At 62.1% G+C, this 115,343-nt stretch carries 102 protein-coding genes, 1 tRNA gene and 4 pseudogenes; 74 read left to right on the top strand and 33 right to left on the bottom strand.

Annotation, left to right across the window (positions count from 1 at the left end):
* Positions 1-285 precede the first annotated feature (285 nt).
* The 17 genes from mraZ to lpxC all read left to right on the top strand — a co-directional run bounded on the left by mraZ (position 286) and on the right by lpxC (position 19,754).
* On the top strand, positions 286-714 hold the full coding sequence (mraZ, locus tag NCT04_RS12650; RefSeq protein WP_250465724.1) for a division/cell wall cluster transcriptional repressor MraZ: 429 nt from the start codon (positions 286-288) through the stop codon (positions 712-714).
* 15 nt (positions 715-729) lie between these two features.
* Positions 730-1,683 (top strand): 16S rRNA (cytosine(1402)-N(4))-methyltransferase RsmH, encoded by a 954-nt coding sequence (gene rsmH, locus NCT04_RS12645; protein WP_244826310.1) that lies wholly within the window; start codon positions 730-732, stop codon positions 1,681-1,683.
* The gene (gene ftsL, locus NCT04_RS12640) at positions 1,680-2,024 is read left to right on the top strand and encodes a cell division protein FtsL (RefSeq protein ID WP_244826309.1); all 345 of its coding nucleotides are present in this window, start codon (positions 1,680-1,682) and stop codon (positions 2,022-2,024) included. Before rsmH ends, ftsL begins: the two co-directional genes overlap by 4 nt.
* Positions 2,021-3,889, top strand: a complete 1,869-nt coding sequence (locus tag NCT04_RS12635; RefSeq protein WP_250465722.1) for a peptidoglycan D,D-transpeptidase FtsI family protein — start codon at positions 2,021-2,023, stop codon at positions 3,887-3,889. Before ftsL ends, NCT04_RS12635 begins: the two co-directional genes overlap by 4 nt.
* Positions 3,886-5,412 (top strand): UDP-N-acetylmuramoyl-L-alanyl-D-glutamate--2,6-diaminopimelate ligase, encoded by a 1,527-nt coding sequence (locus tag NCT04_RS12630; RefSeq protein WP_250465720.1) that lies wholly within the window; start codon positions 3,886-3,888, stop codon positions 5,410-5,412. The genes NCT04_RS12635 and NCT04_RS12630 overlap by 4 nt, the downstream gene beginning before the upstream one ends.
* Positions 5,409-6,839 (top strand): UDP-N-acetylmuramoyl-tripeptide--D-alanyl-D-alanine ligase, encoded by a 1,431-nt coding sequence (locus NCT04_RS12625; protein ID WP_250465718.1) that lies wholly within the window; start codon positions 5,409-5,411, stop codon positions 6,837-6,839. The genes NCT04_RS12630 and NCT04_RS12625 overlap by 4 nt, the downstream gene beginning before the upstream one ends.
* Positions 6,840-6,859: 20 nt before the next feature.
* Complete coding sequence (gene mraY / locus NCT04_RS12620) at positions 6,860-8,029, top strand: phospho-N-acetylmuramoyl-pentapeptide-transferase (protein WP_250465716.1); 1,170 nt, start codon at positions 6,860-6,862, stop codon at positions 8,027-8,029.
* A 66-nt stretch (positions 8,030-8,095) separates the two neighbouring features.
* Positions 8,096-9,607, top strand: coding sequence for a UDP-N-acetylmuramoyl-L-alanine--D-glutamate ligase (murD, locus tag NCT04_RS12615; RefSeq protein ID WP_250465714.1), 1,512 nt, complete (start codon positions 8,096-8,098; stop codon positions 9,605-9,607).
* Positions 9,604-10,902, top strand: a complete 1,299-nt coding sequence (gene ftsW / locus NCT04_RS12610) for a putative lipid II flippase FtsW (protein WP_244826303.1) — start codon at positions 9,604-9,606, stop codon at positions 10,900-10,902. The genes murD and ftsW overlap by 4 nt, the downstream gene beginning before the upstream one ends.
* Positions 10,899-12,032: an undecaprenyldiphospho-muramoylpentapeptide beta-N-acetylglucosaminyltransferase gene (murG, locus tag NCT04_RS12605; protein WP_250465713.1), complete on the top strand. Its 1,134-nt coding sequence runs from the start codon at positions 10,899-10,901 to the stop codon at positions 12,030-12,032. The genes ftsW and murG overlap by 4 nt, the downstream gene beginning before the upstream one ends.
* Before the next feature lie 3 nt (positions 12,033-12,035).
* Complete coding sequence (murC, locus tag NCT04_RS12600) at positions 12,036-13,427, top strand: UDP-N-acetylmuramate--L-alanine ligase (RefSeq protein ID WP_250465711.1); 1,392 nt, start codon at positions 12,036-12,038, stop codon at positions 13,425-13,427.
* A 26-nt stretch (positions 13,428-13,453) separates the two neighbouring features.
* Positions 13,454-14,395 carry a D-alanine--D-alanine ligase gene (locus NCT04_RS12595; RefSeq protein ID WP_244828120.1) on the top strand — a complete coding sequence of 314 codons (942 nt, stop codon included), beginning with the start codon at positions 13,454-13,456 and terminating at the stop codon, positions 14,393-14,395.
* A gap of 30 nt (positions 14,396-14,425) precedes the next feature.
* Positions 14,426-15,178 (top strand): cell division protein FtsQ/DivIB, encoded by a 753-nt coding sequence (locus NCT04_RS12590; RefSeq protein WP_244826300.1) that lies wholly within the window; start codon positions 14,426-14,428, stop codon positions 15,176-15,178.
* 26 nt (positions 15,179-15,204) lie between these two features.
* Positions 15,205-16,437 carry a cell division protein FtsA gene (ftsA, locus tag NCT04_RS12585; protein WP_244826299.1) on the top strand — a complete coding sequence of 411 codons (1,233 nt, stop codon included), beginning with the start codon at positions 15,205-15,207 and terminating at the stop codon, positions 16,435-16,437.
* A 144-nt stretch (positions 16,438-16,581) separates the two neighbouring features.
* A complete protein-coding gene (gene ftsZ, locus NCT04_RS12580) occupies positions 16,582-17,784 on the top strand; it encodes a cell division protein FtsZ (RefSeq protein ID WP_244826298.1) in 1,203 nt (400 codons plus the stop codon).
* Between the two features lie 282 nt (positions 17,785-18,066).
* Positions 18,067-18,570: a peroxiredoxin gene (locus NCT04_RS12575; protein ID WP_244826297.1), complete on the top strand. Its 504-nt coding sequence runs from the start codon at positions 18,067-18,069 to the stop codon at positions 18,568-18,570.
* Positions 18,571-18,836: 266 nt separating this feature from the next.
* Entirely contained in the window at positions 18,837-19,754 is a 918-nt protein-coding gene (gene lpxC / locus NCT04_RS12570; RefSeq protein WP_244826296.1) for a UDP-3-O-acyl-N-acetylglucosamine deacetylase, read from the top strand.
* Positions 19,755-19,804: 50 nt separating this feature from the next.
* Here the strand turns inward: lpxC and NCT04_RS12565 are convergent, their stop codons facing one another.
* On the bottom strand, positions 19,805-20,299 hold the full coding sequence (locus tag NCT04_RS12565) for a DciA family protein (protein WP_250465709.1): 495 nt from the start codon (positions 20,297-20,299) through the stop codon (positions 19,805-19,807).
* Positions 20,300-20,587: 288 nt separating this feature from the next.
* On the opposite strand from NCT04_RS12565, the gene secA reads away from it, so the two are divergent.
* The 4 genes from secA to NCT04_RS12540 all read left to right on the top strand — a co-directional run bounded on the left by secA (position 20,588) and on the right by NCT04_RS12540 (position 26,153).
* On the top strand, positions 20,588-23,401 hold the full coding sequence (secA, locus tag NCT04_RS12560; protein ID WP_250465707.1) for a preprotein translocase subunit SecA: 2,814 nt from the start codon (positions 20,588-20,590) through the stop codon (positions 23,399-23,401).
* Between the two features lie 171 nt (positions 23,402-23,572).
* Positions 23,573-24,814 carry a bifunctional glutamate N-acetyltransferase/amino-acid acetyltransferase ArgJ gene (gene argJ / locus NCT04_RS12550; RefSeq protein WP_284503181.1) on the top strand — a complete coding sequence of 414 codons (1,242 nt, stop codon included), beginning with the start codon at positions 23,573-23,575 and terminating at the stop codon, positions 24,812-24,814.
* A 26-nt stretch (positions 24,815-24,840) separates the two neighbouring features.
* The gene (locus NCT04_RS12545) at positions 24,841-25,704 is read left to right on the top strand and encodes an ATP-binding protein (protein WP_244826292.1); all 864 of its coding nucleotides are present in this window, start codon (positions 24,841-24,843) and stop codon (positions 25,702-25,704) included.
* 5 nt (positions 25,705-25,709) lie between these two features.
* Complete coding sequence (locus NCT04_RS12540; protein WP_250465704.1) at positions 25,710-26,153, top strand: NUDIX domain-containing protein; 444 nt, start codon at positions 25,710-25,712, stop codon at positions 26,151-26,153.
* Here NCT04_RS12540 and NCT04_RS12535 read toward each other — a convergent pair.
* From NCT04_RS12535 to NCT04_RS12495, 9 genes are all read right to left on the bottom strand, one after another.
* Positions 26,150-26,341: a DNA gyrase inhibitor YacG gene (locus tag NCT04_RS12535; RefSeq protein WP_244826290.1), complete on the bottom strand. Its 192-nt coding sequence runs from the start codon at positions 26,339-26,341 to the stop codon at positions 26,150-26,152. The genes NCT04_RS12540 and NCT04_RS12535 overlap by 4 nt on opposite strands.
* A gap of 67 nt (positions 26,342-26,408) precedes the next feature.
* Complete coding sequence (zapD, locus tag NCT04_RS12530; RefSeq protein WP_244826289.1) at positions 26,409-27,164, bottom strand: cell division protein ZapD; 756 nt, start codon at positions 27,162-27,164, stop codon at positions 26,409-26,411.
* 147 nt (positions 27,165-27,311) lie between these two features.
* Positions 27,312-27,917: a dephospho-CoA kinase gene (gene coaE, locus NCT04_RS12525; protein WP_250465701.1), complete on the bottom strand. Its 606-nt coding sequence runs from the start codon at positions 27,915-27,917 to the stop codon at positions 27,312-27,314.
* Between the two features lie 16 nt (positions 27,918-27,933).
* Complete coding sequence (locus tag NCT04_RS12520) at positions 27,934-28,845, bottom strand: prepilin peptidase (RefSeq protein ID WP_250465699.1); 912 nt, start codon at positions 28,843-28,845, stop codon at positions 27,934-27,936.
* Positions 28,846-28,876: 31 nt separating this feature from the next.
* Positions 28,877-30,085 carry a type II secretion system F family protein gene (locus NCT04_RS12515; protein ID WP_250465696.1) on the bottom strand — a complete coding sequence of 403 codons (1,209 nt, stop codon included), beginning with the start codon at positions 30,083-30,085 and terminating at the stop codon, positions 28,877-28,879.
* Entirely contained in the window at positions 30,082-31,275 is a 1,194-nt protein-coding gene (locus NCT04_RS12510) for a GspE/PulE family protein (protein WP_250465695.1), read from the bottom strand. Before NCT04_RS12510 ends, NCT04_RS12515 begins: the two co-directional genes overlap by 4 nt.
* Positions 31,276-31,349: 74 nt before the next feature.
* Positions 31,350-32,639, bottom strand: coding sequence for an HlyC/CorC family transporter (locus NCT04_RS12505; RefSeq protein ID WP_250465693.1), 1,290 nt, complete (start codon positions 32,637-32,639; stop codon positions 31,350-31,352).
* A 159-nt stretch (positions 32,640-32,798) separates the two neighbouring features.
* Positions 32,799-32,875 (bottom strand) — tRNA-Pro (locus NCT04_RS12500).
* Positions 32,876-32,916: 41 nt separating this feature from the next.
* Positions 32,917-33,909 (bottom strand): polyprenyl synthetase family protein, encoded by a 993-nt coding sequence (locus NCT04_RS12495; RefSeq protein ID WP_244826283.1) that lies wholly within the window; start codon positions 33,907-33,909, stop codon positions 32,917-32,919.
* Between the two features lie 247 nt (positions 33,910-34,156).
* Between NCT04_RS12495 and rplU the strand changes: the two genes are divergently transcribed.
* The 4 genes from rplU (at position 34,157) to proB (ending at position 37,278) form a co-directional block, all read left to right on the top strand.
* A complete protein-coding gene (rplU, locus tag NCT04_RS12490; RefSeq protein ID WP_244828118.1) occupies positions 34,157-34,468 on the top strand; it encodes a 50S ribosomal protein L21 in 312 nt (103 codons plus the stop codon).
* A 52-nt stretch (positions 34,469-34,520) separates the two neighbouring features.
* On the top strand, positions 34,521-34,781 hold the full coding sequence (gene rpmA, locus NCT04_RS12485; RefSeq protein ID WP_014192314.1) for a 50S ribosomal protein L27: 261 nt from the start codon (positions 34,521-34,523) through the stop codon (positions 34,779-34,781).
* A gap of 210 nt (positions 34,782-34,991) precedes the next feature.
* Positions 34,992-36,110: an Obg family GTPase CgtA gene (cgtA, locus tag NCT04_RS12480; RefSeq protein ID WP_250465691.1), complete on the top strand. Its 1,119-nt coding sequence runs from the start codon at positions 34,992-34,994 to the stop codon at positions 36,108-36,110.
* Positions 36,111-36,159: 49 nt separating this feature from the next.
* Positions 36,160-37,278, top strand: coding sequence for a glutamate 5-kinase (proB, locus tag NCT04_RS12475; protein ID WP_250465689.1), 1,119 nt, complete (start codon positions 36,160-36,162; stop codon positions 37,276-37,278).
* Between the two features lie 102 nt (positions 37,279-37,380).
* Here proB and NCT04_RS12470 read toward each other — a convergent pair whose 3' ends face one another.
* On the bottom strand, positions 37,381-37,944 hold the full coding sequence (locus NCT04_RS12470; protein ID WP_370652138.1) for a CNP1-like family protein: 564 nt from the start codon (positions 37,942-37,944) through the stop codon (positions 37,381-37,383).
* On the opposite strand from NCT04_RS12470, the gene NCT04_RS12465 reads away from it, so the two are divergent.
* The gene (locus tag NCT04_RS12465; RefSeq protein ID WP_244828158.1) at positions 37,904-38,050 is read left to right on the top strand and encodes a hypothetical protein; all 147 of its coding nucleotides are present in this window, start codon (positions 37,904-37,906) and stop codon (positions 38,048-38,050) included. The two genes, NCT04_RS12470 and NCT04_RS12465, sit on opposite strands and share 41 nt — an antisense overlap.
* Here the strand turns inward: NCT04_RS12465 and NCT04_RS12460 are convergent, their stop codons facing one another.
* Positions 38,051-38,701: an RNA pyrophosphohydrolase gene (locus tag NCT04_RS12460; RefSeq protein ID WP_244826279.1), complete on the bottom strand. Its 651-nt coding sequence runs from the start codon at positions 38,699-38,701 to the stop codon at positions 38,051-38,053. It lies immediately after the preceding gene.
* Positions 38,702-38,996: 295 nt separating this feature from the next.
* Here NCT04_RS12460 and NCT04_RS12455 point away from each other — a divergent pair, with 295 nt between their 5' ends.
* Both NCT04_RS12455 and NCT04_RS12450 read left to right on the top strand, forming a co-directional pair.
* On the top strand, positions 38,997-40,733 hold the full coding sequence (locus NCT04_RS12455; RefSeq protein ID WP_250465688.1) for a proline--tRNA ligase: 1,737 nt from the start codon (positions 38,997-38,999) through the stop codon (positions 40,731-40,733).
* A 1-nt stretch (position 40,734) separates the two neighbouring features.
* Positions 40,735-41,334, top strand: a complete 600-nt coding sequence (locus tag NCT04_RS12450; protein WP_244826277.1) for a MarC family protein — start codon at positions 40,735-40,737, stop codon at positions 41,332-41,334.
* Between the two features lie 48 nt (positions 41,335-41,382).
* Here the strand turns inward: NCT04_RS12450 and NCT04_RS12445 are convergent, their stop codons facing one another.
* Both NCT04_RS12445 and ffh read right to left on the bottom strand, forming a co-directional pair.
* Positions 41,383-41,934 carry a hypoxanthine-guanine phosphoribosyltransferase gene (locus NCT04_RS12445; protein WP_244826276.1) on the bottom strand — a complete coding sequence of 184 codons (552 nt, stop codon included), beginning with the start codon at positions 41,932-41,934 and terminating at the stop codon, positions 41,383-41,385.
* Between the two features lie 115 nt (positions 41,935-42,049).
* Positions 42,050-43,417, bottom strand: a complete 1,368-nt coding sequence (gene ffh, locus NCT04_RS12440; RefSeq protein ID WP_244826275.1) for a signal recognition particle protein — start codon at positions 43,415-43,417, stop codon at positions 42,050-42,052.
* A gap of 121 nt (positions 43,418-43,538) precedes the next feature.
* Between ffh and NCT04_RS12435 the strand changes: the two genes are divergently transcribed.
* The 3 genes from NCT04_RS12435 (at position 43,539) to NCT04_RS12425 (ending at position 48,821) form a co-directional block, all read left to right on the top strand.
* On the top strand, positions 43,539-44,450 hold the full coding sequence (locus tag NCT04_RS12435; protein WP_244826274.1) for a cytochrome C assembly family protein: 912 nt from the start codon (positions 43,539-43,541) through the stop codon (positions 44,448-44,450).
* Between the two features lie 28 nt (positions 44,451-44,478).
* Complete coding sequence (locus NCT04_RS12430) at positions 44,479-44,829, top strand: PP0621 family protein (RefSeq protein WP_244826273.1); 351 nt, start codon at positions 44,479-44,481, stop codon at positions 44,827-44,829.
* Between the two features lie 986 nt (positions 44,830-45,815).
* The gene (locus tag NCT04_RS12425; RefSeq protein WP_250465687.1) at positions 45,816-48,821 is read left to right on the top strand and encodes a ribonucleoside-diphosphate reductase subunit alpha; all 3,006 of its coding nucleotides are present in this window, start codon (positions 45,816-45,818) and stop codon (positions 48,819-48,821) included.
* Positions 48,822-48,980: 159 nt separating this feature from the next.
* Here NCT04_RS12425 and NCT04_RS12420 read toward each other — a convergent pair whose 3' ends face one another.
* Entirely contained in the window at positions 48,981-50,375 is a 1,395-nt protein-coding gene (locus NCT04_RS12420) for an MFS transporter (protein ID WP_250465685.1), read from the bottom strand.
* Positions 50,376-50,494: 119 nt separating this feature from the next.
* On the opposite strand from NCT04_RS12420, the gene NCT04_RS12415 reads away from it, so the two are divergent.
* The 4 genes and pseudogenes from NCT04_RS12415 to NCT04_RS12400 all read left to right on the top strand — a co-directional run bounded on the left by NCT04_RS12415 (position 50,495) and on the right by NCT04_RS12400 (position 53,864).
* On the top strand, positions 50,495-50,707 hold the full coding sequence (locus tag NCT04_RS12415) for a DUF3820 family protein (RefSeq protein ID WP_250465684.1): 213 nt from the start codon (positions 50,495-50,497) through the stop codon (positions 50,705-50,707).
* Positions 50,708-51,403: 696 nt separating this feature from the next.
* Positions 51,404-52,663 (top strand): ribonucleotide-diphosphate reductase subunit beta, encoded by a 1,260-nt coding sequence (locus NCT04_RS12410; RefSeq protein WP_250465682.1) that lies wholly within the window; start codon positions 51,404-51,406, stop codon positions 52,661-52,663.
* 104 nt (positions 52,664-52,767) lie between these two features.
* Positions 52,768-53,104 (top strand): annotated as a pseudogene (locus NCT04_RS12405) (hypothetical protein).
* A gap of 31 nt (positions 53,105-53,135) precedes the next feature.
* Positions 53,136-53,864 (top strand): histone H1-like DNA-binding protein, encoded by a 729-nt coding sequence (locus tag NCT04_RS12400; RefSeq protein WP_244826268.1) that lies wholly within the window; start codon positions 53,136-53,138, stop codon positions 53,862-53,864.
* 264 nt (positions 53,865-54,128) lie between these two features.
* Here NCT04_RS12400 and NCT04_RS12395 read toward each other — a convergent pair whose 3' ends face one another.
* The 9 genes from NCT04_RS12395 to NCT04_RS12355 form a co-directional block, all read right to left on the bottom strand.
* Positions 54,129-54,608, bottom strand: a complete 480-nt coding sequence (locus NCT04_RS12395; RefSeq protein ID WP_244826267.1) for an outer membrane lipoprotein — start codon at positions 54,606-54,608, stop codon at positions 54,129-54,131.
* 17 nt (positions 54,609-54,625) lie between these two features.
* Positions 54,626-55,564, bottom strand: a complete 939-nt coding sequence (locus tag NCT04_RS12390) for a carbohydrate kinase family protein (protein ID WP_244826266.1) — start codon at positions 55,562-55,564, stop codon at positions 54,626-54,628.
* 136 nt (positions 55,565-55,700) lie between these two features.
* Complete coding sequence (gene tpx, locus NCT04_RS12385; protein ID WP_250465680.1) at positions 55,701-56,201, bottom strand: thiol peroxidase; 501 nt, start codon at positions 56,199-56,201, stop codon at positions 55,701-55,703.
* Positions 56,202-56,316: 115 nt separating this feature from the next.
* A complete protein-coding gene (locus NCT04_RS12380; RefSeq protein WP_250465679.1) occupies positions 56,317-57,732 on the bottom strand; it encodes a DUF3426 domain-containing protein in 1,416 nt (471 codons plus the stop codon).
* Positions 57,733-57,781: 49 nt separating this feature from the next.
* Positions 57,782-58,684 (bottom strand): 50S ribosomal protein L11 methyltransferase, encoded by a 903-nt coding sequence (gene prmA, locus NCT04_RS12375; protein WP_250465677.1) that lies wholly within the window; start codon positions 58,682-58,684, stop codon positions 57,782-57,784.
* A 14-nt stretch (positions 58,685-58,698) separates the two neighbouring features.
* On the bottom strand, positions 58,699-60,072 hold the full coding sequence (accC, locus tag NCT04_RS12370) for an acetyl-CoA carboxylase biotin carboxylase subunit (protein WP_244826262.1): 1,374 nt from the start codon (positions 60,070-60,072) through the stop codon (positions 58,699-58,701).
* Between the two features lie 183 nt (positions 60,073-60,255).
* Complete coding sequence (gene accB / locus NCT04_RS12365) at positions 60,256-60,729, bottom strand: acetyl-CoA carboxylase biotin carboxyl carrier protein (RefSeq protein WP_244826261.1); 474 nt, start codon at positions 60,727-60,729, stop codon at positions 60,256-60,258.
* Between the two features lie 529 nt (positions 60,730-61,258).
* Entirely contained in the window at positions 61,259-61,798 is a 540-nt protein-coding gene (locus tag NCT04_RS12360) for a TlpA family protein disulfide reductase (protein ID WP_250465675.1), read from the bottom strand.
* A gap of 14 nt (positions 61,799-61,812) precedes the next feature.
* A complete protein-coding gene (locus NCT04_RS12355; protein WP_244826259.1) occupies positions 61,813-62,460 on the bottom strand; it encodes a UDP-N-acetylmuramate--alanine ligase in 648 nt (215 codons plus the stop codon).
* A gap of 218 nt (positions 62,461-62,678) precedes the next feature.
* Here NCT04_RS12355 and mpl point away from each other — a divergent pair, with 218 nt between their 5' ends.
* From mpl to pyrF, 16 genes are all read left to right on the top strand, one after another.
* Positions 62,679-64,073: a UDP-N-acetylmuramate:L-alanyl-gamma-D-glutamyl-meso-diaminopimelate ligase gene (gene mpl / locus NCT04_RS12350; RefSeq protein ID WP_250465673.1), complete on the top strand. Its 1,395-nt coding sequence runs from the start codon at positions 62,679-62,681 to the stop codon at positions 64,071-64,073.
* On the top strand, positions 64,070-64,669 hold the full coding sequence (locus tag NCT04_RS12345; protein ID WP_250465671.1) for a YqiA/YcfP family alpha/beta fold hydrolase: 600 nt from the start codon (positions 64,070-64,072) through the stop codon (positions 64,667-64,669). The genes mpl and NCT04_RS12345 overlap by 4 nt, the downstream gene beginning before the upstream one ends.
* Positions 64,670-64,752: 83 nt before the next feature.
* The gene (locus tag NCT04_RS12340) at positions 64,753-66,843 is read left to right on the top strand and encodes a ribonuclease catalytic domain-containing protein (protein WP_250465669.1); all 2,091 of its coding nucleotides are present in this window, start codon (positions 64,753-64,755) and stop codon (positions 66,841-66,843) included.
* 61 nt (positions 66,844-66,904) lie between these two features.
* The gene (aroE, locus tag NCT04_RS12335; RefSeq protein WP_250465667.1) at positions 66,905-67,753 is read left to right on the top strand and encodes a shikimate dehydrogenase; all 849 of its coding nucleotides are present in this window, start codon (positions 66,905-66,907) and stop codon (positions 67,751-67,753) included.
* A 14-nt stretch (positions 67,754-67,767) separates the two neighbouring features.
* Positions 67,768-68,505 carry a monofunctional biosynthetic peptidoglycan transglycosylase gene (gene mtgA, locus NCT04_RS12330; protein WP_250465665.1) on the top strand — a complete coding sequence of 246 codons (738 nt, stop codon included), beginning with the start codon at positions 67,768-67,770 and terminating at the stop codon, positions 68,503-68,505.
* Between the two features lie 443 nt (positions 68,506-68,948).
* Positions 68,949-69,830 carry an IclR family transcriptional regulator gene (locus NCT04_RS12325; protein ID WP_244828117.1) on the top strand — a complete coding sequence of 294 codons (882 nt, stop codon included), beginning with the start codon at positions 68,949-68,951 and terminating at the stop codon, positions 69,828-69,830.
* Positions 69,827-70,789, top strand: a complete 963-nt coding sequence (locus NCT04_RS12320; protein ID WP_244826253.1) for a 2-dehydro-3-deoxygalactonokinase — start codon at positions 69,827-69,829, stop codon at positions 70,787-70,789. The genes NCT04_RS12325 and NCT04_RS12320 overlap by 4 nt, the downstream gene beginning before the upstream one ends.
* An 18-nt stretch (positions 70,790-70,807) precedes the next feature.
* The gene (locus tag NCT04_RS12315) at positions 70,808-71,494 is read left to right on the top strand and encodes a 2-dehydro-3-deoxy-6-phosphogalactonate aldolase (RefSeq protein ID WP_250465664.1); all 687 of its coding nucleotides are present in this window, start codon (positions 70,808-70,810) and stop codon (positions 71,492-71,494) included.
* The gene (locus tag NCT04_RS12310; RefSeq protein ID WP_250465662.1) at positions 71,491-72,270 is read left to right on the top strand and encodes an SDR family oxidoreductase; all 780 of its coding nucleotides are present in this window, start codon (positions 71,491-71,493) and stop codon (positions 72,268-72,270) included. The genes NCT04_RS12315 and NCT04_RS12310 overlap by 4 nt, the downstream gene beginning before the upstream one ends.
* A gap of 113 nt (positions 72,271-72,383) precedes the next feature.
* Positions 72,384-73,391, top strand: a complete 1,008-nt coding sequence (locus NCT04_RS12305) for an arabinose ABC transporter substrate-binding protein (RefSeq protein ID WP_244826250.1) — start codon at positions 72,384-72,386, stop codon at positions 73,389-73,391.
* A 59-nt stretch (positions 73,392-73,450) separates the two neighbouring features.
* A complete protein-coding gene (gene araG / locus NCT04_RS12300) occupies positions 73,451-74,965 on the top strand; it encodes an L-arabinose ABC transporter ATP-binding protein AraG (RefSeq protein ID WP_250465661.1) in 1,515 nt (504 codons plus the stop codon).
* A gap of 24 nt (positions 74,966-74,989) precedes the next feature.
* Entirely contained in the window at positions 74,990-76,006 is a 1,017-nt protein-coding gene (araH, locus tag NCT04_RS12295; protein WP_244826248.1) for an L-arabinose ABC transporter permease AraH, read from the top strand.
* A gap of 75 nt (positions 76,007-76,081) precedes the next feature.
* On the top strand, positions 76,082-76,870 hold the full coding sequence (locus NCT04_RS12290) for an SDR family NAD(P)-dependent oxidoreductase (RefSeq protein ID WP_250465659.1): 789 nt from the start codon (positions 76,082-76,084) through the stop codon (positions 76,868-76,870).
* Positions 76,861-77,736 carry an SMP-30/gluconolactonase/LRE family protein gene (locus tag NCT04_RS12285; protein ID WP_250465658.1) on the top strand — a complete coding sequence of 292 codons (876 nt, stop codon included), beginning with the start codon at positions 76,861-76,863 and terminating at the stop codon, positions 77,734-77,736. Before NCT04_RS12290 ends, NCT04_RS12285 begins: the two co-directional genes overlap by 10 nt.
* Positions 77,737-77,818: 82 nt before the next feature.
* On the top strand, positions 77,819-78,952 hold the full coding sequence (locus tag NCT04_RS12280) for an aldose 1-epimerase (protein ID WP_250465656.1): 1,134 nt from the start codon (positions 77,819-77,821) through the stop codon (positions 78,950-78,952).
* Between the two features lie 132 nt (positions 78,953-79,084).
* Positions 79,085-79,897 (top strand): orotidine-5'-phosphate decarboxylase, encoded by an 813-nt coding sequence (gene pyrF / locus NCT04_RS12275; protein ID WP_250465655.1) that lies wholly within the window; start codon positions 79,085-79,087, stop codon positions 79,895-79,897.
* Between the two features lie 156 nt (positions 79,898-80,053).
* On the opposite strand, the gene NCT04_RS12270 is transcribed toward pyrF, so the two are convergent.
* From NCT04_RS12270 to thiL, 3 genes are read right to left on the bottom strand one after another with little or no spacing between them, the layout of a single operon-like run.
* Entirely contained in the window at positions 80,054-80,554 is a 501-nt protein-coding gene (locus NCT04_RS12270) for a CinA family protein (protein WP_250465653.1), read from the bottom strand.
* 39 nt (positions 80,555-80,593) lie between these two features.
* Entirely contained in the window at positions 80,594-81,133 is a 540-nt protein-coding gene (locus tag NCT04_RS12265; RefSeq protein ID WP_244826242.1) for a phosphatidylglycerophosphatase A family protein, read from the bottom strand.
* On the bottom strand, positions 81,123-82,127 hold the full coding sequence (gene thiL / locus NCT04_RS12260; RefSeq protein WP_250465738.1) for a thiamine-phosphate kinase: 1,005 nt from the start codon (positions 82,125-82,127) through the stop codon (positions 81,123-81,125). Before thiL ends, NCT04_RS12265 begins: the two co-directional genes overlap by 11 nt.
* A 263-nt stretch (positions 82,128-82,390) precedes the next feature.
* Between thiL and NCT04_RS12255 the strand changes: the two genes are divergently transcribed.
* The 4 genes and pseudogenes from NCT04_RS12255 to NCT04_RS12245 form a co-directional block, all read left to right on the top strand.
* On the top strand, positions 82,391-84,685 hold the full coding sequence (locus NCT04_RS12255; RefSeq protein ID WP_244826241.1) for an NADP-dependent malic enzyme: 2,295 nt from the start codon (positions 82,391-82,393) through the stop codon (positions 84,683-84,685).
* A 452-nt stretch (positions 84,686-85,137) separates the two neighbouring features.
* Positions 85,138-85,656, top strand: a complete 519-nt coding sequence (locus tag NCT04_RS12250; RefSeq protein ID WP_250465651.1) for a ribonuclease — start codon at positions 85,138-85,140, stop codon at positions 85,654-85,656.
* A gap of 15 nt (positions 85,657-85,671) precedes the next feature.
* A pseudogene (locus tag NCT04_RS34860) lies at positions 85,672-85,779 on the top strand (barstar family protein); the annotation flags it as partial.
* 69 nt (positions 85,780-85,848) lie between these two features.
* Positions 85,849-86,244, top strand: a pseudogene (locus tag NCT04_RS12245) (barstar family protein); the annotation flags it as partial.
* A gap of 97 nt (positions 86,245-86,341) precedes the next feature.
* Here the strand turns inward: NCT04_RS12245 and NCT04_RS12240 are convergent.
* Together NCT04_RS12240 and NCT04_RS12235 are read right to left on the bottom strand one after the other, a co-directional pair.
* Positions 86,342-87,079 (bottom strand): 16S rRNA (uracil(1498)-N(3))-methyltransferase, encoded by a 738-nt coding sequence (locus tag NCT04_RS12240; protein WP_250465647.1) that lies wholly within the window; start codon positions 87,077-87,079, stop codon positions 86,342-86,344.
* Positions 87,080-87,143: 64 nt separating this feature from the next.
* Positions 87,144-87,557, bottom strand: coding sequence for a VOC family protein (locus NCT04_RS12235; RefSeq protein ID WP_244826237.1), 414 nt, complete (start codon positions 87,555-87,557; stop codon positions 87,144-87,146).
* A gap of 347 nt (positions 87,558-87,904) precedes the next feature.
* On the opposite strand from NCT04_RS12235, the gene tkt reads away from it, so the two are divergent.
* Both tkt and gap read left to right on the top strand, forming a co-directional pair.
* Positions 87,905-89,956: a transketolase gene (tkt, locus tag NCT04_RS12230; protein WP_250465645.1), complete on the top strand. Its 2,052-nt coding sequence runs from the start codon at positions 87,905-87,907 to the stop codon at positions 89,954-89,956.
* A gap of 42 nt (positions 89,957-89,998) precedes the next feature.
* Positions 89,999-91,009, top strand: coding sequence for a type I glyceraldehyde-3-phosphate dehydrogenase (gene gap / locus NCT04_RS12225; RefSeq protein WP_244826235.1), 1,011 nt, complete (start codon positions 89,999-90,001; stop codon positions 91,007-91,009).
* Positions 91,010-91,198: 189 nt separating this feature from the next.
* Here gap and NCT04_RS12220 read toward each other — a convergent pair whose 3' ends face one another.
* The gene (locus NCT04_RS12220; protein ID WP_244826234.1) at positions 91,199-91,894 is read right to left on the bottom strand and encodes a FadR/GntR family transcriptional regulator; all 696 of its coding nucleotides are present in this window, start codon (positions 91,892-91,894) and stop codon (positions 91,199-91,201) included.
* Positions 91,895-92,125: 231 nt separating this feature from the next.
* Between NCT04_RS12220 and NCT04_RS12215 the strand changes: the two genes are divergently transcribed.
* Both NCT04_RS12215 and alc read left to right on the top strand, forming a co-directional pair.
* A complete protein-coding gene (locus tag NCT04_RS12215; protein ID WP_250465736.1) occupies positions 92,126-93,445 on the top strand; it encodes a C4-dicarboxylate transporter DctA in 1,320 nt (439 codons plus the stop codon).
* A gap of 41 nt (positions 93,446-93,486) precedes the next feature.
* Positions 93,487-94,506: an allantoicase gene (gene alc / locus NCT04_RS12210; RefSeq protein ID WP_250465643.1), complete on the top strand. Its 1,020-nt coding sequence runs from the start codon at positions 93,487-93,489 to the stop codon at positions 94,504-94,506.
* Between the two features lie 184 nt (positions 94,507-94,690).
* Here the strand turns inward: alc and fur are convergent, their stop codons facing one another.
* On the bottom strand, positions 94,691-95,119 hold the full coding sequence (gene fur / locus NCT04_RS12205) for a ferric iron uptake transcriptional regulator (protein ID WP_244826232.1): 429 nt from the start codon (positions 95,117-95,119) through the stop codon (positions 94,691-94,693).
* 231 nt (positions 95,120-95,350) lie between these two features.
* Here fur and NCT04_RS12200 point away from each other — a divergent pair, with 231 nt between their 5' ends.
* From NCT04_RS12200 to NCT04_RS12160, 9 genes are all read left to right on the top strand, one after another.
* Positions 95,351-96,142: an outer membrane protein assembly factor BamE gene (locus NCT04_RS12200; protein ID WP_244826231.1), complete on the top strand. Its 792-nt coding sequence runs from the start codon at positions 95,351-95,353 to the stop codon at positions 96,140-96,142.
* A gap of 102 nt (positions 96,143-96,244) precedes the next feature.
* A complete protein-coding gene (gene dapB / locus NCT04_RS12195) occupies positions 96,245-97,042 on the top strand; it encodes a 4-hydroxy-tetrahydrodipicolinate reductase (protein WP_250465642.1) in 798 nt (265 codons plus the stop codon).
* Positions 97,043-97,047: 5 nt separating this feature from the next.
* A complete protein-coding gene (locus NCT04_RS12190) occupies positions 97,048-97,713 on the top strand; it encodes a MotA/TolQ/ExbB proton channel family protein (protein WP_250465640.1) in 666 nt (221 codons plus the stop codon).
* Positions 97,714-97,727: 14 nt separating this feature from the next.
* A complete protein-coding gene (locus tag NCT04_RS12185; RefSeq protein WP_250465639.1) occupies positions 97,728-98,156 on the top strand; it encodes an ExbD/TolR family protein in 429 nt (142 codons plus the stop codon).
* A gap of 460 nt (positions 98,157-98,616) precedes the next feature.
* Complete coding sequence (gene leuS, locus NCT04_RS12180; protein ID WP_250465637.1) at positions 98,617-101,211, top strand: leucine--tRNA ligase; 2,595 nt, start codon at positions 98,617-98,619, stop codon at positions 101,209-101,211.
* 53 nt (positions 101,212-101,264) lie between these two features.
* Positions 101,265-101,816: an LPS-assembly lipoprotein LptE gene (locus NCT04_RS12175; protein WP_244828112.1), complete on the top strand. Its 552-nt coding sequence runs from the start codon at positions 101,265-101,267 to the stop codon at positions 101,814-101,816.
* A 22-nt stretch (positions 101,817-101,838) separates the two neighbouring features.
* Positions 101,839-102,939 carry a DNA polymerase III subunit delta gene (holA, locus tag NCT04_RS12170; RefSeq protein WP_250465635.1) on the top strand — a complete coding sequence of 367 codons (1,101 nt, stop codon included), beginning with the start codon at positions 101,839-101,841 and terminating at the stop codon, positions 102,937-102,939.
* Between the two features lie 128 nt (positions 102,940-103,067).
* Positions 103,068-104,339: a glutamate-5-semialdehyde dehydrogenase gene (locus tag NCT04_RS12165; RefSeq protein WP_250465734.1), complete on the top strand. Its 1,272-nt coding sequence runs from the start codon at positions 103,068-103,070 to the stop codon at positions 104,337-104,339.
* A gap of 9 nt (positions 104,340-104,348) precedes the next feature.
* Complete coding sequence (locus tag NCT04_RS12160) at positions 104,349-104,765, top strand: CopD family protein (RefSeq protein WP_244826225.1); 417 nt, start codon at positions 104,349-104,351, stop codon at positions 104,763-104,765.
* A gap of 13 nt (positions 104,766-104,778) precedes the next feature.
* Here the strand turns inward: NCT04_RS12160 and NCT04_RS12155 are convergent, their stop codons facing one another.
* Both NCT04_RS12155 and NCT04_RS12150 read right to left on the bottom strand, forming a co-directional pair.
* The gene (locus tag NCT04_RS12155) at positions 104,779-106,407 is read right to left on the bottom strand and encodes a hypothetical protein (protein ID WP_502800663.1); all 1,629 of its coding nucleotides are present in this window, start codon (positions 106,405-106,407) and stop codon (positions 104,779-104,781) included.
* 337 nt (positions 106,408-106,744) lie between these two features.
* On the bottom strand, positions 106,745-107,584 hold the full coding sequence (locus NCT04_RS12150) for a MurR/RpiR family transcriptional regulator (protein ID WP_244826223.1): 840 nt from the start codon (positions 107,582-107,584) through the stop codon (positions 106,745-106,747).
* Positions 107,585-107,884: 300 nt separating this feature from the next.
* Between NCT04_RS12150 and edd the strand changes: the two genes are divergently transcribed.
* The 6 genes and pseudogenes from edd to NCT04_RS12120 all read left to right on the top strand — a co-directional run.
* On the top strand, positions 107,885-109,774 hold the full coding sequence (gene edd, locus NCT04_RS12145) for a phosphogluconate dehydratase (protein WP_250465632.1): 1,890 nt from the start codon (positions 107,885-107,887) through the stop codon (positions 109,772-109,774).
* Positions 109,775-109,859: 85 nt separating this feature from the next.
* Positions 109,860-110,486 carry a bifunctional 4-hydroxy-2-oxoglutarate aldolase/2-dehydro-3-deoxy-phosphogluconate aldolase gene (gene eda / locus NCT04_RS12140; protein WP_250465630.1) on the top strand — a complete coding sequence of 209 codons (627 nt, stop codon included), beginning with the start codon at positions 109,860-109,862 and terminating at the stop codon, positions 110,484-110,486.
* Between the two features lie 1,088 nt (positions 110,487-111,574).
* A pseudogene (locus tag NCT04_RS12135) lies at positions 111,575-111,682 on the top strand (hypothetical protein); the annotation flags it as partial.
* A gap of 444 nt (positions 111,683-112,126) precedes the next feature.
* Complete coding sequence (locus NCT04_RS12130) at positions 112,127-113,284, top strand: DUF2827 domain-containing protein (protein ID WP_284509349.1); 1,158 nt, start codon at positions 112,127-112,129, stop codon at positions 113,282-113,284.
* Positions 113,281-114,432 carry a DUF2827 domain-containing protein gene (locus NCT04_RS12125; protein ID WP_244826220.1) on the top strand — a complete coding sequence of 384 codons (1,152 nt, stop codon included), beginning with the start codon at positions 113,281-113,283 and terminating at the stop codon, positions 114,430-114,432. The genes NCT04_RS12130 and NCT04_RS12125 overlap by 4 nt, the downstream gene beginning before the upstream one ends.
* A gap of 46 nt (positions 114,433-114,478) precedes the next feature.
* A partial coding sequence (locus NCT04_RS12120) for a DUF2827 family protein (RefSeq protein ID WP_250465629.1) occupies positions 114,479-115,343 on the top strand: 865 nt, incomplete at its 3' end.

Raw genomic sequence — 115,343 nt, 5'->3', positions numbered from 1 at the left:
TCATTTTGTCGGTCAAATTCACGTAACACTTTCACATCGTCCACTAGCTCTATAATTTATAACGCTTTTCTACTTTGTGCTACTTTAAGCTCCTGCGCTAAGTCCTTGTTCTAACGGGCAAAAACTACTCGAAAAAAAGTTTCGCGTCTTGACCGAGGAAATGCCTTCCACTAAAGTGGGAGACAGTGTCAGAAAGTGGTCTTTTGTGTGATTTCGGAGTCACTTTAAGGCTACTTCGCAAAAAGACGGGCGCCAACGGGGGCGTCAGCACAGGGAGAAGGGCGAGTGTTCCAGGGAGCGTCGGCGCTGACGCTCGATGCGAAAGGACGGATGTCGGTTCCGTCTCGCTATCGGGAAGCGCTGCAAGGGCAGGCAGAAGGCCGGGTGACGCTCACGAAGAGCCCGGATGGATGCCTGTTGCTGTTTCCTCGCCCGGAGTGGGAAGTCTTTCGCGCCAAAGTCGCCGCGCTTCCCATGGAAGCCATGTGGTGGCGGCGCATCTTTCTCGGCAACGCAATGGATGTGGAAATGGACGGCGCCGGCCGCGTATTGGTCTCGCCCGAACTGCGCTCTGCCGCATCGCTTGAAAAAGAAGTGACCCTGCTCGGCATGGGCGTGCACTTCGAATTATGGGACTCGCAGACCTATGCGGCGAAGGAAGCCGCGGCGATGGCGCAGGGCATGCCCGACGCGCTGAAGAATTTCACTTTCTGACGCGGCGCTAAAAACATGGCACCTGCGATGAGAAATGAACTGCAGCATCGCACGGTGCTGCTAAACGAAGCAATTGACGGGCTGATCACGCGCGCGGACGGCATCTATATAGATGGCACTTTCGGGCGCGGCGGACATAGCCGGGGCATTCTGGATCGGCTGGGCGAAGCGGGGCGGCTCGTCGCCTTCGACAAAGACCCGCTCGCAATCGCCACGGCGCAACAGATACAAGACTCACGCTTTTCGATCGTGCATGACAGTTTCGCTGCCCTGCGCGATACGGCGAGCGAGCGTGGGATGGGGCGAGTGTCGGGCGTGTTGCTGGACCTGGGCGTGTCGTCGCCACAAGTGGACGACCCGGAGCGCGGCTTCAGTTTTCGCGCGCAAGGTCCGCTCGACATGCGCATGGACCCGACTCGAGGGGAGTCGGCGGCAGAGTGGCTCGCGCGGGCAACGGTGCAGGAACTCACGGAGGTGATCAGAGATTATGGGGAAGAACGGTTTGCTTTTCAGATTGCAAAGGCGCTTGTTGCTCGCAGGGCAGAGTCCGAGCGTCTTGGGCCTCTCGACAGCACGAGCGAGCTTGCCGAAATCGTGGGTCACGTCGTCAAAACCCGTGAGAAGGGCAAGGACCCGGCAACTCGCACCTTTCAAGCTATACGGATTCACGTCAATCAAGAGCTTGCGGAGCTGCAAGTAGTACTTGAGTCGGCACTTTCGTTGTTGGAGCAAGGGGGGCGGCTGGTCGTGATCAGCTTTCATTCGCTCGAAGACCGGATCGTCAAGCGTTTCATGCAGGCGCATGCCAGCGCGCCCGCCGTGGACCGTCGCTTGCCGATCCGCGCGGTCGATCTTCCCAGCCCGCCGTTGCGGGTCGTGGGCCGCGTGTTTCCGAGCGACGCTGAAGTCGCCGCCAACCCGCGCGCCCGGTCCGCGGTCATGCGTATCGCGGAGCGGATCGCGCCATGAATCGCCTCAACATCTTCCTGTTGATCGTCGTGCTCGGGTGCGCGTTGTCGGTCGTCAGCGCCACCAACAAGCAGCGGCAAGTGTTCATCGAATTGCAAAGGGCGCAGTCGCAAGAGCGTCAGTTGCAGCAGGATTATGCGCAGTTTCAGTATCAGCAGAGCGCGTTGTCGAAGACCTCGCGCATCGAGCAATTGGCTACTAACTCGTTGAAGATGCAGCCCGTCGCTACCGGCCGCACGCAATACCTGACCTACGACCCGGCGACCTTCAAGGCCGCCGACGCGCCCATGCCGCCGCCGCTGCCCGCGTCGGCGCCGCCCGCACGCGGAGCCAAACGATGAAAAAATCCGCGAAACAAAAGGACGTCGCCTACACGCCGAATCCGATCCTCGCCGTGCGTCTGCCCATGTGGCGCTCGAAGCTGGTCGTGTTCATGTTGTTCATGGCGTTCGTCGCGCTCGCCGGGCGGGCATTCTGGATCCAGGGTCCGGGCAACGCGTTCTTCAAGAAGCAAGGCGAAAGCCGCTATCAACGCACGCTGGAAATGCCCGCCACGCGCGGCCAGATTCGCGACCGTAACGGTCTCGTGCTCGCCACGAGTCTGCCGGTGAAGGCCATCTGGGCGATTCCCGAAGCCGTGCCGAACGACCTCGGCGCGGACAAGCTTGCGCAACTCGCAAAGTTGCTCGACATGACGCAGAAAGATCTGCGCGCGAAACTCTCGATGGACAAGACCTTCGTCTACGTGAAGCGTCAGGTGCCGCTCGAAGTCGCGCAAAAGGTCGCGGAGCTCGACGTTCCCGGCATCTATTCGCGCGGCGAATACAAGCGCTTCTATCCGGAAGGCGAAATCACTGCGCATCTGATCGGCTTTACTAATATTGAAGACAAGGGACAAGAAGGCGTCGAACTCGGCGACCAAGGTGTCCTCGCGGGTACGCCTGGCATGCGTCGCGTCATCAAGGACCGCATGGGTCATATCGTCGAGGATGTCGACGAGCAGGTCGTGCCGCATAATGGTACGGACGTCGAACTCTCGATCGACAGCAAGATTCAGTACATCGCGTACACGAATCTGAAGGCTGCGGTCGAGAAGTCGAAGGCGAAGGCTGGCGCTGCAATTGTGATCGACACCAAAACGGGCGAAGTACTCGCGCTCGTCAACTATCCCACGTACAACCCGAACGACCGCACGCGCATGACTGGCGAGCAGCTGCGCAACCGCATTCTCACGGACACTTTCGAGCCAGGCTCGATCATGAAGCCGTTCACCGTTTCGCTCGCGCTGGATTTGCATCGCGTGACGCCGAATACGCTCGTCGAAACGGGCGGCGGCACGTTCGTGCTGGACGGCGCGCGCATCACGGACGATTCAGGTTTCGGCACGCTCACTGTCGGTGGAGTGATTCAGAAATCGAGCAATATCGGCGCGACCAAAATTGCGATGCAATTGCGCGCCGAAGAAATGTGGAACATGTACACGAGCCTCGGTCTCGGTCAGGCGCCGAAGGTTGGTTTCCCTGGCGCGGTGACGGGACGGTTGCGGCCGTGGAAGAGCTGGCGGCGCATCGAGCAGGCAACCATGTCTTATGGCTACGGCTTGTCTGCTTCGCTGTTTCAGCTAGCACGCGCTTATACCGCGATTGCGCACGACGGTCAGGTCATGCCGGTGTCCATTTTCCGCACGCCGGGCGATCAACCGGCACAGGGTCAGCAAGTGTTTTCGCCGACCACCGCGCGTGAAGTGCGCGCCATGCTCGAAACCGTGGTGTCGAAGGGCGGCACGTCGCCGGATGCAGCGGTGCCGGGCTATCGCGTCGGCGGCAAGAGCGGCACCGCGTACAAGCATGCGGGTCGCGGTTACGACCATTCGAAGTATCGCGCGTCGTTCGTCGGCATGGCGCCAATGCCGAATCCGCGCATCGTCGTGGCCGTATCGGTCGATGAACCGACGGCGGGCAGTCACTTCGGCGGCCAGGTTTCGGGTCCCGTTTTCTCGGCCATCGCCGGCGACACGCTGCGTGCGCTCAATGTGCCGCCCGACATGCCGGTCAAGCAAATGGTCGTGACCGACGATTCGAACTCCGCAACGCAACCGCCGGCGAAGCAGCCCGCGAACAACGCCAACAACGCCAACAACGCAATAGCCGCGAAGAAATACGCAGTGTCGAGCAATACGAAGACGCATCCGGGAGTCGTGCGATGAGCGCGCAGGCCCGCCAGATATCGAACGCGGTCGAATGGCTGCGCGCACATGCGCAACCCTCGGCGAACCTGCATGCCGACACGCGCTCACTCAAGAGCGGCGACGTGTTTCTGGCCTATGCCGTCGATGGCGCGGACAACCGTTCTTATCTGGATGCCGCGCTCGCAGCGGGCGCGGTGGCGGCGCTGTATCAGCCGGAAAACTTCACGGGCAAGCCGGATGCGTCGAAGACGCTCGCCGTCGCAAAGCTCAACGAACTCGCCGGCCCGATTGCCGCTGCATGGTACGGCGAGCCGACCGCGTCGATGCTCACCGTTGGCGTGACCGGCACCAATGGCAAGACTTCGTGCAGTCAGTGGATTGCCGCCGCGCTCACCGCGCTCGGCCGGCCGTGCGCAATCGTCGGCACGTTGGGTATAGGCATGCCGGGCAAGCTCGTGCATACCGGCTTCACCACGCCCGACGCGGCACAGCTTCAGCGCAATCTCGCGCAACTCAAGACGCAGGGCGCGGAGGGCGTGGCGATGGAAGTCTCGTCGCATGCGCTGCATCAAGGGCGCCTGAACGGCACGGATTTCGACCTGGCCATCTTCACGAACCTCACGCAGGATCATCTCGACTATCACGGCACTTTCGACGCATACGAAGCCGCCAAGGCGCGTCTTTTCGCGTGGTCCACGCTCAAGACCGCAATCGTCAATCGCGACGACGCGGCGGGACAACGTTTGATCGAATCGCTGCGCGGCAAGGTGCGCACGATTGCATACGGCGTCGATATTCCCGTGAACGCCGTGCCAAGCGCCGATGCGCTTTTGCTCGCGACCAACGTGCGCGCCACCGCAACGGGCACCGCTTTTCATCTTTCGTCGGACTGGGGCGAAGCCGACGTGGAAGTCGGCACGCTCGGCGCCTTCAACGTCAGTAATCTGCTTTCCGTGCTCGGCGTGCTGCTCGAAGTCGGCGTGCCGTTCGACACCGCGCTTGCACGCATCGCGAAACTCGAATCGGTGAACGGCCGCATGGAGCGGCTCGGCGGACGGCCGCAAAGCGATGAGCCGCTCGTCGTGATCGACTACGCGCATACGCCCGACGCGCTCGACAAGACACTCGCCGCCTTGCGTCCAATTGCAACTGCGCGTGGCGGCGAACTCGTCTGCATGTTCGGATGCGGCGGCGACCGCGACGCGACCAAGCGCCCGCTCATGGGCGCGATTGCCGAGCGCCTTGCCGATCAGATCGTCATCACGAGCGACAACCCGCGCAGCGAAGACCCGCAAGCGATCATCGACCAGATCGCGGGCGGCATGAAGGACGCCAGGAAAGCGCGCCGTATCGAAGATCGCGCAAGCGCGATCTTGCAGGCGATTCGCGCTGCGGCGCGCGAAGACGTCGTCGTGCTGGCCGGAAAGGGCCACGAAGCCACGCAGGAAATCATGGGCAAGAAACGCGCTTTCTCGGATCAGGACCACGCACGCCTCGCGCTTGCCGCACGTGCCACGCAGCAGCGCGGAGGTGGCGAATGACCATGTTCACCTTGCGCGAAGCCGCAGCGCTCATTCCCGGCGCCGTTTTGCAGGGCGATGAAAACCTCGCGATCGAACGCATCGTCACCGACAGCCGCGCGGTTCAGGCCGGCGATCTCTTCGTAGCGGTGAAGGGCGATCGTTTCGATGCGCACGACTTTCTCGATCAGGTTGCAAAGGGCGGTGCGTCGGCGGCGCTCGTTTCGCGCGAGCCATCATCCGGGAATGCCTGGCCGCTGCCAGTCATCAAGGTAAAGGACACGCGCATCGGGCTCGGTGCGCTGGCACACGGCTGGCGTGAGCGCTTTGCCATGCCGCTCGTCGCCGTTACCGGCAGCAACGGCAAGACCACGGTCAAGGAAATGATCTCGTCGATCTTCGCGGCCGCGGTCGGCGAAGATGCGCGGCTCGCCACGGCCGGCAACTTCAACAACGACATCGGTTTGCCGCTCACGTTGTTTCGCCTGAACGCGGCGCACAAGCTCGCGGTCGTCGAACTCGGCATGAATCATCCCGGCGAAACGAGCGTGCTCGGCAAGATCGCCGCGCCGACCGTCGCCGTGGTGAACAACGCGCAACGCGAGCATCAGGAATTCATGGCAACGGTGGAAGCCGTCGCGCTCGAACATGCATCGGTCATTCACGCGCTCGGCGAAACCGGCACGGCCGTGTTTCCCGCCGACGATCACTACGCGAGCATCTGGCGCGTGGCCGCGACCGGCAATCCGATCATGGACTTCGCATTGAGCGAGGACGCAGCGAAGGCGGCCGTCACCGGCACGCTCGACGGCACGACGGTGCACGTTCGCTCGCCGCAAGGCGAGATCGACATCGCGCTTGCCGTGCTTGGCGATCACAACGCGCGCAACGCATTGGCCGCAACGGCGGCGGCACTGGCTGCAGGCGTATCGCTCGATGCCGTCAAGCGCGGTCTCGAAGCATTTCAGCCGGTCAAGGGACGTCTGCAAGTGAAGCGCGCGGTGCTTGGCGCGCTTTCCGGCGCCACCGTGATCGACGACACGTACAACTCCAACCCCGACTCCATGCGCGCGGCCATCGACGTGCTTGCATCGCAAGCATCGCCGCGCGTGCTCGTCATGGGCGACATGGGCGAAGTAGGCGAAGAAGGTCCAGCGTTCCATCGCGAAGTCGGCGCTTATGCGGCACAACGCGGAATCGACGCGCTCTTCGCGTTGGGCGACGCGAGCGTCGATTCCGTGAACGCATTCAACGCTGCGGCATCGAAGCAGGCCGGCGCGCATTTCAACGATGTCGCCGCCCTGATTCGAGCAGTGCAACAAGCCGGCTTCGGACCCGGCGCCACGTATCTCGCGAAAGGCTCGCGCTTCATGAAGATGGAGCGCGTGGTGGACGCCGTGACAAGTCCACAACCACCCGTCGTGGGCACCACGCCCGCGGCACACTGAACTGAAAGAGAAGGACCAGCATGCTACTCGCACTCGCGCAATGGCTCCAGAATGACGCCAGCTTCATGCGCGTGTTTACCTACATCACGTTCCGCGCAGTGGGCGCCACGGCGACGGCGCTCCTGATCGGGCTCGTCTGCGGTCCGTGGGTGATCCGCAAACTGACCGCGTTGAAAGTCGGTCAGGCCGTGCGCCGTGACGGCCCGCAATCGCACCTCGTCAAGTCCGGCACGCCGACCATGGGCGGCGTGCTTATCCTCATTGGTATCGCCATTTCGACGCTGTTGTGGGCCGACCTCACCAACCGCTTCGTGTGGATCGTGATGCTCGTGACCTTCGGCTTCGGCGTGATCGGCTGGGTGGATGACTATCGCAAGGTCGTGTACAAGGACCCGCGCGGTATGTCGTCGCGCGAGAAGTATTTCTGGCAGTCGGTCATCGGTCTCTTCGCTGCGGTGTACCTCGCCTTCAGCGTGTCCGAAGCGAACAACGCGCGCGTGTTCGATCTCTTCATGGCGTGGGTGCGCAGCGGTCTTTCCATGGGTCTGCCAGCGCGTGCCGACTTGATGCTGCCGTTCATCAAGGCGATCAGCTATCCGCTCGGCGTATGGGGCTTCATCGCGCTGACGTACTTGGTGATCGTCGGCGCCAGCAACGCGGTGAATCTCACCGACGGCCTCGACGGCCTGGTCATCATGCCCGTGGTGCTGGTGGGCGCGTCGCTTGGCGCGTTCGCTTATGTCATGGGTAGCTCCGTGTATTCGAAGTACCTGCTGTTCCCGCATATTCCCGGCGCGGGCGAATTGCTGATCTTCTGTTCGGCCATGGGAGGCGCCGGTCTCGCCTTCCTCTGGTACAACACGCACCCGGCGCAAGTGTTCATGGGCGATGTCGGCGCGCTCGCGCTCGGCGGCGCGCTCGGCACCATTGCCGTGATCGTGCGTCAGGAGATCGTGCTGTTCATCATGGGTGGCATTTTCGTGGCCGAAACGCTTTCGGTCATGTTGCAAGTCTTCTGGTTCAAGTTCACGAAGCGCCGTTATGGCGAGGGCCGCCGCTTCTTCAAGATGGCGCCGCTGCATCACCATTACGAACTGTCCGGCTGGACCGAGACGCAAGTGGTGGTGCGCTTCTGGATCATCACGTTGATGCTGTGTCTGCTTGGTTTGTCGACGTTGAAGCTGCGGTGATTTTCGTGTCGATGGTGCGACGCTCGAAGGTTTCTTGAATTTTCGTTTCAGGTCAAAGGTAAAGCGATGTTTGGCGAGAAGTTTGTGGATCGGCAAAGTCCGATGGTGCTTGTGCTGGGACTCGGTGAATCGGGTCTCGCGATGGCGCGCTGGTGCGCCAGGCACGGCTGCCGCCTGCGCATCGCCGACACGCGCGAACTGCCGCCCAATCTTTCCGAGCTCGCCATCCATCAGATCGATGCGGACTTCGTCGGCGGCCCGTTCTCGACTGAATTGCTCGATGGCGGTATCGAGATCGTCGCCATCAGCCCGGGACTTTCGCCGCTCGCGCCGGACCTCGCGCCGCTGATCGCTGCTGCTAAAGCACGCGGCATTCCTGTGTGGGGCGAACTCGAATTGTTTGCGCAGGCGCTGGCCAAGCTCGGTATGGACGGCTATCAGCCGAAGGTGATCGCCATCACGGGCACGAACGGCAAAACCACGACGACCGCGCTCACGGGCCTCCTGTGCGAACGCGCGGGCAAGCGCGTGGCGGTCGCGGGCAACATCAGCCCGGCCATGCTCGACAAGCTCACGGAAGCCATCAATCAAACCGCGCTGCCCGACGTCTGGGTGCTCGAACTGTCGAGTTTCCAGCTCGAAACCGCGCACACCTTCGCGCCGGACGCCGCCGCCGTGCTGAACATCACGCAGGATCATCTCGACTGGCACGGCGGTCTCGACGCCTACGCCGCCGCGAAAGGCCGCATTTTCGGCGCGCGCACGACGCGCGTGCTGAACCGCGACGACGCCCGCACCATGGCGCTCGCGAAGAACGTCGCGGCGAATCGCGTGGTGAGCTTCGGTCTGGACGAGCCGGTCAACGTGGGCGACTACGGGCTTTTGCGCGAGAACGGCATGGTCTGGCTCGCGCAAGGCGTGGATCAGGACGCCGCCGACGAACCGGTCAGCTCGCGTCGTCGCAAGCAGGAAGCCGCCGCGCCGAACGTGGTGAGCAAGCGCCTCATGCCCGCCGACGCGCTGCGCATTCGCGGTCTGCATAACGCCGCCAACGCGCTGGCGGCGCTGGCGCTCGCACGTGCGGTCGATCTGCCGCTCGCCGCCTTGCTGCACGGCTTGCGCGAATATCACGGCGAGCCGCATCGCGTCGAAGTGATCGCGCAGATCGAAGGCGTCGATTACGTCGATGACAGCAAGGGCACCAACGTCGGCGCCACGGTCGCCGCGCTCGACGGTCTCGCGCAACGCATCGTGCTGATCGCGGGCGGTGACGGCAAGGGCCAGGATTTCTCGCCGCTCGAAGCACCGGTCGCACGCTGGGCGCGCGCCGTCATGCTGATCGGCCGCGACGCGCCGCGCATTCGCGAAACGCTCGAAGCCACCGGCGTCGCGCTCGAAGATCACGCCACGCTCGAAGCCGCGACGCAATCCGCCGCGCGCCTCGCGCAACCGGGCGATGCCGTCCTGCTCTCGCCCGCCTGCGCGAGCCTCGACATGTTCAAAAACTATGCACATCGCGCCGACGTATTTCGCGGCGCGGTCGAAGAAATTGCCGCCGCGCGGGGAGTCATGCTATGAGCTGGTCGGAACGCTTTGGATCGAAATTGACTGGCCAGCGCAACGCGGTTCCGCAGGATTCGCTTGCGGGTCGCGCGGGCGCTTCGGTGCGCGTCGGACGTCCCGAAACCGCGGGCGGCATTTCGAGCGCGGTCAACGGCGTGCGTCCGGCGCGCTCGCGCATGCTCGACTACGACTACTCGCTTTTGTGGGTGATGATCTCGCTGCTCGGCCTTGGCATCGTGATGGTGTATTCGGCTTCGATCGCCATGCCCGATTCGCCGAAGTACGCGCAGTATCGCGACTATCACTTCCTCGTGCGCCATCTGATCTCGATAGCAACGGCGCTCGTCGGCGCGGTCATCGCGTTCAAGATTCCCATCAAGACCTGGGACAAGTACGCGCCGAAGCTCTTTCTCGTGGCGCTCGTGCTGCTCGTCATCGTGCTGGTGCCGCATGTGGGCAAGGGCGTGAACGGCGCGCGCCGCTGGATTCCGCTTGGCATCACGAACATGCAGCCGTCGGAAATCATGAAGCTCGCGGTGACCATCTACGCCGCGAACTACACCGTGCGCAAGCAAGAGTTCATGCACAGCTTCGGCAAGGGCTTTTTGCCGATGGCGGTCGCGGTCGGCGCAGTCGGCGCGCTCTTGCTGCTCGAACCGGACATGGGCGCGTTCATGGTGATCGCGGCTATCGCCATGGGCGTGCTGTTCCTCGGCGGCGTCAACGGCAAGCTGTTCGGCGGCCTGGTGGCGACGGCGGTCGGCACCTTCACCTTGCTCGTGTGGGCATCGCCTTGGCGTCGTGAGCGAATCTTCGCTTACCTCGATCCGTGGGACGACCGTTACGCGCAAGGCAAGGCTTATCAGCTCACGCACTCGCTCATCGCATTCGGACGCGGCGAATGGTTCGGCGTGGGCCTCGGCGGCAGCGTCGAGAAGCTCAACTATCTGCCGGAAGCGCATACCGACTTCATCCTCGCGGTGATCGGTGAAGAGCTCGGCTTCGTCGGCGTGATCTGCGTGATCCTGTTGTTTTACTGGATCGTGCGCCGCGCATTCGAGATCGGCCGTCAGGCACTCGCACTCGATCGCACCTTCGCCGGTCTGATGGCCAAGGGCGTGGGCATCTGGTTCGGCGCGCAGACCTTCATCAACATGGGCGTGAATCTCGGTCTTCTGCCGACCAAGGGTCTCACGTTGCCGCTCGTAAGCTACGGCGGCTCGGGCATTCTTTTGAACTGCGTCGCGCTCGCGGTACTGCTGCGGGTCGATTATGAAAACCGGGTGCTGATGCGCGGAGGCAAGGTATGACCGTGCAAGGCTCATCCACTGCGAACGCACGCACGCTGATGGTCATGGCGGGCGGCACCGGGGGCCACGTGTTCCCCGGTCTCGCGGTCGCGCACTGGATGCAGGCACAGGGCTGGCGCGTGGTGTGGCTCGGCAATGCGAGCGGCATGGAAGCGACGCTCGTCCCGAAGCACGGTATTCCGATGGAGTCCGTGCGCTTCGGCGGCGTGCGCGGCAAGGGCATCAAGACCAAGTTCATGTTGCCCGTGAATCTCTTGCGCGCGTGTTCGCAGAGTCTGCGCGTGCTGCGTCAGGTGAAGCCGGATGTCGTGCTCGGCATGGGCGGCTACATCACGTTCCCGGCGGGCGTGATGACGAGACTCGCCGGCTGCCCGCTCGTGCTGCACGAACAGAATTCCATCGCGGGACTCGCGAACAAGGTGCTCGCGCATCTTGCGAAGCGCGTGCTCGTCGCTTTTCCAAACGCGCTGCCCAATGCCGAATGGACGGGTAATCCCATTCGTGCGGAACTAACGCGCACATTGCCACCTAAAGAACGCTATGCCGCGCGTTCGGGCCGGTTGAACGTGCTCGTGGTCGGCGGCAGTCTCGGCGCGGCTGCGCTCAACGAAACGGTGCCGAAGGCGCTTGCCCTGTTGAGCGACGAAGAACGTCCGCGCATCGTGCATCAGGCAGGCGCGAAGCATATCGAAGCGCTCGAAGCGAATTACGCCGCGGCAGGTTTTTCGCGTGGCGGCGACTTGCGACTTGTGCCGTTCATCGAAGACATGGCAAGCGCTTATGCGGCAGCCGATCTCGTGATCTGCCGTTCAGGCGCGATGACCGTCTCCGAGATCGCGGCGGTCGGCGTAGCGGCGCTGTTCGTGCCGTTCCCGTTCGCCGTCGACGATCACCAGACGACCAACGGCGCGTTCCTCGCCAGGAACGGCGCGGCGGAATTGATACAACAACGCGATTTGTCGGCGGAAAGGCTCGCCGGCTGGTTGCGTATGCAGTCGCGCGAAACGCTCACGGCAATGGCCGAGCGTTCGCGCGCGCTGGCGAAACCGGACGCGACCGAACGGGTCGCGAAGGTTTGCGCCGACGTGGCCGGTGCGCGTACCCACGCGCAAGCTCGAGAGGCACATTAAGTCATGAAACATATCGTCAAACACATTCACTTCGTCGGCATTGGCGGAGTCGGGATGAGCGGCATCGCCGAGGTGCTGCTCAATCTCGGTTATCAGGTCAGCGGTTCGGACCTGTCGAACAACGCAATCACCGAGCGCCTCAAGATGCTCGGCGCGCGCGTGGCTATCGGGCATAACGAACAGAACATTGAAGGCGCGAACGCGGTCGTCGTATCCACGGCCGTGCGGCAAGACAATCCGGAAGTGCTGGCCGCGCGTCATCGTCGCGTGCCTATCGTGCCGCGCGCGGTCATGCTCGCGGAACTCATGCGCCTGAAGCAGGGCATCGCCATTGCCGGCACGCACGGCAAGACCACGACCACGTCGCTCGTCGCAAGTGTGCTGGCGGCAGGCGGACTCGATCCGACTTTCGTCATTGGCGGCCGGCTGATCAGCGCGGGCGCGAATGCGCGGCTCGGCACGGGCGACTTCATCGTCGCGGAAGCGGACGAGTCGGACGCGTCGTTCCTCAACCTCTTTCCCGTGATCGAAGTCATCACGAACATCGACGCCGATCACATGGACACCTACGGCCACGACTTCGCGCGGCTGAAGCAGGCGTTCATCGAATTCACGCATCGCCTGCCGTTCTATGGCATTGCCGTGTTGTGCGTGGACGACCCGAACGTGCGCGAAATCCTGCCGTTCGTGTCGAAGCCGATCATCCGCTACGGTCTCGGCGCCGAAGCGCAAGTGCGCGCGGTGAACGTCGAAGCGCGCGGCGGCCGCATGAAGTTCACGACGCTGCGCGAAGACGCGCCGCCGCTCGATATCGAACTGAATCTGCCGGGCACGCACAACGTGCAGAACGCGCTCGCCACCATTGCCATTGCGACCGAACTCGAAGTCGCGGATGCCGATATCCAGCGTGCGCTCGCCGAGTTCAACGGCGTGGGCCGACGCTTCCAGCGTTATGGCGAAGTGAAGGCGAACGACAACGAAGGCGCGTACACGCTGATAGACGACTACGGTCATCACCCGGTCGAGATGGCCGCGACCATCGCGGCGGCGCGCGGCGCGTTCCCGGATCGCCGGCTCGTGCTCGCGTTCCAGCCGCATCGCTACACGCGCACGCGCGACTGCTTCGAGGATTTCGTGAAGGTGCTGTCCACCGTCGATGCCCTCGTGCTCACCGATGTCTACGCCGCGGGCGAAGCGCCCATCGTCGCCGCCGACGGCCGTGCGCTCGCGCGCGCCATCCGCGTGGCGGGCAAGGTCGAACCGGTGTTCGTCGAAACCGTGGACGAAGTACCCGATGCCGTGACGACGCTTGCGCGCAACGGCGACGTGGTGATCACCATGGGCGCGGGTTCCATCGGCGGTGTATGCGGGCGGCTCGCGCTGAGCCAGAACTGAACATGAAAGACGCAACCAAAAGCAACGTGAATCAACTCGATCCCAAGGTCTTCGGCAAGGTCGCCGTGCTGCTTGGCGGTAACTCGGCCGAGCGCGAAGTCTCGCTCAACTCGGGACGGCTCGTGCTCGAAGGTTTGCGCGAAGCGGGCATCGACGCGCATCCGTTCGATCCGGCGGAGCGTCCGCTCTCGGACTTGAAGGCGGAAGGTTTCGAGCGCGTGTTTATCGCGCTGCATGGCGGCTATGGAGAGAACGGCCAGTTGCAGGGCGCGCTGGACTTTTACGGCATCCGTTATACGGGCAGCGGCGTGCTCGGTTCGGCGCTCGGCATGGACAAGCTGCGCACCAAGCTCGTGTGGCAGCAGACCGGCATTCCCACGCCGCCGTTCGAGACCGTGTATCGCGGTGAAGACTACGACGCGCGCACGCACGAGATCATTGCGAAGCTCGGCTTGCCGCTTTTCGTGAAGCCGGCGACGGAAGGCTCGAGCGTCGCTGTCATCAAGGTGAAGAGCGCGGAAACGCTCGCGCCCGCGCTCGAAGAAGCCGCGAAGTACGACAAGATCGTGATCGTGGAGAAGAGCATCGAAGGCGGCGGCGAGTTCACGTGCTGTATCGCCGGCAATCTGGATTTACCGGTCATCAAGATCGTGCCGGCGGGCGAGTTTTACGACTATCACGCGAAGTACGTCGCCGACGACACCCAGTACCTGATTCCCTGCGGCCTGACCGAAGCGGAGGAAGCGCGCATGAAGCAACTGACGCAGCGCGCCTTCGACATGCTCGGCTGCACGGACTGGGGCCGCGCCGACTTCATGCTTGACCTCGACGGCAATCCGTACTTTCTCGAAGTCAACACGGCGCCGGGCATGACGGACCACTCGTTGCCGCCGAAAGCGGCGCGCGCGGTCGGCATCAGCTACAAGGATCTGGTTGTGAAGGTGTTGTCGTTGACGCTCGAAGACTAAACATTCGCACAGGACACAAGCAAACGAACCATGTGGAACAACGTTCGCCAAATGAACCTCGCCGCCAGCGCGCTGCACTTGATGCTCGTGCTTATGCTGCTGGCCGCCGCGGGCATCTGGGCGATACAGCGTCCCGAGTTTCGTCTGCGCGGTATCCAGATCGACGGCGACACGGCGCACATCAACACGCCGACGGTGCGCGCGAGCGTGGTGGGGCATCTGAAGGGCAATTTCTTCACGGTCGATCTCGATACGGCCCGCGCCGCGTTCGAGCAGATGCCGTGGGTGCGTCATGCAAGCGTGCGGCGCGTCTGGCCGAATGCGCTCGCAGTGACACTCGAGGAATACAAGCCGCTCGGCACCTGGGGCAACGACCAGTTGGTGAGCGTGGACGGTGAACTCTTCACGGCGAACCAGGGCGAACTCGACGACGACCTGCCCGCGTTCGACGGTCCCGAGGGCACGGCGAAGGAAGTGGTCGCCCGGTATCACGATTTTCAGAAGTGGTTCGCGCCGCTCGACGCGCAGCCGGAGGAAGTGACGCTGTCGCCGCGATTCGCGTGGACGGTCAAGCTCTCGAACGGCACGCAGCTCGAACTGGGCCGCGAGCGCAACGAAGACACATTGCTCGAACGCAGCCGGCGCTTCGTCGCGTCGTGGCCGTCGGTGACGGGGCGTTGGGGCAACGACATCGAATACGCGGATTTGCGTTACCCGAATGGCTTCGCGATACGAGCAGCTGGAATGCGTTTCATCAATGACACCGACAAGGCCAAGAAGTAAGCAGACAAAACGGGCATGAGCACGCTATGAGCAAAGACTACAAAGACCTGCTGGTTTCCCTCGACATTGGAACGTCGAAGGTGGTCGCGATCGTCGCCGAACTGAAAGGCGAGGGCCACTACGAGGTGATCGGACTCGGTCAGAGCGACTCGAAGGGGTTGAAGAAGGGCGTCGTGGTCAACATCGAGGCCACGGTGCAATCCATTCAGCGCGCGCTCGAGGAAGCCGAGCTGATGGCGGATTGCAAGATCACGAATGTCTTCACGGGCATTGCGGGAAGCCATATCCGCAGCTTCAATTCGAGCGGCATGGTGGCGATCAAGGACAAGGAAGTCACGCAGACGGACGTCGCCCGCGTGATCGAAACGGCCAAGGCCATCAACATCCCGACCGATCAGCAGGTGCTGCATATCCTCACGCAGGAATTCATCATCGACGGTCAGGAAGACGTGCGCGAGCCTATCGGCATGAGCGGTATCCGGCTCGAAGTAAAGGTGCATATCGTGACGGGCGCGGTGAGCGCGGCGCAGAACATCGTGAAGTGCGTGCGCCGCTGCGGGCTCGAAGTGAACGACCTCATTCTTCAGCCGCTCGCCTCGTCGCTGGCGGTGTTGACGGAAGACGAGAAGGAACTGGGCGTAGTGCTCGTCGATATCGGCGGCGGCACGACGGACATCGCCATCTTCAGCGAAGGCGCGATCCGTCACACGGCCGTGATTCCCATCGCCGGCGATCAAATCACGAGCGACGTCGCGATGGCGCTGCGCACGCCGACGCCGGACGCGGAAGACATCAAGGTGAGCTACGGCATCGCGAAGCAGGCGCTCGCCGATCCCGACGAGATGATCGAAGTGCCGGGTCTCGGCGAACGCGGTCCGCGCACGCTGTCGCGTCAGGCGCTCGCAGCAGTGGTCGAGCCGCGTGTCGAGGAACTGTTCTCACTGGTGCAGCAGGTCGTGCGCGAATCCGGCTACGAAGAATTGCTGTCGAGCGGCGTCGTCCTGACCGGCGGCGCGGCGATGATGCCCGGCATGGTCGAACTCGGCGAAGACATTTTCCTGAAGCCAGTGCGTATCGGCGTGCCGGAATACGCGGGCGGCCTTGCAGACGTCGTGCGCAATCCGCGCTATTCGACGGCCATGGGTCTGCTTGCCGAAGGACGCTCGCAACGCATGCGCGGCCGCAAGGTCGCGGTACAGAACGGATCGATGGGCCAGGTCTTCACGCGCATGAAAGACTGGTTTCTCGGAAACTTCTGAATCGAATAAGAAACATAAGTAGCACGAAAGAAAAAGCAGCAGACGCTGAATATAATTGGTGCCAGTACCGGCGGCTGGCGCGCGGTGAGGGGTTGCCCGATCTCTCGCCGAATAACGCCGATCTTCATTCTTGACGGAGGCAACATGGATTTCGAAATGCTGGAAACGGAAACCAACGGAACGATCATCAAGGTGGTCGGTGTCGGAGGTGCGGGTGGCAACGCCGTGCAGCACATGATCAACAGAGGTGTACAAGGCGTCGACTTCATCGTGATGAATACCGACGCGCAGGCACTGGCTCGCTCACGCGCGCCGGCGGTTCTGCAATTGGGCATGACCGGTCTCGGTGCGGGCGCCAAGCCGGACAAGGGTAAGGAAGCGGCGGAAGACGCGCGCGAGCGTATCGCCGATGCATTGCGTGGCGCGCACATGGTGTTCATCACCGCGGGCATGGGTGGCGGCACGGGGACGGGCGCGGCGCCGGTGGTCGCGCAGATCGCGAAGGAAATGGGCATTCTGACCGTCGGCGTCGTGAGCAAGCCGTTCGAGTTCGAAGGCGGCCGCCGCATGCGCGTGGCGGAAGCCGGCTCGCAGCAGTTGGAAGATCACGTCGACTCGCTCATCGTCGTGTTGAACGACAAGCTGTTCGACGTGATGGGCGACGACGCCGAAATGGACAAGTGCTTCCAGTGCGCGGATGACGTGCTGAACAACGCTGTCGCGGGCATCGCGGAAATCATCAACGTCGATGGTCTCGTGAACGTCGACTTCGAAGATGTGAAGACCGTGATGGGCGAGCAAGGCAAAGCGATGATGGGCACGGCGACAGTCGCCGGCGTCGATCGCGCACGTCTCGCGGCGGAACAGGCCGTGGCGAGCCCGTTGCTCGAAGGCGTGGACTTGTCGGGTGCGCGCGGCGTGCTCGTGAATATCACGTCGAGCCGTTCGCTGCGTTTGTCGGAAACGCGTGAAGTGATGAATACCATCAAGAGCTACGCGGCCGACGACGCAACCGTGATCTTCGGCGCGGTGTACGACGACGCAATGGGCGACGCCCTGCGCGTGACGGTGGTGGCAACGGGCCTGGGCCGCGCGGCGAAGAAGCAGCAGCAAGCGCCAATGACCCTCCTGCGCACGGGCACCGACAATCAGCCGGTCGCGCATGCGCACGCAACGCACAACACGTATTCGCCGCAGCATGGTCAGCCGACGGATTACGGTCAGCTGGACACGCCGGCAGTGTGGCGTTCGACGCGGGAAACGGCGGCATCGCATGTGCAGGCATTGCAGGAAAAGGGCGTCGACACTTACGACATCCCGGCGTTCCTACGCAAGCAAGCGGACTAAGACGGGCCTCATCGCCGAATCATGGCGACGAGCGAAGCCGTAGCACCCGTTATCACGCGCGCTGAATCGAGAAGCGCGACAATGCAGGCTTCACGTGGGGCGACTGTCCAAGGCCGCGTTCGAGGACGTATCGAATCGGACGCCAGGCCGTGGCCAGGCGCTCTCCACGAATTTGCCACTGTGCAGATGAAGCCGGTGTCGTCGAACTTCGCGATAAAGCGTCAAGCGCGGGACGATGCACTTCGCCGGAATGTGCGGGCACTGACGAGGGAAGGACCGAGCATGATCAAAGTGGGTGAAACGTTGCCGGATGTGCGTCTCTTCGAGTTCATCGAGGAGCCGAGCGAAGGCTGCGCCGTGGGACCGAACGGGTTCTCGGCGCGCGAGCGGACCGCTGGCAAGCGCGTGGTGATCTTCGGATTGCCGGGCGCGTTCACGCCGACGTGTTCCGCCAGACACGTGCCCGGCTACGTCGAGGCGGCGGAGGAGTTTTCCGCTGAGGGTATCGACGAAGTCTGGTGCGTTTCCGTCAACGACGCGTTCGTCATGAACGCGTGGGGACGCGATCTTCAAACCGCGGGCAAGGTGAAGATGATCGCGGACGGCAGTGCGCGTTTTGCCCAGGCACTCGGACTGGATCAGGATTTGACCGAGCGCGGCATGGGAATTCGTTCCCAGCGCTACGCGATGGTGATCGACAATGGCGTGGTCAAGACGCTCAATGTCGAAGCGCCCGGCAAGTTCGAAGTCAGCGACGCTCAAAGCATCCTGGCGACGTTGCGCTGAGTGAAGCGGCGTCGCGTTGTCTCTGTACAACGCCGCAGACGCACTCTCAAACAGCCGCAACTTGGGGCCGATGACCGGAAATGCCTCCATTCCGGCCATCGGCCCGTTCCACTTCATTAAATCTGTCATCGGCAGGTAACACCGGGAAACACTTGAAACCTCCCGGAGCGCGACGACGTGCACTGGATGGAGTATACTTCGGCCTATTAGCTTATATAGTGCGATTAATTCTCTTTATTGGGAATTCATATCGGAAGAAGAAAATCATGTTGAAGCAGCGAACAATCAAGACCGTAGTCAAGACCGTGGGGATCGGGCTCCATTCCGGCCGAAAGGTCGAACTGACGCTCAAGCCCGCACCGGCTGGCACGGGCATCGTGTTCTCGCGTATCGACCTGCCGCAACCGGTCGACATTCCTGCGTCCGCGATGTCCGTCGGCGACACGCGTCTGGCGTCCGTGTTGCAGAAGGACGGCGCGCGCGTTTCCACCGTCGAGCACTTGATGTCGGCATGCGCGGGACTCGGTATCGACAATCTGTATGTCGATGTAACGGCCGAGGAAATCCCGATCATGGACGGCAGCGCGGCTTCGTTCGTGTTTCTGATTCAATCGGCGGGTATCGAAGAGCAGAACGCACCGAAGAAATTCATCAAGGTGACGAAGCCCGTCGAAGTGCGCGACGGCGATAAATTCGCGCGCCTCGACCCGTATTTCGGCTTCAAACTGAGCTTTACCATCGACTTCCGTCACCCGGCCGTCGACAAGACCGGTCAGGCGTTAGAAGTGGATTTCGCAACTACGTCATATGTGCGTGAAATCGCGCGTGCTCGTACGTTCGGCTTTGCGCACGAAGTTGAAATGATGCGCGAACTCGGTCTCGCACGCGGCGGCAGCATGGACAACGCGATCGTGCTCGACGAGTACCGCATCCTGAATAACGACGGCTTGCGCTACGACGACGAATTCGTGAAGCACAAGATGCTGGACGCCATTGGCGACCTGTATGTCGTGGGGCATCCCCTGCTCGCGTCATACAAAGCGTACAAGGGCGGCCACGCCATGAACAACATGCTTTTGCGCGAATTGCTCGCAAACGAAGACGCTTACGAAATGGTCACGTTCGAGGACATTCAGAAGGCGCCGCGCGGTTTCAGTTTCGACACGCAGACGGCATTTGCCTGAGTCACTTCAGGCAGCGAGTTTCAAGCGAATGAGCGGTGCGAAAGCATCGCTCATTTTTTTTTGCCTTTGCCTTGATGACGCGCGGCCATTTTCGCGAGCGCTTCCTGCAGCGGCGAAGGCGCGAGCATCTCGGCAAGCTCGTGCAGCGCCGATGCACCCGCCGCCGACATCCGCGCTTGCTTGGGCGGCACCGCGTCCTGCATCGATTGCGGACGCACGCGCACTCTCAGCGAGTTGACCGCCCAGCCGCGTTGCTGCAAATCGGCGAGCAAAGTGGGCTCGATATGGCGCAGCCGCGCCGCGAGCGCGTTATGCGCGGCGAAAAGCGCTAGCACGCCATCCTTGATGAAACCGGGCTCGACATTGGCCGCGAGATAATCCGGCAGGAGCGTGCTCAGATCGCGCTGCAGCGCCGCCACTTGCTCGACGCCCGCCCGCAATGCGCGAAAGGCATCGGTGCGATCGAGGACATCGGCCAGCGCCTGTGGCTTGCGCGGATCGAACCGCTGCGGTCCAGATCTTGAATTTGTAGAAAAACGGCTCATTTTTGGCTTGAGAACGCCCGACGCAATGGTTCGATTGTAACGCGCGCCCGCGCGCTTCCCCGACGCGCAAGCCTTATTCGGCAACCGCGCCGGAACAAACTTTCAAACGGTTGACTGTCGCGTTCCCCCGACGCGCGCGAGCCCACGCGGACGTAAGGTCTGCCAAACTCGCGTGCTAAAATTCCCGATTCGATTTCACCCAATGGACTTAAGTCGCCGGGGTTCTCCGAACTCGGACGCAGCAAGCAACATGCGCCCATCCGAAGCCGCGACGCAGACACTGATCCGATGACCACCGGTTTCCTTCAGAAGATTTTTGGCAGCCGCAATCAGCGGCTGGTCAAGCAGTACCAAAAGACCGTTGTGGCGATCAACGCCCTCGAGCCGACCGTCGAGAAATACACGGACGATCAGCTACGCGCGAAGACGGACGAGTTCCGCCAGCGCGTCGCGAGCGGCGAATCGCTCGACGTGCTTCTGCCCGAGGCATTCGCGGTCTGTCGCGAAGCGAGTCGGCGCGTCCTGAAAATGCGCCACTTCGACGTCCAGTTGATCGGCGGCATGGTGCTGCATTACGGCAAGATCGCGGAAATGCGCACGGGCGAAGGCAAGACGCTCGTCGCCACACTCGCCGCGTATCTGAACGCGCTGTCGGGCCGCGGCGTGCACGTCGTGACGGTGAACGACTACCTCGCGCAACGCGACGCCGAATGGATGGCGCGTCTCTACAACTTCCTGGGTCTTTCGTGCGGCGTGAATCTGTCGCAAATGGAACACGGCCAGAAGCAGGAAGCCTACGCGGCGGACATCACTTACGGCACGAACAACGAATTCGGCTTCGACTATCTGCGCGACAACATGGTCTACGAGACCAACGCGCGCGTGCAGCGGCCGCTCAACTTCGCCATCGTCGATGAAGTGGATTCGATCCTCATCGACGAAGCGCGTACGCCGCTCATCATTTCCGGTCAGGCCGAAGATCACACCGACCTCTACGTGCGCATGAATGCGCTCCCGCCGCTGCTCGAACAGCAGATCGGCGAGGAGAAGGCGGACGGCACGGGCGTCGAAAAGCCGGGCGACTACACGCTCGACGAGAAAGCGCGTCAAGTGTTCCTCACCGAATCGGGCCATGAAAAGGCGGAGCGTCTGCTTGCCGAATGGGGTTTGATCGGCGAGGGCGAAAGTCTCTACGCGCCGCAGAACATCACCTTGATGCACCACGTGTACGCCGCTTTGCGCGCGCACACGCTGTTCTTCCGCGATCAGCACTATGTCGTGCAGGGCAGCGAGGTCGTTATTGTCGACGAATTCACGGGCCGCATGATGACGGGCCGCCGCTGGTCGGACGGTCTGCATCAGGCAGTGGAAGCCAAGGAGCACGTGCAGATCCAGAGCGAAAACCAGACGCTCGCTTCCATCACGCTGCAAAACTATTTCCGCATGTATTCCAAGCTGTCCGGCATGACCGGCACGGCTGACACGGAAGCCTACGAGTTCCAGGAAATCTACGGTCTGGAAACGGTCGTGATCCCGACCAACCGGGCGCCGAAGCGTGTCGACAAGCAGGATCAGATCTACAAGACATCGAAGGAACGTTACGACGCCGTCATCCGCGACATTCGCGAGTGCGTCGAACGCGGTCAGCCAACGCTCGTCGGCACGACGTCCATCGAAGCGTCGGAATTGCTCTCCGGCTTGCTCACTCAGGCAGGCATTCGCCACGAAGTGCTGAACGCGAAGCAGCACGCGCGCGAAGCGGCCATCGTCGCGGAAGCGGGGCGTCCGAGCGCCGTGACCATTGCGACCAACATGGCCGGTCGCGGCACGGACATCGTGCTTGGCGGCAATGTCGAGAAGCAGGCTTCGTTCATCGAGGCGGATCTTTCGATTGCCGAAGGCGAAAAGGCCCGGCTGATTCAGAAGCTGCACGACGAATGGCAGATGCTGCATGACACCGTGAAGGAAGCGGGCGGCCTGCATATCATCGGGACCGAGCGGCATGAATCGCGCCGTATCGACAACCAGTTGCGCGGCCGCGCGGGCCGTCAGGGCGATCCGGGTTCGTCGCGCTTCTATCTTTCGCTGGATGATCCGCTTCTGCGCATTTTCGCGGGCGACCGCGTGCGCGCGATCATGGACCGCCTGAAGATGCCGGAAGGCGAGCCGATCGAAGCGGGCATGGTCACGCGGTCGATCGAAGGGGCGCAGCGCAAGGTGGAAGCGCGCAACTTCGACATCCGGAAGCAACTGCTCGAATACGACGACGTCTCCAACGATCAGCGCAAGGTGATCTATCAGCAGCGCAACGAGTTGCTGGAAGCGACGGACGTGCAGGAAACCATCGCGGCCATGCGTCAGAGCGTGATCGGCGACCTGGTGCGCAACTTCGTGCCGGCGGGCAGTATCGAGGAACAGTGGGACGCGCCCGAGCTCGAAGAAGTGCTGCGCAATGACTGGTCGCTCGATCTCGCCGTGCAGGAGATGATCAACGAGTCGAACTCCATCGACGCCGAGGAAATCAACGAAGCCGTGCTCGCCGCCGCCGACGAAGCGTACGAGGCGAAGGTCGCCATGGTCGGCCGCGATTCATTCAGCGCGTTCGAACGCTCGATCATGCTGCAGACGCTCGACAGCCGCTGGCGCGAACATCTGGCCGCGCTCGATCATCTGCGTCAGGGCATCCATCTGCGCGGCTATGCGCAGAAGAACCCGAAGCAGGAATACAAGCGCGAGGCGTTCGAACTCTTCGCGGCCATGCTCGACGAGGTCAAGCAGGAAGTCACGCGCGTCGTGATGAACGTGCAGATCCAGTCGCCGGAGCAGCTCGAAGAAGCCGCCGAACAGTACGAAGAGCGCGGCAGCCATCTGGAGAACGTGTCGTTCACGCACGCGGACTTCAACGCGCCGGCGGCAGCGCCCGCGCCCGCCGCGGTGGCGGCATCCGCCGCCGCGCAGATGGTCAATCAGGCTATGTCCGCAGGCGACGACGTCAGCGTCGTCACACGTTCAGCCGACGATCTGCCGAAGGTCGGCCGCAACGACCCGTGCCCGTGCGGCAGCGGGAAGAAGTACAAAAACTGTCACGGCAAGCTGGCTTAATAGGCTGCTCAGACGAAACGGACCAAGCGACGCAGCAATGCGTCGTTTGTCCATCTGGCGCTTTCGCGCGCGTTTCACGGCGTCGCTCCGCTCCCGGCGCGCGTCAGTCCTTCATCCTGTGCCGGCCTGGTCTTCTCACCGGCACGCGTCACCTACAGCTGAGTCGCGAACATGGCCGTCAATTTCCCCTCGATCGATCCCGCAGCGCTTCATCCCGTCGCCGGCGTCACGCTAGGCTGGGCCGAGGCGAACATTCGCAAGCCCAACCGCAAGGACGTGCTGGTCATTCGCGTCGATGAAGGCGCGACCGTGGCGGGTGTGTTCACGCAAAATCGTTTTTGCGCCGCGCCGGTAATCGTCTGCCGCGAGCATCTCGAAGCCGTTCGCGCGGGCGGCAAGGGCATTCGCGCGCTCGTCATCAACACGGGCAACGCGAATGCGGGCACCGGCGAGCCGGGCCTCGTGATCGCTCGCGAGACTTGCGCGGAGCTTGCGCGCCTCGCGAACCTCGACGCGCAGCAGATCCTGCCGTTCTCCACGGGCGTGATTCTCGAGCCGCTACCGCTCGATCGTCTGAAAGCGGGCTTGCCTGCCGCGCTGGCCAATCAGCAGGCCGCGCACTGGTTCGAAGCCGCGCAGTCCATCATGACCACGGACACGCTGCCGAAAGCCACGTCGCGTCAGGTGCGGATCGACGACCACACGGTGACCTTTTCGGGCATCAGCAAGGGCGCGGGCATGATCAAGCCGAACATGGCCACCATGCTCGGTTTCCTCGCCTTCGATGCCAACGTCGCGCAACCCGTGCTCGACGAACTGGTGAGGCACGTTGCGGATCGCTCGTTCAACTGCATCACCATCGACGGCGATACCTCGACCAACGATTCATTCATCCTGATCGCGTCGGGCAAATCGAGCCTGCCGGCAATCACTTCGACGGATTCACCCGCTTACGCTGCTTTGCGCGATGCAGTCACTGCCGTCGCACAAGAACTGGCGCAGCTCATCGTGCGCGATGGCGAAGGCGCGACCAAGTTCATGACGATCACCGTCGAAGGCGGCAAGGACGTCGCGGAATGCCGCCAGATTGCTTATGCAATCGGCCATTCACCGCTCGTGAAGACCGCGTTCTATGCGTCGGACCCTAATCTCGGGCGTATTCTCGCGGCAATCGGCTATGCGGGCGTGGCGGACCTCGACGTCGGCAAGGTCGATCTTTACCTCGACGACGTGCTCGTCGCGAAAGCGGGCGGGCGTAACCCCGAGTATCGCGAGGAAGACGGCCAGCGCGTGATGAAAAAGAGCGAGATCGCGATTCGCGTGCTGCTCGGCCGTGGCGACGCACAAGCCACCGTTTGGACCTGTGACCTTTCGCACGATTACGTGAGCATCAACGCCGACTATCGCTCCTGATCCGGCGCGCCCAAGAAAAAGACACCATGGACAAGCTCGAACAATTCCTCACGCGTGCCGAAGCGGTGCTGGCGCGCATCGAAGGCATGTTGCCGCCCGCGGCGCCGGAAATCGACTGGGAATCCGCAGTGGCGTTTCGCTGGCGCAAGCGCCAGGGGCGCGGCTATCTGCAGCCGGTGACGGCTGTTTCGCAGATTGCGCTGGATGATCTCCAGAACATCGACCGTCAGAAAGGCCTGATCGAACAGAATACGCGTCAGTTCGTGCAGAAGCTGCCCGCCAACAATGTGTTGCTGACGGGCGCGCGCGGCACGGGTAAATCGTCGCTCATCAAGGCTTGCCTGAACGCGTATTCGAAAGACGGCCTGCGTCTGATCGAAGTCGACAAAGACGATTTGCACGACCTTGGCGATATCGTCGATCTCATTTCAACGCGACCGGAACGCTTCATCGTGTTCTGCGACGATCTTTCCTTCGAGGAAGGCGAGTCTGGCTACAAGGCGCTCAAAGTCGCGCTCGACGGCTCGGTTGCCGCGCAGTCTGACAACGTGCTCATTTACGCGACGTCGAATCGCCGTCACTTGATGCCCGAGTACATGAGCGAAAACGAGACGTACAAGCACACGTCCGATGGCGAGATTCATCCGGGCGAAGTCGTCGAAGAGAAGATTTCGCTGTCGGAGCGTTTCGGGCTGTGGGTGAGCTTCTATCCATTCAAGCAGGACGATTATCTGGCGATCGTCGGCCATTGGCTGAAGCATTTCGGCGTCGATGAAGCCGAGATTGCCGGCGCTCGTGGCGATGCGCTCGTCTGGGCGCTCGAGCGCGGTTCGCGTTCGGGCCGTGTTGCATGGCAGTTCGCGCGCGACTGGTCGGGACGCAAGCAATGACGGACATGACCGACGCCAGGCACGAGAACGAGGCGACCATCGATCTTGCGCCCGATGGCCGCAAGGTGACGAAAGTGGCCGTCGGCGTCATGGTTCAGCCGGACGGGCGCTATCTGCTTGCGCAGCGTCCGCCGGGCAAGCCATACGAAGGTTACTGGGAATTTCCGGGCGGCAAGCTGGAAAGAGGAGAGGGCGTCGAGGCTGCGCTTGGCCGGGAGTTGCATGAAGAGCTGGGTATCGACGTGGTCGCCTGTGAACTTTGGCGCACGCTCGAACACGATTATCCGCATGCCTACGTGCGGCTGTTTTTCTGCAAAGTGACGGAGTGGAAGGGCGAGCCGCTCGGGCGCGAAGGGCAGGCTATCTCTTGGCAGACTCTGCCGGTGGACGTGGCGCCGCTGCTGCCTGCAGCCATTCCCATTCTGGAATGGCTCGCCGAAGAAGCTTAGTTCAGGCTGCCGCGCGTGTCGTCGTCAGGCGGCGTTTCCTGGGCGTTGCCTCCGATCTTGTACTTTTCGGTGGCCCAGGCGCCCAGATCGATCTGCTTGCAACGCTCAGAGCAGAAAGGACGAAAACGGTTTTCCGGTACCCAGCGAACTTCCTTGGCGCAGGTCGGGCATTTGACGACAGTGGTCATGACGATGAGACGTAACGAATGGAGCGGGCTTCGATCTATCCTCGATACGAAACGGAAATGCTCGGGTTCAAAGGCTGCAAAGCGTCAGATGAAAGGGCACGTCGACATCGACGGCGCGCGGCTTGAGATCGCCGTCCTGCACGGTGAAACGCACCCACAGCATGTACTTGTTTGCGCTTGCTTCGGGAATCACGCGAACTTCTTGCGACACCCGCACCTGCATTAGTTGATACGTTCTGCCGGACAACATCTGCTGATAGCTGCCCTGCATGGCCATGACTTTAGACGCCTGGCCGGATTCGCGCGCAAGCCGCAATACGATGGCGGCGGCGTCGCGCAAAGCGAGCATGGGCATGACCCATTTGGCGATGTCCTGCCGGCGCTCTTCCACCGGCAACTGCTGCCACGCGTAATACGAGGGCAAATCGAATTTGCACGTACCGCCGGGAATGATCGTACGACTACGAATACTTGCGAGCCACTCGTTGTCCGCAAGATGCTGGCCGGTCTTGCCGTGCATGTCCGCAAGGCCCGCGAGCGTCTGTTCGATCTCGCCCAGCACCGCTTCCAGCGCTTCTTGTTCGATCCCGGGATTGCCGCGAAAGGGCGCGAGCGTCTGGCGCTGGCGCTCCAGTTCCTTCATGAGATCGGCTTTGAGGTCCGTACGGCCCGCGACTTCGGCGATCTCGAAGAGCGTGATCAACGCGACATGATGCTCCCGCGGATCTTCCTGAGTCAGAAAGAACGTGAAGCGCTCGAACAGGTCTTCGAGACGCAACAGCGTCCGGATTCGCTCGTTGAAGGGATACTCGTAAAGGATCAAGCGCTCGCCTCGGCGTAGGTCGGTTGCTTCCCCGGCAGGGAAGTCAGGACATTCTAATGCTGCATCCCTACCCTAGCAAATCGCGCCACATTTAGGTCGATTTCGAAGCATTTCGATAATTTCGCCCATGCCGGCCGCAACGAACGCTCATTCGGACGCCAGCGCGAGATAGCGGGCGTGCAAGGTGTCGACATGACGGGCGAGCGTGTCCAGCGTGGATGTTTCATCGTTTATGACGATATCGTCCGCTGCTTCGAGGCGTGCTTTCCGCGTTGCCTGCTTCGCAATGATCGCAAGCACTTGTTCGCGCGCAAAGCCATTACGCCGCATGACGCGCGCGATCTGCGTTTCCACCGGGCAATCGACCACCAGCACGCGTGACACTCGCGTCTTCCAGTTGCCCGATTCCACCAGAAGCGGTACGACGACGATGTGATACGCGCCCGTTGCAGCCTGCCGCTGACGCTCGGTCTCCGCGCGAATCAGCGGATGCACGATGCCTTCGAGCCGGGCCTTCGCGGTATCGTCGGAGAAGACGAGCGTGCGCATTTTCGTGCGGTCGAGCGAGCCGTCGGTTGCAACGAACTCTCGGCCAAACTCATTCGCGATAAGCGGCATCGCGACGCCGCCCGGCGCTGTCACCTGATGCGCGATGAGATCGGTATCGACTAGCGGCACGCCGCGCGCCGCGAAAAGATCAGCGACCGTGCTTTTGCCGCTGCCGATGCCGCCCGTCAGACCGATGCTGAACATCCGTGGCTCCTTGTCGTCATCCGAACAAAGCATAAAGCGGCGTACCGATAAAAAGCGTGATCGCGCCGCCCGCCGCGAGGAACGGCCCGAACGGCAGCGGTTCTTCGAAGCGCATGCGCCCGCGCCACGTCGCCACGATGCCGAAGGCCGCGCCCGCGACCGCCGAGATCAGCACGACCTGCGCAAGCGCTTCCCAGCCGAGCCACGCGCCGATAGCCGCGAGTAGCTTGAAGTCACCATAGCCCATGCCTTCGACGCCGCGCGCGAGTTTGAAGAGCCAGTAGACGCACCACAGGAAAAGGTAGCCCGCGATGGCGCCGGTCACGGCATCGTGCAGGGTCGCAAACCCGCCCGCGCCGAAATTGACGATGAGCCCGGCCCAAAGCAGAGGCAGCGTCAGCACATCGGGCAAATAGCGCGTGTCGTAATCGATGAGACTGGCCGCCAAGAGCGTCGCGCACAGCCCGAACGCGGCGAACGCGGGCCAGTCCGGTCCGAACGCGTAGAGCGAAAGCGCGGCGAACGTGGCCGTCGTCAGTTCGATCAGCGGATAACGCGGGCTTACGCGCGCGCCGCATGACGCGCATCTTCCACGCAGAGCGAGATAGCTGACGACGGGAATGTTTTCCCACGCGCGCAGGACGTGACCGCAATGAGGGCACGCACTGCGCGGCACGGCAAGGTTGAAGCGTTCTGGGTAGGAATCGCCTTCGGGCTGCGGAGCATTTGGAAGCGCTGCATCGACTTCGGCGCGCCAGGCGCGTTCGAGCATGACCGGCAAGCGGTGCACGACGACGGTGAGAAAGCTGCCGATCACGAGGCCGAACACGATGGCGAAGCCGTACTGAACGGCGTACGGAAGCGCGGCAAAAGCCGCGAAATAGCGGCTGGCGTAATGAACGGCGGATGGATCGAACAAAGGCTGCATGTTAGTGAAACGATGGCTTTGGCCCGCGATGCTACACCACGTTGCCGAGCTGAATGATGGGAAGATACATCGCGATGACGAGACCGCCCACGAGCGCGCCCAGCACGGCGATCACCACGGGTTCGCACAGACTCGCAAAGGTGCCGATGCGATCGTCCACCTGCCGGTCGGCAAGGCTCGCGAGATCGAGCAGCATGGCGTCGAGCGAGCCGGATTCCTCGGCGACGGCGATCGGCTGTACGACGTCATCGGGGAAGCACCGCAGCGCGCGCATGGCGGCCGCGAGACGCTCGCCGCGCCGCAGACGCACGGCGATCTCCACGGTGGCGTCGTCGAACACGCGATTTCCGGTGGCCTGAGTGAGCGAATCGAATGCGTCGGAGAGTGGCGTGCCGGCCGCGAGCAGCGTGCCGAGCGCGCGGCTCCAGCGCGCCACTGCAAGCGAGCGCAGCAACGTGCCCGCGAGCGGCAAACGCAGCGCGGCGAGATCCGCGCGCCGTCGCGCCTGCGGTGACCGCTTCAGCCGATGTACGCCGATCAGCGCCACGCACGCGCAAACCACCACGAACGGCACGCCATGACGCGCGACGCCGTCCGATAGCGCGAGCACGAAGCGGGTCGGCGCGGGCAGGGCGGCGCCGAAGCCGTCGAAGATCGTCTTGAAGGTCGGCACGACGCCGATCAGCAGCCCCGCCGTGATCGCGAGCGACAGCAGTAGCACCATCACCGGATAGGTCAGCGCGGCCCGCAGCTTCGCGCGTTGCGACGCGCTGCGCTCGCGGTCATCGGCGATACGTCCGAGTACGGCAGGCAGCGCGCCCGCCACTTCGCCGACCGCGACGAGCTGACAATACAGCGCATCGAACGAAGCGGGATGACGCGCTAGCGCCGCCGAAAACGGCACGCCGCGTGTAATGTCGCGGGCGAGCGTGCGCATGAGACGTGTCAATCCGCCGCGCGAACCGGCATTGGATAGCATGTCGAGCGCATTTGCGAGCGGCAGTCCCGCGCGCAGCAAACCGGCGAGCTGACGCGTAAAGACCGTGATCTCGATCCCTTTCGTGCGCGGCGCCGGGGCCCGGCCGAGTGCCTCCAGCCCGATGACGATCACGCCGTTGGACCGAAGCGACGCGCGCGCCGATGCGGCATCGGCGGCGATGGTCTTGCCGCTGCGGCGCCGGCCGTCGGCATCGACGCCGCGCCACGCGAAGCGCGTGTCCGTGGATTCGTCGCGCATCATGCGATTTCCGTGGCCTCGGTGGCTTCCGCGACGCTCGTCACGCCCTCGCGAACGCGTGCGAAAGCGGCATCGCGCAAGGCGGGCATGCCGTGCAGTTGCGCCGTGCGGGCAATGGCGTGCGTCGCCGCGCGTCCGACGATGAGTTCGCGGATGTCATCGGAAACCGGCATCACCTGATGCACGCCGACGCGCCCGCGATATCCGATGCCATGACACGCCGGACACCCACGCGGCTCGAACGGCCGGATGCCGTCGTCTAGCGTAAGTGGCGCGGGCGCGCGACACGCCTCGCACAGCTTGCGCACGAGCCTTTGCGCGGTGACGAGCCGCAGCGCGGATGCGAGGTTATACGGCGCGACGCCGATATCGATCAGCCGTGCGATAGCCGCGGGCGCGTCGTTGGTGTGCAGCGTCGAGAGCACGAGATGGCCGGTCTGTGCGGCTTTCACGGCGACGTCGGCGGTTTCGGCATCGCGGATTTCCCCGACCATCACGATGTCCGGGTCTTGCCGCATGAACGCGCGCAAGGCGACGGCGAAGTTGAGCCCCGCCTTGTCGCGCACGTTCACCTGATTGATACCCGCGAGTTGAATCTCCACCGGGTCCTCGACCGAGCAGATGTTGCGCGCCTCGGCGTTGAGCATCTGCAGGAAACAATAGAGCGAGAGCGTTTTGCCGCTGCCGGTCGGACCCGTCACGAGCACGAGACCATGCGGCGCGCGAATGGCGGACTCGACCGTGCGGCTTTGCTGCGCATCGAGCCCGAGGGCATCGAGCGAAAGAGCGGGCGGCAGCGCGTCGAGCCTGCGCAATACCAACTTTTCGCCGAACACGGTCGGCAGCGAACTCACGCGATAGTCGCCAATCTGCCCGCCCGCCAGCGCGAGGCGCAGCCGCCCGTCCTGTGGTACGCGCCGCTCGGCGATATCCATCCGCGCCAGCACCTTGATTCGCGTGATGACGGCATCGCGCAGATGCGTTGGCGGATGCCGCAACACATGGAGCACGCCATCGACACGCAAACGAACGCGCCAGCCATGCTCGCCCGGCTCGATGTGGACATCGGACGCGCCGCGCGACGCCGCTTCGCGCAACGTATCGGCGACGAGCGTGACCGCGGGCGCGTCTTGATCGGAAGGGGACTCGGGTGCCGGATCGGCGGTTGAAGCAAGGCGAAAGGGAGAATTCATGCGCGTGAGCCGGTCGATGTCGGAAGGCTCCGATCATCTCGCGGCGCACGGCGCGTGCGTAGTCGTCCGAATGGCTAACGCTGCGGGCGTTTGACCGGCGCGACGGGGCGGAAAATCTTGACCGTGCGGATGGCTTGATCGTCGCTGCGCATGACTTCGAAATACACGCCCGCGATGCGCACCGACACGTCGCCGTCCGGAATGTCCTCCAGCGTTTCGAGGATCAGACCGTTGAGCGTCTTGGGGCCATCGGTCGGCAGGGTCAGCTTGAGCCAGCGGTTGAGTTCGCGCAGCGGCATGCTGCCCGCCACGATGCACTCGCCTTTGTCGTCCCAGCCGCCCCGCGAACCTGCGCCGCGCGGAATCGTCGTCGTGAATTCACCGATCAGTTCTTCGATGATGTCTTCCGGCGTCACGAGCCCCTGCAATTCGCCGTATTCGTTGACGACGATCGCGATTCGCTGGCCGCTTTCCTGAAAGTACTGAAGCTGCTGGAACACGGGCGTTCCGGTCGGCACGAAGTAAGGCTCGGCGAGCAGCGCGCGCAGCGTCTCGCGTTCGAGTTCCTGGTTATGCAGCGCGGACAAGGTCTTGCGCACGTGGAGCACGCCTAGCACGCGGTCGATATCGCCCTGAAACACCACCAGCTTATTGTGATAGCAGGTTTCGAGCTGATGCAGAATTTGGTCGAAGGGCGCATCGAAGTCGAGCGCTTCAATGCGTCGGCGCGGGATCATCACGTCATCGACGGAAATGTTCTCCAGATCGAACAGATTCAGCAGGATGCTGCGGTGCTTGGTCGGCATGAAACTGCCCGATTCCAGCACGATGGTGCGCAATTCTTCCGGCGAAATGCGCTGATCGCGGCCGCCTTTCGTGTTGATGTGCAACGCGCTCAGAATGGCGTTGGCGAAAAGATTTACGAACCACACGAGCGGCCGCGCGATGCGCATGAGCGGCGAAAGGATCAGGCTCGCGGGCAGCGCGACTTTTTCGGGATACGTCGCGCCGACTATTTTCGGCGCAATTTCTGCGAACACGATGATGAGAAACGCGACCATGCCCGTCGTGATCGACAGGACCATGTTGTTGTGGCCGAAAGTCTTGAGCGCAATCGACGTGGTGAGAACCGGGATGATCGTATTGATCAGGTTGTTGCCGATGAGAATGACCGAAAGCAGTTGATCGGTCTTGGCGAGTAGTCCTTGCGTGGTGCGCGCGCGCAGCGATCCGTGACTGGCAAGGAACTTCAACCGATGGCGATTGAGCGCCATCATCGACGTTTCGGAGATCGAGAAAAAACCGGAAAGAATGAGCAGCAGAAAGATGGCGCAAATTTGCGCCCATAAGGGAAGGTTGTCCACGCGTTGATCGAGTAGGGGCGGTGATGGGGACGACTATAACAGACGGTTTTATTGACTTGCCTGCTGCGTGCACGCGCTTGGCGGACCCATGGCAGACGCGTAAATCAGCCGCGCAAAAAAAAACCCGCATGGCGGACCATGCGGGTTTTTCAGCAATTCTGGTCGGGGTGAGAGGATTCGAACCTCCGGCCTCTACGTCCCGAACGTAGCGCTCTACCAGGCTAAGCTACACCCCGAATTTGTTTTTACCTGGACTTTAGAGGCGGTTTAGTCTGTTTCAAGACTGCCTCGACGTCGAGTAAGAACATAATTCTATCAGGCTTTCTTTGTAAATGGAATCTGGAAACGAAGAAATCGCGCTTGCCGCGGCGTGCGCTTCCTTGCGCGCGCACTCCAGCGTGTGATCGAGCGCGCCGGAAGTCGTAATGGCGTGGAAGATTGTATCGAATCGATCCGTGCCGCCTTGCTCGATCGCCTCGCGCGCGAGTGTTGCTTGCTCCGGCGTGCCGTGCTCCATCAAATAGATGAGCGGCAGCGTGGGCTTGCCTTCGCGCAGGTCGTCGCCGGCATTCTTGCCCATGGATTCAGGCGTACCGGTGTAATCGAGCCAGTCGTCCATGATCTGAAACGCGGTGCCGATGCGCCGGCCGAATTCCGCCGCCGCTGCTTCCGTGCGCGCGTCAGAGCCTGAAAGTACCGCGCCGAGCTGAGCCGCCGCTTCGAAAAGCTTCGCCGTCTTGTAGCGGATCACCTGCATGTAACGCGCTTCGTCCACGTCCGGATCGTGCATGTTCAGAAGCTGCAGCACTTCGCCTTCGGAGATGACGTTGGTCGCGACGGATAAAATCTCCATCACGCGCATCTTGCCGACGGTCACCATCATTTCGAACGAGCGCGAATACAGGAAGTCGCCGACCAGCACGCTCGCGGCATTGCCGAAGAGCGCATTGGCCGTCTTGCGGCCGCGACGCAGGTCGGATTCGTCGACCACGTCGTCGTGGAGAAGCGTCGCCGTATGAATGAACTCGACCACGGCAGCCAGTTCATGCCGGTGCCCCGTCGTGTCCCCGAGCGCGCCCGCGACGAGCAGCAAGAGCGCCGGCCGCAAGCGCTTGCCGCCCGCGCCGATGATGTACTCGGAAATCTGGTTGATGAGCATCACTTCTGATGCCAGGCGCTGCCGGATGACGCGATTGACCTGCTGCATGTCCTCGGCGATCGGGGCAAGCAGTGCGGCGGCGTTGGGAGGGGAAGTGGCGGTGGACGACATGATCGGCTAATAAGGTGATGCGGCGGATTATAAGGCGAATCCGACTGACCACGCGTGTCGGGCGCGAGCATCGGAGGCGTTTGTCTGCGAAATCGGCGTCAAATCGGACTGTTTTCGCCGAGGATCGCGCCGTCATGCACAACGCACGGGATTGTCAATGCGTTTTGACGAAGCCTCTAACCCTATGTATAATCTCGTGTTTTCCTCGCGCGGTGCGTGGAAAAATGAATTCAGAGTGAGGTTCTCAATGTACGCGGTCATAAAAACCGGCGGCAAGCAGTACAAAGTTGCCGTTGGCGAAAAATTGAAAGTAGAACAGATACCGGCAGACATTGACGCTGAAATCACGCTCGACCAGGTTCTCGCAGTAGGCGAAGGCGAATCGATTAAGTTCGGTGCGCCGCTGGTCAGTGGGGCTTCCGTCAAGGCTACCGTGGTCTCCCAAGGTCGTCATGCCAAAGTGACCATCTTCAAGATGCGTCGCCGGAAGCACTACCAAAAGCACGCTGGCCATCGCCAGAACTACACCGAACTGCGCATCGACGCGATCAACGCCTAAGGCGTGGTCGCATCGTTATCGTTACGCGGAAATCGGTTAAGGAGCTAATCAAATGGCACACAAAAAAGCAGGCGGGTCTTCCCGCAACGGCCGCGACTCAGAATCGAAACGCCTCGGCGTGAAGGTTTATGGCGGCCAGGCAATCAACGCAGGCGGCATCATCGTTCGCCAGCGCGGCACGCGCATGCACCCGGGTGAAAACGTCGGCATCGGCAAGGATCACACGCTGTTCGCGCTGGCCGACGGTCACGTCAAGTTCGTGACGAAGGGCGCAGCAAGAAAGCACACGGTCGTCGTCGTCCCGGCAGCTTAAGTTTTACTGCACGGGCTTCAGGACCGACAAAGGCCCCGCGAAGTTCGCGGGGCCTTTTGTTTTTTGGATGCGCGAAACGCCGCATCGCCAGGAATTCTTCATCACCATGGCTGGCGCACGTCAGTCACGGCAAAATAGTATCTCGACCGGAATTTGAGCTTCAATGCTTGTTCCGGTCTCATCGAGCAGAAACACGGGACGGAGCAACGCATGAAGTTCATTGACGAAGCGAGAATTGAAGTCATCGCCGGCGACGGGGGAGATGGCAGCGCGTCGATGCGCCGCGAAAAATTCGTCCCGTTCGGCGGACCGGACGGCGGCGACGGCGGTCGCGGCGGCAGCGTCTACGCAGTTGCGGATCGCAATATCAATACGCTGATCGACTACCGGTTCTCGAAGAAGCATCAGGCGCGCAACGGCGAAAACGGTCGTGGCGCGGACTGCTACGGCAAAGGTGGCGACGACATCACGTTGCGCATGCCGGTCGGCACCATCATCACGGATCAGGACACGGGCGAACTCATCGCCGATCTGACCGAACACAATCAGCAGATTCTGATTGCCCAAGGCGGCTCGGGCGGCCTCGGCAATCTACATTTCAAGTCGAGCACGAACCGTGCGCCGCGTCAGAAGACCGACGGCAAGCCGGGCGAGCGCCGCATGCTCAAGCTCGAGCTGAAGGTGCTCGCGGATGTCGGTCTGCTCGGCATGCCGAACGCGGGGAAATCCACGTTTATCGCGTCGGTGTCGAACGCGCGGCCGAAGATCGCCGATTATCCCTTCACCACGCTTGCGCCGAATCTCGGCGTGGTGCGCGTGGGTCCGAGCAAGAGCTTCGTGATCGCGGACATTCCCGGCCTGATCGAAGGCGCGGCGGAAGGCGCGGGGCTTGGGCATCGCTTTCTGCGTCACTTGCAGCGCACGGGCGTGCTGTTGCATCTGGTCGATCTCGCCCCGTTCGATGAAAACGTCGATCCCGTTGCCGAGGCGAAGGCCATCGTCAACGAACTGCGCAAATACGACGAGTCGCTCTACGAAAAGCCGCGCTGGCTCGTGCTGAACAAGCTCGACATGGTGCCGGAAGACGAACGTCGCGCGCGTATCGACGACTTCGTCGAGCGTTTCGAATGGACCGGGCCGGTGTACGAGATTTCGGCGCTGACCGGTCAGGGTTGCGAGGCGCTCATCTACGCAATCTACGACTACATTTCGCAGAACTCGGACGCGTCGCGCGCGGCCGAGGCCGAGGATCTCGCGGCGGACGTGCGCTTTCGCGACACGCCTGTGAAAGAGCAAGCAGACAAAGACGTAGACGAAGACGAAGAGTAACGACGCGGCCCGCCCGCGTGGGCCGCGACATCCGAGGAGAATGCGCACGATGCGTTCGGTCATCGCCGCTGCGAAGCGAATCGTAGTGAAAGTAGGGTCCAGCCTCGTTACCAACGACGGGCGCGGGCTCGATCATGCGGCAATCAATCGCTGGGCGGCGCAAATCGCGGCCTTGCGCGAGCAGGGCAAGGAAGTCGTGCTGGTGAGTTCCGGCGCGATCGCGGAGGGCATTCATCGGCTTGGATGGACCAAACGTCCGCGCGAAATCGACGAATTGCAGGCCGCCGCCGCCGTCGGGCAAATGGGGCTCGCGCAGGTCTACGAGAGCAGCTTCGGCGCGCACGGCATTCGCACCGCGCAGATTCTGCTGACGCACGCCGACCTGGCCGACCGCGAGCGCTATCTGAACGCGCGTTCCACGTTGCTCACGCTGCTGCGTCTGGGCGCGGTGCCGATCATCAACGAGAACGACACGGTCATCACCGACGAAATCAAGTTCGGCGACAACGACACGCTCGGCGCGCTCGTGGCGAATCTGATCGAAGGCGACGCGCTCGTCATTCTCACCGACCAACGCGGCCTCTTTACCGCCGATCCGCGCAAGGACCCGAGCGCGACGCTCGTCGAACAGGCGGACGCCGGCACGCCCGAACTCGAAGCCATGGCGGGCGGCGCGGGTTCGAGCCTCGGACGCGGTGGCATGCTGACGAAGATTCTCGCGGCGAAGCGCGCGGCGCATAGCGGCGCGAACACGGTGATCGCAAGCGGCCGCGAAGCCGATGTGCTCACGCGGCTCGCTTCCGGCGAGATGATCGGCACGCAACTCATCGCGCGTACGGCGCGCATTGCGGCGCGCAAGCAGTGGATGGCGGATCACCTTCAAATGCGCGGTCACGTGGTGATCGACAACGGCGCGGTTCAGAAGGTCATCGCCGAAGGCAAGAGCTTGCTGCCGATCGGCGTGATCGACGTGAAGGGCGCGTTCGATCGCGGCGAAGTCATCGCCTGTTTGGACGACGAAGGACGCGAAGTGGCGCGCGGTATCACGAATTACAGCAGTTCAGAAGCGCGGCTGATTCATCGGCGGCCGAGCGGCGAGATTGAAACGGTGCTCGGCTATATGCTGGAGCCGGAGCTGATTCACCGCGATAATCTGGTGCTCGTCTGAGACTTGATACGTAAAAGGCCCGCTTGAAAGCGGGCCTTTTCGCATGAGTTGAGCGCACGTTCGACGCAACTCAACTCAACGTAAACTCAACGCAACCCAACTTCAGCGCACGTTGATGGAACTCTGTGTGCGCTTGTACTGAATGTTGCTGGCGATCTGCTTGGCCGTGCCGACCGGCAGTTTGCTCGTGCAGAAATAATCCTGATACAGCGCCGCCTGATACGCATTCAATTCGCCATTCTCTATGCGGCGAAAGTCGAATGCGACCTCGCGATCCCAAGCCGTACCGTTATCGTTGATGCTCGCGTAGCGGCGCCATTCGTAGGTATCGCAGCGAATGCCTTCGTAATTCACATTGCGCGCGCCGCTCGGGCTCGTCGCGACGATCACATAGCGAATGACGCCATCCTTGCCGACCGAAAGCGAAGTCTTGTCGACGGCGAAAATCAGCGGCGTATTCTGCGACACGTTGAACGCAAGCAGATTCGAGGCTTCGGGCAGCGGCGGAAGCGTATCGACCTTTTCCTCGGTCCACTCCGGCTTCTGGTCGAGCAGATAGGTGAAGACGCCATCGTCCTGTGTGGACGGGCCTTTGTTGCTTGAGCAGGCAGCGAGCGTGGCCAGCATGGCCACGGATACCGCAGCGGACAACGCAAATGAACCAATGGCTTTCAATTCGATCTTCCCGAAAACAGGTGCGCATACGGCAACAGCACGGCGAATTGCTCGCCGTGCCGTGCTCAGTGTCAAAGTAAAAGAAGAACCGCAGTGATCAGTCGCACGAAGACCGCTGCACGATGATATGCACTTCCTCGCTGATCGTGCATTCTGCCTGAACCTCGTTGCCAGCGACGGTTACGGCAGGTGCTTCGATCGTCATCGTCTGGACGACGCGTGGATAGCGTGGTCCGTGATGCGCGACGCGCTCGCCGCGTTCGACGCGGGAGTTGGTACGCCGCAAGAAGCGGGATAGCTCGGTCAGAGCCAGTTGATAAACGTCACGCTTGAACTCGATTACCGCATCCAGCGGGACCCAGTATTCGTTCCAGCGCCAGGCATCGAATTCCGGATGGTCCGTCGCGCGCAGGCAAATGTCACAGTCGCGTCCCACCATGCGCAGCAGAAACCAGATCTGTTTCTGTCCGCGATAATGTCCGCGCACTTCGCGCTTGATGAACTTATCCGGCACCTCATAACGCAGCCAGTCGCGCGTGCGACCGACGACCTTGACGTGCTCCGGAAGCAAGCCGGTTTCTTCGTGTAACTCCCGATACATCGCTTGCACAGGGGTCTCACCGTACTTGATGCCCCCTTGCGGAAACTGCCAGGAATGTTCACGCAGCCGCTTACCCCAAAACACTTCGTTGCGCGCGTTCAAGAGGATGATGCCGACGTTCGGGCGAAAGCCTTCACGATCCAGCATACAACCACCTTCGAATCCTTTAAAATTGCTTTGATTATAAACAGATAACGGGCACGGCGTATTGGAATCAACCCGCGGAACCGGCCTTCGTCATTAGCCCGGGTTCGAAGCACGCATAAGCGACTTTTTGCCAGAGCACTCCGCGTGCGGCAAAATCTTCTTCCGTTGGCCGAAGTAGCGCATCGACGCGCTGCCTCTGCTCCGTACAAAGCCGTCGTCCGTCCCGTCGTTCACACGTATCGCCAGTTTCGAGAGCCAGAGCTTTCGAAGCGCGTGGCGCATTTGGAAAACTCGAATGAAAGCATCCCGTTTCTTCATCGGCACCCTGAAAGAGGCGCCCTCCGAGGCCGAAATCGTCAGCCACAAGCTCATGATGCGCGCTGGCATGATCCGTCGCGTCGCGGGCGGCATTTACGATTACCTGCCAATCGGTTTGCGTTCGGTACGCAAGGTCGAGGCCATCGTGCGTGAAGAGATGAACCGCGCGGGCGCGCTCGAACTGCTGATGCCCGCCGTGCAGCCGGCCGAACTGTGGCAGGAATCGGGACGCTGGGAACAATACGGCCCCGAACTGCTGCGCTTCAAGGACCGTCACGACCGCGACTTCGTCATGGGCCCGACGCACGAGGAAGTGGTGACCGAGATCGCGCGCAGCGCAATCAAGAGCTATCGGCAGTTGCCGGTGAACTTCTATCAGGTGCAGACGAAGTTCCGCGATGAAATCCGCCCGCGCTTCGGTGTCATGCGTGGCCGCGAGTTCATCATGAAAGACGCGTATTCGTTCGATAAAGACACGGCCGGCCTCGCCGAGTCGTATCGGAAAATGTTCGATGCCTACGTGCGCATCTTCACGCGCATCGGCCTGGAGTTTCGCGCCGTCGCGGCGGACAACGGTTCGATTGGCGGCAGCGGCTCGCATGAATTCCACGTGATCGCTGAGACGGGCGAGGACGACATCGCGTATTGCCCGGCTTCGGATTTCGCGGCGAACGTCGAGGCTGCCGAAGGCGTGCCGCTCATCGCCACGCGCGCTGCGCCCGCCGAAGAGCTCAAAAAGACGCCGACGCCCGGCAAGGCGAAGTGCGAAGCCGTCGCCGAGTATCTCGGCATTCCGCTCGAGCGCACGATCAAGTCGATCATTCTCGCCACCGACAACGAAGGCGCCGAGCCGACCATCTGGCTTCTGATGCTGCGCGGCGACCATTCGTTGAACGACATCAAGACGGGCAAGTTGCCAGGCCTCAAGGGTTATCGCTTCGCGACGGAAGCGGAGATTTTCGAATGGTTCGGCACGCCGCCGGGCTATCTCGGCCCGATCGGCACGAAAAAGCCGGTGCGCGTAATCGCCGACAGCACGGTCGCGAACATGAGCGACTTCGTGGTCGGCTCGAACGAAGTGGATTTCCACACGACCGGCGTGAACTGGGGCCGCGATCTGCCCGAGCCGGAAGTCGCGGATATCCGCAACGTCGTCGCGGGCGATCCCTCGCCGGACGGTAAGGGCACGCTCGAAATCTGTCGCGGTATCGAAGTGGGCCACGTGTTCCAGCTTGGCACCAAGTACTCGGATTCGATGGGCGCGACCTTCCTCGACGAAAACGGCAAGCCCGCGCCCATGCAGATGGGCTGCTACGGCATCGGAATCACGCGTATTCTGGGCGCAGCCATCGAACAGAACTTCGACGACAAGGGCATCATCTGGCCGGAAGCCATTGCGCCTTTCGAAGTCGTGATCTGCCCGATGGGCTACGATCGCAGCGAAGCCGTGCGCGAGCAGGCCGACAAGCTCTACGCGACCTTGCAGGAAGCCGGCCTCGACGTAATTCTCGACGATCGCGGTGAGCGCCCGGGCGTGATGTTCGCGGACTGGGAGTTGATCGGCGTGCCGCATCGCATCGTCATTGGCGATCGCGGGCTCAAGGACGGCAAGTTGGAATATCAGGCGCGCCGCGATACCGAAGCCACACTCGTGCCGGTGGACGAGGCAGCGGGCATGGTGACGGCCAAGATTCGTGAGGCGCTCGCGAAGTAACGTGCAATACAACTTCCTGTCGGCGACGATTCTGCTTCTGTTGATTACCGATCCGCTCGGCAATATTCCAATCTTCATCAACGCACTGCGCGGCGTCGCTATCGAGCGGCGTCGCGTCGTGATCTTGCGGGAAGTGGCGATTGCGTTCGTGATCCTGCTAGTGTTCATGCTGGCCGGCGACCGCTTCCTGCGCGCGATGAATTTAACGGATCTGTCGTTGCGTATCGGCGGCGGGATCGTGCTGTTTCTGATCGCGCTGCGGATGATCTTTCCGCATCCCGACGGCCCGATGGGCGGCGACTCGCGCGGCGGCGAACCGCTTATCGTGCCGCTCGCCATTCCCGCGCTTGCGGGACCGTCCGCGCTTGCCACTGTAATGCTGCTGACATCGCAAGCGCCGGGGAAGATGCTGGAATGGATCGGCGCGCTCACGGTCACCATGGTCGTGTGCGCCATCGTGCTCGTGCTGGCCGAGAAGATTCAACACTGGCTCGGCGAGCGCGCGGTGACGGCATTCGAGCGCTTGATGGGGCTCGTGCTCGTGGCCATTTCGGTCGAGATGATGCTCACGGGCATACGGACCTTCGTGCATCAGCTATGAAAAAAGCGGCCTCGGCCGCTTTTTTTTCACTGACTACCGAACGAACGCTCATGCGCCTTCGGTCAGCGCGCGAATGGTCGGCAGATTCCGCCAGTAACCCTTCGCGTCCATGCCGCAGCCGAACACATAACGGTCCGGCACTTCGAAGCCGCAGAAATCAGGACGCAGCGGTTTCGCCTTCGGGATGATCTTCTCGCACAGCACCGCCGACAAAAACTGCTTCGCGCCCATCGCCATGATGCGGTCGCGGATAGCAGCCATGGTTTCGCCTTCGTCGAGGATATCGTCGAGTACGAGTACCACGCGATCTTTCACCGATTCGGCCGGCGCCACGCGCCACTGCATTTCGCTGCCGCCCTTGATGGCGTTGCGATAGCGCGTCAGATGGATGTAATCGAACTCGAGCGGGAAGTCGAGATGCGGCAGCAGCATGCCGGTGAAAACGGCCGCGCCTCCCATGACCGAAAGCACGAGCGGGAAATCGTCGCTCGTTGCCGCCTTGATGGCTGCAGCCATGCGTTCGATCGATGCGTTGACGGCTTCGACCGAAACGATCTCTTCGGAGTGGCTGAAAATATGGAGAGCTTCTTCGCGATTCATAGAGGGAAGCGGGGAGGCGGACTACTTAGTGTGGAAAGAAACGGCGGCGTGCGCCCTATGATAAACCCGCGCTCCTCGCGGCGTTCGGCGCGAGCGCGGGCCTGTTCTGTCGCGCCTAGCGCATGCCGGGCATCATGCCCTTCATGCCGCGCATCATCTTTTGCAGGTTGCCGCCCTTGAGCTTCTTCATCATGCCGCGCATTTGCTCGTACTGGTTCAGCATGCGGTTGACTTCCTGCACATGCACGCCCGCGCCCGCCGCGATACGACGTTTGCGCGCGGCCTTGATGAGCTCGGGCTTCGCGCGTTCCTGAAGCGTCATGGAATTGATGATGCCTTCCATGCGACGCATCTGCTTCTCGGCGTTGTTCATGTCCGCGCCTTGCGCCGCTTGCTGAAACTGCGCGGGCAGCTTGTCCATGAGCGAAGAGAGGCCGCCCATTTTCTTCATCTGCGAGAGCTGCGCCTTGAAGTCGTTCAGGTCGAAGTCACCGCCTTTCTTGACCTTGTCGGCGAGTTGCTGCGCGGCTTGCGTGTCGACGCCGCGCTGCGCTTCCTCGACGAGCGCGAGAATGTCGCCCATGCCGAGAATCCGGTTCGCCATGCGATCCGGATGGAACACTTCGAGACCGTCGAGCTTTTCCGCGACGCCGACGAACTTGATCGGCTTGCCGGTGACATGACGCACGGAGAGCGCCGCGCCGCCGCGCGAGTCGCCGTCGAGCTTGGTGAGCACGACGCCGGTGAGCGGCAGGGCGTCGTTGAACGCCTTGGCGGTGTTGACCGCGTCCTGACCGAGCATGGCGTCGACGACGAAGAGCGTCTCGGCGGGCTTGAGCAGCGCGTGTAGCTCGCTGATCTCCTTCATCATGGCTTCGTCGATACCGAGACGGCCGGCCGTGTCGACGATCACGACGTCATGGTAGTGACGCTTGGCCCAGTCGATTGCCGCGCGCGCGATATCCGCGGGCTTCTGATCCGGCTCGGACGGGAAGAAGTCCGCGCCGACCTGCTCGGTCACCGTCTGCAACTGACGAATAGCCGCCGGACGATACACGTCGACAGAAACCGTCAGCACCTTCTTCTTGCTCTTTTCGCGCAGCAGCTTGGCGAGCTTGCCGGTGGTCGTGGTCTTGCCCGCGCCCTGCAAGCCGGCCATGAGAATGACGGCGGGCGGCGTGACCGCGAGATTCAGTTCGGCGGCCTTGCCTTCGTAGTCGCCGCCGATCACGGCAGTCAGTTCGCGCTGCACGACGCCGACGAGCGCCTGGCCCGGCGAAAGGCTCGACAGGACTTCCTCGCCGAGCGCCTTTTCCTTCACCTTGGCGATGAATTCGCGCACGACCGGCAGCGCCACGTCTGCTTCGAGAAGCGCGAGACGCACTTCGCGCAGCATCTCCTGCGTGTTGGCCTCGGTGAGGCGGGCTTCGCCGCGCAGCGTCTTGACGACGCGCGCCATCCGTTGAGTGAGGTTGTCGAGCATGGGGAGCGCTATAGAATGCGGCCCAGAATTCACAGTGACATGGCGCGCTCACCGCGCTGCGCACTATGCTGGCGCAAGGGTGAAGGCGTCGCGGAACCGGGGCCTAGTGTAAACTTCGAACATGGATATTGTACTGTATGCCCTCACTGCGCTTCTCTACGGCGGACTAGCCGTGGCGGGGTGGCGCGCGCATCGTCATACCGCCGTCGAACCGGCGCTGGCGGGCGTGCCTGCGGGCGTAGGCTCGATGACATCGACGTCGCGCGCATCGGGCATGAGCGGTGTCGGGCGCGCTTTATTATTAGTGGCATTGCTGGTGCATGGCGTTCTGCTGCACACCACCATCTTTCCGCAGAACGCGATGATCTTCGGCTTCGCGTTCGCGCTCTCGGCCATGTTCTGGCTGGGCGCGGGCATCTACTGGATCGAAAGCTTCTTCTTTCCGCTCGACGGCCTGCGTCTGCTCGTGTTGCCGCTCGCTTGCGTGGCGTCCTTGCTACCGCTTCTGTTCGGCGGCGTGCGCGTGCTTTCCTATTCCGCCGCGCCAATGTTCAAGCTGCATTTTCTGATCGCCAATATCGCTTATGGGCTGTTCGCCATCGCGGCGCTGCATGCGGTGCTCATGTTGCTGCTCGAGCGCCGGCTGCAGCGCATGCGCGGTCTCAACACGCGTCATGCGGCCAATGGCGGCTGGCTCGCGAGCTGGCTCGATACCTTGCCGCCGCTGCTTACGCTCGAAAAGCTGCTGTTCAGATTGATCGCGGCTGGCTTCGTGCTGCTTACGCTGACGCTGGTGTCGGGCATCGCGTTCAACGAGCAACTGGTCGATCGCGCGCTGCGTCTCGATCACAAGACCGTGTTCGCGTTCCTTTCCTGGGTAATGTTCGGCGCACTGCTGACCGCGCGACGCGTATCCGGCTGGCGCGGACGCGCTGCCTTGCGCTGGGTGCTCGCTTCGTTCGTCGCGTTGCTGCTGGCTTACGTGGGCAGCCGGTTCGTCTTCGAAGTGCTGCTGCATCGCGCAGTGGTGTGAGCGCGGCATTTCCAACCTGTTCAAGTCGATGCGAAACTTCATTCTTCTGATCGCGCTCTTCTTCGTGACCCAATGGCTCCTGAAGAAACTGCGCCGCGCCAACGAGCGCGCTCAAGCCGATGCGCGTTCGTCGGCGGGAAGCGGCGCGCCGGGTTCATCGGGCGCTGCGGGTGCTGCGGGTGCCACTGGTGCGCGTCGCACGCGTGGCGGCGCCGCTGCGAGCGATGCTCCGCAGCTCACCGATCCGCTCATCCGCTGCGTGCAATGCGGCGTGCATACGCCACGCAGCGAGTCGATCGTGGTGGCGGGACAGCGCTTTTGTTGCGATGAACACGCGCGACGTCATGCCGCGAGCCCACGAGGGCGCGACGCGCGTTGAGCCTTCGGTGCCGAAACGAACATGCGCCGCCTCACGTCGAGGATGTCTTGCAGACCGCAAAGGCGCGCTGTTCCCGCAAAGGCCGTGCTGCGGTAAGCACGGTCATCCTCCCTTGACACGCACTAAGCGCATGCGGCGGCTACTTAGCCAACCGTGAACATGAGATGCGGTTTGCGGCTCTATATTGCGGCGAGCGCAGTCTCATACATCTAAACTCTCGCCGACTGCGAACGCCTGTATCGCCAGGATGGCTTCGGCGCGAACGTCCCGCACGCGCAAAAACTCGAAGCGGCCTTCGCGTATAGCGCAATCACGCGCCCGATTCACGCCTGTCCACACATCTTGACTTCGTTATAAACGCCTCGCGGAAGCTCTGTCTCGCTGCGCCGCAGCAAGCTCACGCCCGATCCCTTGCCGTGCTTTGACGCAGCAAAAGTCAACCCCGTGAGCGCATGGTCAGAGCAAATAAAACTTTTTGAGACTGTGCGAAAGTCCACTATACTTGGTGCCGAGAGACGTACTTTGCACTATATCTTGTGTTGTTGAGGCGGCGCCCGCTCTAATGAGCCGGCGCCGTCGGCTTTCCGGCGTAAGAGAAGTTGGCTGGCCCGGGGCGGTGCGCGCGACGCTTCCATCTGCGAGGAATGGGGCATCGGGTGTATCGAGCGCCAGCAAGAAGCACCGTGAAGAAGGCATGCAAGCGAACGTGAGTCGGAACGTGAGTCGGAACGTGAGTTGAAACGTGAAATCGCGTCGACCGACACCGCGCGCCAACGCGGGCATCGCATGAGACGCCAGAAACAATGCGGGCCGTTATCGGCGTTATTTTTTGCGCGATTCGTGTTCCGAGCCTGCTGTATTCACAGCCTGGCTTTACCGTCAAACATCGCGCGTGTCGCATCGGTTCAACGACGACAGCAAACGCGCGCGGCATAAGTGATAAATCCGCGGACCATCCGCACCATCGAACATCAGGAGTTTTGCACATGCAAACCACCGAGAACGCCACGACTTCCTTCGAAGGCGCATCCGCGCGGCCGCAGGGCGGCGCCAATGCATCGGGCGCGCCAGCGCTCGCGCCGAACACGACGTACGCGGACTACAAAGTCATCCGCCGCAACGGAAGCGTGGTGTCGTTCGAGCCGTCGAAGATCGCCATCGCGGTCACGAAGGCGTTCATCGCCGTGAACGGCGGTCAGGGCGCGGCGTCCGCTCGCGTGCGCGAACTCGTCGACCAACTGACGCAAGCCGTCGTGCGCGCGCTCGTGCGCAGCCGTCCGCATGGCGGCACGTTCCATATCGAAGACATTCAGGATCAGGTCGAACTCGCGCTGATGCGCGGCGGCGAGCACAACGTCGCGCGTGCCTATGTGCTGTATCGCGAGAAGCGCACTCAAGAGCGCGCGCACGCGCCGGAAGTCCGGGCGAACGCGAGCGGCATCAACGTGGTGGACAACGGCGTCACGCATCCGCTCGATCTGGACGCGCTCAAGGCTCTGATCGTCTCGGCCTGCGCCAATCTGGGCGATGCCGTCTCCGCCGATCCGATCGTCGCCGAAACGGTGAAGAACCTGTACGACGGCGTGCCGATGAGCCAGGTCTACGACTCGGCCATCCTCGCCGCGCGCACGATGATCGAAAAAGACCCGGCGTACAGCCAGGTCACCGCGCGCATCCTGCTGCACACGATCCGCCGCGAAATTCTCGAAGGCGAAGTGACGCAAGCCGAAATGGGCGAGCGCTACGCCGAATACTTCCCGCAATTCATCAAGCAGGGCGTGCAAGCCGAACTGCTCGACGACAAGCTCCAGCAATTCGACCTGAAGCGTCTCGGTGCCGCGCTCGACGCGAGCCGCGATCTGCAATTCGGCTATCTCGGCCTGCAGACGCTGTACGACCGCTACTTCCTGCACACGGAAGGCAAGCGTATCGAACTGCCGCAAGCGTTCTTCATGCGCGTCGCAATGGGTCTGTCTCTCAACGAGATCGACCGCGAAGCGCGCGCCATCGAGTTCTACAACGTGCTGTCGTCGTTCGACTTCATGTCGTCCACGCCTACGCTCTTCAACTCCGGCACGCGCCGTTCCCAGCTTTCGTCGTGCTATCTGACGACCGTCGCCGACGACCTCGACGGCATCTACGAAGCGCTCAAGGAAAACGCGCTGCTCTCGAAGTTCGCGGGCGGGCTCGGCAACGACTGGACGCGCGTGCGTGCGCTCGGCTCGCACATCAAGGGCACCAACGGCAAGTCGCAAGGCGTCGTGCCGTTCCTGAAGGTCGTGAACGATACGGCCGTCGCGGTGAATCAGGGCGGCAAGCGCAAGGGCGCGGTGTGCGCGTATCTGGAGACGTGGCACCTGGACATCGAGGAATTCCTGGAACTGCGCAAGAACACGGGCGATGACCGTCGCCGCACCCACGACATGAACACGGCGAACTGGATTCCCGACCTGTTCATGAAGCGCGTGCACGAAGGCGGCGACTGGACGCTGTTCTCGCCGGCTACCTGCCCGGACCTGCACGACCTGTTCGGCGCGGCTTTCGAAAAGGCCTACACGGCTTACGAAGAGAAAGCGGCGCGCGGCGAGATCAAGCTGTTCAAGAAGCTGCCCGCGGCGCAACTGTGGCGCAAGATGCTCGGCATGCTGTTCGAGACCGGCCATCCGTGGATCACGTTCAAGGACCCGTGCAACGTGCGCTCGCCGCAGCAGCACGTGGGCGTCGTGCACTCGTCGAACCTGTGCACGGAAATCACGCTGAACACGAGCGACAATGAAATCGCCGTGTGCAATCTGGGTTCCGTGAACCTGGTCGCGCACCTGGCGAAGCAGGCGGACGGCACGCTCGCGCTGGATCACGCGAAGCTCAAGCGCACCATCAGTGTGGCGATGCGCATGCTCGACAACGTCATCGACATCAATTACTACGCGGTGGCGAAGGCGCGTAACTCGAACCTGAAGCATCGTCCGGTGGGCATGGGCATCATGGGCTTCCAGGACTGCCTGCATCTGCTGCGCACGCCGTATGCGTCGCAAGAAGCGGTCGAGTTCGCGGATCGTTCGATGGAAGCCGTCTGCTACTACGCTTACTACGCGTCGACGGAACTGGCGGAAGAGCGCGGCCGTTACTCGAGCTATCGCGGCTCGCTGTGGGATCGCGGCATCCTCCCGCAGGACACGCTGCAGTTGCTGGCCGAGGCGCGTGGCGGTTATGTCGAAGTCGACACGTCCGAATCCATGGACTGGTCCGTGCTGCGTTCGCGCATCTCGACGCACGGCATGCGCAATTCGAATTGCGTGGCGATTGCGCCGACGGCGACGATCTCGAACATCATCGGCGTGTCGGCGTGTATCGAGCCGACGTTCCAGAACCTGTACGTCAAGTCGAACTTGTCGGGCGAGTTCACGGTGGTCAACGACTACCTGGTGCGCGACCTGAAAGCGCGCGGCCTGTGGGACGAAGTCATGGTGTCGGACCTGAAGTACTTCGACGGCACGCTGTCGCGCATCGACCGCATTCCGGCCGATCTGCGCGCCATCTACGCCACCGCGTTCGAACTGGACGCGAAGTGGGTGGTGGAAGCGGCGGCGCGTCGCCAGAAGTGGATCGATCAGGCGCAGTCGCTCAATATCTACATGGGCGGCGCATCGGGCAAGAAGCTGGACGAGGTCTACAAGCTCGCATGGCTGCGCGGCCTCAAGACCACCTACTATCTCCGCACGATGGCGGCGACGCACGTCGAGAAGTCGACGGTGGCGCACGGCGCGCTCAACGCGGTTCCTTCAGGCGATGGCGGTAGCGGTGCCGCTGGCGCCGGTGGTGTGGACGGATTCAACGGCGGCGCGGTTGGCGGTGCGGCGGCGGGCGGATTCAACGCTGCGGCGGTGGTGGCTGCTGCCGTGCCGGTTGAAGCGGCTCAGGAAGCCGATGGTCCCGTCTGCATGATGCGTCCCGGCGACCCCGGCTTCGACGAGTGCGAAGCTTGTCAGTAAGCTAGTTGCTGGCGGTTCGATCAGGTAGGGCTTTATGTTTCACGCCGGGCCGGCATTGCGTGCTTCGTTGAAGGAAGCGCGCGGTGCCGGCCCGGTTTCGTTTTGGTTCGATCGTTCTGTTTGCTTCGCGGCTTTGCAGCGTGGCGCTTCAGGCTTTCATCAACCTCGCGTTCCTCGCGAAATCTCCGAGCCAGCATCGAGCGGCAATCGCGCGGTTATCGGCATCGACAAAAACGAAAACATTCCGACGACGAAAAACGCGGGCCAAAAATCCGACCACTGCACAGCCGAATGTCCGTTCAGATACTGCGAGAACTCGAGCGTCACGCCGGCAATCGTCACACCCAGCCCGAGCGATACCTGCTGCACGAAGCTCGCGAGACTCGTCGCGCGTCCGACATCGCGCGTTTCGATCTCCGCATAAGCGAGCGAGTTGAGGCTCGTGAACTGCAATGCGGGAAAGAAGCCGCCAAGCAGCACGACTGCCCAGATCAGCCAGGTCGGCGTGCCCGGAAAGAAGGTCCCGCAGGCGGCGATGGCAATGCCGGAAAGCGCCGCGTTGAAGAAGAGCGTGCGTCGAAAGCCGAAGCGCCGCAACACGCGCGACGCCAGCGAGCGCATGAACATGCCGCCGAAAGCCGAAGCGCAGGTGATCGCGCCGGACTTGAAGGCCGTCATGCCGAGCCCTTCCTGCAACGCGAGCGGCAGCAGAAACGGCACCGCGCCAAGCCCGATGCGAAAGAGCGATCCGCCGATCACGCTCGCCTGAAACGTCGGCACCTTGAAGAAGCGCAGATCGAGCAGCGGCCGTTCGACGCGCGCCGCATGCATGATGTAGAACGAGACCATGAGCGCGCCGACGACGCACATCGCAACGGCCATGCTTGGCGACACGAGCTCGCCGCCCACGAGCGACAAGCCGAGCAGCAGCAGCACGCCCGCGCCCGCCGAGAGAAAGAAGCCGAACCAGTCGAGCCTGCCCGGATGCTCCTCGCGCGAATCCGCGATGTAGCGGTTGGTCAGATAGATACCGAGAATGCCGATCGGAATGTTGATGAAGAAGATCAGCCGCCAGTGCAGATATGTCGTGATGAAACCGCCGAGCAGCGGCCCCACGGCGGGTCCGAGCATTGCGGGCAGCGAGAGATAGTTCATCGCGCGAATGAAGTCCGCGCGCCGCACCGAGCGGAAGATGATGATGCGCCCGACCGGCACCATCATCGCGCCGCCGACGCCTTGGATGAAGCGCGCCACCGTGAATGGTCCGAGCGAGGTGGACGCCGCGCAGAGGATAGAGCCGACCACGAACACGCCGATGGCCGCACGAAACACGGTGCGTGCGCCGAAGCGGTCGGCGACCCAGCCGCAGATCGGTATGAAGACGCCGAGGCCGAGCACATAACTCGTGACGGCAATCTTCAGCGTGACGGGATCGCGCCCGAAGGCACGCGCCATTTCGGGAATCGCAGTGACGATGACATTGGCATCGACGCTTTCCATGAACATCGCGCACGCGACGATGAGAGGGGCGATGAGAGCTTTGGCGATCGGCATGGAGAATCGCGTTCGACACGAGGCAGCGAGAGCGGCGATTATGGCACCGATATGGAGCAGCCGACGAGTACGAAACTCGCAACGCGCCGCGATGAACATGGAAGAGGAGTGAAGAAGCGATGGACCCGCAAGACCTGCAACGACTCGTCACGCAGACGATGCCCTACGGCAAGTACAAGGACCGGCTCATCGCCGACTTGCCCGCTCACTATCTCGCGTGGTTCGCGCGTGAGGGTTTTCCAGAGGGCAAGCTGGGTCGCCTGCTTGCGCTCATGCATGAGATCGACCATAACAATTTGCGCTCTCTGCTCGATCCGCTGCGAGGCCGCTGAGGCTGTGCGTCAAGCGCTATAGGTTGTATTTGCCGGGAACGCAAGACACAATATCTAGTGGAAATTGGATGCGCCAAATGCTAGACTTCGGCAACGGTTTCGACGCATCGGAGCGCTTTGCCGAGAGGTCGAAAACAGCCTTCGGTGCATGCATGAACAGGCTTCGAACCCTTGCATCGAGTCACTCGTCGAGCTCATGCATCCGCGTCTCGCGAGACCACGGCAAAGCACATCGAAGCACGGCGAAGAGCATGCAGAGATGACGTATCGACACCACGAATCATCCAAGCGCTTGAGTCTTGTGACATCGCTCGACATTGCATCGCTCGAACATCGCAAGCAAGAACGTCAGCGCTACGCGGCATCTATCGCGAAGAGAGTCATCGAGCAAGCGCGAAGTCACGCGACATGATTTGATCGTCAGCCGCAAAGCCTTATGCGGCAACGCTCTCAGAGCTTCGAGAGAACACGGTCGAAGCACTCGCCGATGTCATCGAACACACTCGATCAGGACCGCTTCACACACGCTTCCACCGATCTTGCATGACGCTTCACACACGATGTGATGAACCAAATGTTGTATGCAGGAAGCAACGCCGAAACTAAAACGCGTGAAAACGAGAATTTCCATGAGCAAACTCTTTTAATGCTCATGGAAAGATGGTACAAACCGAACTAAATTGATGGTGAGAATTTATGCTCAACTGGGATGACGAGACCACTGCCGTAGCTCCCTCGAGCGCTTCGCAACAGAACCCGTTGCAGAACGCTCAAGGCACGACTTTCGGTACGCAAGGTACAGCGCATGTCGATCATCGTGCTGCCCAAGCTCATCAAGCTGCTCATCAGATCGCGCAAGCGAACAACATCTTCTCCGATGGCTTCGTTCCGCCCGCAGCCGCGACTCCTTCCGCTGGCGTCATCGCCGCGCAAAGCGAAGCGCGCGTCAACGTCGCGGACAAGCGCATCATCAACGGCAAGACCGACGTCAATCAGTTGGTGCCGTTCAAGTACAAGTGGGCGTGGGAAAAGTACCTCGCGGGTTGCGCGAACCATTGGATGCCGCAGGAAGTGAATATGTCGCGCGACATCGCCCTGTGGAAAGACCCGAATGGTCTTTCGGACGACGAGCGCCGCATCGTCAAGCGCAACCTGGGCTTCTTCGTCACGGCAGACTCGCTCGCCGCGAACAACATCGTGCTCGGTACGTACCGTCACATCACCGCTCCCGAGTGCCGCCAGTTCTTGCTGCGCCAGGCGTTCGAAGAAGCCATCCATACGCACGCGTATCAGTACATCGTCGAATCGCTCGGGCTCGATGAAAGCGAAATCTTCAACGCCTATCACGAAGTCGCTTCCATCCGCGCGAAGGACGAGTTCCTGATTCCGTTCATCCAGACGTTGACGGACCCGGCCTTCACCACGGGCACGCTGGAAGCGGACCAGAAATTGCTGAAGTCGTTGATCGTGTTTGCCTGCATCATGGAAGGGCTGTTCTTCTATGTAGGCTTCACGCAAATCCTGGCGCTGGGTCGCCAGAACAAGATGACGGGGGCTGCCGAGCAGTATCAGTACATCCTCCGCGATGAATCGATGCACTGCAATTTCGGCATCGACCTCATCAACCAGATCAAGCTCGAAGAGCCGCAATTGTGGACCGCCGACTTCAAGGCCGAGATCCGCGAGCTCTTCAAGGAGGCGGTCGAACTTGAATATCGCTACGCTGAAGACACCATGCCGCGCGGGGTGCTCGGCCTGAACGCGTCGATGTTCAAGAGCTACCTGCGCTTCATCTGCAACCGGCGTTGCCAGCAGATCGGGCTTGACCCGCTCTACCCGAACGAGGAAAACCCGTTCCCGTGGATGAGCGAAATGATCGACTTGAAGAAGGAACGCAACTTCTTCGAGACACGCGTGATTGAGTATCAAACCGGCGGCGCGCTGACCTGGGAATAACAACAAGCCCAGGACGTGTTGCAGACGAAATCGATGGGACGGCCGGGCAGCGGCGTGACACTCACGCGCGCTCGGCCGACAAGGTTTAGGAGAACGGTCGCCTGATGCAGAGTGCGCCTTGTGACTTAGCTAGCCCGTGCTCGTACACGGCTGCGATAGAAGACAGGCCTTTTGCGATCCCTTCAATGGGATGGGCAAACTTCCCCCCGGAAAACGCCAGCGGCAAGCTCGCTGGCTCGATCAAGCGATGGCCGGCGCCGCGTATCAGCGGTGCTGACACTATCTGGCGCGCGGTGCCAAAGGGCACGGCGCGCCTTGCCGTATTCATTAGCGTAAGCAGGTGGGATCAGCGTACGCCGATGAATAATCCGCTTCGTAGCGTGCGCCTTGAGAAGCGACGCGTGGGAAGCGGGTTTTGACGAAGGGTGTAGTTTGAAATGACTCTCATCTGAAAACCTGAAGGAGAAAAACCATGGCAGTTGCCAAGAAAAAACCCGCAGCCAAGAAGGTTGCAGCAAAGAAAGTCACCGCAAAGAAGGCCGCCCCGGCGAAGAAAGTAGCAGCCAAGAAGGTCGCCACGAAGAAGGTAGCAGCCAAGAAAGTCGCGGTGAAGAAGGTCGCGGCGAAGAAGGTTGCAGCGAAGAAGGCTCCGGCCAAGAAGGCGGCAGCAAAGAAGGTAGCGTCGAAGAAGGTCGCAACGAAGAAGGTTGCTGCCAAGAAGGCGCCCGCCAAGAAGGCTGCAGCGAAGAAGGTAGCCACCAAGAAAGTAGCCGCGAAGAAGGCGCCTGCGAAGAAGGCCGCAGCGAAGAAGGCTGCTGCCAAGAAGGCGCCTGCTAAGAAGGCTGCGGCGAAGAAGGCCCCCGCGAAGAAGGCTGCCGCCAAAAAGGCTGCCGCGAAAAAGGCTCCTGCGAAGAAGGCTGCCGCGAAAAAGGCTCCCGCCAAAACCGCTGCTGCCCCTGCTCCCGCCGCCGCGCCTGCCCCCGCTGCCGCTCCTGCTTCCGCTGCTCCCGCAGCGAAGAAGGCTCCCGCAGCCAAGAAAGCTCCGGCCAAAAAGGCCGCTGCTGCGAAGAAGACTACGGCTGCCGCTCCTGCAACGACGGCAACGACCGTATCGACGCCTGCTCCGGCTCCGGCCGCCGCAGTCAAGACGGCGTTGAATCCGGCGGCAGCATGGCCGTTCCCGACGGGCAGCCGTCCGTAAGTCTTTACGTTCGTAGTTGGCAGGACCACGGCACACACCGATGTGCCTTTCGACCGGGTAGGCCTACCCGGCCTCAAACCCGCTGCTCAGGGAAACCTGGCGGCGGGTTTTTCCGTTCGCATGACTTGGGGCTTCGCCGCGTTTTCGTGAGCCAAAGAAAAAGCGCGTGCATCTTTCGATACATGCGCTTCGTTCGGAACGCGAAAGACCTGCGTGCGCTCGATCTGACGAGCCCACGCGAGGGCTAATCCTCCGCTGAATACCTTAGTGCGTGACGCGTGTGACGCCGCCACTCGACAGCAGGCGAACCCGCTCGCCTGCCTGGAACACTTCTCCGTTCGAGGTTTGCGTGATGGCGCGCATGTCGCCGTTATCGAGACGCACGGTGATCTCCAGGCCGTTCTTCATGGCGACGTTGTTCTCGACCGCGTTACCCGCGACCGCGCCTGCCAGACCGCCGATGATGCCCGCGATGATCGACCCGTTGCCGCCGCCGATGACGCTGGCTGCGGCCACGCCGCCGAGCGCGCCGCCACCTATGGTGCCGAGACCGGTCGGTTGACCGTTGTTCGAGCTGATCTTCACGCCCCGCACGCTTTCGACGGTCGCCATGCGCACCGTCTCTTCACGTTGCGCCTGCGAAGCCGTGTACACGTCCGGCGAACTGCTGTTGTAGGCGCAGCCCGTGAGCGCCACCGAGCCGACGAGCGCTACTGCAAGCGCGATACGACTTATCGTTTTCATTCCATTACTCCACTCAATCACGACAGGCTGCTTCCGAAAGCCTGCTTGTAACGCTCTTCAATTTCGGCACGTGCCGGCTCATAAGTTTGCGGACCCTGATGTTCGATCTTCAATGCGCCCATCAGACTTGCAAGACGGCCCGTCTTTTCCCAACCAAGCTTGTTTTCGATACCGTACAGCAGGCCGCCGCGGAATGCGTCGCCGCAGCCAGTGGGATCGACGACTTGCCGCGCTTTCACGGCGGGCACTTCGAGCACGCCGTCCTCGTGATAGATCTGCGCGCCATGCTCGCCGCGCGTGATGATGAGCGCATCGACGCGGCTCATGATGTCTTCGATCGACCATCCGGTCTTGTTGCTCAACAACTTGGCTTCGTAATCGTTGACCGCCACGTAAGTGGCAAGTTCAATCATGCGACAAAGCTCGACACCTTCCAAGATCGGCAGACCCTGACCCGGATCGAACACGAACGGCACGCCCGCCGACGCGAATTGCGCCGCGTGCTCGCGCATGCCGTCGGCGCCATCCGGAGCCACGATGCCAAGCGAGATGTTCTTCGCTTCGTCGGCGCGGTTCAGGTGCGACTCCATCATCGCGCCGGGATGGAACGCGGTGATCTGATTGTTCGCCAGGTCGGTCGTGATGAAGCATTGCGCCGAGTGCTGGTCCGGCAGGACGCGCACGTACTCTTTCGAGATACCGAGCGCGTCGAGCCGGTCGATATACAACTGAGCATCCGCCGCGCCCAGTGTCGCCATGATCTTGGGATCGCCGCCAAGTAGCTTGAGCGCGTAGGCGATGTTGCCCGCGCAGCCGCCGAAGTTGCGCCGCATCGTCGGCACCAGGAAGCTGATGTTCAGCATGTGCACCTGGTCCGGCAGGATGTGGTCGCCGAAGCGGCCCTGGAAAGTCATGATGTTGTCGTAGGCGAGCGAGCCGCAGATAAGCGTAGCCAAGGCGAACGTCCTTTAAGTTTAGGTGCCGAGGAAGAGGGTGCGCATACGGCGCGCGGCGGTGAAACCCTTATGAGCGTCCACCGCGTCCCGTATGCGGACCGCCGGACCGCCGCGGCGGTCCGGCATGCCGTCGACCTTACTTGAGCGAAGCAAGCGCGGCGTCGTAGTTCGGCTCCTGCTTGATTTCCGGCACGAGTTCCGAATGCAGCACCTTGTTGTCTGCGTCCAGGACGACGACGGCGCGTGCCGTCAGGCCCTTGAGCGGTCCGCTCGTGACGTCCACGCCATAAGCTTCCGCGAATTCGTGACCGCGAAACGTCGATGCCGTCACCACGTTTTCGATGCCTTCGGTCGTGCAGAAGCGCTTGGCGGCGAACGGCAGATCGCCCGAGACGACCACCACGACCGTGTTGTCGAGGCCGGCGGCGGCTTCGTTGAACTTGCGCGTCGAGGTCGCGCAGGTCGGCGTGTCGAGACTCGGCACAATGTTCAGCACTTTGCGCTTGCCCGCGAAATTCGCCAGCTTGACGTCGCCGAGATCGGCGCCGACGAGCGTGAATTCGGCCGCCTGCTGTCCGGCGCCCGGAAACGTGCCGCGTACGTCGATAGGATTGCCGCCGAGGGTAACTTGACTCATGTTGCGCTCCAGAGAATGTGTCAGATGCTGACGGGAAAGCGCGCGCGTTCGTTCATCTTCGATGCCAACGCGCGCGTCAGAAAGGACAGGGTTCGTGCGGCCGCGCGGGCACGCATCACGGATAGAAAACCTGAACCCTGTAGTTCGCGGCGACCGCATCGCCCGTATCCAGCCTCACGACGACCGGCTGCGCGCTTTGCGGCGGAAGGCCGATGGGGAATATCGTACCCGGTCGGGCGTAATCCTGCGGCCATAGCACGCGGCGCACGGCGACGTTGCTCTTGTCGTCGAGCAGGGTGAGTTCGAGCGCAGGATAAGCCAGCGACACATCCGACCGATTGCGCAGCGACAGCTTCAGTTCGAGCTTGTGCGGACCGTCGACCTGACGCAGCCCGGAGCTTTCGATCTGCAGCCCGTCGATATAGCGCGGCGGCGCGATGGTGCAGCCGAGCTGATAGCAGATATCCGCGTAGAGCGAATGCGTGCCGGGAACGTAGACCATGACGGATTCGCGTTGCCACCACAATATCTGGCCGATCAGCGTCAGCACGAGCAGCACCGAGAGCACGATACCCGCCGCGCGCCAGCCCGTGCGCGGACGCGTCCATTCGGGATCGGGCGGATCGAGCGGACCGAGTGCATCGCGCGATTCGCGGATGACCGGGAAAGCTTCGTTGGCGCTGGCCGCGTGCGCGGCGCCCGGCGGGCGCGGTGACTTTGCGCCGAAGGCCGGCTCGGGGTCCTTGCCCCAGTCGGCGGCGGGCGCGGGCTCCGGTGCGGGACGCGGCGGTTCGGCCGCGGTCGGCGTCGGGCCGATGAACGGCTCCGCGCGATCGTCCGGCGGAACGAAGCGTGCGGCGGGTGTCTCGGGCGGAGGGACAGGGCGCGTTGGAGATTGTGCGGCCGGGGCGACGTGATCGGCCGGCGGTGCATCGACACGAACGAACTGCTTCGCGGGATGGTTCTGCGCTGGTTGCGCGGATGCAGGCGTATTCGCGTAGACGGTGCGGTCGCTGTCCTCTTCAGGCGCCAAAGGCACAAGCGGCGCGGGCGGCGCGGGCGGATTATTCGCGCCGAGATCGAGCGGTCGAGGCGCAGATGCAGACGGTCCGCTTGGAACCGGTGCGGGTGTCTTTCGCGTGATCGGCTTGGCGGCGGGAGGCGTAGAAGGCTTTACAGCGGCAGGCGCTGCCGGACTCGGCGTCGCCGGCTTCTCTACTTCCTTCGCTATCTTCGGCGCTGCCGGCGCCGTAACACCCGGAGATTCCGCTGCCACCGAATTCGCCGATGCATCGCCATTCGCATCGGACGCAAAGCTTGCAGGACCGACGGCGACTTCATCGTCGATGATCGCCGCATGTTGCGCCTCGTGCGGCGCGGCGTGCTCTTCCGGAAGCTCGAAGCGATGATGCGCGGCGTCGAAGACTTCCTGACAATGGCCGCAACGCACGCGGCCGTCATGCGGCGCGAGCAGATGCGGGTCCAGCCTGAAGACGGTTTCGCAGTGTGGGCAGCGGGTTGCCAGCGCCATAGGAGCGTGCCATTGGCCTCGCGGCCTAGTCGTGGACGATGGCGTTATTCTAAAGGCTTTCGCGCCGAGTTCCGGCGAGGCACACCCAGCCTTCGTGCTCGCGCCAGACAGCGATGTCGATCCACTGCGCGTAGACCGCCGCAACCTCGTCGGCCTGTCGCGCGAGAATGCCCGACAACGCGATACGGCCGCCCGCTTTCACCTTCGAGGCAAGCATCGACGCCATCAGCTTGAGCGGATTGGACAGAATGTTGGCGACGACGATATCGAACTCGCCGGCAGGACATTCGTCAGGCAGACCGTAGATGACGTCGGCGTGATTGCGTTCGCTATTTTGACGCGCGGATTCCACCGCCTGCGGGTCGATGTCGATGCCATATACCGGCTGTGCGCCGCACTTCTTCGCGAGGATCGCGAGGATGCCCGAGCCGCAACCATAATCGAGCAACGACTGTCCGGGTTTCACCGACTGCTCCAGCCACTCCATGCAGAGCCGCGTGGTCGGATGGCTGCCCGTACCGAACGCAAGGCCCGGATCGAGTTCTAGCACGAGCGCGTCCGGGTCGGGCGCGTCATGCCACGAAGGCACGACCCAGATACGCTCGCCGATATGAATCGGATCGAACTGCGCTTGCGTGAGCCGCACCCAATCCTGCTCTTCGACTTCGCGCAGGGAATAGGCGGGCGTGTCGGCAAGACCGATTTCATTCGCGGCGGCCGCGAGAAGCACGGCGGGATCGGCGTCGTCGGCGAGCAGCGCGACCACGCGCGAACGCTTCCACGCGCTCTTCTCCGGCGTGAGGCCGGGTTCGCCGAAAAGCGGTTGCTCGTCAGGCGTGTCGGCGTCGGCGTCCTCGACGGAGACCGACAGCGCGCCCACGTCGAGCAACGCATCCGACAGCGCTTCCGCGTGCTCGCGATCCAGCTCGGCGATCAATTCCCGGTAACTCATGCTAATCGACTCGCTTATGCCTTCGACTCTTCGGCCACCGCCGCCTTGCGCGCGGCGAGCTTGTTTTCGAGGTAATGGATGCTCGTGCCGCCTTCGACGAACTTGGCGTCGATCATCAGTTCGCGATGCAGCGGGATGTTGGTCTGAATGCCTTCCACGACCATTTCCGAGAGCGCGATCCGCATGCGGTTGATCGCCTGCTCGCGCGTCGCGCCATAGGAGATCAGCTTGCCGATCATCGAGTCGTAGTTGGGCGGGACGAAATAGCCGTTGTAGGCGTGCGAATCGACGCGGATGCCTGGACCGCCCGGCGCGTGCCACGACGTAAGACGTCCCGGCGACGGCGTGAACTTGAACGGATCTTCCGCGTTGATCCGGCATTCGATCGCGTGGCCGCGAAACTGAATGTCTTTCTGGCGGATCGAGAGCTTCTCGCCAGCCGCGATGCGGATCTGTTCCTGCACGATATCCACGCCCGTGATGAGTTCCGTCACCGGATGCTCGACCTGCACGCGCGTATTCATTTCGATGAAGTAGAACTCGTTGTTCTCGTACAGGAACTCGAACGTGCCCGCGCCGAGATAGCCCATCTTCTTGCACGCGTCGGCGCAGCGGTCGCCGATACGCTCGATCAGCCGCCGCGCGATGCCCGGCGCCGGCGCTTCCTCGACCACTTTCTGGTGTCGGCGCTGCATGGAACAGTCGCGCTCGCCGAGCCAGATCGCGTTACGGAACGAATCCGCCAACACTTGAATCTCGATATGCCGCGGGTTCTCCAGGAATTTCTCCATGTAGACCTGCGGATTGCCGAACGCCCGGCCCGCTTCCTCGCGCGTCATGTTGACCGCGTTCACGAGCGCCGCTTCCGTATGCACGACGCGCATGCCGCGTCCGCCGCCGCCGCCCGCCGCCTTGATGATGACCGGATAGCCGACCGTGCGCGCAATCTTCACGATCTCTTTTGGATCGTCCGGCAACGCGCCTTCCGAGCCCGGCACGCACGGCACGCCGGTCTTGATCATGGTCTGCTTGGCCGTGACCTTGTCGCCCATCATGCGGATGGTTTCGGGACGCGGCCCGATGAACGTGAAGCCCGATTGCTCGACGCGTTCGGCGAAATCGGCGTTCTCGGAAAGGAAGCCGTAGCCGGGGTGGATGGCTTCGGCGTCCGTGACTTCGGCCGCGCTGATGAGCGCGGGCATGTTCAGATAGCTGAGGTTCGACGGCGCCGGACCGATACACACGGCTTCGTCGGCCAACTTCACGTACTTTGCTTCCTTGTCGGCTTCCGAGTAGACGACAACGGTCTTGACGCCCAGTTCGCGGCACGCGCGCTGGATGCGAAGCGCGATCTCGCCGCGGTTCGCAATAAGGATTTTTTCAAACATGGCTGTGGGTCGGCTCATCAACGGGCGCGACGGGCGCGCCCTCGGGAATCGAATCGGCGGCGCGCGGTTCGGGCATCGTGGAAAACCGATGCGAAGCGCGCGGACACGGCGGGCAGCCGGAGATCGAAAACACGGTGCGAGCCATCGTGATGAGGTGCATCCGGCGTCGTCCGGCGTAACGCGTCAGTCGCCGATCACGAAGAGCGGCTGGCCGTATTCGACCGCCTGACCGTTCTCGACGAGGATCTCCTTCACGACGCCAGACTTGTCGGCTTCGATCTCGTTCAGGAGTTTCATGGCTTCGATAATGCAGATGGTCTGGCCTTCCTTGACCGTATCGCCGACCTGGACGAACGGATCCGCGCCCGGCGAAGGCGCGCGGTAGAACGAGCCGACCATCGGCGAAGTGACGATGTGTCCTTGCGGCGCGACGGCAGCGGGGCTCGCGGCGGGCGCCGCCGAACCTTCGCCTGCGCCGCCGGCGAACGGCGCGGGTGCGGCCTGCATTTGCGGCGCGTATTGTTGAGGCGCCTGCATGTAGACCGGCGCCGCATTCTTGACGATGCGAACCTTGCCTTCGCCTTCCGTCACTTCGAGTTCCGAGATGCCGGATTCCGAGACGAGGTCGATCAGCGTTTTAAGTTTACGAAGGTCCATCGAAAATTCCCCTTTCAATGCTTGGAGACCGGGACTGTCCCCGGTGCTTGACTTGACTTTGTGGTGTTCTGACTGTCAGCCGCGGACCGGCAGGGCCAGCGCTTCGGCACGCGTTCGCTGCAAGCGCCGTGCGCTCAACCAAACGTGAGCCGAAGTTGCGGCGGCAGAATCGATTGGCACGCAAGGCGCGTTCATGTCGAATGCGTCATCGTGATGGTTTTGAAGCGCGCTCCCCGATGGCCTGCGAAAAGGCTGGCCGACGCACACCAAACGCGTGTCGGTTTCGACAGCAATGTCGCCTTGCGGCACCGGTTGAGTGTTCATGGTCGCTTCGGGTTGTGCGGAATTCGGCGCACTTTAGCGCTCTTTAGAGAATTTTGTCTAGTTTTACCGTTCCGACAGGGTCCGATCAGTAGGGCAGAAGTTCGGACAAGTCGTAGCGAAAGAGCGAAGTTCCGGCAAGATCGGCGTTCAACCTGCTAACTTGCTGCTTATTGAGCGACACTTCGGTTAAAAACGCAGCGAATTTTTACAGCGCGTCGAGTGTGCGCTTAAGTTCGGCTACGTTGACTTCACCAAGCTTGGTCGACCGGACCACGCCTTTTGCGTCGATCACGACGGTGAACGGCAAACCGCCCGCGTTATTGCCGAAGCTGCGCGCGAGGTCGGCACCGCCGAAGCCCGTCACATAGACGGGATAGTCCACGTTCACCTTACCGAGAAAATCGTTGACGTTCTTCTCGCTGTCCACTCCCAAGCCGATGAATGTGATGCCTTTTTTCTCATATTCGCGATGCAGCGCCGACAACTCCGGCATTTCCTTGACGCACGGTCCGCACCACGAAGCCCAGAAGTTCACGACGACCGGTTTTCCTTTAAATGATGCAAGCGGTTGCGCAGTGCCCGAGGCTCCCGGCGGCGCGGCCTTCCATAATTGTTCGACGGCGTTGCCATTATTCTGTGTCGCGGCCACGGTTTCGCCGCCGGTGAAGACATGCCCCGCGTAGAAGCCGCCGACCGTCGCCGCGACCGCGACGACTAGAAGCGCCAGAATCCGTTTGCTGTTCATAGGAAAAAATAGAGTCAGCCGCTGATTTCGAGCGACGGGGTATCGGGATGATCGAGCAGCGTGCGTACCGTCGCGGCGTTCGCACGCGCGAGACGTCCGCGGCCATCGGCGCGCACGGCGCCGCGCAAGTCGTCAGGATCGTAGAGCGCGATGTGCAGGCCCATTGGTTCCTCGCCGGGTATGCGCTGCAAAAAACTCAGCGTTTCCACGTAACCGCGCCCGGCGAAATGTCGCGTCTCTGACACGTCGTACTGAATGTTCGCATTCAGCAAGTAGATCGCGACTTCCTTTGGGTTGTCGCAGAAGCATTGCAAGTGGACGTCGGAATGCTCGCCCGCCGTGCCGTTGAGTACCGCGCCCGTCAGATAAGGATCGAAGGGCTTCAACCGTTCCATCCATTCGAGCGCGAACTCGCGCATGCGGCGCAGGACGACAGGCTGACTGTCGCTCTGGAAGATCGCCTGATACTCGCGGATCTCCTCTTCGATCTGATCGTTGTCGGGCAAAAACTCGCCGCCGATCTTCGCCTCGCCGACCACCTGCCGCGCCGCCTTGCGCTTGGCTGTGGAGTAGTCGAGGCCGTCTTCGGCGATCATTCTCGCGGCCGCGATGGCGATTTCCTCGCGCACGCGCTGCGGATCGAAATGTGATTTGCGAACCATGGCGAAATAATACTAGATATCGTTGAACGGCTGCGATCGGGTCTCGATCGAGCGTTGATCGGCCCTCGATCGCGCCGGTTTGCATCGGCTGCCGGCGGGCGTAAGGTGGCGGAGTGCGTCGGTTACAATATGCGCCTCCAGGCGTCTTCGCGCACGGCGTGCACGCGGCGCCGTTTCATGTTTCCCGCACTCTTCGCCCACGCGGCGCGACACGGTTTATGCACATCCACATCCTTGGCATCTGCGGCACCTTCATGGGCGGACTGGCCGTGCTGGCGCGCGAAGCGGGCCACAAGGTCACCGGCTGCGACGCCGGCGTCTACCCGCCGATGAGCACGCAACTCGAAGCGCAAGGCATCGAACTGATCGAAGGTTACGGCGTCGAGCAACTCGCGCTCGAACCCGACCTGTTCGTGATCGGCAACGTGGTGTCGCGAGGCAATCCGCTGATGGAGGCCATTCTCGACCGCGGCCTGCCTTACACGTCGGGTCCGCAGTGGCTCGGCGAGCACGTGCTTGCGGGCAAGTGGGTTCTGGCGGTCGCGGGCACGCACGGCAAGACCACGACGAGCTCCATGCTCGCATGGTTACTGGAAGATTCGGGCTTGAATCCGGGCTTTCTCATTGGCGGCGTGCCGCTCAACTTCGGCATTTCCGCGCGACTGACCGACTCGAGCTTCTTCGTCATCGAAGCCGACGAATACGACACCGCGTTCTTCGACAAGCGCTCGAAGTTCGTCCACTATCGGCCGCGCACGGCGGTGCTCAACAATCTCGAATTCGATCACGCCGATATCTTCCCCGATCTCGCCGCCATCGAAACACAATTTCATCATCTCGTGCGCACGGTGCCGGGCATCGGACGCATCGTCACGAACGGGCGCGAAGGCGCGCTCGAACGCGTGCTGACGCGCGGCTGCTGGTCGAGCGTCGAACGCTTCGGTGTGGATGGCGGCTGGCAAGCGCTACCCGCGACCGAGGGCGCGCGCGTCGACGAGCAATTTGCGGTGTATTGGGAAGGCGAGCGTCAAGGCGTGGTCGAGTGGCAAGTGCAGGGCGAACACAATCGCATGAACGCGCTCGCGGCGATCGCAGCGGCGCGCTCGGTCGGCGTGCCGGCGTCGCAAGCGGTCAAGTCGCTGGCGAGCTTTCGCAACGTCAAGCGGCGCATGGAAGTGAAGGGCAGCGTGGATGGCGTCACCGTCTACGACGACTTCGCGCATCATCCAACCGCCATCGAAACCACGGTTGCCGGCCTGCGCACGCGTATTGGCGACGCGCGCATTCTGGCCGTGCTGGAGCCGCGCTCCAACACCATGAAACTCGGCACGATGAAAGCGCAGTTGCCCGGCAGTCTCGCCGATGCGAATCTCGTGTTCGGCTACGGCGCGCGTGATGGCCGCGACAAACTCGGCTGGGATCTGGCGGAAGCGCTCGCACCGCTCGGCGACAAGGTACAGGCATTCAACGAGATCGAACCGTTGGTGAAGGCGGTCGCGGCCGCCGCGCGCCCCGGCGACCACGTGCTCGTGATGAGCAACGGCGGCTTCGGCGGCGTGCATCAAAAGCTGCTCGACGCACTTTCGGCGCGTCCGTCCGGAGGAAACGCGTGATTCTCTACCTGCACGGCTTTCGCTCCTCGCCCCAATCTTTCAAGGCGCGCGTCATGCGTGCGCGTCTGGCGGACCTCGGGCGGCTGAGCGAATGGCAGTGTCCGGTGTTGCCCGTCTCGCCGAAAGAAGCGATCGAACTGGCGGAATCGCTCGTCGCGAATACATCCGCTGCCGAAATCACCGTGGTCGGCAGTTCGCTCGGCGGTTTCTACGCCACGTATCTCGCCGAAAAGCACGGCTGGCGCGCCGTGCTGCTCAATCCCGCCGTGGTGCCGCAGCGCGATCTGAGCCACTATCTCGGCGAACAGCCGCTGTGGCATGGCGGCGGCAGCATCACCGTGTTGCCGCGCCATCTGGACGAACTGCGCGCGCTCGCCGTCGAGAAGATCACGCAGGCCGAGCGTTACTATCTGATTGCGGCCACCGGCGACGAAGTGCTCGATTACCGCACCATGCTCGCCCACTACCCCAGCGTGCGCACCACGCTGATCGAAGGCGGCGATCACGCCATCAGCGACTTCCCCGACTATCTGGACGACGTGCTCGCGTTCTGCGGACGCGAACCGCCGCCCGCCGTAGCATCCGCGGCCGCGTGACACACGCGCGGCGCGAGGACATAGCCCATTCAACCGCCGGCGCGCTTGCCGCGACCCGGTCCACCGTTTTACGAGAGTATTGAGTGAACGTTTTCTTCGAGGAATCGGGTAGTTTCAAGGCCGGATCGGTGCTGTCCAAACAGGGCGATGCCTTCCAGGTCGAATTGCCGGGCGGACGGCGTGCGAAAGTGCGCGCGAAAGACGTGCTGATCGAATTCGATAAACCCGCTGCGGGCGAGCTGATGCAGGAAGCCGACGCCATCGCGCAGGAAATCGATCTCGACTTTCTGTGGGAATGCGCGCCCGACGACGAATTCCCGTTCGCCACGCTCGGCGCGGATTACTTCGGCGACAAATTCGGCGCGGCCGAACGCGCGGCGCTCGTGCTGCGCATGCATGGCGCGCCGGTGTACTTTCGCCGCAAGGGGCGCGGGCAGTATCAGCGAGCGCCGCAAGAGCAATTGCAGATGGCCCTTGCCGGGCTCGAACGCAAGCGTCAGCAGGCGCTCGTGCAAGCGGGCTACGAAGAGGAACTGAAGGCGGGCAAGTTGCCCGAAGCGCTCGCGGGCAAGGCAATCGGTTTGCTCACGAAGCCCGACAAGAACTCCATCGAGTACAAGGCGCTCGAAGCGGCGGCCGCCGCGCGCGGAATTTCGCAAGCGCGGCTCATGCTGGAATGCGGCGGAATTGCCTCGGCGCGGGCCTTGCACGAAGCGAAGTTCCTGTCGGAGTTCTTTCCGCACGGCGTCGGTTTTCCGTCGCTGCAACCCGCGCCTTTCCCGGAAGACTTGCCCGAAGCGGATGTCGAAGCATTCTCCATCGACGACGTCACGACGACCGAAATCGACGACGCCTTTTCCGTCCAGCATCTCTCCGATGGCCGCGTGCGCGTGGGTATTCACATCGCGGCGCCGGCGCTTGGCATCGCGCGGGGCGATGCGATCGACGCCATTGCGCGTGGCCGGCTGTCCACGGTCTACATGCCGGGCGACAAGATCACCATGTTGCCCGACGACGTCGTCAATGTTTTCACGCTCGGTGAAGGCGGCTTGCGCCCGGCGCTGTCGCTTTACATCATCGTGAATCGCGAGACGCAGGAGATCGTCGCCACCGAAACGCGCGCCGAACGTGTATTCGTGAAGTCGAATCTGCGCCACAACCATCTCGACGAACACGTCACCGAAGAGACGCTCGCGGACGGCAGCGGCGATTATCCGCATAAGGCGGACATTGCCGTGCTCTGGCCGCTGGCTCAAGCGCTCTTCGAAAAGCGACAGCAGGCGCGCGCCACTTACGGTCTGAAGCGCGAAGTGCAGCGTAACAACGACTTCAATTTCTATGTCGAAGGCGAGCACATCACCATTACGCCGCGCCGCCGTGGCTCGCCGCTCGATCTGATCGTCGCCGAACTGGCGATTCTCGCGAACTCGTCGTGGGGCGCGTTTCTCAACGATCACGGCGTACCGGGCATCTACCGATCGCAGCGCGGTTTCGGCGGTCCCGGTCCAAAGCGCACGCGCATGCAGACCACACCCGCGCCGCACGAAGGCTTGGGCGTCGCGCAATATGCGTGGAGCACCTCGCCGCTGCGCCGTTATGTCGATCTCGTGAATCAGTGGCAATTGCTCGCGTGCGTGCAGCATGGCGTGACGGCCAAGCTCGCCGCGCCGTTCAAGCCGAAGGACGCGGATCTCTTCGCCGTGGTGCAAGGTTTTGACGATACCTACACCGCTTATGCCGATCATCAGCGCCGCATGGAGTATTTCTGGTGTCTGCGCTGGCTCAAGCAGGAGAACAAGCAGCAAGTTCCAGCATCGGTCATCAAGGACGATCTGGTGCGTCTCGAAGAAATTCCGCTGATCCTGCATGTGCCCGGACTCGGCGTGCATGCGCGCGGCACGCGTTTGATGCTCGAAGTCGTATCTATCGATGAACTGACCGTCGAGGCGTCGTGCCGCCTGCTGCACGTGATCGACGCGCCCACGCAAAGCGCGCCGGTGGAAGAAGACGAAGCCGAGGAAGAGATCGTCGAAACCGTCGATCTCAGCGCCGAAAGCGAAGCCGAAGCGCAGGCGGAAGTCTCCGCGACGGAGCCGTCGGCCGAAGGTGCCGAAGGTGCCGACGGAGTCGAGGGTGCAGGCGAATCGCAAGCGTCTTCGGGGCGGGCGGAATGAAGCCGCGCGCCGGCATGATCCAGAGCGCGCACGCCGCGCGCCAACTCACGGGACGCGCGCGATGACGCAACGCGATCAATACGTGGTGATCGGCAATCCGATCGAGCACAGCAAATCGCCGTGGATTCACGCGAAATTCGCTATCCAGACCGGCGAGCCTATCGAGTACGGACGCATCCTCGGGCCGCTCGGCGGCTTCGAGGAGCAAGCCAGAACGTTCATGGCGTCGGGCGGACGCGGCATGAACGTGACCGTGCCCTTCAAACTCGACGCCCACGCTTTCGCCAATACACTCTCGCCGCGCGCAGCCGCTGCGGGCGCGGTCAATACGCTGTCGTTCGGTGCGGATGGCGTGCGCGGTGACAACACGGACGGCGTCGGCCTCGTGCGCGACATCGAAGTGAATCTCGGCGTGAGCCTCACGGGCAAGCGCGTGCTGCTGCTTGGCGCGGGCGGCGCGGCGCGCGGCGTCGTGCTGCCTATCTTCGATCGCTCGCCGGCGGTGCTCACCATCGTGAATCGCACGGCTGAGAAGGCGCTGCAACTGGTCGATCAGTTCGCGGAAGCCGCGCTCGCGTCGAACGTGCGGTTTGCGGGCGGCAGCGCGAAGAGCGCGGAAGAAGGGCGCTACGACGTCATCGTCAACGCGACCGCGGGCAGTCTCGACGCCGCCTTGCCCGACTGCGACGCCGCCGCGTTCGGCGCCGGCACGCTCGCCTACGACATGATGTACAGCGCGAAGCCAACCGTGTTCATGCAGCACGCCGAACGCCTTCAGGCGCGCGCGGCGGATGGCCTCGGCATGCTCGTCGAACAGGCGGCCGAATCGTTCTTCATCTGGCGCGGCGTGCGCCCGGACGGCGGCGCGGTATTGCGCGAGCTGCGCCAGGTGCTCGCAGCCAAAGTCTGATGACGACCGCACCCATGTCCGAGCACACGCGCACGCGGCAGCGGCGCGGGGTGCGGCTCGGTCCCGCGCGCTGGATCGGTTATGGCGTGTCGGTACTGGTTATCGCCGCGCTCGCGACGCAGCTCTACTTTTTCGCGCAGATCGCGGTCTGGACCGTGGTAAATCCCGGCGCGACGGCCTTCATGCGCGCCGACGCCTGGACCCTCGCGAAAGAGCGTCTTGGCATCGAACTGCAACGCACGTGGGTTCCGTACGACCAGATTTCGCGCAATCTGAAGCGCGCGATCATCGCGTCGGAAGACTCCAACTTCGTCAATAACAACGGCTACGAAACCGACGCCATCTTGCAGGCGTGGGAAAAGAACAAGGCGCGCGGAAAGATCGTCGCGGGCGGTTCGACCATTTCGCAGCAACTGGCGCGGAATCTGTTCTTGTCGCGTGAGAAAAGCTATATCCGCAAGGCCGAGGAACTCGTCATCACGTCGATGCTCGAGCTTCTAATGGACAAGCAGCGCATCTTCGAGATTTATCTCAATTCGGTCGAGTGGGGTAATGGCGTCTACGGCGCGCAGGCGGCGGCCCAGTATTACTACAAGACGACAGCGGCAAAGCTGTCCGCGTCGCAAAGCGCACGGCTTGCCGTCATGCTGCCGCGTCCGAAATACTTCGACGATCACCGCGCGACGCCGTATCTGACCAGGCGCGCCAACGTAATCGCGCGGCGAATGGGCGCGGCCGAGTTGCCCGAGTGAAATTTAGCTAGCGGCACTAAACAAGTTAAAGTCCTGATTTTTCAGGGCTTTTTTGTTTGCAAAAGGCTGTCGGCCGTCAGCTTTACTCCCATTATGTGAACCGTGCGATCACATATTGAATTATCGAGATAGGCGGAACTACAATCCGACCACAGCATAAAAAGCACACGCGCCGGTCCTCCGAGACGGGCGCGACGAAGAATATCCAGAACAACGGAGACAAGTCATGCAATCGATCGCCTGCCCGCGTTCGCGGGTCGCGTCACGCGCCTCATCTTTCGGATTCGTCATCGCTTCGGCGGGCGCTTGGGCTTGTGCCGCGCGCGCCGTCCAGCTTGCACGCTTCGCATGACGCGCGTCGTGTTCATCGAGGAACGAGCGGCATGACCAAAATCGAACAAACCGAATCCGCGCCGAACGTGCGCGATATGTCGGCCAACGCCATGAACGACGGCGCCGACAAGAAAAGCAACGGCCATCATCGGCGCGATCCGGACGCCTTCGCGCTGCCGAGCGCGCTCGTCGACATCACGCCGCAACAGGCAGGCACGCAAACGCTTTTGCGCGGCCTCGCGATTCTCGAAGCCGCCGCCAACGGCGCGCGCGATCTGCGCTCGTTCGGCGCGGCGCTCGGCACCACGCGCAGCACGACGCATCGGCTCGTGAGTTCGCTCGTGCAGGCGCGTTATCTCCGGCAAGTGCAGGGCGGCTATCTGCTCGGGCCGAAACTGATCGAACTCGGCACCATCGCGCTCGAACAGATGCCGCTCACGGCGGTCGCGCGTCCGCATTTGCAGTCGCTCGCGGAACACACGCACGACACCATTCACCTCGGCGTGCGCGACGGCGACGACGTGCTCTACATCGACAAGATTCCGGGCACGCGCGGGTTGGAAATGCGCTCGCGCGTGGGGCATCGCATGCCGCTGGCATCGACGGGAATCGGCAAGGCAATGATGCTCGACCTCGAAGCCAACGTCTGGAAGAAGCTGCTCGACGCGTCGCTGCGCGCGCTCGCCCGCACGAGTTTCAAGCCGGAGAACCGGCCGGACATGGACACGTTTTTGCAGCGCATGACACGCTATTCGCAAGGCGGCTTTACCTTCGATCTCGAAGAGAACGAGGCGTCGATCCGCTGCGTGGCGGCGCCCGTGCGCGATGCGTCGGGTGCGATCGTCGCGGCGCTTTCGGTGGCGAGCACGATTCCCTATATGCCCCACGAACGCATGGAAGAACTGATTCCGGTCGTGCAGCGCGAAGCGCGCGCAATCTCCGAGGAACTCGGCTGGCGCGCGCCGCAAGCCAACCGCAGGATCAAGCGATGAGCGCGCCCGTTCTGATCGCGCTCGACTGGGGCACGACGTCCCTGCGCGCTTATCTGCTCGATGCCGCGGGCGCCGCGCTCGACACGCGCGCTTCGTCGGCGGGAATCATGAAGCTGCCTGCTGGCGGCTTCGATCAGGCTTTCGAGGAAACCTGCGGCGCTTGGCTGAGCGCAAATGCGCAGCTACCCGTCATCGCGGCGGGCATGGTCGGCAGCGCGCAGGGTTGGATGGAGGCGCCTTACGTCGAAACGCCCGCCGATGCCGACGCGCTCGTCGCGGGCATCGTCACGGTAAAGGCGGCGCGGGGCGCGACCGTTCATGTCGTGCCGGGCGTGCTCGAACGCGGCACGCTGCCGAACGTGATGCGCGGCGAGGAGACGCAGATTTTCGGCGCACTCGCGAGCGATGCGTCGCTGAACACGGCGAGTGGCGCGCTCATCGGTCTGCCGGGCACGCATGCCAAGTGGGCATTCGTGCAAGCGGGACGGATCGAACGCTTCTATACGTTCATGACGGGCGAGACCTTCGGCGCACTGCGCGATCACACCATCCTCGGCCGCACGATGGAGCAGGACGCAAAGCCGGACAGCGCGGCATTTCTGAGAGGCGTCGATACCGCGCGCGATGCCGGTCATGCCGGCCTTCTGGCGACGATCTTCAGCACGCGCACACTCGGACTGACCGGTCAGCTCACGGCGGCCGAGCAGCCGGATTATCTGTCGGGACTTTTGATCGGCCATGAACTGCGCGGCCTGAACGAAGTGCTGGCGCGCGAGAACGCGACGCTCGCCGGCAAGACGTTGCGTCTGATCGGCAACGATGCGCTGTGCGACCGCTATCGCGCGGCCCTCGCGCAATACGGATGCAACGACGCGCAGACGGTGGCGCAAGCGACCGAATCCGGGCTTTATCGAATCGCATTGCAGGCCGGGTTGATCGCCAAGCCCGCGCGCATGTGACACGGAAAGGAGAAACGAATGCAACCGCCCATCAATCTACCCGCGCCTTACGGCATGCACGGCGGCCTCGCGAAAGCGTTCGCCGCGTGTCCGCTGATCGCGATCCTGCGGGGCATCACGCCCGAGGAAGCCGAGGCGCACGGCCGCGCGCTGTATGAAGCGGGCTTTCGCATCATCGAAGTGCCGCTCAATTCGCCGCAGCCGTTCGACAGCATCGCGGCGATCCGCCAGGCGCTGCCCGCCGATGCCATCGTCGGCGCGGGCACGGTGCTGCATGCGAGTTACGTCGACAGCGTGCGCGCGGCAGGCGGCGAACTGATCGTGATGCCGCACAGCGACGCCGATGTCGTGCGCGCGGCGAAAGCGCAGGGGCTCGCCTGCGCGCCGGGCGTGGCAACGCCGAACGAAGCGTTCCTCGCGCTCAAGAACGGCGCGGACGTATTGAAGATGTTCCCCGCCGAACAACTCGGCGCGCATGTCGTGAAGGCGTGGCGCGCGGTGATCGCGAAGGAAGTGCCGCTGGTGCCGGTGGGTGGCGTCGCGCCGGACAACATGGGGCCGTTTCTCAGCGCGGGCGCGAACGGCTTCGGTCTCGGCTCGGCGCTGTACAAGCCGGGGCAGAGCGAAACGGCGACGGCATCGCATGCGAAGGCGTTCATCGACGGACTAGCGGTCGCGCGTTCCACACGGGGCGAGAAGCAATGAACCGCCTCGCCGGCAAGGTCGCGATGATCACGGGCGCCGGGCGCGGCATCGGTGCGGCGATCGCGCTGGCGTTTGCGCGCGAGGGCGCGGCGGTCGCGCTCGCCGAACTCGATATCGAGACGGCGCAAGCGACGGCTGAACGCATCGCGAAGGAAGCGAATTCGACGCGCGTCGTCGCGATCGGCACGGACGTGACCCAAAGCGCATCGGTAAAGGAAGCGGTCGCGCAAACCGAAAGCGCGTTCGGCCCGCTCGACGTGCTCGTGAACAACGCGGGCATCAACGTGTTCTGCGACCCGCTCACGATGACCGACGAAGACTGGCGGCGCTGCTTCGCCGTCGATCTCGACGGCGTCTGGAACGGCTGCCGCGCGGCGCTGCCCGGCATGGTCGAGCGCGGCGCGGGCAGCATCGTGAATATCGCCTCGACGCATTCGTTCAAGATCATCCCCGGCTGCTTTCCATATCCGGTGGCCAAGCACGGCGTGATCGGACTGACGCGCGCGCTCGGCATCGAGTACGCGCCGAACAACGTGCGCGTGAATGCCATCGCGCCGGGTTATATCGAAACGCAACTGACGCTCGACTGGTGGAACGGCCAGCCCGATCCACAGGTCGCGCGTCAGGCCACACTGGATTTGCAGCCGATGAAGCGTGTCGGCCAGCCGCAAGAAGTGGCGCTGACGGCGGTGTTCCTCGCATCCGACGAGGCGCCGTTCATCAACGCGAGTTGCATCACGATCGATGGCGGGCGCTCTGCGCTCTACCACGACTGAAGTCACGAATGACGCACTGGCCGTGGTGCGGCATCACTACAAAAACGCGGCCGCCAACCAACTGAGCGCCCGTGCGCGGGCATGATTCGAGCAAAAAGTCGGGAGACAAAACGATGAAACGCAGACTGTTCCTTACGCTTCTCGCCGCTGCGACGGCCACGAGCGCCACCATGATCGCCGCGCCGGTTGCGCAAGCCGCCGACGACGTCAAGATCGGCTTCCTGGTGAAGCAACCCGAAGAACCGTGGTTCCAGGACGAATGGAAGTTCGCCGAAATGGCCGCGAAAGCGAAGGGCTTCACCCTCGTGAAGATCGGCGCGCCGTCGGGCGAAAAGGTCATGAGCGCGATCGACAACCTTGCCGCGCAAAAGGCTCAGGGGTTCATCATCTGCACGCCTGACGTCAAGCTCGGACCGGGCATCGTGGCCAAGGCGAAGGCCGACAAGCTCAAGATGATGACGGTGGACGACCGTCTCGTCGACGGTTCCGGCAAGCCGATCGAAGCCGTGCCGCACATGGGCATTTCGGCTTACAACATCGGCAAGCAAGTCGGCGACGGCATTGCGGCCGAGATCAAGAAGCGCGGCTGGGACGTGAAGGAGGTCGGCGCCATCGACGTGACTTACGAACAGCTGCCGACCGCGCATGACCGCACGGCCGGCGCCACCGACGCGCTCGTGGCATCGGGCTTTCCGAAGGCGAACATCATCATGGCGCCGCAAGCGAAGACCGACACCGAAAACGCGTTCAACGCCGCGAACATCGCGCTCACGAAGAACCCGCAGTTCAAGCACTGGGTGGCCTACGCGCTCAACGACGAAGGCGTGCTCGGCGCGGTGCGCGCGGCGGAAGGCCGTGGCTTCAAGGCTGACAACATGATCGGCATCGGCATCGGCGGCTCGGATTCGGCGATCAACGAGTTCAAGAAACCGAACCCGACGGGTTTCTACGGCACGGTCATCATCAGCCCGAAGCGTCACGGCGAGGAAACCTCTGACCTCATGTACGCGTGGATCAAGGACGGCAAGGCGCCGCCGGCACTCACGCTCACGACCGGCATGCTGGCAACGCGTGAAAACGTGGCGTCGGTGCGTCAGCAGATGGGCTTGGCATCGAACTAAGTCATTGGACGAGAGCGGGCCGCGCGTGGCGTGGCTCGCTCGAAGCATAAGGAGGCGATGTGTCAGCGACGCTGCGTTTTGACAATATCGGCAAGGTTTTTCCAGGCGTGCGCGCGCTCGACGGCGTGTCGTTCGACGTCAACGCCGGCGAAGTTCACGGTTTGATGGGCGAGAACGGCGCGGGTAAATCGACCTTGCTCAAGATTCTCGGCGGCGAGTATCAGCCCGATTCGGGGCGCGTGCTCATCGACGAAAAGGAAGTGCATTTCGGAAGCGCCGCGGCTTCGATTGCTTCGGGCATCGCGGTGATCCATCAGGAATTGCAGTACGTGCCGGACTTGACCGTAGCCGAGAACCTGCTGCTCGGCGCGCTGCCGAACCGGCTCGGCTGGGTCAACAAGCGCGAGGCGAAGAAGCACGTGCGCGACCGGCTGACGGCGATGGGCGTCGATCTCGATCCCAACGCCAAGCTGCGCAAGCTCTCGATCGCGCAGCGGCAGATGGTGGAAATCTGCAAGGCGCTGTTGCGAAACGCGCGCGTGATCGCGCTCGACGAACCGACGAGTTCGTTGTCGCATCGCGAGACGGAAGTGCTGTTCAAGCTCGTGCGCGATCTGAAGGCGGACAACCGCGCGCTTATCTACATCTCGCATCGCATGGACGAGATTTACGAACTGTGCAATGCCTGCACCATCTTCCGCGACGGCCGCAAGATCGCGTCGCATCTTTCGCTGAAAGACTTGCCGCGCGACACGCTGGTTCAGGAGATGGTCGGCCGCGAGATCAGCGATATCTATAACTATCGCGCGCGGCCGCTCGGCGACGTGCGCTTCTCGGTCAAGAACCTGCAAGGCGCCGCCCTGAGCGCGCCGGCGAATTTCGAAGTGCGGCGCGGCGAGATCGTCGGTTTCTTCGGGCTGGTGGGCGCGGGGCGCAGCGAATTGATGCACCTCGTCTACGGCGCGGACAAGAAGAAGGAAGGCGCGATCGAACTCGACGGTCAGCCGATCAAGGTGCGCAGCACGGGCGAAGCGATTCGACACGGCATCGTGCTGTGCCCGGAAGATCGCAAGGAAGAGGGCATTGTCGCGATGGCGACGGTCGCGGAGAACATCAATATCTCGTGCCGCCGGCATTATCTGCGCGCGGGTTTGTTCCTCGATCGCAAGAAGGAAGCGCAGACGGCGGATCGCTTCATCCAGCTCTTAAAGATCAAGACGCCGAGCCGCAGACAGCGCATCCGCTTTTTGTCGGGCGGCAATCAGCAGAAAGCCATTCTGTCGCGCTGGCTCGCGGAGCCGGATCTCAAGGTCGTGATCCTCGATGAACCGACGCGCGGTATCGACGTCGGCGCCAAGCACGAGATCTACAACGTGATCTATCAACTGGCGGAGCGCGGCTGCGCCATCGTGATGATTTCGTCGGAACTGCCCGAAGTGCTGGGCGTGTCCGACCGGATCGTCGTGATGCGGCAAGGGCGTATAGCGGGCGAATTGCCGCGCGGGAAGGCGAACGAGCAGTCGGTGTTGAGTCTGGCGCTGCCGCAATCGGACACGGTCGCGGAAGCGGCTTAAAGAGAGAAGACAGGGGAGCACATCATGGAAGCAAGAGAAAACATCGTCGGGCAAGCGGGTGAGGCGGTGGCGAACGCGCTGATTCCGCAGAAGAACGACAAGCAAAAGTGGTATCAGCAACTGACGGAATACAGTCTGATCGTGATCTTCGTGGTGATGTTCGCCACGATGTCGCTGACGGTCGATCACTTCTTTTCGATCGAGAACATGCTCGGACTGGCCTTGTCGATCTCGCAGATCGGCATGGTGGCCTGCACGATGATGTTCTGCCTCGCCTCGCGCGACTTCGACCTTTCGGTCGGCTCGACGATCGCCTTCGCCGGTGTGCTCTGCGCGATGGTGTTGAACGCGACGGGCAATACGTTCATCGCGATCATCGCGGCGGTGGCGGCGGGTTCGGTGATCGGCTTCGTGAACGGCGCGGTGATCGCCTATCTGCGCATCAACGCGCTGATTACCACGCTCGCCACGATGGAAATCGTGCGCGGCCTGGGCTTCATCGTGTCGCACGGTCAGGCGGTGGGCGTGTCGTCGGACACCTTCATCGAACTCGGCGGACTGTCGATGCTGGGGATTTCCCTGCCTATCTGGGTCACGCTTGCATGTTTCATCGTTTTTGGCGTATTGCTCAACCAGACTGTGTACGGCCGCAATACGCTCGCAATTGGCGGCAATCCGGAAGCCTCGCGGCTCGCGGGCATCAACGTGGAGCGCACGCGCGTGTGGATCTTCCTGATCCAGGGCGCGGTCACCGCGCTCGCGGGCGTCATTCTCGCTTCGCGGATCACGTCGGGTCAGCCGAATGCCGCTGAAGGTTTCGAATTGAACGTGATTTCCGCGTGCGTGCTGGGCGGCGTGTCGCTGCTCGGCGGACGCGCGACGATCTCTGGCGTCGTGATCGGCGTGCTCATCATGGGCACGGTCGAAAACGTGATGAACCTTTTGAACATCGACGCGTTCTATCAGTACCTCGTGCGCGGCGCGATCCTGCTGGCCGCCGTGCTGCTCGATCAGCTGAAGAATCGCGGGTCGCGGGACTGAGCCTCCGGTCGTGTCGTTTGCATCGCCGCGAGAGCCATACGGCTTTCGCGAAGCCAAACTCTTGTGAACAAGCCCATGTCAGCCACTGAAAAGAAGCTCGCCGTTTATCCCAGCCTCGCGGGCAAGACCGTGCTCATCACGGGCGGCGCCACCGGTATCGGCGCGTCCTTCGTGGAAAACTTCGCCGGTCAGGGCGCGAAGGTCGCGTTCCTCGATATCGATACGGCCGCGGGCGAAGCGCTCGCCGACCGGCTCGGCGCGTCGCTGCCCGAAGGCCGTTTCAAGCCGCTCTTCCTGCGTATCGATCTGACCGACATCGACGCCTTGCGTAAAGGCATTGTCGATGTGCGCTCGGCGCTCGGGCCCATCAGCGTGCTCGTCAACAACGCGGCGAACGACAAGCGTCATTCGATCGAATCGGTGACGCCCGAATCGTACGATGCCGGCATCGCGGTGAACATTCGCCATCAGTTCTTCGCGGCGCAGGCGGTCATCGAAGACATGAAGCAGCTCGGCGGCGGCTCGATCATCAATCTCGGCTCCATCAGCTGGATGCTCAAGCAAGGCAATTTCCCGGTCTACGTCACGTCGAAGTCGGGCGTGCAGGGCATGACGCGCGGCCTCGCGCGCGATCTCGGCAAGTTCGGCATTCGCGTGAATACGCTCGTGCCGGGCTGGGTGATGACCGAAAAGCAAAAGACGCTGTGGCTCGACGACGCAGGCCGCGAAGCCATCAAGCTCGGCCAGTGCATCGACGCCGAATTGATGCCGGAACATCTCGCGCGCGCGGCGCTGTTCCTGGCGTCGGACGACAGCAGCATGTTGACCGCGCAGGATATCGTCGTCGACGGAGGATGGGCGTGAAAGCGCGCCTTCTCGTCGACAGCCAGTGCGCGCTCGGCGAAGGCGCGACGTGGTGCGCGCGAAGCGGCCGCTTCTACTGGACCGATATCGAAGGCAAGCGTCTGTGGCGTTACGATCCGCGCGATGGCAAAAGCGAATCCTTCGAAATGCCCGAGCGGCTCGCGTGCTTAACGCCGTGCGCCGATGCGGGACGCTTGCTGCTCGGCCTTGCATCGCGGCTCGCGTTCTTCGACCTGACGACGCGCGAGATCGAGACCATCATGCTCGTCGAAGCCGATTTGCCGACGCGTCTGAACGATGGCCGCTGCGACCGCGAAGGGCGCTTCGTGTTCGGCACTAAGCACGACGTGGAGGATGCGCAGGCGGTCGGCGGGTTCTATCGGCTGAATCACGATTTGTCGCTCGAACGGTTGCCGCTTCCGGACTGCGCGATCTCGAACAGCATCGGCTTCAGCCCAGATGGCGCGACGATGTACTACTGCGATTCCCCGACGCGGCAGATTCGCGCGTGCGATTACCCGAGCTTCGCGAACGACCGCGTGTTCGTCGAATTGAGCGATGCGACGGGCGTTCCCGACGGTTCCATCGTCGATGCCGATGGCGGGCTCTGGAACGCGCAATGGGGCGGTTATCGCGTGGTGCGTTATGCACCCGATGGCCGCGAAAGCGCGCGTGTCGATGTGCCGAGCGCGCAACCGAGTTGCGTCGCGTTCGGTGGCGCGGACTTCGCCTCGATGTATGTGACGAGCGCGCGCGTCGGACTGAACGAGCGTGCCTTGCAGACCGATCCGCATGCAGGCGGCGTGTTCATCGCCACACCGGGTGTGCGCGGAATCGAAGAAGCGGTATTTCAGGGCAAGCCATAAAACCAAGGCGCCGCGCTCTGCGTTCAAGCGCGCCCAAGCCCGGCCACGCCGGGCAGTTTCGCCTCTCGCTGGAGTACGAGCCATGACTGCTGCGCGCACAGAAACAGGATCGAACGCGGTATCCGCATCCACGGCGCAGGCGAACGCCCGCCGTTCTCGTCTCGCCGCCGCCAAGGAGCCGCCGATACGCCCCGGCCCGGGCACCGCGGCGGTCGCTATCGGCAGCGCGGGCGTCGCTGGCTGCATCACGCTTGCAAACGCGCATTTGCGGCTCGATGTCGCGCCTTCGCTCGGCGGCGGCATCACCCGATTCGACTGGCGTCATGAAGGCGCGCTCGTGCCGATCTTCCGACCTTGCATCGAACCGGGCCCGGACACCGATCCGAATCAGCTCGCCTGCTATCCGCTGCTGCCGTATTCGAATCGCATCGGCAATGGGCAGTTCGAGTTTTCCGGCCGCGCGATCGACGTGCCGTGCAACCGCGCGGGCGAACCGCTGCCCATTCACGGCGACGGCTGGCTCGGCGCGTGGCAAGTGGAAGACGAAGACGCGGACGCGGCCCATGTGCGCATGACGCTCGACCGGCGCGACGGCAAGCCGTATTCGTATCGCGCAACGCAGACTTATGCCTTGGACGACGCGACGCTCGTCGTGACACTCGACGTTCAGAACACGGGCGATCAGGCGCTGCCGTTCGGTCTCGGGCTGCATCCGTTTCTAATGCGCGAAGCGGATACGGAGTTATCCGCGGCGGCGGGCGGTCTCTGGCTTTGCGGCGACGACTGGCTGCCGGTGCGTCACGTTCCCGCGCCGCCCGCGTGGCAGTTCGGCGTGGCATACCCGATGCCGTCCGAGATGGTGAACAACGCCTTCACCGGCTGGAGCGGACGCACGAGCGTGCTGTGGCCCAGGCGTCGGCTGTCGCTCATCATCGCCGCCGATACCGACTACTACGTGCTCTACGCGCCGCCCGGCGAGAACTTCTTTTGCTTCGAGCCGGTGGATCATCCGATCAACGCGGTGAACCTGCCCGGTGGAGGCGAGGCGCACGGCATGACGGTGCTCGAACCGGGCGAGCGGCTCGCGCGTACGTTCCGCTTCACGGTCGAGCGAACGGGCGATGCGTCGCGGCGGGCCAGTCCACGCACGCGCGCCCGCGCGGGTTCGGGCGCGAAGGCGAAGGCACGCGCAACGCATGCACGCGTGGATGGCTGAACGAAAGCCAGATGACAGACGCCTGAGAGCAAGCGATAAAAGCGGCGGCTTGCCGGACGATTCGGACGAGTAGGGTGGAACGCCGGCACGTTAAAATGCGTGCCATCGACGTTCTTCGAGAAGCCTCCCGCCATGTCCTTCATTCAATCGCTCAACGCCGCGTGGTCGCGCACGCAATCGCTGCTGTGCGTCGGTCTCGATCCCGAGCCGTCGAAGTTCCCGGCCGCGCTCAAGGGCCGTTCGGACGCGATTTTCGAGTTCTGCCGCGATATCGTCGATGCCACCGCGCCTTACGCGTCATCGTTCAAACCGCAGATCGCGTACTTCGCGTCGAATCGCGCGGAAGATCAACTCGAAGCGCTGATCGCGCATATCCACGAGAAGCATCCCGGCATTCCCGTGATCCTGGATGCCAAGCGCGGCGACATCGGCAGCACGGCGGAGCAATATGCGCGCGAGGCGTTCGAGCGCTATCGTGCGGATGCGGTCACGGTCAACCCGTACATGGGTTTCGATTCCATCGAGCCGTATCTCGCGCATAAAGGCAAGGGCGTGATCGTGTTGTGCCGGACCTCGAACGCGGGCGGCTCCGATCTGCAGTTTCTCGATACAGGCGGCAGGCCGCTTTATCACGTGGTCGCGACGCTCGCGGCCGAAAGGTGGAATAAGAACGGTCAGCTCGGACTCGTGGTTGGCGCGACGTTTCCGAGGGAAATCGAAGCGGTGCGTTGTATTGTCGGCGAGATGCCGTTGTTGATTCCAGGTATCGGCGCGCAAGGCGGCGATGTCGAAAGAACCGTGCGCGCGGGCCGCACTGGCAACGGCACGGGCATGCTGATCAATTCGTCGCGCGCGATCATCTACGCGAGCAAGGGCGAGGATTACGCTCAAGCCGCTGCGGACGCGGCGAAGAAAACGCGCGATTCGATCAACGCGTATCGATAAGAACGATGCGCGGCTTCGGCAATGCGACGATGCATTAAAGCCGCGCTGAAACGTGGATCAGCGGGTACCGATGAATTCGCGGCGTTTCAACGCTACGCCAACTCACGACCAATACCGCGAAGTCAGAACGCGATGCGATCGAAGCCACATCGCCGCTTACTTCTCCCTGCGCTCCAGCAACTCCAGCAAGCCCCTCAACGCATGCGCCGCCGCCTGCGTGCGTACTTGTTCGCGGTCGCCCTTGAACAACTGCGTCTCGACAGCCGTATGCAGCCGATTGCTCCACGCAAACGACACCGTTCCCACCGGCTTCGCCTCGCTGCCGCCCCCTGGCCCCGCCACGCCCGTGATCGACACCGCCACCTGCGCGCGGCTGTTGCGCAAGGCGCCTTCGGCCATTGCTTTCGCCACCGGCTCGCTCACCGCGCCATGCTGTTCGATCAACCCAGCCGGCACGCCGATCATCTCGGTCTTCGCGAGGTTCGAATACGTGACGAAGCCGCGCTCGAACCACGCACTGCTGCCGGAAATATCCGTGATCGCCGCCGCGACCATGCCGCCCGTGCACGACTCGGCGGTCGCGAGCGTCAGCCGTTCGTCGCGGAGCTTGTTGCCGACGCGAATCGCGAGTTGGTGAACGACGGTATCGGTTGCCATGACGATGTTCCGAAGGGTTGAAGGTGAGAAGAACGACCGTCAGACGGTCATGCGCCAGAGCGCGATCACGAGCAGCGAGAAGAACGCCGCGACCAGGTCGTCGAACATGATGCCGAAGCCGCCTTTCAAATGGCGGTCGAAATAGCGAATGGGCGGCGGCTTGACCATGTCGAAAAAGCGAAACACGACGAACGCCCACAACTGTCCGGTGAACGTCGCGGGCGTGACGAGCAGCAACACGAGCCAGAACGCAATGATCTCGTCCCATACGACCGCCGACGGGTCCGCGACATTCATCTTCTTCGCGGTGAAGCCGCAGAACCAGCATCCGGCAACAAAGCCGATGACGATCAGCGCGCCCCATTCGGCCACCGTCAGATACTGATTGAACACGACGAACGAAACCCACGCGAAGAGCGTACCGACGGTGCCGGGCATGATCGGCGAAAGCCCGCTGCCGAAACCGAGCGAAAGAATATGCAGCGGATGCGTGAGCATGAAGCGCGCGCTCGGCTTGCGCGGCGCGCCGCGCGCAGTGGGGGGATCGCCCGGGAGCGCCGGGGTCGGGTCAGTCTGCATGAAAGTGGTCGAAGCCTTGCAACGTCAGTGAAAGCGGCGCGCCCGTGTTGTCGCGCCAGTCGATAGCGGGCGTACTCGTCGTGCACGGCGCGCTCATCGCTTCGATTGTACCGATGCGCGTCAACGCCACGCCCACGCGTTCTGCAATGCGAGCCACGGCGTCACGCCGCTCGCGCGGCGCGGTGAAGCAGAGTTCGTAGTCGTCGCCGCCCGCGAGCGCGCATTGGCGGCGCGCGGCTTCGGGCAACGCGCGAACGGCATCGGAGCACGGCACGGCGTCGGCATCGACGATGGCGCGCACGTTCGACCGCCTGAGGATATGCATGAGATCGCCGGCCAGGCCATCGGAGATATCGAGCGCCGCGTGCGCGACGCCGCGCAGCGCGAGACCGAGCGCCACGCGCGGCTCGGGGCGTTCGAGCGCCACGTTCCATGCGGACGACGCCGCCGGCCATTCGCCGCGTATTGCGCCGAGTCCCGCGCGAGCATCGCCCAAGGTGCCGGAAACGTAGATGTCGTCGTCGGGCTTCGCGGCATCGCGACGCAATGCCGCGCCATGCGGCACGTCGCCGAAAACGGTGATGCAGATGTTGAGCGGACCGCTCGTGGTGTCGCCACCGATCAGCGCGCAGTCGAAGCGCTGCGCGAGCGCGAAGAGGCCGTCGCTGAATGCGGCGAGCCACGCTTCGTCGGCGCGCGGCAAGGCGAGCGCAAGCGTGAACGCGTGCGGCTTCGCGCCCATCGCGGCGAGATCGGAAAGGTTCACGGCGAGCGCCTTGTGGCCGAGCGCGTTCGGATCGACATCGGGAAAGAAGTGACGGCCTTCGACCAGCATGTCCGTGGAAATAGCCAGTTGATGTCCGGCAGGCGGCGCGATCAGCGCGCAATCGTCACCGATGCCAAGCGGCATGGCGGCCGCGTTGTCGTGTCGTGACGATGGCGGGCTCGCGCGGCGGGCGAAGTATCGATCGATCAGTGAAAACTCGGAGAGCATCGTGGGCGTCAAGGCTGATTGTTGCGCTGCAAGATAGAAACGTATTGGACGGCAAAATGCATCGGCGAGCGGTGAACGTACCCGCATCGTGTCTCGAAAAAACCGGCCGATGCGCTGAAAGCCTTACTGCGCTTCAGGATCAGACCTTTTAAAGTCACGGCACTTGTAGCTGAATTGCATGGACTGCGGGCTAAAGCGCTACACGAATGGCGCTACAATGCGTTCGAACTTCCATTCTAATTCCCGCACTGCTAGCCCGCCTTATGACGACTGACGCCAATACCAAGCTTCGCGAAGCCGCGCTCGACTATCACGAGTTTCCGGTCCCCGGAAAGATCGCAATTGCGCCGACCAAGCAGATGATCAACCAGCGCGATCTCGCGCTGGCTTACTCGCCGGGCGTCGCGTTCGCGTGCGAGGCGATCGTCGAAAATCCGCTCAACGCCGCACGCTTCACCGCGCGCAGCAACCTCGTGGGCGTCGTGTCGAACGGCACGGCGGTACTGGGTCTCGGCAACATCGGTCCGCTCGCTTCCAAGCCGGTGATGGAAGGCAAGGCCGTGCTCTTCAAGAAGTTCGCGGGCATCGACGTGTTCGACATCGAGCTCAACGAAAGCGATCCGCACAAGCTCGTCGAAGTGGTCGCCGCGCTCGAACCGACGTTCGGCGGCATCAATCTGGAAGATATCAAGGCGCCGGATTGCTTCATCGTCGAGCGCGAGTGCCGCAAGCGCATGAAGATTCCCGTCTTCCACGACGATCAGCACGGCACGGCTATCGTGGTCGCGGCAGCCATCACCAACGGCCTGAAGGTGGTCGGCAAGGACATCGCCGAAGTGAAGCTCGTGGCGTCCGGCGCGGGCGCGGCGGCGCTGGCCTGTCTCACTTTGCTCGTCGATCTCGGCATGAAGATCGAGAACATCTTCGTCACGGACTTGGCCGGCGTGGTCTATAAAGGCCGCACGGAACTCATGGACCCGGACAAGGAACGCTTTGCTCGCGAGACCAGCGCGCGCACGCTCGCCGAAGTGATGGAAGGCGCGGACGTGTTCCTCGGCTTGTCGGCAGGCGGCGTGCTCAAGCAGGAAATGGTCAAGGGCATGGCCGCGAAGCCGCTCATTCTCGCGCTTGCCAATCCGACGCCGGAAATCCTGCCGGAACTCGCGCTCGAAGTGCGCCCCGATGCCGTGCTCGCCACCGGCCGCACGGACTACCCGAATCAGGTCAACAACGTTCTGTGCTTTCCGTTCATCTTCCGTGGCGCGCTCGATGCGGGCGCGACGACCATCACGAAGGAAATGGAAATCGCGGCGGTGAATGCAATCGCGGAACTAGCGCGTCAGGAACAAAGCGATATCGTCGCGACCGCGTACGGCATTCAGGACTTGTCGTTCGGCCCCGAGTATCTGATTCCGAAGCCTTTCGATCCGCGTCTCATCGTGAAGATTGCGCCAGCGGTGGCCAAGGCCGCGATGGACAGCGGCGTGGCGACGCGTCCTATCGAGGACATGGACGCCTACGAACAGCACTTGCAGCAGTTCGTCTACCACAGCGGCACGACCATGAAGCCCGTGTTCCAGCTCGCGCGCAGCGTGGAGCCGGAGAAGAAGCGCATCGTGTTCGCGGAAGGCGAGGAAGAGCGCGTGCTGCGCGCCGTGCAGATCGCCGTCGACGAAAAAATCGCCAAGCCAATTCTCATCGGCCGGCCGGCGGTCATCAGACAGCGCATCACGAAGTTCGGTCTGCGGCTCACGCCGGATGTCGACTTCACGATGGTCGACACCGATCACGACGAGCGCTACCGCGACTTCTGGCAGACGTACTACAAGATGATGGCGCGCAAGGGTATCAGCGAGCAGATGGCCAAGCTCGAGATGCGCCGCCGCACCACGCTCATCGGCGCGATGCTGGTTGAGAAGGGCGAAGCCGACGGCATGATCTGCGGTACGGTAAGCACGACGCATCGGCATTTGCACTTCATCGATCAGGTGATCGGCAAGAAGGAAGGCGCGAAGGTCTACGCGGCCATGAACGGCCTCGTGTTGCCGGGCCGCCAGATTTTCCTGGCCGACACGCACGTCAACGTCGACCCGACGCCCGAGCAACTCGCGGAAATCACCATCATGGCGGCGGAAGAGGTGAAGCGTTTCGGCATCGTGCCGAAGATCGCGCTGCTGTCGCATTCGAACTTCGGCACGAGCAACGCGCCGACCGCGCAGAAGATGCGCGACGTGCTGGCTATCCTCAAGCAACGCGCGCCCGATCTCGACGTCGACGGCGAAATGCACGGCGACGTCGCGCTCGACTCACGTTTGCGCAAGGAAGTGCTGCCGGAATCGACGCTCGAAGGCGACGCCAATTTGCTGATCCTGCCGAACATCGACGCCGCGAACATCTCGTACAACCTGCTGAAGACTGCGGCGGGCAACAACATTGCCATCGGTCCGATGCTCCTCGGCGCGGCAAAACCGGTGCATGTGCTGACGGCATCGGCGACGGTGCGGCGTATCGTCAACATGACGGCGCTGCTCGTGGCCGACGCGACCGCTGCACGGTGAACGAATGAACTGAGCGTCTGCCGTACGACGACGTGCCAATTGAACGCGGCGGAATTTTCCGCCGCGTTTTTTTTTGGCAGCAAAAAACGCGGGTGAAAAAAAAGCGTGCCGTGGGTCGTTGGCACGCTTCGAGGCAAGAGCAAAGGGGATTCACTCGCCCTCCAAGGGTCAAAAACAGAGCCTCGGCGGAGCGCCTGCCGTGAAGCCGACAAGTGAGGCGACTCGTCATATGGCTTCGCGGCTCTGCGGGACAAATTATTATCTCGTTCAGGATAAAAATCTCTCAGATTTGGGCTAAATATTGACTTGATTTTTTGCCAATCTCCATGCTTTTTGGCAATTTCAAGGAAGAATTGCCGATTTCTCGCGGAACGTTGCTTCCCCTTGTCATTAGCGATACCCTTGCATCTTTCATGGTCGTCGAATTCTGATAACGCGGGGACAACCGTTTCGTGATGCGTGCATGGGTTTCAACCATCGTCGCCTTGAGTCTCATTCTTGGCGGGTGTGGCAAGGACGAATCCCGTGGCGGCGCACCAGATGCGGCATCCGCGGGTCCCGCTGCCATTCAGGCAAGCGAGGCGCCGGGAACGTCCGCCGAATCGGCAGGGTCTCTTGGTCGGGGACCGTTGCGGGAACCCACGCAACGGTCTGCCGAATCCGGCCGGCCTGAGCGTGACGGGCTCGCCACCATCGGCATTGCGCAGTTGCCGAAGCAGGCAGTGGCGACATTGCGGCTGATCGAAGCGGGCGGCCCTTTCCCTTATCCAAAGGACGGAGTCGTGTTCGGCAATCGCGAGCGTGTGCTGCCGCGGCATCCGCGTGGTTATTACCACGAGTACACGGTGCCCACGCCGCGTTCGCGTGACCGGGGCGCCCGGCGAATCGTGTGTGGCGGGTCGAAGCGGCAGACCGGCGACTGCTACTACACGGACGACCATTACGCCAGTTTCAAACGCATTGCGGACTAACTAGGGATTAACGGCATGAGCGACAACATCTACGCGCACGACAACGGCGTCGCGAGTGATCTTTTCGCAACCGGCGATGGCAACCTGTTCCAGCGAGTATTGCGGCTACGCATGACAGAACACGACAACAGACCCGATGACGAGCCGAATCCGGTGCAGGCGCATCCTCAGGAACCGGCGGAGGAATCCGAGTCTCTTTTCGCGACGGTGCGGCCGAATATCGTGCAATCCATCCGCGCGTTCCGTGTTCAGGAACTCGCCGACGAAGCGAATCGACTCGAACAGCATTTTCTTTACGCGTATCTCGGGCAGGCGCAGAGCAAGCAGGAAATCCTGGAGACCATTGCGACGTCGTTCCTGTTTCCCAAGCACTTCGGCAAGAACTACGACGCGCTGTACGACTCGCTGACCGATCTCGTCCACAAGGCGGGCTCGCAACCGGGCTTCGTGATCGTGCTGGAGCAATTGCCGATTGCGCAGAAATTCGACAAGGAAGGGCGCGAGACGCTGCTCGACGTGTTCCGCGACGCGGCCGAGTTCTGGGCCGAACGGCGCGTGGCGTTCCGCGTGTTCTATTCGTTCGTGTGACGCGCTGAAGCGAGCGCTGCTCGCGCGACGTTTGAAATGAATCAGCCCGATGGGTCTTGCTCATCGGGCTGATTTTGTTTGCGGTGTGTCGTCCCGTTCACCAGCCGCCCCAACGCGCGGCGAGCGCGGCCAGCACCGCGATTCCCGCCGTCTCAGTGCGCAACACGCGCGGTCCGAGACCGAGCGCGGAGAAACCCGCCGCCACGATCTCACTTTCTTCCGATGGCGAAAATCCCGCCTCCGGTCCAATCAGCAAAGTCACCGGTTCGCGCGGCGCTTTCGCGGGCAGCGTCGCGAACGTGAGTTCCGCGCGCGGCGAAAGCAGCAAGCGCAGCTCACCATCGGAGGCGGGCGGCAAGTCGGCGAGCCAGGCGTCGAGATCGCGCGGCGGCGCGACGTGCGGTACGCGATTGCGTCCGCATTGCTCGCAGGCGGCGCGCACGAGCGCTTGCCAGTGCGCCTGACGCTTGAGCGCACGCTCGCCCGCAAGCCGCACGACGCCGCGCTCGGTGGTCAGCGGCACGATATCCGCGACGCCCAGCTCCACCGTTTTCTCGATCAGCCAGTCCATCTTGTCGCCGCCCGCGACGCCTTGCGCGAGTATTACGCGATACGGCGGCTCCGCGTCACGTTCGTCGTGTTCGTCGATCCGCGCGCTGGCCGCACGTTTCGCGATCTCGGTCAGCTCCGCGCGATACTCGCCGCCTTCGCCATCGAAGAGCGTGATGACATCGCCGGTCTGGAGGCGCAGGACGTGCACGTGGCGCACGACATCGTCGGGGAGGGGCAAGGTTTGGCCCACCGCGAGCGGGCCGTCAACGTAAAAGCGTGGCATAGGTAACGATCGCGGATGCAGAACCCGCGGATAGTGAAGTTGCCTTGAGGGAATGAAACAGCGCTTAGTTCAGATGCCGCGCAATCGCCCAGCGATAGCCATCCGGATCTTCGATCTGCGCAAAGCGGTCGCCCCAGAACTGATCCTGTGGCTCGATGAGCGCTTTCGCGCCCACGGCGATGGCCTGCGCGAAGGTGGCATCCACGTCGTCCACATAAAGATAGAACGACTGCGGCGCCATGATGCCGGAGCTCTTCGGCGTGCGCGCCTGCGAGCCGTAAGCGCCCTCCGGCGCGAACATCACGATCAACTGGCCGCGATACGTCATCTCGACGTGGATGATGCTGCCATCGTCGTTCACGCTGTCGCGCACCGCGAAGCCGAGCGCTTTCTCGTAGAACCCGATGCTCACGCGCGCATCGCGCACGGTGAGATAGGGCGTCAACCAGGGCACGTCGGCCGGGCGTGGGTCTGTCATCGAAAGCACTCCTTCAAGCCTTGCTGCACGAATACGGTGAGGGACATTCTGCCACGAAGCCCGGCATGCCATCCGGAGGCGCCGGCGCTCGAAGCGAAGCAGCCGCTGCACGGAACGTGCCCGCCGCGATGGTCAGCGATGCGCGTCGAACGGCGATGCTTTGGCGCTTGCTCGCGGCCTGTCAATCGGACCGGTCTGTTAGAATGACGGCCTCCCGATCCTCGTCGTTTCTCGTCGTTCCGGTCCTGAAAACGTTGTGTGCCGCGGGTCCGGCGCGTAGCAGAATCACTGCGGATTATTTCAGGACCAGCCGGAAGCTCCCGAGCTTTCCAAGCACTCGACACGACATGACGACCCAGCCCTCCAGTCAGACCGCCCTCATGGCCAACGCGATCCGCGCGCTTGCCATGGATGCCGTTCAACAAGCCAACTCCGGTCACCCCGGCATGCCCATGGGCATGGCCGAAATCGGCGTCGCGCTGTGGTCGCGCCATCTGAAGCACAACCCCACGAATCCGCACTGGTTCGACCGCGACCGTTTCGTTTTGTCGAATGGTCACGGCTCCATGCTGCTGTATTCGCTGCTGCACCTGACCGGCTATGATCTGCCGATCGGTGAACTGAAGAACTTCCGCCAACTGCATTCGAAGACGCCGGGCCATCCGGAAGTGGGCATGACGCCGGGCGTCGAGACCACCACCGGGCCGCTCGGTCAGGGCGTCGGCAACGCGGTCGGCATGGCGCTCGCCGAAGCGTTGCTGGCGGCCGAGTTCAACAAGGCTGACGCGAAGATCGTCGATCACCATACGTATGTTTTCCTCGGCGACGGTTGCCTGATGGAAGGCATCTCGCACGAAGCCGCATCGCTCGCCGGCACGCTCAAGCTGAACAAGCTGATCGCGCTGTACGACGACAACGGCATCTCCATCGACGGTCACGTCGAACACTGGTTCCACGACGACACCCCGAAGCGTTTCGAAGCCTACGGCTGGAACGTGATCCGCGCGGTAGACGGCCATGACGTCGAAGCGGTCGATGCCGCCATCGCCACTGCGAAGAACTCGGACAAGCCCACGCTGATCTGCTGCCGCACGGTCATCGGCAAGGGTGCGCCGACGAAGGCAGGCGGTCACGACGCGCACGGCGCGCCGCTCGGCGACAAGGAAATCGCCGCGACGCGCGCGGGCCTCGGCTGGAATTACGAGCCGTTCGTGATTCCGCAGGAAGTCTATGCGGCGTGGGACGCGAAGGAACAAGGCACGCACGCCGAAGCCGAGTGGAACAAGGCGTTCGAGGCCTACCGCGCGAAGTACGGCAGCGAAGCGGTCGAATTCACGCGCCGCATGAAGGGCGAATTGCCGGCTGACTGGAAGGCGAGCGCGGCGAAGATCATCGAAGATGCGAACCAGCGCGCCGAAACGGTCGCTTCGCGCAAGGCATCGCAACAGACCATCGAAGGTCTGGCCGCTGCGTTGCCGGAACTGCTGGGCGGTTCCGCGGATCTCACGGGATCGAACCTCACGAACTGGAAGGCGTCGAAGCCCGTACGCGCCGCCGGCGACGCAGAAAACGCGAACCCCGGTCACGCGGGCATCCAGTGGGGCAACCACATCAATTACGGTGTGCGCGAATTCGGCATGAGCACGGCCATCAACGGTCTCGCGCTGCATGGCGGCTTCCGCCCGTTCGGCGGCACGTTTCTGACGTTTTCGGATTACAGCCGCAACGCGCTGCGCGTCGCGGCGCTGATGAAGTCGCGCTCCATCTTCGTGTTCACGCACGACTCCATCGGTCTCGGCGAAGATGGCCCGACGCATCAGTCGATCGAACACGTGTCGAGCCTGCGTCTGATTCCGCAACTGCAGACGTGGCGCCCGGCCGACACCGTGGAAACGGCGGTGGCCTGGACGCATGCAATCGAACATCAAGGTCCGTCCACGTTGATCTTCAGCCGGCAGAATCTGCAATTCTCGCCGCGCAACGACGTGCAGATCGCGAACATCGCGAAGGGCGGCTACGTGCTGCGCGACTGGAACGACGACATTCCGGCGCGCAAGATCATCCTCATCGCGACCGGCTCGGAAGTGCAGCTCGCGATGCAGGCGGTCGAGGCGCTGGCGAAGGACGGCATCGGCGCGCGCGTCGTCTCGATGCCCTGCACCAACGTGTTCGACAAGCAAGACGCCGAATACCGCGAGCGCGTGCTGCCCAAGGGCGTGGCGCGCGTGGCGATCGAGGCGGGCGTGACGGATTTCTGGCGCAAGTACGTGGGCCTCGAAGGCGGCGTGGTCGGCATCGACACGTTCGGCGAATCCGCACCGGCGGGCGAGCTGTTCAAGCATTTCGGCTTCACGGTGGAACATGTCGTCGAGACGGCGAAGTCCGTGCTCGCGGCCTGAACCCGGCAGTCAACGGTTTTTTTAGCCATCAGGAGATTGACCATGACGATTCGCGTTGCAATCAACGGCTACGGCCGGATCGGCCGCAATACGCTGCGAGCTTTCTACGAAAACGGCAAGAAACACGACATCGAGATCGTCGCCATCAACGATCTCGGCGATGCCAAGACGAACGCGCATTTGACGCAGTACGACACGGCGCACGGCAAGTTCCCGGGCGAAGTGTCGGTGGACGGCGATTACCTCGTCGTCAACGGCGACAAGATTCGCGTGCTGGCCAACCGCAACCCGGCCGAGCTGCCGTGGGGCGAGTTGAACGTCGACGTCGTGCTGGAATGCACGGGCTTTTTCACGACGAAGGAAAAAGCGAGCGCGCACATCAAGGGTGGCGCGAAGAAGGTCATCATCTCGGCGCCGGGCGGCAAGGACGTGGACGCGACCATCGTGTATGGCGTGAACCACCACGTGCTAAAGGCATCCGACACGGTCATCTCGAACGCGTCGTGCACGACGAACTGTCTCGCACCGCTCGTCAAGCCGCTGAACGACAAGATCGGTCTCGTGAACGGTCTGATGACCACCATCCACGCCTACACGAACGATCAGGTTTTGACCGACGTGTATCACGAAGACCTGCGTCGCGCGCGCTCGGCCACGCATAGCCAGATCCCGACGAAGACGGGCGCGGCTTCGGCAGTCGGTCTCGTGCTGCCCGAACTGAACGGCAAGCTGGACGGCTATGCCATTCGCGTGCCGACCATCAACGTGTCGGTGGTCGATCTGTCGTTCATCGCCGCACGCGATACGACGGTCGAGGAAGTCAACAAGATCATGAAGGAAGCAGCGGAAGGTTCGCTCAAGGGCATTCTCGGCTACAACGAGGCGCCGCTCGTGTCGATCGACTTCAATCACAACCCGGCTTCGTCGACGTTCGATGCAACGCTCACCAAGGTGTCGGGCCGTCTCGTGAAGGTGTCGAGCTGGTACGACAACGAGTGGGGCTTCTCAAACCGCATGCTGGACACGGCTGTAGCGCTCGCGAACGCGAAGTAAGCTTGCTGCACTGACCGACGTAAAAAAAGCCGCTCTTCGGAGCGGCTTTTCTTTTCCCGCGCGTGTTCCGGCTTACGCGAAATTGCTGCCGGCAATGCGACACGACGTAAGCCGCAGCCGCCGCAGCCGCGTTCGCCGATGCCGTGCCCCGGAGAACGATTCGACAGCGCATCGCTGGAAAGGCCGAACCTACGCTCGGTGTGGCACCGGAAAATGCACGCCCGCGCGTTGCGCCGCGTTGACGATGTGCCGCTCTATTGCAATGCCGGCTTTCTCGCCGTCACGCGCCTTGAGTGCTTCGACGATCACCATGTGTTCGTTATAAGTCGAAAGCACGAGCTCGCGCCGATAGAACGGCAAGCGCTGGCTCTCTTTCATGATGTCGGCGCTGCCACGCAAGATGGACTCGATGGCCGCATTGCCCGCGAGACTCACGATACGCATATGGAATGCGAAGTCGAGTTGCGCGGCCTCCTCGAGTTCCGCCGCCATGAGCGCGCCTTGCAGCGCGTTCAGATTGTCATCGAGCCAGTCGATGTCGGCGTCGCCGATGGAATGCGCCGCCAGCCGCGCGACGAATCCTTCGAGCGCGAAGCGCATCTGATACGTATCGGGCAACGACGCCTGATCGGCAAACCGCCAGCCATGCGCGCTCGACGCCTGCGCGCTGCTCACATACACACCCTTGCCGGGACGGATGTGCAGCATGCCGAGCGCTTCGAGCGTGGTCAGCGCCTCGCGCAACGAAGCACGGCTGATCGCCAGTTCCTCCGATAGTTGCCGCTGCGCGGGAAGCAAACTGCCCACGGGATACATGCTCGACTCGATACGCTCGCGAATGGTCGCGATGGCGGCATCGGTCACGGTATGCGGAACGTTTTTCATAGGAAGAATTGGGGAATGGCCGGTCTGACCGCCATTGTATGCGCGCCTTTCGTACGCGTGTGCTCCGGTTCGAATCAAGCGATTCCATGCCAGAAGGCAACAGGGTAAACCGTTAGCACGCGTTGCTTGACGCGGTTATATCGGCTTTCTAATATGCCTCATCACATCACTGGTCCGACCAGTCGGAACAGTTGCCTGGAAATGAAACCCTTCAACGACAAGGAGAAGGTCGTGTCGAGATTCCTGAATTCGCTGTTCGGCAGGGTGATGATTGCGCTGGTCATCGGTATCGTGGTCGGCGCGCTTTTCCCGCACTTCGGCCAGTCGCTGCGGCCGCTGGGCGATGGCTTTCTCAAGCTCATCAAGATGGTGATCGGGCCAATCGTGTTTTGCGTCGTCGTCAGCGGCATGGCGAGCGCGGGCGATCTGAAGAAGGTCGGGCGCGTCGGTCTGAAAGCGGTGGTCTACTTCGAGATCATGACTACGCTGGCGCTCGTGATCGGCGCGATCCTCGCGTGGGTGACGCGTCCGGGCGTCGGCATGAATATCGACCTGCATACGCTCGACGCGTCGTCGCTCACGACCTATACGGAACACGCGAAGAGCCTCAAGGACACGGCGGGTTTTCTGCTGAAGATCATTCCCGATACCGCCATCGACGCCTTCGCCAAGGGCGACATCCTGCAAGTGCTGGTGTTTTCCGTGCTATTTGGCTCGGCGCTCTCGTTGCTCGGCGACAAGGCGAAACGCGTGACCGGTCTGATCGACGAACTCTCGCACGTGTTCTTTCGCATCATGGCGTTCATCATCAAGCTGGCGCCGCTCGGCGTGCTCGGCGCGATTGCGTTCACGACCGGGCAGTACGGCGTCGAATCGTTGAAGCAACTCGGCCTGCTCGTGGCCGTGTTCTATGCAAGCTGCTTCCTCTTCGTGTTCGTCGTGCTCGCAGTGGTGATGCGCCTCGCGGGCTTCTCCATCTTCAAGCTCGTGCGCTATCTGCGCGAAGAATTGTCGATCGTGCTCGGCACTGCATCGTCCGATGCCGTGCTGCCGCAGATCATGCGCAAGCTCGAATGGATGGGCATCAAGGACTCGACCGTCGGCCTCGTGATTCCGACCGGCTATTCGTTCAATCTCGACGGCTTCTCGATCTACCTCACGCTCGCGGTGATCTTCATCGCGCAGGCGACCAACACGCCGCTTTCGCCGCATGACCTGATCGTCGTGGTGCTCGTGTCGCTCGTGACTTCGAAGGGCGCGCACGGCATTCCCGGCTCGGCCATCGTGATCCTTGCGGCCACGCTGTCGGCCATTCCCGCGATTCCCGTGCTCGGTCTCGTGCTGATTCTGCCGGTCGACTGGTTCGTCGGCATTGCGCGGGCGGTGACGAATCTCATCGGCAATTGCGTGGCGACCGTGGTCGTGGCCGTGTGGGAGAACGACATCGACCGGGCGCGCGCCAGGCGTGTGCTCGACCAGGACGCGGATTATCGCTTCGTGCCGGCTGCGCCCGAAACCTCGCATGGGCATGAGAACGCGCACGCGATCTGATGCCGAAGCTGCGCTCGATCTTCAAATAAAAGGACATACGAATGGCAAACCCGATTCTCGATCCCGATGCGCCCGCCTTTACGCGCCGCTATATGAACCTCGCGGACCCGCGTCTCGGCGCGCAGGCGCTCTTCGCCACGGACGAATTCTTCGCGCCGAAGGAACGCATGCTGGAGCCGCAGCCGGCGGTGTTCATTCCCGGCAAATACGACCAACACGGCAAGTGGATGGACGGCTGGGAAACGCGCCGCAAGCGCACGACGGGCTATGACTTCTGCGTCGTCAAGCTCGCGCGCGCGGGCACGATTCACGGCATCGATATCGATACGAGTCATTTCACGGGCAACTTTCCGCCGGCCGCGTCGGTCGAGGCGTGCTACAGCCCGAACGCCGATCCGGCGAGCGCGCCCGAAGACGGCGACTGGCGCGAGATCGTGCCGGCGACGACCTTGCAGGGCAATCGTCATCACTATGTCGAGATCGCCGATACGCGCGCTTACACGCACTTGCGCGTGAACATTTACCCCGATGGCGGGATCGCGCGGCTACGTGTGTATGGTCAGCCGAAGACGGATTTTTCGCGCATCGAGCGCGGCACGCTGCTGGACCTCGCGGCTGTCGAGAACGGCGCGTATCTGGTCGCGGCGAACAATCAGCACTTCGGGCCAGCATCGCAAATGCTGATGCCGGGACGCGGCGTGAATATGGGCGATGGCTGGGAAACGCGTCGCCGTCGCGAGCCGGGCAACGACTGGGCGATCGTGGCGCTGGCCGCGCCCGGCGTGATCCGCGCGATCGAAGTCGATACCGCGCATTTCAAAGGCAATTTTCCGGATCGCTGCTCGCTGCAGGCGGCGCGTGTCGAGGGCGGCACGGATGAATCGCTCGTGACGCAAGCCATGTTCTGGCCTGTGCTGCTCGACGAGCAAAAACTCGCTATGGACAAGGTGCATCGCTTCGAGAAGGAGCTCACGAAGCTCGGGCTCGTGACGCACGTGCGCTTCAATATATTTCCGGATGGCGGCGTGTCCCGGCTGCGCGTCTTCGGCGAAATTCAATGAAGACGCCGATGCTTGTCTTGCTCGCGCGCCAAGCGTTCGCGTTCATCGATCAAGGTACGTGAACGTAATTGCGAATCGTGCGCATACGCATCTCGCAAATCGTACAGGCGAAATGAAACCGCCGTCCATCGTTGCCGATGGGCGGCGGTTTGCCTATCGCGCGCCGGACACCCGGCGCATCCGCTCAATGCTTACGGTGCGGGCAGTTTTCTTTCGTGCAGGCGCCGTACAAAGCCAGCGCATGCTCGTGGAGCTTGAAGCCGCGCTCTTTCGCGATGGACTGCTGACGGCGTTCGATCTCGGCGTCGAAGAACTCTTCCACGCGGCCGCAGTCGATGCACACGAGGTGATCGTGATGCGAACCTTCGTTGAGTTCGAAGACGGCCTTGCCCGATTCGAAATTGCTCCGCGACAAAAGTCCGGCTTGCTCGAACTGCGTGAGCACGCGATAAACCGTGGCGAGACCGATATCCAGCTCTTCGGTGAGCAGGTTTCGATACACGTCTTCAGCGGTCAGATGGCGCACCGGACTGTGCTGGAAGATTTCGAGAATCTTGAGGCGGGGCAGGGTCGCCTTGAGCCCGATATTTTTGAGATCGGCGGGATTGGTCATGGCTAGGCATCCCTAGAGTACAATTTGAGGTTCTCATAGTAATGCGTTTTGACCGTTCCTGACATCATGAACAGAAATGACACGGATCGGTCCGCATGAGCACGTGACTGTCGCGTATTGGCTCACGTATTGGCTTGGATTGGCTTGGATTGGCGCGGCCTTCGAAAACGCCTCGCGCGAAAGGTTGAAATGTTCTCAAAAATTTTATCGAATTGCAGGGAGAGCCGTCGCATGCGGGGAACCATGATCGCTGCAACCGTGGCCGCATTGCTGGCCGGTTGCTCGACTTACGACAGCATCACGCAGAAGATCGCGCAGAGCATCACGCCGTATCGGATCACGGTCGTGCAAGGCAATTTCGTTTCGCAGGAAGCAGCAAGCCAGATGCAGGTCGGCATGTCGCGCGATCAGGTCAAGCAAATTCTCGGCACGCCGCTTCTCACCGACATGTTCCACGCGGATCGCTGGGACTACGTCTTCTACTTCAAGCGCGGTTCCACGTCGGTCGTGCAGCAGCGCGACTTCGTCGTGAACTTCGCGAGCGAGCGCGTGGTGAGCTGGTCGGGCGGCGAGAATCTGCCTTCGAACCTCGAACTGCTCGCGGAAATCGACGGCGACAAGGGCGTGAAGGTCGCGAAGGCCGCGGTGCCTCCCGCTTCCGCGCCGGTCGCGGCATCCACCGTGGCCGTGACCGCTCCGGCGGGCGAGCCTTCCACGCAGCCAAACGCAGCGGCGGCTTTTTCGGGCGACGCGAACCAGCAAGCGGCGCAGGCCGCGAATCGCGCGACCGCTCAGGTGGATACGCCAACGGGCCGTCAGCGCTCTTCGGCCTACAGCAGCGCGCCGCAAAGCGCGGGCGGTGCGCCGGGTTCGGCGGGCGCGGGCGGCAGCAACTCGCAGATCCAGTTACAGCGCAAGCCGCAGCAAATCAACATTCCGGATAGCAGCGCGGTAGGCCCGGCGAGCACGTCGCCCACGCCTTCCAACGCCGGTAGTCAGACGCAGTTCTCCATGCCGCAGTAACGCGGCGCCGACGGGAACCGGCGCGCTCCTCGCGCGGTTCCCGTTGCTTCCAATCTGCATCATCCAGCGCGTGACCGTTGCGCGCTTCGACACGAGACAGCCATGAAGATCGCCATCGCCGGGGCATCGGGCCGCATGGGCCGGATGTTGATCGAAACCGTTCTCAACGATCCCGACGCGGAACTCGTCGGCGCCCTCGACCGGCCCGGCGTGCCGCAGCTCGGCCAGGACGCGGGCGCGTTTCTCGGCAAGACCACGGGCGTCCTGCTCACCGACGACATCGAACGCGTGTTCGCCGCCGCCGATTATCTGATCGACTTCACGCGCCCCGAGGGCACGCTCGCGCATCTCGAAGCCGCGCTGCGTCACAACGTGAAGATGGTGATCGGCACGACCGGTTTCTCCGATGAACAGAAGGCGCAATTGCGAGCCGCAGGCGCGAAGATCGGCGTCGTGTTCGCGCCGAACATGAGCGTTGGCGTGAACGTCACGCTCAAGCTGCTCGAATTCGCGGCGAAGCACTTCGCGGAAGGCTACGACATCGAAGTGATCGAGGCGCATCACCGGCACAAGGTGGATGCGCCTTCTGGCACCGCGCTCGCCATGGGCGAGGCAGTGGCCAAGGCGCTCGGCCGCGACCTCAAGGACTGCGCCGTCTACGCGCGCGAAGGCGTGACCGGCGAACGCGACCCATCGACCATCGGTTTCGCGAGCATTCGCGGCGGCGATATCGTCGGGGATCACACGGTCATGTTCGCGGGCATCGGCGAGCGCGTCGAGATCACGCATAAATCGGCGAGCCGTCTGTCTTACGCGCAGGGCGCGCTGCGCGCGGTGAGGTTTCTCGCGAGCCACGACAAAGGCTTCTTCGACATGCAGGACGTCCTCGGGCTGCGCTGAGATTCATGGCGGCCACAGGCGTCATTCATTATCTTCAAAGCGGCGATGCGGTCACGCATGCGATTGCGGGCGTGCTCCTCGCCATGTCGTTCGCGAGCTGGTGTTTTCTGCTGGTAAAGGCGTGGGTGCTCACGCGCGCGAAGCGTCAGGGGCCGCGCGGGGTGCAGCGGTTCTGGCAGGCGGCGACGTTCAAGGACGGCATCGGCGCCTTGCGTGCAGTCGATCGCGAGCGCGTATATCTGCCGCTCGCCGAGGCTGCGTGGCGTGCGTCGGAAGCCGAGATGCCGGGCGCGTTGCTCGCGCGCGTGGAACGCAGCGAACGCGTGCTGCGCGCGTTGCGCCAAGCGTTGCTGAATTCACAGCGGCGGCTGGAGTTCGGGCAGGTTCTGCTGGCGTCGGTGGGCAGCACGGCGCCGTTCGTCGGGCTGCTCGGGACCGTGTGGGGCATTTATCACGCGCTGACCAGCATTGCGGCGAGCGGACAGGCAATGATCGAAACCGTCGCCGGTCCGGTTGGCGAGGCGCTCATCATGACGGCTTTCGGGCTCGTCGTGGCCATTCCGGCGGTGCTCGCCTACAACGTGCTCGGGCGCTACGTGCGGCAGATTTCCGAGGAACTCGACGGCTTCGCGCACGATCTGCACGCGTTCGTGTGCGGTGAAGGCAAGTAGGGGAGCGCGACGCGATGGCGTTCGGCGGACTCGACAAAAAGCCCAATAACGCGCCAATGGCGGACATCAACATGACGCCGCTCATCGACGTCATGCTCGTTCTGCTCGTCATCTTTATCATCACCGCGCCACTTTTCACGCATGCGATCCGGCTCGATCTGCCGAAAGTCGCGTCGCAACCGGCGCGCGAGACGCCGCAGACCATCACGCTTTCCATCGACGATGCGGGCAAGCTCTACTGGAACGACGCGCCCATCAGCATGAACGACATGCGCGCGCGTTTCGCGGATGCCGCCAAGGCCGCGCAAAAGCCCGAAGTGCATTTGCGGGCGTCGAGCGCGACGCGCTACGAGGTCATCGCGCAGGTGATGGGCGCGGCGCAGCAGGCGGGGTTGGAGCGGATCGGGTTCGTTACGCAACCGGTCGGGCAACCGGCGCGGTAGGCGCGTCTTTTTAGTTTTGCGGCGGGTGGGGGCGCCGGGCGGGATGCAACTTCAGCGTGCCGGTCAAATGTATTTTCCCGCTTCGTACACTTGAGCCTTGCAGCGACGGGAGACGCGAAGCGCGGCACAATCCCAATGCGCTCCTCGATCAAGCTTGCATTGCGCGTATGTCGCTCGATCGGCTTACTTGGCGGCGTTTGACTTCTCACCGGCGGGCGCTCGAAGCTTTGCATCGGCGCCAAGCACCTCGCCGCCTCCGCCAGAAAGCCCTGTACACGCATCTCGAAGCCTGCCGCCATCGCCTGAGCAAGTTGACACGACGGTATAATCGCCCTTTGCCCGTGCTTTGCGTTGCTCGTCAGCAGCAGGACGAAACACCGGGCGCAGCGCCAATCCAGACCGACACGCCGCAAAGCGCGTCCGAGGTCCGTTCCCAGCATTTGCGTAAAGCCACCACACCATGCACGATAAATACGTACCCGCCGACGTCGAATCCGCCGCGCAGAGCAACTGGCGCGCGAACGACGTCTACCGGACGACCGAGACGTCGGCCAAGCCCAAGTTCTATTGCGTCTCGATGCTGCCGTATCCGTCGGGCAAGCTGCACATGGGGCACGTGCGCAACTACACCATCAACGACGTGATGTACCGTTATCTGCGCATGAACGGTCACAACACGCTCATGCCGATGGGCTGGGACGCGTTCGGCATGCCCGCCGAGAACGCGGCCATGGCGAACAACGTGCCGCCGGCAAAGTGGACCTACGACAACATCGCGTACATGAAGAAGCAGATGCAGTCGATGGGTCTCGCCATCGACTGGTCGCGCGAAGTCGCCACCTGCTCGCCCGAGTACTACAAGTGGAACCAGTGGCTGTTTCTCAAGATGCTGGAAAAGGGCATCGCGTACAAGAAAACCGGCACGGTGAACTGGGACCCGGTCGATCAGACCGTGCTCGCGAACGAGCAAGTCATCGACGGGCGCGGCTGGCGCTCGGGCGCGCTGGTGGAAAAGCGCGAAATTCCGATGTACTACCTGCGCATCACCGACTATGCGGACCAGTTGCTCGACGATCTCGAAGGCCTCGGCTGGCCCGAGCGCGTCAAGATCATGCAGCAGAACTGGATCGGCAAGAGCTTCGGCGTGAACTTCGGTTTCCCGTATGAGATCGATGGCGAGGCGAAGCTGCTGCGCGTGTTCACCACGCGCGCCGACACCATCATGGGCGTCACCTTCGCGGCGATTGCTGCGGAGCATCCGCTCGCCACGCGCCTTGCCCGCGACAACGCGGACTTGCAGGCGTTCATCGAGGAATGCAAGCGCGGTGGCGTGGCGGAAGCCGATGTCGCCACCATGGAAAAGAAGGGCATGCCCACCGGTTTCTTCGTCACGCATCCGCTGACGGGCGAACAGGTCGAAGTGTGGATCGGCAACTACGTGCTGATGTCCTACGGCGAAGGCGCGGTCATGGGGGTGCCCTCGCACGACGAGCGCGATTTCGCGTTCGCGAAGAAATACGGCTTGCCGATCAAGCAGGTCATCGCCGTCGAAGGCAAGACATATTCGACCGATGCCTGGCAGGAATGGTACGGCGACAAAACCGCCGGGCGTCTCGTCGACAGCGGCAAGTACGACGGCATGACGACCGAGGAAGCCATCAACGCGATCGCCGCCGACTTGAAAGCGAAAGACTTCGGCGACAAGCAGATCACCTGGCGTCTGCGCGACTGGGGCATTTCGCGTCAGCGCTACTGGGGCACGCCGATTCCGATCATCCATTGCCCGAGTTGCGGCGACGTGCCGGTGCCGGAAAAAGACTTGCCGGTCGTGCTGCCGGAAGACCTCGTGCCGGACGGCACGGGCAATCCGCTCGCGAAGTCCGAAGCGTTCCTGAACTGCGCGTGCCCGAAATGCGGCGCGGCGGCGAAGCGCGAGACCGACACGATGGACACCTTCGTCGATTCTTCCTGGTACTTCTCGCGCTACAGCGCGCCGGACGCCAAGACCATGGTCGACGAACGCACCGATTACTGGATGCCGATGGACCAGTACATCGGCGGTATCGAGCACGCCATTCTGCACTTGCTGTACTCGCGCTTCTGGACCAAGGTCATGCGCGACATGGGCCTCGTGAAGTTCGGCGAGCCCGCGAAGAATCTGCTCACGCAGGGCATGGTGCTCAACGAGACGTTCTATCGCGAAGACGCGGCGGGCAAGAAGACCTGGTACAACCCGCTGGATGTCACCGTCACGCACGACGACAAGGGCCGCCCCACCGGCGCGACCTCGAACGCGGACGGTCAGCCGGTCGTGCTGGGTGGCGTCGAGAAGATGTCGAAGTCGAAGAACAACGGCGTGGACCCGCAGACGCTCATCGACCAATACGGTGCGGATACGGCGCGTCTCTTCGTTATGTTCGCCGCGCCGCCGGAGCAATCGCTCGAATGGTCGGGCGCGGGCGTGGAAGGCGCGAGCCGGTTCCTGCGCCGCGTGTGGCATTTCGGACACGACAACGCTGAAGCGCTGCGTCAGCACGCGAAGCTCGATGCATCGAAACTCAACGATGCCGATCGCGCGCTGCGCCGCGAAATCCATACGGTGCTCAAGCAAGCCGACTTCGACTACGGCCGCCTGCAGTACAACACGGTCGTTTCGGCCGCGATGAAGATGCTTAACGCGCTCGAAGGCGCGAAGCAGTCGAGCGAAGGCGTGCTCAACGAAACCTTCAGCGTGCTGTTGCGCGTGCTGTATCCGGTCGTGCCGCACGTCACGTTTCAGTTGTGGTCGGAACTCGGTTACGCCGATAGCTTCGGTCCGCTGCTCGATGCGCCGTGGCCGAAGGTCGACGAAGCCGCGCTCGAACAATCGGAGATTGAACTCGTGTTGCAAGTCAACGGCAAGGTGCGTGGCGCGCTGACGGTCGCGAAGGACGCATCGCGCGAAGACATCGAAAAGGCCGCGATCGCGCACGAGATGTTCGAGAAGTTTGCCGAAGGGCGTGCGCCGAAGAAGGTCGTCGTGGTGCCGGGACGCCTCGTCAACGTGGTCGTCTGATGATGAGCGCCAAGGGAGTGGATGTGACCGGAAAACGAGTCGAGGCAACCGGCATGGGCAGGCGTTCGTTTCTGGCGCTGCTTGGCGGCGCGCTCGCCGTATCCGCGTGCGGCTTCCAATTGCGCGGACAGCAGGACTACGCGTTCAAGCGGCTCTCCATTTCGGGCGGCACGCCGCAAATGGTCGCGCGGCTCGAACGCATGGTGCAGGGCGGCAGCGATACGGTCATCGTCAAGGCGGGCGAGAAGCCGGACGCCACTTTGTCGCTGTCCGAGGGCACGGGCATGGGCACGCTGAGTCTGAATTCGCAGGGCGTGGTGCAAGAATACGAGCTCGATTTCCGGCTGACGTATTCGCTGCTCGGCGCCGACGGCACGTTGCTGATTCCGCCTAGCGTCATCGCGCTGAATCGCGCAATGACCTACAGCGACCAGTACACGCTCGCGAAATCGCAGGAAGCGACGCTGCTCTACAACGACATGCGTAACGACGCCGTCGATCAGTTGACGCGCCGGCTTGCCGTCGTGCGTTCGCTGCATCCGGCGCCGAGCGAGCAGACGCCGGGCATCGCGCCACGCGCGCCGTTGCCGACGCCGCCGCTTTGATCGCGCGCGCTCATCGACCATCATGCAGTTGAAGCTCGACGCGCTCGAAGCGCACCTCGCGAAAGGTCCGAAGGGTCTGTACGTCGTTTATGGCGACGAGCACCTGCTCGCGCAGGAAGCGTGCGACCGCATCCGAGCCGCGGCGCGCGCGGCGGGTTTCACGGACCGTACGGTGTTTACCGTCGAGCGCGGTTTCGACTGGAGCGGGTTGATCGGCGCGACGCAGTCGATGTCGCTCTTCGGCGACCGGCAATTGATCGAATTGCGCATCCCCACGGGCAAGCCGGGCAAGGAAGGCGCGGAAGCCTTGAAGACGCTCGCCGCCGCCAATAACCCCGACATCCTCGCGCTCGTCACCTTGCCGCGTCTCGATGGCGCGACGCAGAAGTCCGCGTGGTTCACGGCGCTGATCGGCGCGGGCGTCGCGCTGAAAATCGATCCAGTGGAACGCGCGCAATTGCCCATGTGGGTCGGTCAGCGGCTTTCGTTGCAAGGCCAGCGTGTGGCGCCAGGCGAAGAAGGGCGGCGAGCGCTTCTGTTCATCGCCGAACGCGTGGAGGGCAATCTGCTCGCGGCGCATCAGGAAATCCAGAAGCTCGGGCTGTTGTATCCGCAAGGCGTATTGAGTTTCGAGCAGATTCACGATGCCGTGCTGAACGTCGCGCGCTACGACGTCTTCAAGCTCAACGAGGCCATGTTGACCGGCGATATCGGCCGGCTCGCGCGCATGCTCGACGGTCTGAAGGGCGAAGGCGAAGCCGCCGTGCTCGTGCTGTGGGCGCTGGTCGAAGAGGTGCGTACGCTGCTGCGTATCAAGCGCGGCGTGGCATCGGGCAAACCGCTCGCCACGCTCATGCGCGAGAACCGCGTCTGGGGTCCGCGCGAACGGTTGATCGGTCCGGCGCTCTCGCGCGTGACCGAGGAAGCGCTGGAGAAGGCGCTTTCGCTGGCGGCGCGGCTAGATCGGCAGGTGAAGGGGCTGTCCGGGAGCACGGGCAAGCGCGGCAGCGAACCGCCGCCCGATCCCTGGGCCGGCATGTTCGAGCTAGCCATGGCTGTCGCGCAGTCCAGCAAGGCCGCGCATGCCGTCGCCGTTGCGCCACCGGCGCGAGTTCGTCGCTAGACGCTTGAGCGGGCGCTGTTGCAATACGCTTAACCGCTTAGAATGATTTTTTCAGCGCTCGCCGTTGTTTTGGGCGGAGCGCGATATCCAGACATTGCGGACGCCTGCGGCCCGCAAAGAGACACATGATGAACATCGATCACTACATGGCCGACCTTGGTCGGCGCGCGCGCAAGGCGTCGCGTGCCATGGCGCGGGCATCGACGGCGGCCAGGAACGCGGCGCTGCATGCGGTGGCGCTCGCTATTGCCGAGGAACGCGAAGCACTCAAAGCGGCGAATGCCCGCGATCTCGCCCGCGCGCGCGAGAAGGGTCACGACGCAGCGTTCATCGACCGTCTGACGCTGTCGGACAAGGCGCTCGACACGATGGTCGAAGGCTTGCAACAGGTCGCGGCGCTGGCCGATCCCATCGGTGAAATCAGCGGGCTCAAGTATCGGCCGAGCGGCATTCAGGTCGGGCAGATGCGCGTGCCGCTTGGCGTGATCGGCATCATTTATGAATCGCGGCCGAACGTGACGATCGACGCGGCCGCTCTGTGCCTCAAGTCGGGCAACGCCACCATTTTGCGCGGCGGTTCCGAGGCGCTGGAATGCAACACGGCGCTTGCAAAGCTCATCGCCAAGGGCCTCGAAACGGCCGGCTTGCCGCAAGATGCGGTGCAGGTCGTCGAGACGGCGGATCGCGCGGCGGTCGGCAAGCTCATCACCATGACGGAGTTCGTCGACGTGATCGTGCCGCGCGGCGGCAAGAGCCTGATCGCGCGGCTCATGGAAGAAGCGCGCGTGCCCATGATCAAGCATCTCGACGGCATCTGCCACGTTTATGTCGACGACCGCGCGGATCTCGCCAAGGCCGCGGTGATCTGCGACAACGCGAAGACGCACCGCTACGGCACCTGCAACACGATGGAAACGCTGCTCGTTGCGCGGGGCATCGCGCATGAGGCACTGCCGGCGCTCGCGCGCGCGTTTCAGGCAAAGGATGTCGAACTGCGTGTGGACGGACTTGCGCGCGCCGTGCTCGAAGCGGCGAATGTGGGTTCGCTCGTCGATGCCACCGAGGTCGACTGGACCACGGAATATCTCGCGCCGGTTCTGGCGATCAAGGTCGTCGAGGACCTCGATGAAGCGATCGAGCACATCAACATCTACGGCTCGCATCATACGGATGCCATCGTCACCGAAGACCACGACCGCGCCATGCGCTTTTTGCGCGAGGTCGATTCGGCGAGCGTGATGGTCAACGCATCGACCCGTTTCGCCGATGGCTTCGAATTCGGGCTCGGCGCGGAAATCGGCATCTCGAACGACAAGCTGCACGCGCGCGGACCTGTCGGGCTGGAAGGGCTGACCTCACTAAAATACGTCGTGCTCGGGCGCGGCGAAGTGCGTCAGTAAGGTCACGCGATGCTCTGGATCAAATCACTGCATATCGTGCTGGTCGCGTCGTGGTTCGCCGGGCTTTTCTATCTGCCGCGCATTTTCGTGAATCTCGCGATGGAAAAGGACGCGGCTGCAACCGCTCGCTTGCTGCTCATGGCGCGCAAGCTGTTTCGCTTCATGACGTTCATCGCGGTGCCCGCCCTGGCGTGCGGGCTTTGGTTGTGGCTCGTGGTAGGCATTGGCGCGGGGCAGGGCTGGCTGCATGCGAAGCTCACCGTCGTTGCGCTGATCATCGTTTATCACGCTTATTGCGGGCGCTTGCTGCACACGTTTCAACGTGGCGAGAATAAGCGGTCGGATAAGTGGTATCGGATGTTCAATGAATTGCCGGTGCTGGGTCTTTTAGGCGCGACGTTGCTTGTCGTGGTCAAGCCTTTTTAGCTGCTTGCCATTTTCACGCGTCGCGCTGTTCAAGTAGCGCTAGCGCCATTTCGCCGAATACTTCCGGCCGTCCCTCGAAGAAGCGTTGCACGACTTTCGTTTCAAGCATCCACGCGCGTAGCGCTTCTCTCTCATCCCGGTTATTCGCCAACCGGACAGCAGCCTCAACGTAGTCGTCCACAGTCGTTGCGACCATCCATTCCGGCATCGACGCGCGTGCGAACATCGCGCCATCGATATGCTCGAACACTTCCGGTCCCGTTTTGCAGATACCGGGCAAGCCGACGGTGAAGGCATCTACGATTCCGTTTGTGTTGCCGAAGGGAAAGGGGCTCAGAAACATGTCCATGTTGGCGAGCTGTTCGGCGTATTCGTCGTAGGGCAAGAATCCGTGAATCGTGAATGAGCCGGAAGGAAGATACTCGCTCAGCACGCGATTCAGGTGCATCAAGGTGAACACGTTGCTGCCGCTCGCAATGAAATGCAGATGCACTTGCGGCTCTGCCCGCTGCACGATTGCCCTGCAGGCAGTGAAGAAGGACGGATTGAGCTTCATCGGCGTCGCGGCGATGGCAATGTCAGTGTGGTTCTTGCCAACCGGCGTGCGGGCCGGAACCGCGCTCAATAAACTCGATGCGATATAAGGCTGTCCGTCCTTCGGCAGCCGCATGAGTTTTTCGCTGAAGCAAGCCGGGTCGCCGACATAATCATCTTCGACACTGACGTAGTCGATGCGGTCCGAATGCGTCGTCGCCGGGTGCCCGAGCGCCGCAATTTGCAGCGGCGCGACGCGGATGTTCGACAAGAATATGGTCAGAACCGACATGCCCACGCTCGGCATGTACAGCACGCTTGGGTGCTCCGTTTGCGCGAAGTCGCGAATGAGGCGGACTTGGTCGAGCACGTTGGCGCCTTCCGGGAGATCGATAGTTCGATCGAATACCCGACGACCCGCATCGTCGATAGAGCGAGGTGCGCAGAACGCGACGGTTTCGAAGCAACGTCTTGCCGCAGCGAGCGTTGCGGAATGCGTTCGCACGATCGAATGCCCGCTGTTGAAACTTTCCGCGACGACCAGCATGAGCGGACGTGCGTTCCGTTCGCGCTCGGGTGGTGGCTTGGTCGTATCGAGATCGGTCAGCCCGAAATTCGCAAGACCCAGGCGCACGAGACCGTTGATGCCTTGTCTCACGGCATGGCGGTTTCCCTCGGTGTAAGTGCAATGCATATACAGCGCCCAGAGACTCGTCAGATCGAGCGGCGGCGACTCATTCAGTTTGTCGATGGAGGCGGTCAGCCATTCGAGCAAGCGGATGCGTCGTGCACACGCAACCGCGCTGCCGCCGAATTGTTCTCCTCCGATACCGATGGCAAGACTCAACGCCGAAGCGCGGTCGGCGTTCCAAAGTTGCGCGATATCGAGGTCGATGCGTGATTCCGGGCTATACAGAATGCTCAGACGTCGAGCGGTGTCGGCAGAAAGAGTGGATGCGTCGGCATTGCCTTGGCGGCGAGCAAGCAACTCACGCACGAAATGGTCGGTATGACCGGGCGACGTGGCGGCCGCGATGCTCCAGATGAGCGAACGCTGCGCTTGCAACGATTGCAAACGAACGTCGGTCCAGGTGAATCGCGGATTCACGAGCATGCTTCCTAAAGCATGACAAACGCGGCTGGCGAAATGCTCGTCCGACTCGGATCTATTGGCGAACGCTCGGGCGTCGCCGTGGGACATGAGGTCGGCCAGATTCATATACGGAAATCTTGCCAACCGTTCCGAGAACTTGCCGAACAGGGTGAGAGCTTCATCGAAGTCTTCGCCATTGATACAGGACTCGAAACGTTCAAGTGAAAATACGCCGCTGGTTTCCATTTGCTCTACTGATCACTTAATCGCTGAAGCTCATACTAAATGATCATACTGGCAAAGTAAGCCGATTGAACCAACTGTCACATTCGCGGCCGATGTGCTGCGTCGATCAAAGGTCGACGCGTCTTCGTTCCAGCACATCCTTGGCCTCGGCAAGACGCGCAGCCAACTCAGGGCCACGTGCCAACGCCATGCCGACCGCGAGAATATCGCCGATGGCCAAGTGCGATACGCGGGAAGTCATCGGCGAGAAAATATCCGTGTCTTCGTCGACATTCGCGAAAAGCCCGATATTCGCCATGCGCGCGAGCGGCGAATTGCCATGCGTGATAGCGATCACGCTCGCGCCGCGATCCATTGCCGATTTGCACGCGTCGAGAATGTCTTTTGTGCGGCCAGTATTGGAAATGGCGACGACGACATCGCCGGGTCCGAGCAGCGCCGCCGAAGTCGTATAGGTATGCGGGTCCGAATACGCAACCGACGGCACGCCGAGGCGGAAGAACTTGTGCTGCATATCCAGCGCCGCGATGCCCGATCCGCCCGCGCCATAGAACTCGATGCGACGCGCGTTGGCCAGCACGCCAATCGCGGCGGCGACGCTGTCCGACGACAAGCTGTTGCGCACCTGGATCAGCGCGCCGATGGTGCGGTCCAGAACCTTCGCGGCAACGCCCGCAGGCGGCTCGTCGCTGCGGACATCGCGATAAACCGTGGGAACGTCCCCTGCCACGCTTTGAGCAAGACGAATCTTGAACTCGCGAAAGCCGGAAAAGCCCAACGCCTGACAGAAGCGCGCGATCGTCGGCTGACTGACGCCGGCCCGCGCCGCAAAATCGGTCATCGACAAGTCGAGTACCTCGCGCGGCGCTTCGAGCACGTAGTCGGCCAGCTTGCGCTCCGAAGGGCGCAATTGTTCTCGCATCGCCTCGACTTGGGACAGCAACATCGGGAATCTCGCCTATGCTGGAAAATTGCCTGCGACTATAGCTGATCGCTGCTTTGTACATTTACTACACGATCTGATGTGTAGATTTAGGGGATTTCCCTGAGTTCGCTGCCAGTAAAAGCGCCAGATACGCGAACGCTTAACAAATAAAGGCGGATCGCAAGTTGTCTGCTTGTAGTTTTTCTACTAACATTTCGTTTCACGGCACGACGCAAAATAATCAGATAGCTGCCAGTCCTCGCGACGTCCAACCCAATACCTCGACGGCAAGCACGCCGGGAGTGAGACAAAGGAGCTCCGATGGTTTCCCCGCATTCGCAACTCAAGAAGGTCACCGACCGCGTGATCGAACGCAGCAAGTCCACCCGTTCGGCTTATCTGGCGCGCATCGACGCCGCGCGCGGCAAGTTTCCGGCGCGCGGCGCGTTGTCGTGCGCCAATCTCGCGCACGGCTTCGCGGGTCTCGAAGGGCAGGAAAAGTTCGCGATCAAGGCGGTGCGCGAGCCGAACATCGGCATTGTGTCTTCTTATAACGAAATGCTGTCGGCGCATGCGCCGTACAAGAGCTTCCCCGACATCATCAAGCAGGCGGCTCAGCAGCACGGCGGTATTGCGCAATTCGCGGGCGGCGTGCCGGCCATGTGCGACGGCATCACGCAGGGCAACGCTGGCATGGAGTTGTCGCTGTTCTCGCGCGAAGTCATCGCCATGAGCACGGCCGTGGCGCTCACGCACAACATGTTCGATGCCGCCTTGTGCCTCGGCGTATGCGACAAGATCGTGCCGGGTCTCGCCATCGGCGCGCTGCAGTTCGGACATCTGCCGACCATCTTCGTGCCCGCCGGTCCGATGACGAGCGGCCTCACCAACGACGACAAAGCGAAGGTTCGTCAGGAGTTCGCGACGGGCAAATGCAACCGCGACGCATTGCTCGAAGCGGAAGCGGCGGCTTATCACGGTCACGGCACATGCACGTTTTACGGCACGGCGAACAGCAATCAGATGCTGATGGAAGTGATGGGCCTGCATCTGCCGAGCGCTGCGTTCGTGCATCCGCATACGCCGTTGCGCGATGCACTTACCGCCGAGGCCGCGCGTCGCGTACTGGATATCACGCTCGAACGCGGCCACTACACGCCGATTGGCCACGTCGTCGATGAGAAAGCGATTATCAACGGCATCGTCGCGTTGTTGGCGACGGGCGGCTCCACGAATCACACGCTGCATCTGGTGGCGATAGCGCGCGCGGCGGGAATCATCATCGACTGGAACGACTTCGATCAACTGTCGCAGGTCGTGCCGTTACTCGCGAAGATCTATCCGAACGGCAAGGCCGACGTGAACCATTTTCACGCGGCGGGCGGCGTTGCGTTCCTCGTGCGCAATCTGCTCGAAGGCGGCTTGCTGCATGAGGACGTGCAGACGGTCGTCGGTCATGGGCTGTCGCATTACACGAAGGAGCCGAAGCTCATCGACGGCAAGCTCCAATGGGTCGACGGCGCTAAAGAAAGTCATGACAGCAAGGTGCTGCGTAGCATTGGCGAGCCGTTTCAGCCGGATGGCGGTTTGCGGCTCATGCAAGGCAAACTCGGGCGGGGCGTGATCAAGATCTCGGCGGTTGCGCCTGAACATCGCGTGGTGAAGGCGCCGGCTATCGTGTTCAATTCGCAGGAAGAAGTGCAGGAGGCGTTCGACAGGGGCGAGCTCAAGCGCGATTTCGTGGCGGTCGTGCGCTTTCAGGGCGCGCGCGCGAATGGCATGCCGGAGTTGCATCGATTGACGCCGTTGCTCGGCGTGTTGCAGGATCAGGGCTTCCATGTGGCGCTCGTGACCGATGGGCGCATGTCGGGCGCATCGGGCAAGGTGCCCGCGGTAATCCACATATCGCCTGAAGCGTTGTTGCATGGTCCGATCGGCAAGGTGCGCACGGGCGATATGATCGTGATCGATGCGCCGTCGGGTGTGCTAGACGTCGATATCGATGCCGATGAATGGGCGGCGCGCGAAGTGGAGGCGCCGCTGCATCAGGCGCAAAACGAGGCGGGCTTCGGGCGTGAGCTGTTCGGCGTGTTCCGTCACGCGGCGTTGCCGGCGGAAGAGGGCGCGTCGGTGTTTGGCGCGCTGCTTGACGCCGCGTCTGCTCCGTCGCACCGCTCGCCCGATGTCGTGAAGGCGCATGCGACACATTGAGTCATAGGCCGTTGCTGCCTGAAACAAACCTCGCGGCTTGGCCGTTAGACAACGGCGCCGCATCAAACACCAGGAGTCGTATCACATGAAAACGGTAAGCGAAATCGTCCGTCTGGGTCCTGTCATTCCTGTTCTTGCCTTCGATTCGGTCGAGCAGGGCGAGCACGTCTCGCGCGCGCTGCACGCTGGCGGCGTGAAGGTGTTGGAGATTACGTTGCGCACGGCCGCGGGTATCGCGGCAATCGAACGGGCGAGTCAGCTTGCGGACGATATCGTCGTGGGCGTCGGCACGATCACGAAACCCGAGCATTGTGCACAGGCAAAGAAGGCGGGTGCGCAATTCGGTGTGTCACCCGGCTTGACGCGAGACATGCATAAGGCTGCGCAAGATGCGGGCTTGCCATTGCTGCCTGGCGTGATGACACCGAGCGACATCATTACGGCGATGGAACTTGGATATGAAATCGTGAAGTTTTTCCCGGCGCAGCAGGCGGGTGGAATTCCGATGCTGCAGGCTTTCCATGGGCCGTTTCCCAACTTGAAGTTCTGTCCGACGGGCGGGATTACTGCCGAGACGGCGACGAGCTTCTTGGCGCAGCCGAATGTGGTTTGCGTGGGCGGGTCTTGGTTGACGCCGAAGGCTGCGCTGGCTGCGCAGAATTGGGAGGAGGTTACGAGGCTGGCGCGGGCGGCTACAGAGTTGGCGGCGTAGGGGTGAGTTGCTGGGCTAAAGAGGTGTGATTTCTCTCGCGCATGAGCTTGTCCTTGGAGGCGCGTCTTTTGTACGAAGGTGACGTGCCCTGAGCCGAGCTCGCGTTTCGTGGTGGAACTCGCTTATCGAGCCCTCTTCCGATCTAGCCGGTTCTTGTTGGCCCGCATCTTCGACGTGACGCTTGAAATATCGACTTCTGCTTTTTGTGCCTCACGCCCGTTCTGCAGACACCCTTGATGGCGGTGACGTAGGACCCAAGAGCTCATCCTTCAAAATGCTTAAGGGTTCTCAACAAATTTCGGCTGACACTGGCGAGTTAAGCGTTGTGTCGTGTTGAGTAAGAGTTCAGCACTTGGTCGTCGACGTTTTTAGTCTTATCCGTCAGAACCAACGGCTCGAGCAAGCCATCGTTGAGTGACTCCGCACCACTGGCTGCATCACGGCAAGATGCAGACGATGTGTGAATTAACATTTCAATCGATGCTTCTAAGTTAGATTGAGCATCTTAAAAATTGAAATCTACTCAACGTGCGAAACGGCCTGATGGTTTTGTTTGTTGAGCGATTTGGTTCGAACCAATACTGTTCGCCAATTTATTAAAACAGGCTGAGACAGGTGTGGATTTTGAATAAACAGATTCTGCGAATTTTCTCCGCTATACGCCGTCGGATAATTGAATTCGTGATCCACGGACACGAACGATTTCAGTAGTATAAAAAGAGCGAGCTGAGACAAAGAGAATCATTGATATCCGCACTGGTGATGGCTGAAAGCAGGTGACAGAGAAACGAACTTGACCGCAGGATGCTGAACCTGAAGTAACTGCTTCTGCAAGACTCGACATTTGCTGACGCTTGCGAGCGAGCAACGATCAGCAAGCAACAAGCGACGTGCGACGCGAAGCGAAATAGGCCCGATTCGACACTTAGTGCGCCTTCGCTTCTTCCTAAGTGGAACAAGTACACATGGCTCGATGTATTGGTTCGAACCGCACCTCGACGCTATAGCAGAGTAACAGAGGCCACCGTATTGCACTGTGCTGGCGTCGGTGCGCGCATTCGTGCATTTTCATTCGTCGCAACCAAAACGCTGCTAATGCAATGCTTGCGACGCGTATCTTGTTCATGAGCGAGTCGGCGAATCTTGCCGACATGGTGGGCGCGGACATCGAGGCAGTGCGGCGTGGCATAGGATCGTGCCGTCAAGACGAGCCTCAGTGATACAAAGTGAGACATCGTTACGAACTGTGGCGACGCTTTCTTGCGCCGATCTTCCGCACGCTCTTTTGAGCAAAATGCCCCGAAACTTCTTGGCTCTTCCACCGAAAGCGGTCGGACGTTTTAGCCTGCCGGACTGCCTTTCAGCGTTGGCAGACTAGAACCCTGGCACCGTCATAGGACGACTCTCATAAACCGTCAGGTTCACTGGGAATTTCGGGTGTTCTTCTATATATTTGACCAAGGAATCCGCTTTTTGCCCCCCGGCGAAAACGCTTGATTACGGTCTCTCCTGCTTCCCATCAGCGTTTGGCAAATGGCAACGCGTGCGTCTTTGGGCACGGCAGTCTCTCAAACGCAAAGCCAACAGCGCAGCGTTGCAATTTCTGAAAATGCGCTTCGTCATTTCTGGGATAACAACTAATGACAATCCGAATCGGAATTTCTGTCGTAACGCATCAAGGACAGAACATCTGGCAGAACGGGCTTGGGCAAAATGTCATCTTCTTGGCGGAAGCTCTCCAACGGTTACCGTTCGTAGAAAGCGTTTCGTTGATTGATGTTGGCGATCAAAACGCGATGCCGCCGCAAGTCGATCTGTCGTCTAGAAAGGTGCGCATCATGCGCGCAGCGGACGCAACCAATCATGTCGATGTGATTTTCGAGATGGGTGGTGCGCTGGATACCCAGTGGCTTGATCTAATGCGCGCACGCGGCAAGAAGGTGGTTTATTACTGCTGCGGGCAGCCCTACGTTGGTCTGATCGAGGCGCCTGTTTTTGATAAACCGGTTCACGTCATGCGGCCGGACCGCTATGACGAAATCTGGTTGATGCCGAAAGATCGGTTGTCAATCCCCATGATGCGTACGCTCCACCGTTGCGACGTTCATCTCGTGCCATTCATCTGGCATCCGCAGTTTCTCGAACAACGCATTGCCGAAGTAAGCGAACACGGACTCCATTTCGGATATCAGCGTCGGAGCGGAACTTCATTGGAAGATCCACCACATGCGCAGGGCTTTCGTGTCGCAATGTTCGAGCCGAACATTTCAGTTGTGAAGACGTCGAGCATTCCGATGTTGGTATGCGAAGAAGCTTATCGAGCCGTACCTTCGAGCGTGTCGCACATGCATGTGCTCAACTCGCTGCACATGAAGGATCATCCGACGCTCGTGCAAATGGCGAATTCGCTCAACATCGTGAAAGACAGCAAGGCAACATTTCACGGTCGAAATGACATTGCAGGCTTCATGGCGCAGTACGCAGATGCCGTCGTCTCTCATCAATGGGGAAACAACCAGAATTATCTTTATCTTGACGTCTTGTATGGCGGCTATCCGTTGGTGCACAACTCGCCTTGGCTCGACGCGGGCTACTACTACCCGGACTTCAACGCGCAAGAGGGTGGGCGGCAACTCCTGCTGGCTGCGCGCGAACACGACGCATCGCTAGCTGACTATCGCGCACGAGCACAGCGTGTAATCGACTCGGTCGATCCGTTTCAACAAGCAAATCTCGATAGTTTTGCCAATCGGTTGCTGCACCTCTGCAACCACAGCACTGTGAAGCTCGGCGTATGAACAAGCAAACAAAACCCCGCATGCCGGAGCGGTTGAATGTCGGCGTTTCCATTTTTATCCGAAAAGGCGAGCAATCGCTCTGGGAAAACGGCATTTTCCAGAACTGCCTGTATCTCGTCATGCTGCTTAAGCGTTCTCCGCGCGTAAAAGCCACTTATTTGGTGACGGGCGGCGGCGATGGTGGCCCGGAGGACGCCAAGCGTTTCTTGGTCGATTCGCCGGCACCGCTCATCGACATGGAAACAGCCATGACGAAGCTCGACGTAATGATCGAGATGAGCGCGCAGCTCAATAAGGAATGGTCGATCAAGTTTCGAGACGGCGGCGGAAAGATCATTACGATGCGCGTGGGTAATGACTACGTCATTGACATCGAGCGAATGGTCTTTAACCTGCAACACGCGCTGCTTATCTCGGGTGCGCCGTATGACGAGGTTTGGACGCTCCCGGAATACGAGCGCAGTTGTGCGCCATACTTCGAGACGCTCTTCCGTGCGCCCGTGAAGCTGATGCCGCACCTTTGGAGTCCTGTGGTTCTCGACCGCGAGGTTGCGAAATTGCCAGAGGGCCAGACGTTTGGATATCAGCGTGGCCGTGGCCGCTGGCGTATCGGAATCTTTGAGCCGAATGTCTGCATGGTGAAAACGAGTTATATCCCCATGCTCTGCTGTGAAATGGCGCATCGGGAGAATCCGGACATGATTGAACGTATGTACGCATACAACACGTTCAAACTCAAAGATCATCCGGGATTTGCAGGGTTTGCGCAGAGCCTGAACATTGTCAAACATGGGCTCGGCTTCTTTGAGGGGCGTTATCCGTTCGCGCAGATCGTACCAGTGTCGGTTGATGCAGTTGTCAGCCACCAGTGGGAGAACCCACAGAACTATGTCTATTACGAAGCCTTGTACGGTGGGTATCCGCTAATTCATAACTCGCATTTGATCGGTGATTGCGGCTATCGCTATCAAGATTTCGACTGCGAAGAAGGCGGCAGGGCATTGCGTCGCGCGTTCGCCGTACATGACGAAAACCTCGCCAGCTACCAGGCTAGCGCGAAAACGTTTCTGAAGACGCTGGATCCAGAAAACGAAGAAAACGTACGGCTTTATACCCAAGCTATCGAAGCAGTTTATGCAAGAACCTGACAACTACGGGCAGCAAGCCTGTGACTGTGATGCGGAGTAGTGAGCGATGAAGAAGTTGCGTATTGGAATCACGATCGGACTGCATCATGAGGCCGAGACGCTGTGGAATAACGGTATAAAGCAGAATGCCGTGTTCCTCGCGGAAGCGCTGAAAAATTGTCCGAACGTTGAAAGCGTCGTGCTGGTCAATACGACGCATGTGGCGATCACGGACAGATTGCCTTGGGATTTAAAACGCTGGCCTACTGTCACCTTCAACGATGCGAAAGACAACGTCGACGTATTGATAGAACTCGGCGGCCAGATCGATCCGGCCGCGACAGACTACCTCAAGCGGCGCGGTGCACGGCTGATTTCTTATTGTTGCGGCTTCGAGTATGTGCACGCAATGGAGTCCGTCATATTTGGCAAGCCGAGCTTTGGTGAAAATCTGTTCGTCAATCAGCGCTACGACGATATCTGGATGATTCCGCAGGTTGCCAATATCAGTCAGGCGTATTTCGAAGTTTTGCGAAGACAAAGCGCTCAGGTCGTGCCGTTTATATGGAGCCCAATTTTTCTCAACGCTCGAACGGCGGAAATGCCTAACAACGGCGAATATCAGGCGAAAAAGGGACCGCGACGCCTCAGCATAATGGAGCCGAATATAAACGTTGTGAAGTTTTGCCTTTATCCAACTCTGATTGCTGAACTCGCTTTTCGCGACCGGCCCGAGGCGATCGAACTTGTTCAAGTGACCAATTCACAACATTTGGCAATTGGTTGCAAAGAGTTCGTTTCTTTGATGAATCAACTGGATGTTGTTCGCCAACATAAGGCTGTCTTTCTTGGGCGCTGGATTTGCCCCCGTAGTTCCGGACACCATCTCACACCAAGGTTGATGAATCGGCTTTACGTCGGAACTCGCGCGG

This window comes from Caballeronia sp. GAFFF2 (assembly GCF_023631485.1).
Taxonomy (GTDB): Bacteria; Pseudomonadota; Gammaproteobacteria; order Burkholderiales; family Burkholderiaceae; genus Caballeronia.
Note: the sequence above shows the minus strand (reverse complement) of the source record. Positions and strands in the feature narration are given on the sequence as shown.

Bases quoted from the DNA above. Each gene is read 5' to 3' on its own strand.
- rsmH (WP_244826310.1), top strand. From the start codon at position 730: ATGGCACCTGCGATGAGAAATGAACTGCAGCATCGCACGGTGCTGCTA.
- ftsL (WP_244826309.1), top strand. From the start codon at position 1,680: ATGAATCGCCTCAACATCTTCCTGTTGATCGTCGTGCTCGGGTGCGCG.
- NCT04_RS12635 (WP_250465722.1), top strand. From the start codon at position 2,021: ATGAAAAAATCCGCGAAACAAAAGGACGTCGCCTACACGCCGAATCCG.
- NCT04_RS12630 (WP_250465720.1), top strand. From the start codon at position 3,886: ATGAGCGCGCAGGCCCGCCAGATATCGAACGCGGTCGAATGGCTGCGC.
- NCT04_RS12625 (WP_250465718.1), top strand. From the start codon at position 5,409: ATGACCATGTTCACCTTGCGCGAAGCCGCAGCGCTCATTCCCGGCGCC.
- mraY (WP_250465716.1), top strand. From the start codon at position 6,860: ATGCTACTCGCACTCGCGCAATGGCTCCAGAATGACGCCAGCTTCATG.
- murD (WP_250465714.1), top strand. From the start codon at position 8,096: ATGTTTGGCGAGAAGTTTGTGGATCGGCAAAGTCCGATGGTGCTTGTG.
- ftsW (WP_244826303.1), top strand. From the start codon at position 9,604: ATGAGCTGGTCGGAACGCTTTGGATCGAAATTGACTGGCCAGCGCAAC.
- murG (WP_250465713.1), top strand. From the start codon at position 10,899: ATGACCGTGCAAGGCTCATCCACTGCGAACGCACGCACGCTGATGGTC.
- murC (WP_250465711.1), top strand. From the start codon at position 12,036: ATGAAACATATCGTCAAACACATTCACTTCGTCGGCATTGGCGGAGTC.
- NCT04_RS12590 (WP_244826300.1), top strand. From the start codon at position 14,426: ATGTGGAACAACGTTCGCCAAATGAACCTCGCCGCCAGCGCGCTGCAC.
- ftsA (WP_244826299.1), top strand. From the start codon at position 15,205: ATGAGCAAAGACTACAAAGACCTGCTGGTTTCCCTCGACATTGGAACG.
- ftsZ (WP_244826298.1), top strand. From the start codon at position 16,582: ATGGATTTCGAAATGCTGGAAACGGAAACCAACGGAACGATCATCAAG.
- NCT04_RS12575 (WP_244826297.1), top strand. From the start codon at position 18,067: ATGATCAAAGTGGGTGAAACGTTGCCGGATGTGCGTCTCTTCGAGTTC.
- lpxC (WP_244826296.1), top strand. From the start codon at position 18,837: ATGTTGAAGCAGCGAACAATCAAGACCGTAGTCAAGACCGTGGGGATC.
- NCT04_RS12565 (WP_250465709.1), bottom strand. From the start codon at position 20,299: ATGAGCCGTTTTTCTACAAATTCAAGATCTGGACCGCAGCGGTTCGAT.
- secA (WP_250465707.1), top strand. From the start codon at position 20,588: ATGACCACCGGTTTCCTTCAGAAGATTTTTGGCAGCCGCAATCAGCGG.
- argJ (WP_284503181.1), top strand. From the start codon at position 23,573: ATGGCCGTCAATTTCCCCTCGATCGATCCCGCAGCGCTTCATCCCGTC.
- NCT04_RS12545 (WP_244826292.1), top strand. From the start codon at position 24,841: ATGGACAAGCTCGAACAATTCCTCACGCGTGCCGAAGCGGTGCTGGCG.
- NCT04_RS12540 (WP_250465704.1), top strand. From the start codon at position 25,710: ATGACCGACGCCAGGCACGAGAACGAGGCGACCATCGATCTTGCGCCC.
- NCT04_RS12535 (WP_244826290.1), bottom strand. From the start codon at position 26,341: ATGACCACTGTCGTCAAATGCCCGACCTGCGCCAAGGAAGTTCGCTGG.
- coaE (WP_250465701.1), bottom strand. From the start codon at position 27,917: ATGTTCAGCATCGGTCTGACGGGCGGCATCGGCAGCGGCAAAAGCACG.
- NCT04_RS12520 (WP_250465699.1), bottom strand. From the start codon at position 28,845: ATGCAGCCTTTGTTCGATCCATCCGCCGTTCATTACGCCAGCCGCTAT.
- NCT04_RS12515 (WP_250465696.1), bottom strand. From the start codon at position 30,085: ATGATGCGCGACGAATCCACGGACACGCGCTTCGCGTGGCGCGGCGTC.
- NCT04_RS12510 (WP_250465695.1), bottom strand. From the start codon at position 31,275: ATGAATTCTCCCTTTCGCCTTGCTTCAACCGCCGATCCGGCACCCGAG.
- NCT04_RS12495 (WP_244826283.1), bottom strand. From the start codon at position 33,909: ATGTCGTCCACCGCCACTTCCCCTCCCAACGCCGCCGCACTGCTTGCC.
- rplU (WP_244828118.1), top strand. From the start codon at position 34,157: ATGTACGCGGTCATAAAAACCGGCGGCAAGCAGTACAAAGTTGCCGTT.
- rpmA (WP_014192314.1), top strand. From the start codon at position 34,521: ATGGCACACAAAAAAGCAGGCGGGTCTTCCCGCAACGGCCGCGACTCA.
- cgtA (WP_250465691.1), top strand. From the start codon at position 34,992: ATGAAGTTCATTGACGAAGCGAGAATTGAAGTCATCGCCGGCGACGGG.
- proB (WP_250465689.1), top strand. From the start codon at position 36,160: ATGCGTTCGGTCATCGCCGCTGCGAAGCGAATCGTAGTGAAAGTAGGG.
- NCT04_RS12465 (WP_244828158.1), top strand. From the start codon at position 37,904: ATGGCCACGGATACCGCAGCGGACAACGCAAATGAACCAATGGCTTTC.
- NCT04_RS12460 (WP_244826279.1), bottom strand. From the start codon at position 38,701: ATGCTGGATCGTGAAGGCTTTCGCCCGAACGTCGGCATCATCCTCTTG.
- NCT04_RS12455 (WP_250465688.1), top strand. From the start codon at position 38,997: ATGAAAGCATCCCGTTTCTTCATCGGCACCCTGAAAGAGGCGCCCTCC.
- NCT04_RS12445 (WP_244826276.1), bottom strand. From the start codon at position 41,934: ATGAATCGCGAAGAAGCTCTCCATATTTTCAGCCACTCCGAAGAGATC.
- ffh (WP_244826275.1), bottom strand. From the start codon at position 43,417: ATGCTCGACAACCTCACTCAACGGATGGCGCGCGTCGTCAAGACGCTG.
- NCT04_RS12435 (WP_244826274.1), top strand. From the start codon at position 43,539: ATGGATATTGTACTGTATGCCCTCACTGCGCTTCTCTACGGCGGACTA.
- NCT04_RS12430 (WP_244826273.1), top strand. From the start codon at position 44,479: ATGCGAAACTTCATTCTTCTGATCGCGCTCTTCTTCGTGACCCAATGG.
- NCT04_RS12425 (WP_250465687.1), top strand. From the start codon at position 45,816: ATGCAAACCACCGAGAACGCCACGACTTCCTTCGAAGGCGCATCCGCG.
- NCT04_RS12420 (WP_250465685.1), bottom strand. From the start codon at position 50,375: ATGCCGATCGCCAAAGCTCTCATCGCCCCTCTCATCGTCGCGTGCGCG.
- NCT04_RS12415 (WP_250465684.1), top strand. From the start codon at position 50,495: ATGGACCCGCAAGACCTGCAACGACTCGTCACGCAGACGATGCCCTAC.
- NCT04_RS12410 (WP_250465682.1), top strand. From the start codon at position 51,404: ATGCTCAACTGGGATGACGAGACCACTGCCGTAGCTCCCTCGAGCGCT.
- NCT04_RS12400 (WP_244826268.1), top strand. From the start codon at position 53,136: ATGGCAGTTGCCAAGAAAAAACCCGCAGCCAAGAAGGTTGCAGCAAAG.
- NCT04_RS12395 (WP_244826267.1), bottom strand. From the start codon at position 54,608: ATGAAAACGATAAGTCGTATCGCGCTTGCAGTAGCGCTCGTCGGCTCG.
- tpx (WP_250465680.1), bottom strand. From the start codon at position 56,201: ATGAGTCAAGTTACCCTCGGCGGCAATCCTATCGACGTACGCGGCACG.
- NCT04_RS12380 (WP_250465679.1), bottom strand. From the start codon at position 57,732: ATGGCGCTGGCAACCCGCTGCCCACACTGCGAAACCGTCTTCAGGCTG.
- prmA (WP_250465677.1), bottom strand. From the start codon at position 58,684: ATGAGTTACCGGGAATTGATCGCCGAGCTGGATCGCGAGCACGCGGAA.
- accC (WP_244826262.1), bottom strand. From the start codon at position 60,072: ATGTTTGAAAAAATCCTTATTGCGAACCGCGGCGAGATCGCGCTTCGC.
- accB (WP_244826261.1), bottom strand. From the start codon at position 60,729: ATGGACCTTCGTAAACTTAAAACGCTGATCGACCTCGTCTCGGAATCC.
- NCT04_RS12360 (WP_250465675.1), bottom strand. From the start codon at position 61,798: ATGAACAGCAAACGGATTCTGGCGCTTCTAGTCGTCGCGGTCGCGGCG.
- NCT04_RS12355 (WP_244826259.1), bottom strand. From the start codon at position 62,460: ATGGTTCGCAAATCACATTTCGATCCGCAGCGCGTGCGCGAGGAAATC.
- mpl (WP_250465673.1), top strand. From the start codon at position 62,679: ATGCACATCCACATCCTTGGCATCTGCGGCACCTTCATGGGCGGACTG.
- aroE (WP_250465667.1), top strand. From the start codon at position 66,905: ATGACGCAACGCGATCAATACGTGGTGATCGGCAATCCGATCGAGCAC.
- mtgA (WP_250465665.1), top strand. From the start codon at position 67,768: ATGTCCGAGCACACGCGCACGCGGCAGCGGCGCGGGGTGCGGCTCGGT.
- NCT04_RS12325 (WP_244828117.1), top strand. From the start codon at position 68,949: ATGAACGACGGCGCCGACAAGAAAAGCAACGGCCATCATCGGCGCGAT.
- NCT04_RS12320 (WP_244826253.1), top strand. From the start codon at position 69,827: ATGAGCGCGCCCGTTCTGATCGCGCTCGACTGGGGCACGACGTCCCTG.
- NCT04_RS12315 (WP_250465664.1), top strand. From the start codon at position 70,808: ATGCAACCGCCCATCAATCTACCCGCGCCTTACGGCATGCACGGCGGC.
- NCT04_RS12310 (WP_250465662.1), top strand. From the start codon at position 71,491: ATGAACCGCCTCGCCGGCAAGGTCGCGATGATCACGGGCGCCGGGCGC.
- NCT04_RS12305 (WP_244826250.1), top strand. From the start codon at position 72,384: ATGAAACGCAGACTGTTCCTTACGCTTCTCGCCGCTGCGACGGCCACG.
- araH (WP_244826248.1), top strand. From the start codon at position 74,990: ATGGAAGCAAGAGAAAACATCGTCGGGCAAGCGGGTGAGGCGGTGGCG.
- NCT04_RS12290 (WP_250465659.1), top strand. From the start codon at position 76,082: ATGTCAGCCACTGAAAAGAAGCTCGCCGTTTATCCCAGCCTCGCGGGC.
- NCT04_RS12285 (WP_250465658.1), top strand. From the start codon at position 76,861: ATGGGCGTGAAAGCGCGCCTTCTCGTCGACAGCCAGTGCGCGCTCGGC.
- NCT04_RS12280 (WP_250465656.1), top strand. From the start codon at position 77,819: ATGACTGCTGCGCGCACAGAAACAGGATCGAACGCGGTATCCGCATCC.
- pyrF (WP_250465655.1), top strand. From the start codon at position 79,085: ATGTCCTTCATTCAATCGCTCAACGCCGCGTGGTCGCGCACGCAATCG.
- NCT04_RS12270 (WP_250465653.1), bottom strand. From the start codon at position 80,554: ATGGCAACCGATACCGTCGTTCACCAACTCGCGATTCGCGTCGGCAAC.
- NCT04_RS12265 (WP_244826242.1), bottom strand. From the start codon at position 81,133: ATGCAGACTGACCCGACCCCGGCGCTCCCGGGCGATCCCCCCACTGCG.
- thiL (WP_250465738.1), bottom strand. From the start codon at position 82,127: ATGCTCTCCGAGTTTTCACTGATCGATCGATACTTCGCCCGCCGCGCG.
- NCT04_RS12255 (WP_244826241.1), top strand. From the start codon at position 82,391: ATGACGACTGACGCCAATACCAAGCTTCGCGAAGCCGCGCTCGACTAT.
- NCT04_RS12240 (WP_250465647.1), bottom strand. From the start codon at position 87,079: ATGCCACGCTTTTACGTTGACGGCCCGCTCGCGGTGGGCCAAACCTTG.
- NCT04_RS12235 (WP_244826237.1), bottom strand. From the start codon at position 87,557: ATGACAGACCCACGCCCGGCCGACGTGCCCTGGTTGACGCCCTATCTC.
- tkt (WP_250465645.1), top strand. From the start codon at position 87,905: ATGACGACCCAGCCCTCCAGTCAGACCGCCCTCATGGCCAACGCGATC.
- gap (WP_244826235.1), top strand. From the start codon at position 89,999: ATGACGATTCGCGTTGCAATCAACGGCTACGGCCGGATCGGCCGCAAT.
- NCT04_RS12220 (WP_244826234.1), bottom strand. From the start codon at position 91,894: ATGAAAAACGTTCCGCATACCGTGACCGATGCCGCCATCGCGACCATT.
- alc (WP_250465643.1), top strand. From the start codon at position 93,487: ATGGCAAACCCGATTCTCGATCCCGATGCGCCCGCCTTTACGCGCCGC.
- fur (WP_244826232.1), bottom strand. From the start codon at position 95,119: ATGACCAATCCCGCCGATCTCAAAAATATCGGGCTCAAGGCGACCCTG.
- NCT04_RS12200 (WP_244826231.1), top strand. From the start codon at position 95,351: ATGCGGGGAACCATGATCGCTGCAACCGTGGCCGCATTGCTGGCCGGT.
- dapB (WP_250465642.1), top strand. From the start codon at position 96,245: ATGAAGATCGCCATCGCCGGGGCATCGGGCCGCATGGGCCGGATGTTG.
- NCT04_RS12190 (WP_250465640.1), top strand. From the start codon at position 97,048: ATGGCGGCCACAGGCGTCATTCATTATCTTCAAAGCGGCGATGCGGTC.
- NCT04_RS12185 (WP_250465639.1), top strand. From the start codon at position 97,728: ATGGCGTTCGGCGGACTCGACAAAAAGCCCAATAACGCGCCAATGGCG.
- leuS (WP_250465637.1), top strand. From the start codon at position 98,617: ATGCACGATAAATACGTACCCGCCGACGTCGAATCCGCCGCGCAGAGC.
- NCT04_RS12175 (WP_244828112.1), top strand. From the start codon at position 101,265: ATGGGCAGGCGTTCGTTTCTGGCGCTGCTTGGCGGCGCGCTCGCCGTA.
- holA (WP_250465635.1), top strand. From the start codon at position 101,839: ATGCAGTTGAAGCTCGACGCGCTCGAAGCGCACCTCGCGAAAGGTCCG.
- NCT04_RS12165 (WP_250465734.1), top strand. From the start codon at position 103,068: ATGAACATCGATCACTACATGGCCGACCTTGGTCGGCGCGCGCGCAAG.
- NCT04_RS12160 (WP_244826225.1), top strand. From the start codon at position 104,349: ATGCTCTGGATCAAATCACTGCATATCGTGCTGGTCGCGTCGTGGTTC.
- NCT04_RS12150 (WP_244826223.1), bottom strand. From the start codon at position 107,584: ATGTTGCTGTCCCAAGTCGAGGCGATGCGAGAACAATTGCGCCCTTCG.
- edd (WP_250465632.1), top strand. From the start codon at position 107,885: ATGGTTTCCCCGCATTCGCAACTCAAGAAGGTCACCGACCGCGTGATC.
- eda (WP_250465630.1), top strand. From the start codon at position 109,860: ATGAAAACGGTAAGCGAAATCGTCCGTCTGGGTCCTGTCATTCCTGTT.
- NCT04_RS12130 (WP_284509349.1), top strand. From the start codon at position 112,127: ATGACAATCCGAATCGGAATTTCTGTCGTAACGCATCAAGGACAGAAC.
- NCT04_RS12125 (WP_244826220.1), top strand. From the start codon at position 113,281: ATGAACAAGCAAACAAAACCCCGCATGCCGGAGCGGTTGAATGTCGGC.